The sequence below is a fragment of the Nocardioides sambongensis genome, assembly GCF_006494815.1.
Classification (GTDB): Bacteria; Actinomycetota; Actinomycetes; order Propionibacteriales; family Nocardioidaceae; genus Nocardioides; species Nocardioides sambongensis.
Genome location: NZ_CP041091.1, coordinates 4,099,848 through 4,211,736, shown reverse-complemented (window position 1 = coordinate 4,211,736; position 111,889 = coordinate 4,099,848). Strand labels below are relative to the sequence as shown.

Sequence of the window (111,889 nt, the reverse complement as noted above, 5' to 3'; positions counted from 1 at the left end):
CCAGCACTCGAAGCGGGCGCGCCCGGCTCCGGGCGGCCGGGCCGTCCGTGTGCTCGACGTGCTCGACGCCGGCGGTACGGGCCCTGTGGGGTCGGCGGCGGTCGCTGTTGCACCCGCTTCGGCCGGGGTGCGGTCGGCGGCCGCCTCGCCCGGGCCGCCGAGCAGCAGCAGCGTCCCGCCGATCCCGATGCTCGCGGCGACCAGCACGCCCAGCACCGGCAGGACGGCGCGGCGCCACCCGGCGGGCTGCTCGGCCGGTGCCGTCGCCTCGAACGGCAGCGACAGCGTCGGGCCGGGCGGGGGACTCGGGGGTGCGACCGGCGCGGTCAGCGAGGTGCCGCAGGCGCGACAGAAGCGCTGCCCGGGTTGGTCCGCGGGGGTCCCGCAGGACGGACAGTTCATGGCGTCTCCCCCAACGTCTCGGACCGAGCGGGTGCGTGGGCAGGTCGTCGGAGGACAACCTAGAGGAGCCGGGACCAGCGGGCGCGGACCGTCCGCCACTCACAGCCGCCCCACCAGCACCCGGGACGCCGCGGGCCGGGGCGGGCCGCCACACGGTCGCGAGCGACCGCACCCCCGCTGACCTGCGGAAACTACACGTTTGTAGTTCTTCGTAACCCCTGTTGCCGGTGTGACGAATGTGGTTATCGTGACGCGGCTTCCACGAAAGTTGCCACTTCCCCTACCTGGAGTTCCGCCATGCTCGCCCGCTCCCGCACTCCTGCTCCCCGACCGCGGGGCCGCGCCCGGCGCGGCCGTCGCCTGCTGCTGCGCACCACCGCCCTGACCGCCGTCGCCGGCCTGGGGCTGGGGCTCGCGGCGGCCGTCTCGGCTCCCGTCGTACCGGACCGTGTGACGTCGACCGAGACGCACCCGATCGAGCTCGCCCGCGACACCACCAACCCGGTCACCCCGGGTGACTTCGCCGGCTTCGGCTTCGACCAGTGCCTGGCCCCGACCCAGAAGGCGATGGACACCTGGCTGCGCACCTCGCCGTTCCTCGCCGTCGGCATCTACATCTCCGGCAAGTCCCGCGCCTGCCGCGACCAGCCGAACCTGACGCCGACCTGGATCCGCAACCAGCTGACCCGCGGCTGGAAGCTGCTGCCGATCACGCTCGGCCCGCAGGCCTCGTGCAGCACCCGCTTCCCGCGCTACGGCAACGACCCGACGATCAAGGCCAAGCCGGGACGCAAGAAGCTCTACGTCCCCGCGCGGAAGATGGGACGCACCGAGGCCGGGACGGCGGTGGCCGAGGCCAAGCGGCTCGGCATCGTGCCGGGGAGCACGCTCTGGTACGACCTCGAGGCCTTCGACATCACCAACACCAACTGCCGCGAGTCGGCGATGGCGTTCCTGCACGCCTGGACCGTGCGGCTGCACGAGCTCGACTACGTCTCCGGCGTCTACTCCAGCGCCGGGTCCGGGATCAAGATGCTCGACGACGCCCGGGTGAACCGCCCGAAGGCCTACCGGCTGCCCGACCGGATCTGGGTCGCGCGCTGGGACGGCCGGGCCAACACCTCGACCTCCTACATCCGCGAGGACGGCTGGCGTCCGGGCAACCGGGTCAAGCAGTACCAGGGCGGCCACAACGAGACCTGGGGCGGCGTGACCATCAACATCGACCGCAACTGGCTCGAGGTCGGGCAGTACGACAACGCGCCGCTGACCAAGCGCTGTGGCGGTGTCCGGATCAGCTACCGCACGTTCCCGACGCTCAACCCGCCGAGCTCGTCGAGCACCCCGCCGGTGGGCCGGGTCAAGACGCTGCAGTGCCTGCTCACCGAGCAGGGCAAGTACTCCGGCGCGATCAACGGCAAGCTCAACCGGCGCACGCTCAACGCGCTCGCCGCCTGGCAGTCCGGTCGCGGGCTGCGCACCCGCGCGGTGGTCGGCACCCAGGAATGGATGTCGCTGCACACCGCGGGTCGCTGGTCGGTGCTGAAGATCGGCTCGCTCGGCGCCGCCGTACGACGCGTGCAGCTCGCCCTCAACTCCGCCGACTCCGGCGTGCGGCTGCGCGCCACCGGTCGGTACGACGCGACCACCGCCCAGGCGGTCAGGGCCTACCAGCGGCGGGTCGGCCTCAAGCCGACCGGGATCGTCGAGAAGCGGACCTGGAGCAAGCTCAGCCGCGGCATCGCCTGAGGCCCGCCCGTCGAACAGGACGGCGCGACCGGCCCCACGAACGACGGCCCGTTCCGCGGAGACCCCGCGGGACGGGCCGTTCTGGTGCCATCGGGCACCCCGAGACGCGCACCGGGCCGGTCCCCCGTGGGGAACCGGCCCGGTGGTGACGCCTCACGCCTCGGTCATGGCGGGACCTGCCCGCGACCTCAGCGCGTCAGCCTGGACTCAGACGAGGTCGTAGCGGTCGGCGTCCATGACCTTCGCCCAGGCGGCGACGAAGTCGGCCACGAACTTCTCGGCGGCGTCGTCGCTGGCGTAGACCTCGGCCAGCGCGCGCAGCTCGGAGTTGGAGCCGAACACCAGGTCGTTCCGGGTGCCGCGGAGGGTCGCACCGGCGGCGGTGGTGCCCTCGTAGACCTCCTTGGAGTCGTCCACGGCGGTCCAGGTGGTGCCGAGCTCGAGCAGGTTGACGAAGAAGTCGTTGCTGAGCACGCCCGGACGGTCGGTGAAGACACCCAGGTCCGACCCGTCCCAGTTGGTGCCGAGCACGCGGAGGCCGCCGATCAGCACGGTCAGCTCCGGAGCGGTGACACCGAGCAGGTTGGCCCGGTCGATCAGGGTGAACTCGGCCGGGTACTTGCTGGACTTGGCCAGGTAGTTGCGGAACCCGTCGGCCTTGGGCTCCAGGTAGCCGAACGACTCGACGTCGGTCTGCTCCTGGCTGGCGTCGCCACGCCCGGTGGTGGTGGTGACGGTGACGTCCACACCGGCCGCCGCGGCAGCCTTCTCGACCCCGACCGAGCCGCCGAGCACGATCGCGTCGGCCAGGGAGACGCCCTGCGCGGTCGCGATCTCCTGCAGCTGGTTGAGCACCGGGGCGAGCTCGGCCGGACGGTTGACCGCCCACGACCGCTGCGGCTCCAGAGCGATCCGGGCGCCGTTCGCGCCACCGCGCTTGTCGGAGCTGCGGAAGGTCGAGGCCGAGGCCCAGGCGGTCGAGACCAGCTGCGAGACGGTCAGGTCGGTGGCGGCGATGGCCTGCTTGACCGCGCCGACCTGCTGCTCGGTGAGCTCCGCGCCCGCCGGCACCGGGTCCTGCCAGACCAGGTCCTCGGCCGGAACCTCGGAGCCGAGGTAGCGCGCCTTCGGGCCCATGTCGCGGTGGGTCAGCTTGAACCAGGCGCGGGCGAACGCGTCGGTGAACGCGGCCTGGTCCTCCTTGAACCGCAGTGAGATCTCGCGCATCTCCGGGTCCTCACGCAGGGCGAGGTCGGAGGTCAGCATCCGCGGCTCACGCTTGCCGTCGCCGAACGACTCCGGCACCAGGCCGTCGCCGCCGTTGTTCTTCGGGCGCCACTGGTTGGCGCCGGCCGGCGACTGGAAGAGCTCCCAGTCGTAGGCGAAGAGGATGTGGAAGAACTCGTTGTCCCACCGGGTCGGGTGGTAGGTCCAGGTGACCTCCAGACCCGAGGTGATCGCGTCGAGGCCCTTGCCGGTGCCGTGGGTCGACTTCCACCCCAGGCCCTGCTGCTCGAGGTCGGCGCCCTCCGGCTCGATACCGACGAGGTCGGCGTCACCGGCGCCGTGGGTCTTGCCGAAGGTGTGGCCGCCGGCGATCAGCGCGACGGTCTCCTCGACGGTCATGCCCATCTTGCCGAAGGTGTCCTTGATGTCGACCGCGGAGGCGATCGGGTCGGGCTGACCCTCGGGGCCCTCGGGGTTGACGTAGATCAGGCCCATCTGGACCGCGGCCAGCGGGTCGTCGAGCTGACGCTCGGCACCACTGACGTAGCGCTGCGCACCACCGTTGTCGCCGCCGAGCCACTCGGTCTCCGGGCCCCAGTAGATGTCGTCGTCGGCCTCCCACACGTCGGGGCGGCCACCGGCGAAGCCGAAGGTCGGGAAGCCCATGTCCTCGAGCGCCACGTTGCCGGCGAGGATCATCAGGTCGCCCCAGGAGAGCGCCCGGCCGTACTTCTTCTTCACCGGCCACAGCAGACGGCGGGCCTTGTCCAGGTTGCCGTTGTCGGGCCAGGAGTTGAGCGGGGCGAACCGCTGCTGGCCGGTGCCGCCGCCGCCGCGACCGTCCCAGACCCGGTAGGTGCCGGCGGAGTGCCAGGCCATCCGGATGTAGAGCGGGCCGTAGTGGCCGAAGTCCGCCGGCCAGAACTCCTGGGAGTCGGTCAGCGTGGCCGCGATGTCGGCCTTCACCTCGGCCAGGTCGAGGCCGAGGAAGGCGGCGCGGTAGTCGAAGCCGTCGCCGTACGGGTCGGCCTCGGCCGGGTTCTTGGCGAGGATCTTGAGGTTGAGCTTGTTCGGCCACCACTGGTGGTTCGGCGCGCCCTGGGTGGGGTGCGGCAGCTCGCCGTGCATCACCGGGCACTTGCCCTCGGTGGAGGGCGTGGCCGAGCTCTCGTTCAGGTCGCCGAGCTCGGTCTCGTGGTTCTCAGACATGGATTCCTCTCCGATTTGCACTTCGCTGTCACTGGTGGAGGTACTGCTGGGTCGAGGCACAGGCTCGACGGTCGTGGTCGTGCGTGGGGAAGGGACGGGCCGCCTAAGGGGCCCCGCTCGGCGCCGGCGCCAGGGTGGCCGCACAGGTGGGGCAGCGGCCCCAGTAGATGACCTCGGCCTCGTCGATGCGGAAGCCGTGGTCGTTCTCCGCGGTCAGGCAGGGCGCCTCGCCGACGGCGCAGTCGACGTCGGCGATCGCGCCGCAGACGCGGCAGACCACATGGTGGTGGTTGTCGCCGACCCTGCTCTCGTAGCGGGCCACCGACCCGGACGGCTGGATCCGCCGGACCAGTCCGGCGTTGGTCAACGCCTTGAGGACGTCGTAGACGGCTTGGTGGGACACCTCCGGCAGCGCCTGCCGGACGACACCGATCACGGTGTCGGTGTCGGCGTGGGCGTGCCGGTGCACTGCATCCAGGACGGCCAGTCGCGGACGCGTCACCCGCAGCCCCGCCCGCGCAGCATCTGCGGGAAGTCGGGCGTCGTGGGCATGCGGCCAGCCTACTCGTATTCTTGAACGGGTCAAGAATCACCCGCCGGGTCTCGGGGAGTACGACGCAAGCGGCGGGTCGTGACGCAGGTCACCGGTCCCCGGGGTCCGGACAGGCGTAGCCTCCTCGGGTGTCGATCACGACGGACCCGACCGCCGGCCCCGGGCGCCGGGCGTGGCTCCGCCATCCGGCGCAGGTGGTGGTCCTCGCCTTCGGCGGCGCGGTGGTGCTCGGCACGCTGCTGCTGATGCTGCCGGTGGCCACCGCCGGTCCCGGCGGTGCCGGGTTCCTGACCGCGCTCTTCCACGCCACCAGCGCGGTCTGCGTCACCGGCCTGGTCACCGTGGACACCCCCGTCTACTGGTCCACCTTCGGCGAGGTCACCATCCTCGCGCTGATCCAGGTCGGCGGCTTCGGGATCATGACGCTCGCCTCGCTGCTCACCCTGGCGGTGCTGCGCCGGCTGCGTCTGCGCACCCGGCTCACCGCCGCTGCGGAGACCAAGGCGACCGGGATGGGCGACCTGCGCACCGTGCTCATCGGGGTCCTGAAGTTCACCCTGCTCTTCGAGGCCGTCGTGGCGGTCGTGCTCACGCTGCGCTTCGCGCTCGGCTACGACGTGGCGTGGGGCCGGGCCACCTACCTCGGGGTGTTCCATGCCGTGTCGGCCTTCAACAACGCCGGCTTCGCGCTGTTCAGCGACAACCTGATCGGCTTCGCCGGCGACCCGTGGATCTGCCTGCCGATCGCCTTCGCGGTGATCGCCGGCGGGCTCGGCTTCCCGGTCTGGATCGAGCTGGCCAAGGACCGCTGGCACTGGCAGAAGTGGAACATGCACACCCGGATGACGGTCAGCGCGACCGTCGCGCTGCTGGTGCTCGGCACCATCGTGGTGACGGCCAGCGAGTGGACCAACCCCGCCACGCTCGGCAGCATGAGCGTGCCGGACCGGCTGCTGGGCGGCTTCTTCCACTCGGTGATGCCGCGCACCGCGGGCTTCAACGCGATCGACTACGGGCAGGCCCACGACGGCACCCTGCTGACCACCACCGGCCTGATGTTCATCGGCGGCGGCTCGGCCGGCACCGCGGGCGGCATCAAGGTCACCACGTTCATGGTGCTCGCCTGGGTGATCTGGGCGGAGGTGCGCGGCGAGCGGGACGTCGAGCTGCACGGCCGCCGCCTGGACGAGCGGGTGGTGCGCCAGGCGCTGACCGTCGCCCTCCTCGCCGCCGGCGCGGTGCTCGGGGCGACCCTGGCCCTGGCCTACCTCACCGACGAGCGACTGGACGCGCTGATCTTCGAGGTGGTCTCCGCCTTCTCCACCGTGGGCCTCTCCACCGGCATCACCGCGGACCTGCCCGCGGTCGGGCAGCTGCTACTGGTCGGCCTGATGTTCCTGGGCCGGCTCGGCCCGATCACCCTGGTCTCCGCGCTCGCGCTCCGCGACCGTGGCAAGCTCTACCGACTCCCCGAAGGGCGGCCCCTCATTGGGTAAGAACCTGACCAACGGCGTCGTGGTGATCGGCCTCGGCCGGTTCGGACGCTCGCTCGCACTCGAGCTCGCCACCCAGGGCGAGGACGTGCTGGGCATCGACGGCGACCCGAAGGTGGTCGCCTCGCTGGCCGGCCGACTGACCCACGTGGTCGAGGCCGACGCCACCGACCAGGAGGCGATGCGCCAGCTCTCGGTCGGCGAGTTCTCCCGGGTGGTGATCGGCATGGGCAACGACCTGGAGTCGAGCATCCTCTCCGCCACGATCGCCCTCGAGCTCGGTGCCAAGAAGGTCTGGGCGAAGGCGATCAGCCACGCGCACGCCCGGATCCTCACCCGGATCGGCGTGCACCACGTGGTGCGCCCCGAGCACGACACCGGCAAGCGGGTCGCCCACCTGGTCCGCGGCGAGGTGATGCTCGACTACATCGAGTTCGACCCCGGCTACGCCTTCGCCCGCGCCCCCGCCCGCGCGCCCTGCACGGACGCTCGCTGCAGGGATACGGCGTGCGCAAGGAGTACGGCGTCACCATCGTCGCGGTCAAGCCGGCCGGTGGCAGCTTCGACTACGCCACCGCCTCGACCGTGCTGCGCCCCGGCGACGAGGTGGTGGTCTCCGGGCCGGCCGCGAAGGTGGAGGCGTTCAGCAACCTGAGCTGACCCCGCCGGTCGACCCTCAGCCCTCGCCGTTGACCAGGTCGCGCAGCGTGCCCTTGGTGACCTTGCCGATGCTGTTGCGGGGCAGGCTCTCCAGCACGTGGATCGCCCGCGGCATCTTGTAGCGGGCCAGCCGCTCGCCGCAGAAGTCCAGCAGGGCCTGCTCGTCGAGCTCCACCCCCGGCTTCGGTACGACGACGGCGACCGGCTGCTCGCCGTAGACGTCGTCGCGGCGACCGACCACGGCGGCCTCGAAGACGGCCGGATGGCGGTGCAGGACGTTCTCGATCTCCTGCGGGTAGATGTTCTCCCCGCCGCGGATGATCATGTCCTTGACCCGGTCCACCAGGCGCAGGTAGCCGTCCTCGTCGAGCGCCCCCACGTCGCCGGTGGCGAGCCAGCCGTCGCGGAGCGCCTCGGCGGTGGCCTCGGGGCGTCCGAAGTAGCCGCGCATCACGACCGGGCCCTTCACCTGGACCTCACCGGCCTCGCCGACCGGCAGCACCGAGCCGTCGTTGTCGACGATGCGGATCTCCAGCCCCGGCAGCGCCGGGCCGACGGTGCCGGTCTTGCGTGGCCCCTCGACGGGGTTGAGGGTGCACGCCGCGCTCGTCTCGGAGAGCCCGTAGCCCTCGACCACGGGGACGCCGTACCGGCTCTCCCAGGCCTCGATCAGGCCGGGCGGCATCGGCGCCGCCCCGCACCCGGCGAACCGCAGCGAACGGACCTCCTCCTCGCCACCGGGGCGGCTGAGCAGGAGCGAGTAGATCGTCGGGACGCCGGAGACGAAGGTCGGTCGCTCGGCGCCGACGAGGGGCCAGAACGTGGCCGGGTCGAAGCGGGGCGCGATCATCGCCGACCCGCCGACCGACAGCGGCGAGAGGATCGAGACCACGATGCCGTTGACGTGGAAGAGCGGCAGGATCAGCAGCGACCGGTCGGCGCCGGTCATCCCCGTGCTCTGCACGAGCATCGACGCCATCGCGGTGATGTTCGCGTGGTCCAGCATCACGCCCTTGGGCCGACCGGTGGTGCCGCTGGTGTAGATCAGCATCGCCAGGTCCTCGTCGCGGGCCGGCACGTCGGGCAGCGTGCCGTCGCGGGTGCCGAGCTCGTCGACCATCACGACCGTGTACTCGCCGCCGTCCACCTTGGGCCGCGCGTCCTCGTCGACGACCACCACGACGGCGGCGCTGTCGGAGAGCTGGTAGCGGGCCTCGTCCGCGGTGAGCGCCGGGTTGAGCGGGGTGCAGAGGGCGCCGAGCCGCCAGGAGGCGAAGAGGGTCACGACCAGGTCCACGCGGTTCGGCATCATCACGCCGACCGTGCTGCCCCGGACCACGCCGAGAGCGGCGAGGTGCCCGGCCGCCGCGTCGACGGCGTCCGCGAACGCGGCGTTGTCGAGGCGGGTGTGCACGTCGGCGACACAGGCACCGTGCGGGTCGGCGTCCCGTCGCCGCTGCGGGATGGCGGCGATCGCGGACGTGCCGGTCGGGAAGGCGCCGGTCGGGAAGGTGGGGCTGGCGGTCACGGAGACTCCTCGGGTCGGTGGACGACATCGAGCCTAGGAAGATCCGGGCGCCGCCACGATGGGCAGCCGCTCCCCACACCCCGTGCTCGTTGTGCGGGCGCACACCGAGATCTACCATCACCGCATGTCGGCACTCCTCGCCTCGCCGCGCACCCTCGACTACGTCGCGGCCGTCGCCAACCACCTCCTGGCCGACGCCGAGCAGCTGATCGCCGACCTCAACCGCGCCGTCGCCGACGGCGCACCGGCGTTGGCCGACGACCCGGCGATCGTGGACGACACCGCGGCCAGCAACCGGCTCACCGTGCTCCACTTCCTGCACGCCGTCGCGGCCCGCCCGGAGCACCCGGTGTCGGTCTACGCGCCACCCGAGCTGGTCCAGAAGGCGCGCAACCTGGTCCGCCGCGGCGTCGACCTCGACGTGGTGATCCAGGCCTACCGCTTCGGCCAGGAGGCGTTGTGGCGGCACTGGATGGACACCGCCGCCGAGCTGGTCGAGCACGACCCGGCCGAGCTGGCCGGGGTGCTGCGCCACAGCGCCGACCTGCTCTTCACCTACGTCAACGGCTGCCTCGCCCTCGAGGTGAGCCAGATCCAGCAACAGCGGGAGCAGATCAGCCGGTCCGGCTCGACCCGCCAGGCCGAGGTGATCCGCCTGCTGCTGGACGCGGCGCCGCTGAGCCGGACCACGGCCAACCAGTGGCTCGGCTACGACGTCGGCGGCCCGCACACCTTCCTCGCCCTGTGGGGGTCGCGCTCCATCGAGGACGCCGCGCTGGAGTCGGCGGCGAGCGAGCTGGCCAGTGTGCTCGGCCTGCGCTCGGCCGGGCTGCGCGCCGGCGCCGGACAGCTGTGGACCTGGCTCGGCGGCGAGATCACCGACCGCGCCGCGTTCGCCGACGCCCACGCCGCGCTGGAGACACCGGTCAACGTGCTGGTCGGCCCGCCCGGACGCGGGGCCGACGGGTTCCGTCGTACGCAGCAGCGGGCGATCGAGGTGCAGCGCTTCGCGATGTCCGAGGAGTCCGCACCCCCCGCCCTCACCTGGTACGACGAGCTCGGGCCGGTCGCGCTCACCGCCGACGACCCGGAGCGGGTCCGGGTCTTCGTCGCCGACGCCCTCGGCCGGCTGGCGGAGGACGACCCGGCCCTGGACGACCTGCGGGCGACGATGCTGGTCTTCCTGCAGGAGGGCGAGTCTGCGCCGAAGGCGGCACAGCGCCTCTTCACCCACCGCAACACCGTGCTGCAGCGGGTCGGCAGGGCGACCGGCCTGATCGGCGCGCCGCTGGCCGAGCGACGGCTGCAGGTGTTCCTGGCGCTCGAGCTGGTGCACCGGCTGGGACGCTCGGCACTCACTCCCCCGAACTGACCGCGCCCCGTCCGGTCGGGACAGGGCGGGAGCGGGGCCGCGGCGGCTCGGGGGAAAGCCGCCGCGACCCCTCCCCCCGGACGGTGCGGGCCGGGCGCTCGGGACGCTCGACCCGGGTCACGCCCAGGAGGCCTGGTATCAGGATGCCAGGATGTTGTGCGCAGTGCGACGGGCGAGCGTCATCGTCGTGATCATCGGGTTGACCGACGAGCAGGTGGGCATGCCGCTGGCGTCGGCGATCCACACCCCCTTGGTGTCGTGCAGCTCACCGCGCGGGTCGGCCACGCTGGTCGCCGGGTCGGCGCCCAGGGCGGCGCTTCCCATCTGGTGCGCGCTGAACGCGACCAGACCGCCGGCACCGATCGGCAGGGCGTCGAGCCGGCCGATGAACTCCTCGACGTCGTCGCCCTGCCTCCACGGGGCGAACGGCTGGCCGCCGACGAAGATCGTGTCCGCGCCGCCGGCCACGTGCATCCGGACGCAGGCGATCAGGGCGTTCTTGAAGGTGCGCTGGTCACCCTCGTGCTCGAACGGGTAGGTCGCCACCGAGCGGCCCTCCTCGTCGATCGCGATCCGGCCGCTGCCGAGGTCCTCGATGATGAAGACCCAGTCACCGCGGTTGCGGTAGCGGCCGATCAGCTCCTTGTGCTCGGCCGCCGAGGTCCACGGGGTCACCGAGGCGTAGAGGCCGGGGAACTGCTGGACCCCCTCGACCAGGAAGGCCGAGCCGCCCTCGCTGCCGGCGGAGAACTCGTTCATGATCCCGGCCTGCGCCGGGCCGTGGATCGGGTCGAGGTCCTCCTCGCCGTACAGCCCGGTGACCAGGCCGGCGGGGTGCAGCTTGAGCCGGGTGCCGACCGCCTCGCCGCCGATCCCCGAGCGCAGCAGCAGGGCGGGGGTCTCCATCGAGCCGGCCGAGACCACCACGGTCGGGGCGGCGACGGTGACGGTGTGGCCGACCGCACCGTTCTCGTCCAGGATCTCCACCTCGACGCCGGTGGCCCGGCCGTCGCTGACCAGCACCCGGGTGGCCCGGGCGTTCGGGATCAGCTCGGCGCCGGCGTCGCTGGCGTCCTGCAGGAACGTGCGCATGGTGCCCTGCTTGGCGCCGGTGGCGTCGCCGTACCCGCTGTAGCCCTGGAGGGCGGGGTCGAAGCGCTCGGGGTCGATGTTGAGGGTGGTGTGCTTGTAGGACCAGCCCAGCGCCTCCGCGCCGACGCCGAGCTTGGTGTGCGGACCGTTCTGGAAGGCGACCTTCTCGTTGACCTTCATCCGGCTCATCACCGCCTCCGCGTGCTCGGCCCAGCTGTCACCGGTGACGTCGGTCAGCCCGAACTCCTCGGACCAGCGCTTGCGCAGCCGGTCCGGCAGGGGCACGGAGTTCGACCAGTTCACGGTCGAGCCGCCGCCGACGACGCCGCCGGCGACGACGTTGACCATGCCGTCGGCGGTCGGGAAGACGCCGCCGTTGAGGCAGAGCTGCTGGTAGGCCGCGAGCTCGGTCAGCCCGAACTCGGACTCGGAGTAGTAGGAGCCCGCCTCCAGCACGAGGACCCGCTTGCCGGCCTTGGCCAGCTCGCCGGCCGCGACGCCGCCACCCGAGCCGGAACCGACGACGACGGCGTCGACCTCGATGGTCTCCCCGGGGCTGGTGGTGCGGACGGTGAGGGTCTTGGTGCCCCGGTTCGGGATGTCCGGGATGCCGCCGGCGCCCATCCCGTCGAGCAGCGGGCTGTGCCCGGCCTCGTCGGTGATCGCGTAGGCGAAGTTGATCGCGAGCTGCCGCACGGCGCCGATGCCGGCGGCCGCCTCCGGGGCGATCCCGCTGATCACGGCGACCGAGGTCTCCCGGATGTGCTGGGGCTGGTTCTTCAGTCCGGTCAGGGCCAGCGCGTCGATCAGCTCCAGCAGGCCGCTGAGCTGGTCGGCGGGCACCTTGGTGGTCAGGTACTCCTCGACACCGAGGTGGGCCCCGACGGCGGTGCCGGGGGTGGCGTAGAACCCGTGCGGGTCCTCACGGCCGTCGGGTGCCGCGACCGGGGCGACGAAGGTGTCGACGAGGGCGGCCAGGGTCTGGCGCTGCAGGTCGGTGAAGGTGGTCATGGGTGGGTTCTCCTCGGTGGTCAGGGCAGCTGGAGGGAGGTCGTGTCGAGGAAGTCCTCGAACCCGGCGTCACCGAGCTCGCGACCGTTCCCGGACTGCTTGACCCCGCCGAAGGGGGCGTGGATGTTGAAGGCGCCGTCGTTGATCTGGACCTGTCCGGAGTCCAGACGCCGGGCGAAGGCGACCGCCCGGTCGACGTCCGCGGAGTAGACGCCGGCGTTGAGCCCGTAGACGGTGTCGTTGGCGAGGGCGACCGCCTCGTCCTCGGTCTCGTAGGTCTGGATGACCAGGACCGGTCCGAAGATCTCCTCCTTCACGATCCGCATGTCCGGGGTCGTGTCGGTGAAGACGGTGGGCCGCACGTAGTAGCCGCCCGCGTGCTCCTCGGCCAGGCCCTCGACCGGGTCCAGCCCACCGGCGAGCAGGGTGGCGCCCTCGTCGATGCCGACCGCGATGTAGTCGCGGACACGGTTGAGCTGGGTCTCGGAGATGACCGGCCCGATCACGGCGGTCGGGTCGAGCGGGTGACCGACCTTCACGCCCTCGGCGGCCGCCGTGGCGATCGCCTCGTACTCGGCCTTTCGGGAGGCGGGCACGATCAGCCGGGTCAGCGCGATGCAGGTCTGGCCGGAGTTGAGGTAGCAGGCGTTGGCGCTGGCGGTGACGGCGGCGACCGGGTCGGCGTCGTCGAGGACCACCAGGGGCGACTTCCCGCCGAGCTCGAGCGCCACCCGCTTGACGGTGGCCGCGGCGACCTCGCCGATCCGCTTGCCGGCGGCGGTGGAGCCGGTGAAGCTGACCATGTCGACGTCCGGGTGGGCGACCATCGCCTCACCCACGGTCGGCCCGTCGCCGCAGACCAGGTTGAAGACGCCGGCGGGCAGGCCGATGGTCTCGAAGATCTCGGCCAGCACGAACGCGTTGAGCGGGGCGACCTCGCTGGGCTTGGCGACCACGGTGCAGCCGACGGCGAGCGCGGGGGCGACCTTGCAGAGGATCTGGTGCAGCGGGTAGTTCCACGGCGTGATCGAGGCGACCACGCCGATCGGCTTGCGGATCACCAGCGAGTTGTAGACCTTCTCCTCGAAGGAGTAGTCGAGCGCGATCTGCTGCACCGCGGCCAGGTTCATCAGCGGCAGTCCCACCTGCACCACGTTGCTGGTGGCGTAGGGCATGCCCACTTCCTGGGTCATCAGCAGCGCGATCTCGTTCTGACGCCGCTGCATCTCCTCGGCGGCGAGCTTGAGGAAGCCCACCCGCTCGGCGACGTCGAGCGCGGCCCAGGCCGGGAAGGCGCGGCGGGCGGCGCCGACCGCGGCGTCGACCTCGGCGGCGGTGCCGGCCGGCACGGTGGCCAGCGGGCCGCCGTCACCGGCGTTGCTGACCGGAAGGGTCTGGGTGGACTCGGCCTCGCGCCACTGGCCGTCGATGTAGTGCGCGGTGCGGGTGATCATGCACGCCTCCAGTCGGGTGTTCCTCGGTGCCCCACCGCCGCGGTACGGCGGTATCGGCGTCTCGACCCCGATCCTGCTGTGACCGGGGCCACCCGACAATGTGCATCCGCCCTGCGTGACTCCGATCACCTGTGCGGGCGCCCGCCCGACCAGCGGCAGGCGCCCCGGCGCTCACGCTCCTCGTGCGATGGCGCGCCCGGCGGTGCGACCGGAGAAGATGCAGCCGCCGAGGAAGGTGCCCTCCAGCGCGTTGTACCCGTGCACGCCTCCCCCGCCGAACCCGGCCACCTCGCCGGCGGCGTACAGGCCGGGGATCGGGGTGCCGTCGGCGGCGAGGCAGCGGGCGTCCAGGTCGGTCTCCAGGCCGCCGAGGGTCTTGCGAGAGAGGATGTTGAGGCGTACCGCGATCAGCGGGCCGTGCTCGGGGTCGAGGATCCGGTGCGGCTTGGCCACCCGGATCACCTTTTCGGTGATCACGGTGCGGGCGTTGTTGATCGCCATCAGCTGGACGTCCTTGGAGAACGGGTTGCCGACCTCGCGGTCGCGCGCCTCGATCTGCTCGCGCAGGCTGTCGGCGTCGAGCGCGGGCCCCCGCGCCAGGTCGTTCATCCCGGCCACCAGCGCGTCCAGGTCGTCGGCCACGACGAAGTCGACGCCGTGCTCCTTGAACGCCTCGACCGGTCCCGGCGCACCCTTGGCGACGCGGCTCTTGAGCAGGAACCGCACGTCCTTGCCGGTGATGTCGGGGTTCTGCTCGGAGCCGGAGAGGCCGAACTCCTTCTCGATGATCGACTGGGTCAGCACGAACCACGAGTAGTCGTGCCCGGCCGCCAGGATCTGCTTCATCGCACCGTTGGTGTCGGCGCCGGGCACACCCGGCATCCCCTCGAGCCGCTTGCCGTTGGCGTCGAACCACATCGAGGACGGCCCCGGCAGGATCCGGATCGCGTGGTCGGGCCAGACCGGGTCCCAGTTGTGGATCCCCTCGGTGTAGGCCCACATCCGGTCCCGGTTGACCACGGTGGCGCCGGCCGACTCGGTGATGCCGAGCATCCGACCGTCGACGTAGGCCGGGACTCCGGCGATCAGGTGCTCGGGCACCGCGCCCATCCGCTCGGTCGGCCAGTTGCGCCGCATCAGGTCGAAGTTGTGGCCGATGCCGCCGCTGCTCACCACCACCGCGGGTGCCCGGAGCTCGAAGTCGCCGACCACGTCGCGGTTGCTGCGCACGCCGCGCTCGGCGTCGTCCTCGGCCAGCCGGGAGCCGCGGACGCCGACCACCGCGCCGTCCTCGGTGAGCAGGTCGTCGACCCGGTGCCGGAACCCGAACCGGACCAGCCCGGAGCGCTCGGCCTCCAGCACCGGCTCGGCGAAGACCCGGACCACCTCGGGACCGGTCCCCCAGGTGAGGTGGAACCGGGGCACCGAGTTGCCGTGGCCCTGTGCGCGGCCGTCGCCGCGCTCGGCCCAGCCGACGAACGGCAACGACTTGAGTCCCAGCGAGTTCAGGTAGGCCTGCTTCTCGGTGTGGGCGAAGCGCACGTACGCCTCGGCCCAGCGTCGCGGCCAGTGGTCCTCACCCCGCTCGGGCCCGTCGGTGCCGTCGCCGAGCCGGTCGAACTGCGCGCTGCCCATCCAGTCCTGCACCGCGAGGTCATAGCTGTCCTTGATTCCGGTGCGCCGCTGCTGGGCGGAGTCGACGAAGAGCAGCCCACCCAGCGACCACCACGCCTGACCGCCCAGGTTGGCCCGGCTCTCCTGATCGAGCACCAGCACCCGCTTGCCCGCCTGGGCCAGCTCGTAGGTGGCGACCAGGCCGGCGAGACCGGCGCCGACCACGACGGCATCGGGGGCGAAGTCGTCAACCGGCGTCGCAGGGGTGGGGGTCGGTTCGGTCATCGGGCCTCCTGGCCGTAGCGGGTGACGATCATCTGGGCGAGCAGGTCGATGGCCGCCTGCTGGGTGCGGCCGGGCGCGGCCGTCGGGTCGGTGCCGGGAGCCGAGAACGCCCAGCCGTCGAAGACGTTGACGACCAGGCTGAGCAGCGCCGGGATCTCCGCCGGCGGCAGTACGTCGCCCCACTGGTCGGTGGCCAGCCCGAGCATCCGCAGCTGGAAGTCGAGCCGAGCCGGGCGCAGCGCCTCCCTCAGGTCGGCGTCGGAGCGCGCGGCGACGAGCAGCTCGCGCCAGGTCTGGTTGGTGGGTGAGAGCACCACCTCGCGGAGCCGGCCCAGGGTCGCGGTCACCCCGCCGACGTCGCGCACCTCGCCGGAGAAGGCGGTGCGCGCCACCTCGACGTTGATCTCGGCCGAGCGCGCCGCCGCTGCCACGAAGAGTTCCTGGCGGGTCTTGAAGTGACGGAACAGCGCGCCCTGGCTCACCCCGGCGCGGGCACAGATCGCCGCCGTCGAGGTGGCCGCGTAGCCGCGCTCGGCGAGGCTGGCGATGGTCGCGTCCAGCAACGCGCCGATGGTGGCGTCCCGACGCTCCGCCTGGGTTCGGCGGGTGGGCGAGGCAGGCACGAGGTGGACCCTTTCATAAAAAGCGATCACTCGCTATCTTGTTGCCCGGGAGGGATCGCCTCGCCCGACGGCCGGTCCGGCATCGCCAGCGACGACGGCCGTCGGGCGCGGCGATGGGGACCGCGGCCACGCTCCTGGTGGCTCCCGACTCCTCAGGGCTCCCCCGACTTCTCAGGCCTCCCCGACTCCTCAGGGCTCACCGGCTCCTCAGGGCTCGCCAGACCGCTCGGGGACGTCAGAACCGGCGCATCTGGTAGTGCCCGAGGGTGGCCGCCACCACCGTCCCGGCCTCGTCGGTGACCTCGGCAGCCAGCTGGAAGTCGGACTTCCCGCGCTCCTCGGTCTCAGCCAGGATCCGGGCGATCTCGTCCTCGGTCAGCGTCGCCCGGGCGACCACGTCGGTGTTCGCGGGTCGGCGGAAGTCGATCTCGAGCCGCTTCACCAGCGGGACCGCTCCCTCGAGGACCAGGGACGTGCTGGCGTAGAGACCGCCCAGCACCTCCGCGACGGTGAACAACGACCCGGCGTATGCCGAGCCGAAGTGGTTGACGTTGGCGCCGATCGGCAGCCGGGCCGCGACCGTGGTCCGGTCGGCCTCGACCACCTCGATCTCCATCGCGGCCATGACCGGGATCATCTTCCGCACGTAGGCGGTGAGCTCTTCTGGGGTGGGCACGGGGACAACCTAGTGGCCCGGCGGGTCCCCCGCCCTGTGCACCGGCTGACGCAGGATCGTGCGCCGCCGCTCGGGCGCCACGCGTCGGAAGTCGCTGAGATAGATCTCGTGGTGGGTGCCCGTCGGTCGCAACCCCTGCGCCGGGAGGTGCTCCTCATGTAGGCGACGCAGCACCGTTCCCTCGTCGTCGTACGAGCCGACGTGCAGGGTCTGCAGGCAGCACCCCTCGGCCAGGCTCGCGCAGCGCAGGTCGTCGAGCCGCGGGGGTCGCTTGGCGGAGGCCTTCTCGCGAGCGGCGTCCACCTCCGCCTCCCCCAGCCAGTCCGGCACCAGCAGCATCAGCGTCCAGTCCCACGCCGATTTGTCGCGCGCGGTGGTGAACGCCGCCATGTCCTCGGCCCACCACAACCCCTCCAACGGCGGTACGACGTAGTCGCGGCCGAGGTCGTTGCGGCTGCCGAACTTCAGGGCGTAGGCGACCGGGTACAGCGTCTCGATGGCGGCGGTGAAGTCCGGCGAGCCGTTGGGGTCACCGTGCCCGTCCACCATCAGATAGCTGCGCTCGGGGACCTCCAGCTCCTCGAACCGACCGCGCCGCGCCCGGTAGCCCGGCACGGTCCGCTTGAGGTCGACCTTCTCCGCCACGACCGCCACTCAGCCTCGCACCCGCTGCTCAGGCCGGGTCGTCGTCCTCGGAGGTGTCCGCCGGCTCCTCGTCCTGCTCCTCGGTCGCCCGGGTCGAGGTGTCCTCGCCCTCCTTCATCTCCTCCGGGACGCTCTCGGTGGACGGGTTCTTCTCCGGGTCGGGGTCGTGCGGCACGAGGTCCGGGTCCGGGCTGCCGGCGTCGTCGCCGGTGTCGAACTCCAGGGCGTCGGTGCCGCCCGGCTCCGGTTCACCCGGTTCGATCGCCGGCTCGGGGCGTGGTCCGAGGTCGTTGTCTGCCATCTCGCCTCCTGGGGCGGTCGTGATCGTGCGCGTGCCGTCCCGGCCCGCGGGCCGGGTGCCGGGCCGTCGGCCCGGCCGGTCGGCTCACTGCGAGGGCTGGTCCTGCGCGGTCTCGGCGTTCTCCGCCTGCAGGTCGCCCTCGGGCTCCTCCGGGTCGGCGTCGGACCGGTCGGGCGCCTCGCTGTCGTGCTCGTCGTCGGGCGGCTCGGTCAGTCCGAGCGGCTCGCTCTCCTCCTCCGGCACCGGCGCGGTCATCGCCCGGCTCCGGGGCGGGTGGTGGGTGGGTGGACGGACATGGCAGGACCTCCTCCGATCGCTGACGCGATTCGTCCCCCACCGTAGCCAGTGCGGCGACACCGCCGACACCACCCATCGGGTGGATCGAGGACCGGACCTGGACCCGCCCCCGGCCCGCGCGCCCTACGCTCCGACCATGAACGTGCTGCTCAACATCATCTGGCTGGTGCTGTCGGGGTTCTGGATGTTCCTGGGCTACCTGCTCGTCGGCGCACTGTGGTGCATCACGATCATCGGCATCCCGTTCGGGATCGCGTCCTTCCGGATCGGCTTCTACGCACTGTGGCCGTTCGGCCGGACCGTCGTACCGAAGCCGACGGCGGGGGCGGGCAGCGCGATCGGCAACGTCCTCTGGTTCGTGCTGTCCGGGATCTGGCTCGCCATCGGCCACGCCGTCGGCGGCGTGCTGCTGTGCGTCACCATCATCGGCATCCCGCTGGGCCTGGCGAGCTTCAAGCTGATCCCGGTCAGCCTGTTCCCGCTCGGCAAGGACATCGTGCCGGTCCGGGAGGTCGAGCAGGCCTACCTGGCCGGCCGCGGCTTCTGACCGACCGACCACCCTCCGAGGAAGGCAACGATGAGCCAGCAGAACCTGTACGAGTTCGAGGGCAGGCGGCCCACGGTCCACCCCGACGCCTGGATCGCCCCGACCGCGACCGTGGTCGGCGACGTGACGATCGAGGCCGGCGCCAGCGCCTGGTACGGCGCGGTGCTCCGTGCCGACATCTCCCCGATCCGCGTCGGCGCCCGCACCAACATCCAGGACGGGGCGATCCTGCACACCGGCTACGACGCGCCGATGGAGGTCGGTGTCGACGTCACCGTGGGCCACGGCTGCGTGCTGCACTGCCTCGAGATCGGCGACAACGCCCTGATCGGCAACGGCGCGGTGCTGCTGGACGGCGCGAGGGTGGGGCCGCGCAGCGTGGTCTCGGCCGGGTCGGTGGTCGGTCCCGGCAGCGAGGTGCCCACCGGGATGATCGTGGCCGGCCAGCCGGCGAAGGTGCTCAAGAGCGTCGCGGGCAGCTCAGCGGAGCAGTGGCTGGACCACAACGCGGAGTTCTACGCCGATCTCGCCGCACGGCACTCCGCGACGGCGCGGCCGGTCTGACCTCCCGCTCCGTGCACCGGGGGTTCCGGAGTCGCTAGGGTTCCGATTCGGGGCTCCGCCCCACGTCGACCGAGGGAGTTGCCCCCGTGCAAGAAGTGCTGACCGTCGTCACCCAGATCGGCGTGCTGACCTTCGTGGTCGCCGGCATGGCCGGGCTGGGCCTCAGCCTCACCCCCGCACAGATCCTCGCGCCGCTGCGCGACGTACGACTGGTGATCGGCATCCTGGTGGCCAACTTCGTGGTGGTGCCGCTGGTGGCCGTGCTGGCGGCCAGGGGGCTGCCGATGGACGAGGCCGCCGGCACCGCGGTGATCCTCCTCGGCTGCTGCGCCGGCGCACCGTTCCTGCCCACCCTGGCCAAGCTCGCACACGGTGACGCGGCGCTCGCCGTGGGGACGATGGTGCTGCAGATGGTGGTCACCGTCGGGTTCGCCCCGGTGGTGGTGCCGCTCGCCGTGGAGGGGGCGGAGGTCTCCACCTGGGACATCGCCCAGTCGCTGCTCCTCTTCATGCTGCTTCCGCTGGCGGTCGGCCTGCTCGTGCGAGCGCGCTACGCCGACGCCGCCGCGTCGGTGGTCGGGGGCTTCAACCACGCCTCCACCACGGGTCTGGCGGTCGGCGTGGTCTCCGGGCTGCTGGTGACCTGGCGTGAGGTCCTCGGATCGGTCGGCTCCTGGATCTTCATCGGCACCGCGATCGTGATCGTCGCCGGGCTCGCCGCCGGCTGGCTCGCCAGCGCGGGCCGGCCCGCCGGCGACCGGACGGTGCTGGGCCTGGGAGGCGCGCAGCGCAACATCTCCGCGGCCCTGGTCATCGCCGCGTCGCTGGGCGGCGACGTGGTGGTGCTGACCCTGGTGGCTGCGATCGTGCTGCCGATCGTGCTGATCGTGACCGCCGGCGAGATCGGCAAGCGGAGCGCGAAGACCGCCGCCTGAGCCTGCGAGCGGGCCAGGAGTCGGTTCGGACAGCTGTCTTCGCGGAACGTCGCGCCTTGACCGCCTCAGGCAGGGTGCGGGAGCGCGCGTGATCTCGATCGCGAGTCCCCGGACCCGCGATCGAGTCGTCGCCCAGTGCGCGCACGAGGTCGTCGACCACACCGCCAGCCCTGTCGTCGCAGGCGGTCGACGTCATTGTCAACCACAGTGCGATTTGCTATACCTGCGCCCTTTATGGCCGACTCTGCTTCGCCACAACCAGCGACTAGTGTCGCGCGTCGTATGTAGTTAGATGGTTCGTGATCTGAAATCATGCGGTATGGCGAATCGTGCTGCTCCGGCTTTGGTCCTACGTGATGGTGATCGGGAAGAGCTCGAGCAGAGGACTCGATCGGACCGGTTCGGAGCCGCGGCCGCGAAGCGGGCGCGGATCGTGTTGCTCGCGGCCGATGGCGAGGCGAACACGAGGATCGCGGAGCTCACCGACGCGACAGTGACGACGGTGCTGAACTGGCGCGGTCGCTACGAGGAGCGTGGGATTGCCGGCTTGGCGAACGCACCCAAGCCCGGCCGCCCGCGCGAGCTCGACCACCGAGCGATCGTGGCCGAGACGTTGAAGCCGCCGCCGAAAAAGCTCGGCGTGACGCACTGGTCGAGCAGCCTGCTTGCAGCCAGGATCAAGGTCAGCGCCTCGACGATCCAGCGGGCCTGGCGCTCGTACGGGATCAAGCCGTGGAAGGCCGAGTCGTTCCGGTTCTCCACCGACCCCGAACTGGTCGGGAAGGTCACCGACATCTGCGGCTTGTACCTGGCCCCGCCGGAGAACGCGATCGTGTTGTGCGTCGATGAGAAGTCCCAGATCCAGGCGCTGGACCGAACCGTGCCGATACTGCCCATGCAAGAGGGCCGGATCGAACGCAGGTCGCACGACTACTATCGCCACGGCACCTCGACGCTGTTCGCCGCTCTCGACATCGCCACCGGACAGGTCGCCGCGGCGCTCAAGAAGCGACACCGCCACCAAGAGTTCCTGGCGTTCCTGCGCCAGATCGAGCGGACCTACCGCCACGTGGTCGACGCCGACGGCGTCCCGGTGGAGTTGCATCTGGTGATGGACAACTACGCCGCGCACAAGCACGCGAACGTCCGCGCCTGGCTGGCCGAGCACCCGCGGTTCGTCGTGCACTTCACCCCAACCCACGCCTCGTGGATGAACCTCGTCGAGGTCTGGTTCGGCATCGTCGAGCGACAAGCCATCCGCCGCGGCGTCTTCAAGTCCGTCAAGGACCTCAACGCCAAGATCCGCGCCTTCATCGACAGCTGGAACGACCGCTCCCACCCGTTCGTCTGGACCAAGACAGCTGACCAGATCCTCGCAAAGGCCAACCGTCCAACTACTTCAAATGCGCGCCACTAGCAGAGACGTACGATACGAGCTTGAGCAGACCGAAACGAACTGGCGTCTGCGGGTTGTGCCCGACTATTCGTGGTTGTCCGACTCAGATCGGGTCTACCCAGTCCTGGTTGATCCATCAATTACGCTGCCGGCGCCATCTGCTGACAGTTGGATCGGGGAGGATAATCCAACGGATAACTTTGCCGGTGGCGAATACGTCCGAGTTGGCGGCCAAAGTGGTCAGCAGAAGCGGGCGGTGATCCGATTCGCGCTACCCAACCTGCCGTCAGACGCGTGGGTCACGAATGCGGCGTTGCAACTTTACCTTGACTCGGATCACTCTCAGGCTCCGGTAGCGGGGAGTTCGTCGCACGGCGACTCGTCCAGAACTGGGCCCCAGCCGAGGTCAGCTGGAATAGAAGGGTCGCTGGAACTACCGGACTATGGGCGTCACCAGGGGGATCGTTGGCAAACGTCCGGTCATCCGGGCCTGAGTCTCTCTGGTGGGACTTCTGGTTACAAGACGTTTGACGTCACGCCCGTTGCTGCTGAGTGGGTCCAAGGTGGTAGATCAAATAATGGCATTATGGTTCGCAAGAAGGCGAACGGCGTCAATCGCACTGTGCGTTTCTACACCCTGAATGCCCCCGCCTCGAAGCGCCCTGTTCTCAGCATGACCTTTGTCGTGGGCACGTCCGAGGATCCCTGCGCGTCCGATCACACTGGCCCGACGTGCGGTGACGGAGTGCTGCTGAGTGAGAGCGCAGAGATCGGATACGAGGACCTTCCGATAGATGTCGTGCCGACGACGTTCAACCCCGATGGTTCGGTGGATGTGGACGAGACCCTCGCTGACCTGGCGACGTTGTATGAGACAGATGCCAACTACCAAGAACTCAATCAAGACGACGTACAAGGAGCACTCTCGGCGGCCGAGCAGATGCTGCAAGACCCACCCCCGCATCTCTGGAGGAACTCGATCCTGCAGGCTCTGCGGATGAAGTCGCCAATACATGGCGTTGCTCCTACTCGACAAAGGTCAGTTGGATTCGCAAGAAGAGACTTGGTTTCTGGCCTTACGCCGCCGACATACACGTCTCCGCAGCATCATCATGCTCCGGTGTTAGGCTCGCGGCGTGCAGCGTGATCGCGGCAGTCGCCACGGGATCGCCGCCGTACATTACCGATTTTAGTTGGCGGGGATCATCGGGAGGTTGTTTCAACGACACCAACTCGGCATTTAGTCCAGTTCGTCCCACGGGTGGGTATTTCATGGTTCAGTTGATGGGTCCAGGCAGGATCCATCTAGTGACGAGTCGACCAAGATACTTTACGGTGAGTTGATGGTTCATGTTTCCTTGTCGAGGCAATCGTTCTGCTGAAGCGTCAAGAATGCTTCATGGGGATCTTGATGATGCTGTTCGCACAAGGATGCACTTCGATTCGAATGGCTTGGTGGACGTCGAAGTCACATTTGAGGCGTTGCGTAGACCTCATTAAGAATGTGCGATGGTTTCCTGCTCGGCGAAGGCTGCTGCGAGGGATGCACGCGGTTCTGGTCACGATGAGGGAGCAGCAGCTGTCGTCGGACCCAGACTCAGAGGACGATTCGGGTGACAATGACGAGTAACAGGACAGGACCGTCCTGTTCCGCGAGTCTTGGTGTCCGCCCGCCGCTGCGGACACGACGGCGCCCCCTCGGCCCAGCCACGCTACTTCTCAGGCCTGACTCGTGCCACCGTACTGACACACCCCAGTGGCACGAGTCAGGTCCGACGCGCAGCCGAGATGTTCGAGGTAGAGCTGGACGTGGTCCAGATCGACGCAGCACTACGCGACGAGATCGGCAACGCTCAAGACCGGCACAAGATGGTGAACGTTCCGCTCGACGAAGTCGCCGACGACCTCACCTTCGACGAGTCACACCGCTAACTGCTCAGGATCAACCCAAGTTCTCCGCGGCTCTCCGAAGGGGGCTGGCCGTACCGAGCTCTCGCTCCTCGGGTGGGCCTGGCGGATCAGGCCCGTGGACTTGCGCTGCACGACGGCGCCGGTGACCCGCAGGACCATTCCATTCGGACCGTCCGTGACGTCGCACGCGCGCAGGGCCAGGACCTCGCCGGGTCGCATCCCAGTGCCGAGCAGGACCTCGATGATGTCGCGGACCTGCCCGTCGCTCTTGGGTCCCGGTAGTCCGGGGGTGGTCCGCCACCGCGCCGCCGCTTCCCGCAGCGCCTGGATCTGCTCCGGGGTGAGGGCCTCGGGGACGTTCTTCGACTTACGCAGCTGCGAGGTCCCCTCGACCGGGTTGCGTGCGATGGCGTCGCTGCGCAGCGCATAGCCGAACAGCAGGTTCAACATGGTGCGCGAATGATGGGCGCGGGAGTAGGAACGGGCGGCTTGGATCGAAGGAGCCCCTCGACCCGGCCGGTGCTGATCTCACCGAGGGTGAAGTGTTCGAAGGCCGGCAGGACCTGCAGCCGGACCAGATCGCGATAGCTCTCCTTGGTGCCCGCGGCCAGGTCGCGGCCCTCGAGCTCGGCGAGCCACAGCGTCACCAGGTCGGTGAACCGGCTCGCGGCATTCAGCTCGCCTCCGCTGCCGTACCCCGACCGCTCCAGCAGCCGCTCCTTCAGCAGGCTCTGAGCCAGCGCCGGCGAGGCCGCGGTCGCCTCGACCCGGCGCAGACGGCCGTCCACGTCGCGGTAGCGGGTCATGGCGACGTGTCGCCTCCCCCGCGGCCGCACGTGGATGTGGCCGTAGGTGCCGATCGCGGTGCGTGGTCGGCCGCCGGTCATCCGGCGCCCCGATCGGGTGTCGCGTGACGTGCAGCGTCGTCGGCCTCCATCCGGGCCAGCCAGTCGCGGATCTCACCGGCCCGGAACCGCAGCTCGCGACCGACCCGGAAGCCGCGGGCCCGCGGCCCTGGCTGCGCAGGTCGTACAAAGTCTGCACCGGAACGTGCAGGCGCTCAGCGAGCTCGGCGAGCGTGAGGACCGGCTCGACGATCTCCAGGTCATCGATGGTCGTGCGGGTCTTCGTGGTGTCACATGACACCCAGGTGCGACCGGTGCCCCAGGCATCCCGAGACGCCGGCCACAGCGTCCGAACGACAGCGAGGGCGGCACCCGTGGTGCAGCGAAGTGTCGAGTAAAAGACGAGACAGGGTTCCTTCTCCTCGTGTGAGGTTCTGGAACCCTGCCGTTGACCTGCGATTTTGGTGGAGCTGAGGGGATTCGAACCCCTGGCCTTCTCTGAAGGAAGGAGGCTTTCGATGCCTCGGGATCTCTCGATCCTGCTCGACCCAATCTCGCCGAATCTGCAGCCAGGCTTGGGATCCGACTGGGTGGTGCTCCGAATCGTACCTTCGCCCCTCGGCGAACCTCGACACTCCTCGGAAGGCCTTTCTGCTGATTTTTGGGTACGCCTCGGGCCTAGCCCGACGCTCGTCACCGCGGCGGCTAATTGCATCCGGGGCTCCGTCCGCCGCTGGATTGGCGGGGGTATGACGCACTCTGCAAACGGGTCGCTCATGCTGATGTCACGATCCGACCCGAAGGCCGCTGGTGGGGAGGTCTCGCAATCTAGTGTCGCGCGTCGTATGTAGTTAGATGGTTCGTGATCTGAAATCATGCGGTATGGCGAATCGTGCTGCTCCGGCTTTGGTCCTACGTGATGGTGATCGGGAAGAGCTCGAGCAGAGGACTCGATCGGACCGGTTCGGAGCCGCGGCCGCGAAGCGGGCGCGGATCGTGTTGCTCGCGGCCGATGGCGAGGCGAACACGAGGATCGCGGAGCTCACCGACGCGACAGTGACGACGGTGCTGAACTGGCGCGGTCGCTACGAGGAGCGTGGGATTGCCGGCTTGGCGAACGCACCCAAGCCCGGCCGCCCGCGCGAGCTCGACCACCGAGCGATCGTGGCCGAGACGTTGAAGCCGCCGCCGAAAAAGCTCGGCGTGACGCACTGGTCGAGCAGCCTGCTTGCAGCCAGGATCAAGGTCAGCGCCTCGACGATCCAGCGGGCCTGGCGCTCGTACGGGATCAAGCCGTGGAAGGCCGAGTCGTTCCGGTTCTCCACCGACCCCGAACTGGTCGGGAAGGTCACCGACATCTGCGGCTTGTACCTGGCCCCGCCGGAGAACGCGATCGTGTTGTGCGTCGATGAGAAGTCCCAGATCCAGGCGCTGGACCGAACCGTGCCGATACTGCCCATGCAAGAGGGCCGGATCGAACGCAGGTCGCACGACTACTATCGCCACGGCACCTCGACGCTGTTCGCCGCTCTCGACATCGCCACCGGACAGGTCGCCGCGGCGCTCAAGAAGCGACACCGCCACCAAGAGTTCCTGGCGTTCCTGCGCCAGATCGAGCGGACCTACCGCCACGTGGTCGACGCCGACGGCGTCCCGGTGGAGTTGCATCTGGTGATGGACAACTACGCCGCGCACAAGCACGCGAACGTCCGCGCCTGGCTGGCCGAGCACCCGCGGTTCGTCGTGCACTTCACCCCAACCCACGCCTCGTGGATGAACCTCGTCGAGGTCTGGTTCGGCATCGTCGAGCGACAAGCCATCCGCCGCGGCGTCTTCAAGTCCGTCAAGGACCTCAACGCCAAGATCCGCGCCTTCATCGACAGCTGGAACGACCGCTCCCACCCGTTCGTCTGGACCAAGACAGCTGACCAGATCCTCGCAAAGGCCAACCGTCCAACTACTTCAAATGCGCGCCACTAGAGACTTGCTACATCGGCTGCCGAGACCATCCGTGCGATTTCGTACGCAAAGCCGGGTTCGGGGTTGCTGCCGACGACCAGGGATGACAGTGAGGCTGACACCGTCACCGTGACGGTGACCGCCGTACTGCTGCGACTGGCGGAGGCGTGAACGCGCTGGAGTACGTCGTCGCCGCCTGCGTAACGCAGCCCCACTCGAGGCCCTTGACCATGGACTCCGTAGCTTGGCGAGAGAGGTTGCTGAGCTGCCGCCGCTCCGACTCATCAGAGTTTGGCCGGACAAGATCACGGCTGAGTTCACCGCCGACGCCTGTCTCCCGGCACCGTGGACGGGAGACGGTGAGATCTGGAGCGCCGATCCGAGCGACTTCGAGGAAGCGACGCCCGACGACCTCGCACCTTTCCCCTTGCTCGTGAGCGTCGGCCAGTCCGACGAGGGGGCATGATTCTCGTCAACCTCGAACTACTCGGCACAGTTCGGCTGGTCGGTGCCCGCGATCGGCGCACCGCCCTCGCGAGGCATCTGGTTGCCGAGCTCGCCCTCCAACCGTGGTCATCCCTGGTCGAGATCGACACCTTCGGCATCTGCGGGGAGTTGAGCGGTATCACGCCATCCCGCCACCGCCATCACAACGCCGACGCATCCGAAGAGAAGCTGGCACATATTGCGGCCGAGCTCCGGGATGAACCCGAGACCGATGCCCCTGACCGCTTCCGAGCAGTCGTGTTCGTCGGCGATCCACAAGACGAGATGGACCAAGTGGAGGAGATCGTTGGATCGCGGCGCCGGAGCGGTGCCGTATCCGTAATGGTGGGGGAAGCGAGCGGTGCTGATCGCACCGTGATGCGTGTGACCTCAGACGGGCACCTTGAGGCACCGCGACTGCCGACCGGAATCCGGTCCGCCGGACTCAGCCGCGAAGAAGCTCAGCTGTGCGCGGACCTCATCCAAGCTGCAGCCACGGCGCAGCCAACGGCGAGCATTTGGAGTCTCCGAGCGGATGTCGCGCGTCAAGATTCCTGGCAGGACCGTCGTGTCAGTCCTGAAGGAGAATCTGAACTTTGGGTAGACCCCTGTGATCCCGGCCGAGCAGAAGATTCGGATCGTGATGAGCGTGCTGGCCGGCGAGATGACGATCGCCGAGGCCGCACGCAAGGAGAAAGTGTCGGAACAGTCGATCGGGCGGTGGAAGGCCGAGTTCCTCGAGGCCGGGAAGACCGCATTGACGGCCGGCCGGTCCGGGCTCTCGACCAGAGAGCAGCAGTTCGAGGCCGAGGTCGCGGATCTGACCCAGGCCCTGGGGGAGGCGGCGGTCGAGCTGAGGGTGTGGAAGAAGTCCGCGGAGGGCAGGTTGGGCCCTTCGAGGACCTCGAGGTGATCCGCATCGAGGCGGGCATGTCGACCGCGAGGTTCTGCAGGATCATCGACATGCCCGAGCGGACCTGGCGTCGCTGGCAGGCCCGCGCCCGAGTGGATGCGCCGGTGAAGGGCCCGTGGCCGGCTCCGGCCAGGGACGCGGCGCGGGAGGTGATCCTGAAGTACGCCACGAAGCACACGGCGTGGGGACACCGGAAGATCTGGGCGATGGTCCGCCATGAGGGCCACGTCGTGTCCGAGGCCACCGTGCTGCGGACACTGCGCGAGGAAGGGCTGATCCTGCAGGCGCAGTATCAGCGGGAACGCCGCAGGCTGGCTGAGCGTCGGAAGGCTGCGTTCGCGAACGACCCGACGGGGCCGAACCAGGTCTGGCAGCTCGACTTCAGCGAGTTCGAGACCACCACGGGCGGGACCTGGCGGCTGGCGGGGTGTCGGGATTACTGGTCGAAGTATGAGTACCCGTTCCACGTGTCACCGACGGCGAACCAGTTCGACGCCATCGATGCGATCGAGCTCGCGTTGGCCGACTACGAGGCCCTGTTCGGGCATCCGCTGGTCGAGGACTGCCCTGTCGGTGTCGAGACCGGCGAGCTGTTGCCGGTGGTCACGATCGTGACCGACAACGGTGGCCCGTTCCGGTCGTTCCGGTTCGAGAAGTTCATCCTCGACCACCCCGAACTGGCCCATGTCCGCACGCGGGTGCGGACGCCAGGGCAGAACGGGTCTCGCGAACGCGGGTTCGGGACCTTGAAGTACGAGCGGCTCTACATCGACGAGATCGACGACGCCGTCATGCTCGCCAAGCACGCCGAGGAGTACCGGGTCGAGTACAACACCATCCGACCTCACGAGGCCCTGGCGTGGAACCGGCCCGCCGAGGTCCACTTCGGGACCGCCAGCCCGACCATCCCCACCTTTGAAATCAAGAAATCCCTGCCAACTTCTTGACGCGTGACACGGAGACCTGAGTTGCACAGACTTAGTGGGTCACGCGGTCGATGAGTTCTTGGGCCTCGGGCGGGATCTGTGGTTGGGCGGCGATCGACTGGCCGGCGACGCTGACTGTGATCTCCTGCAGCGGGCGCAGGGTCTGGACGAGCTTCTTGATGCTGACGCCGCTGCGTTGCTGGAGGTAGCGCGCGACGGCGAGCGCGGCGAACACGATGGTGAGGTGGGCTTCGATCGATTCGCGCTTGTGGTGGAACATCGGCCGGGCGCGTAGGTCGGTCTTGGACATCCGGAACGACTGCTCAACGCGCCACAGGTCGTGGTAGCTGCCGATGACCTCGTCGGGGTCCATCACGCCTGCGGGGATGTTGGTGACGTAGCCCTTCAGCCCGACCAGCCGACGTGCCCGCGTCAAGGACGCCTCATCGAGTGTCTTGGTGCCGTTGGTGGTCTTGACGAACCGCGGTGTCCGGGCGGTCTTCTCGCCCGCGATGACTTCCTTGGCGCGGTTCTCCTGCAGGGTCAGCGTCTTGCCGTCACGGGCGGCGCGTTTGGCCGAGTAGGCCCACACCGCCCGCCAGGATCCCGGGTGCTGTTCCGGGTCCCAGACCGGCTCGCGCTTCTTCTTCGTGTCGTTCTCGATGCTGCGTCGGTTCTTCGGGGTGATCGTGTCGATGAGTTGCCCGTCGCTGAGGGCGTCGCCGTGCCAGCGGAAGTGGGACTCCAGATCGACCGGCGCCTTGGTCACCCGGGAGCCGACGATGAACCGCAGACCGGCTTGGTCGAGTTCGCGCAGGTTGGTCGCGGACAGCATCCCGGCATCAGCGACGACAGCCATGTCGCTCACGCCGTGGCGCTTCTGGAAGGCCTTGATGATCGGGATCATCGTGAGCGTCTCGGCCTTGTTGCCCTCGAAACAGCCGATCTCGAGCGGGAAACCGCGCCGGTCGACCAGGAGCCCGACGACGACCTGGGGATCGACACGGCGTTCTTTGGAGTAGCCGACCTTCCTGAGGTCGTCTTCCTTCTCGGCCTCGAAGTACAGCGTCGTCACGTCATAGAGACACAGCGACACGTCACCCCACGCGGTGGCATCGCGGAAGCAGGCGGCCGCGATCTGGTCGCGGTAGCCGCGCTGTCCGGCACGGCGCAGGGTGGCGCTGAAGGTGTTGCGGTGCGCAGGCGTGAGGCCGAGCTCGCTCAGCACCCGCCCGGCATCCAGCATCGACGTCGGCTCGACGATCCGGGCCAGCACGAGCTGGAAGAACGCCTCGTCGTTGATCACACCGAACCCCAATGTCTGCCACGCCGACTCGATGACCGCGACCAGCAGCCGCGAGGCCTTGGCCTGCACGATCGTGGCGCGCGGATCCTGCTCGGGCTCCAGTCCGAGGTCGAGAACGCCTTGGCCTTCCTCGATCTTGCGGCGCCCGACCTGCATCAACGCCGCGAGCTCGGCTTCGGTGTGCGCGGAACCCAAATGCTCGATGACGACGTCGCGTCGATGTTCCCGGCGGGCGATCTGCACGGCCGTCGCGCCCGAGGCCGTCTTCACCTTCCGCAGGAACACCACCCCGGAAACGTAGCCGCTTAGTGTGTCACCACCGACACCCGCACCGGCCCTGACCAGCGCAAACGCTGAGCCGGCCCCAGAATCACGCCCGACCTGTGCAAGTCAGGTGTGCACCAGCACCGGCTGTCGCTTCGGCAGAAGGCTTGCCTTGGGCGGTATCAGCGCGCATCCACGCATCGACGACCTTGGGATCGTCGATCTTGGAGTCGAGGTGGTCGGCGGCCGCTGCGCGTCGTTCAGCTGAGTCCCAGGGTGCCGGCCTTCTTGTCGAGGTCGTCGCGCTCGTTCTGGTGGGCTTCCTTGTCGGCGGCCGCGGTACCGGGTTCGTCGGTCTCCTTCACGTCCTGGACTCGGTCGCCTGGATCAACGTCTGTGCCCTCGTGGCCGGCGGAATGCCGGTCGTCAGGCTCGCGGTCCGCGGCGGCCTGGGCCTGCTGGTCTGCCCGGTCCGCCTCTTCAGCGAGCCGCGCCGCTTCAGCGGCGTCCTTCGCGGCTTTCGCCCGTTCTTCTGCGACCCGTCCGAGTTCGGACTCGACGCCACCCACGCCCTCAAGCCCACGCACGTCGAGGTCATAGCGTTCACGAACCTGATCCGCCACGACCTGCTCAATGCGAGCGGCCTCGGGTCGACGTGACGCCACGATGCCGCGGACTGATAGGAGCTAGCGATCTCTGTCGCGCTCGCCCGGTCCCACCATGCCGGGTCGTCGACGCAGCGCCAGGTCGCGCGTGCGACCTGACGTTCTGCGTCGAAGCGCGACTGGAGCTCGCTTGCGGCGTCGGCGGTGAAGGCACCCCGGATCACCGAAGCGGCAGCACGACTGGCCGACCATGCCCGCGATGCCGGCTGGACCCACGAGGAGTACCTCGCCGCGGTCCTGGACCGCGAGGTCGCCGCAAGGAACGCGTCGGGTGCCCAGCTGCGTATCCGCGCCGCCGGGTTCGCCGCGAGGAAGACGATCGAGGAGTTCGACTGGGACGCCCAACCCGCGGTCCGCCAACAGATCGCGTCCCTCGCATCCGGCGGATTCCTGACCGAAGCCCGCAACGTCGTGCTCCTCGGCCCGCCCGGTACCGGCAAAGACCCACCTGGCCACCGGTCTGGGAATCGCTGCCGCGAACCACGGCCACCGCGTCCTGTTCGCCACCGCCGTCGACTGGGTCACTCGGCTGACCGACGCCCACCGCGCCGGCCGACTTCCGCAAGAGCTCGCACAGCTGCGTCGCTACGGGCAGATCATCGTCGACGAGGTCGGCTACTTACCCTTCGAGCAAGACGCCGCAAACCTGTTCTTCCAGCTCGTCTCGTCGAGGTACGAGCATGCGTCGCTGATCCTCACATCGAACCTGCCGTTTAGCGGTTGGGGCGGCGTCTTCGGCGACCGAGCCGTCGCCGCCGCCATGATCGACCGCGTGGTCCACCACGCCGACGTCCTCACCCCGAAGGGCGCCAGACGCAACCGCGGGATCGACACCCTGCCCAGCATCAGAACCCAAGACCCGGCAGACTAGAACTCGACGAACCGGTGGCCTCGTTTTCGAGCGACGGAACGGCCTCGTTTCCGAGCGTCGTCGACAATCGGACTGGCACGGGCCGTGCAGGCAGCCGGCCCGCTCGAGACGAAGCGCACAACCATGCCGCGACTCGGGCGATTCGTTGGCCGAACGCGCGCCGAGAATCGCATCTGGCGAGAACGACCTGGGTCGGATCGACCTGGCCGGCTGGCCAGACCCTGTCGGCGGATCCACGGAATCCACGGAATCCACGATTCCCTAAGGCGAGCGAATCGCCAGGCCAGGGCTGCTTGCCCTTCAGCCGGTTCTTGGCCTTGACGACCTTCATGCCCTCGACCGTGCACAGGCGGATCAGATCGGACGCAGACTCGGGCCATCACACTCGTCGACGGTGACCCAGCCGAGGTGCTGGGCACCGACGCCGTGGCCGCTGCAGGCGATGCGGTCGATGCGGTCGACGCCAATCCGATTCGACCCATCAGCGGCAGGTCCTCCGGTGCCGGTTCCAGGGCTGCCAGCACGGCGTCGGTGACCCGTCCGCGACCAGATGAGCCGAGCACCTTGACCCCGCCGACCGCCTTCTTCGAGCTCGCCTCGCTCATTGCCCCCGGTGGCAGCGGACGACGTGCCCGGCGTGTTCCGGGCCGCGCGTCTGCGACCTCGTGCACCTTCTCTAGCAGCACCGCCTGCGGCGCCTAATGAGTTGCTGATCGGTGATCTTGCACGGCGGTTCCTTCCGGGCGCTGTTTGGGCCAAGGCAGCTTGCGAGGAGCCTCAGCTCTCGTCGCCGGGCGGGCCGTCGGGCATCTCGCCGGACGCCGGGGCGCCCATCTCTCCGCCGTCCAAGCCGCCGCTGGCGGCCTGCTGAGTGACGCTGCCGGCGTAGTCGTTGGTGGGGTCGCGGTAGATGGTGTGCACGTGGCCCCAACCGGAGGTGCTGACCCCGTCGACGTCGGCGCCGGCGGAGCCGTCTTGGGCCTGGAAGGCCACATAGACATTCGGGCCGGAGACCGAGAAGGAGATGCCGTCGCCAGAGGTCATGTCGTAGGTCGTCTCGCCGGACCAGGCGATCACGGTCTCGTCCAGCGTGGCCTCGATCTCGGCCAGCTCGGTGGCGGTGGTCTCCTCGTCAGCCATCCCGGCCCAGTTGGCGATCACCTCCAAGAGCAGCTGCTCCTGCTCGTCGGAGAGGTCCGAGCCGGTCAGGCCAGAGCCGGTCGCGAAGTCGCAGGTGTCGCCTGGCGAGCACATGCTCACCTCACCGGAGGTCAGCGTGGCCTTCTGCTCGGTCGTCAGGGAGTCGAAGAACGCGAACGCGTCGGTGTAGATCCCGTCAAATGGCTGGACCTCCTCCCCGTCCTCGTTGGTGTAGACGGCCGGCTGGACGCCCAGGTGCGAGGGAGCGAAGGTGATCGCGCCGGCAGCGCCGGAGGCCGAGCCGTTCAGGTCGGCGTTGATGCCAAGGTGGTGGCCTCCGAACTGCACCGACCAGGACTCGGTCTCGGACGGGTCGCCGAAGAAGGCGATGTAGTACTGGCCCAGCGACGACTCCGTGCTGGAGCTGTTCTCCAGCAGGTAGACATCACCGTTCATGATCCCGACAGCGGTCGCGTACGCCTCCTCACTTAGCAGCGCCTCAAGCACCGCCATCGCCGCCTCCTGCTGCTCCTCGGCCAGGTTGGTGAGGTTGAGTCCGGCGCGCTCCACGAACGTCACGGGGAAGTTGGTCCACGACGTCGTCTTCGTCTCGTCGTCGTAGGCATAGAGCACCGCCTCGCGCTGCTCCTCACTCAAGGTGGCAAAGAACGCCTCGGCCGCCTCTGCGGTTGACGAGATCGTCTCTGCCGTGGTCGTCGCGTCGCTGGTCGTGGTGCTGGTGCTCGTGCTGGTCGCCGCCGATGTGCTGACGCTCGACGAGTTCGAGGAACTGGCAGTTGACTCGCTGGCGGTGCCGGCCCCACAGGCACTGAGCGCAACACCGCCGGCCACCACCAAAGCGGCGATCCGGGACTTGAGGCCGAACCGGCGGTCGTGAAGCTGGCGGCTGGGCTGGGTAATTGTAGTCATGATCGCGACAGTAGGAACGCTGGCTGTGCACCTACTGTGCGACCTCTGTGCCTCTCGGAGGAACCGGCGCATCGAAGTTAAGAGTCGCCGATAGTGGCGTAGCGCGGTCGCCGTGATCGTCACCGGCGTGTACGCCAGACCTAGGCGCGGCCACCGCGTGAGTCGAGTTCACCTCCTGCAGCTCACTCGACTGGACTCATCACGATGCCCCCTGCGCACATAGTCAACCCTGCACGCGTGCTCGGCGAAGCCCTCACCGAAGTATCTGCTGACCTGATGCGCGATCTGCTGCAGACGATGACCCAACGCGCTGCTGTCCGCGGACGCCGACGCGCTGGTCGGCGACGAGTACGCCCCGCCCCAGGCCGGACTGCGCCGCCCGGAACCTCCAACGAATGTCGGGTGGGCCGGGGCAGGCCCCTACTCGGAACCCGTGAATCTCGCGAGCGGGCCCCGCCTGCAACCCGTCACGACGATCGGGTGACAAGGCACCGTCGCGCCGCTGTGCCGCTACGGTCGGGTTACCACTTCGATTCACGTAGCAAATCTCGCTAGATTCTCCGAACTTAGTACAGCCCGCGACTGGTCTACGCGGCCCATTCTTGGACCGCGATGCGACTCAGTTTTCGTCGGTGCTGAGTCCCCGTTGTCGCTCATTCGCGGGATAGAACTGTATGGCGTCCTGTGTCTGGGGTGCCCCTGCGGCCAGATACCGGGATCGCAAGTTTGGCATCTCACCGGCCGCGTCGACCGACGCCCGATTGAAACGAGTCGAACCTTGAAGAGCCCGAAAATAGTTCTCGCCGTCACTTTGGCCGCCGCCACCCTCACCGTAGGCGGAATGACCGCGGGTGAGAGCGCCACAGCCGATCGAAGCCGGCCCGCTGAGGACGCCGCTGGGTGCAATAGGCCACTGCGGGTGCTATTGACCAACGACGACGGATGGAGGGGCGGAGGGATCCAAGCTGTATATGCCGCTCTGAAGGCAGCCGGTCACGACGTCCGGATGGTGGCGCCCGCCGGGAGCCAGTCGGGTATGGGTGCCCGCATCGCTTACGGAGGAGTGCTCGAAGTGACGCACCCTGACGTTGACGACCCGACGGTCACCGCGGTCCTGGGCTCCCCCTCGGACGCAGTAGCGTTCGCGCTCTCCAACCTATACACAAACAGAGCACCCGACGTTGTCATCTCCGGCACGAACTTCGGGCAGAACACGTCACGGGTCACCAACCACTCTGGGACTGTGGGCGCTATCACCACCGCGATCGACCGTGGCATCCCTGGTATCGCGGTCAGTTCCGAGGCAGCCGGTGACTACGACCCCACGAACGCGACGAGCCCCGACTTCGCCGACACTGCCAAGTTCGTGGTCAGACTTCTCCGCAAGGTCCAACGCTCCGCCGACAACTGTGCCCACCTGATGCCGCGCCACATGGGCCTCAACGTCAACTATCCTTTCGGTGGACTCAAGGGCGTCAAGGCAGCCACGCTTGATAGTATCGATCCATTTCCCACCACCTATACTCTGCGTGATGACGGCGACTACGACATCTCCTACGCCAACGCGTCATCTGAGCGCCGGGGGGTGGACTACAAATTGCTTGCCCGCGGCAATGCCACCCTTACTCCGATCGATGGAGACCTGTCGTCAGTTGAACGCCCGCGCGGAGCCAAGTTCGTCGCAGATCTAGTTGGCCGACTTAGCAACTGACATTACGACTCGCTTTGCCGCTGCTGCCCGCCAAGGAGACGGTCAGCAGCGGCAATTCGTTCCCTTCCGCACGCCTACAGCTTTCAGCAGCGTGGTTTTGAATCACCGACGTAGCGGAGCCCTGGTGCGGGGGCTCTGAGACCGACTTGGGCGTGCCCCCAGTGCCGCCTGCTGGCCGACGAGCTGACCTGCCGCCTTCAGGTGTCCTGGTGGCTGACCCGATACCACATATCCGCCGTCACTCCCGGTGCGGCCACCGGTCCCGTCCACCTACGAGACCGCCGGGCCGCTACGCTGCCAGCCGCCGCTCAATCAGACCCCGTGCCCAAGAACCGGGGGTAAGGCCCCGTCGTGCGCCGCGGCCGATCCGCCGCGGCCAGCCGGCTCCCGCACCACAGACACCCGCCGGGCGTGGGCGCCACGCCGCTCACGCCCAGCGGGTACTGCCGGACCAGGTCGCCAGGAGGGATCAGGTCGATGCGAGCGCCCGGGCTCCACTTGGGCGGCGTCGCCTTAATGCGCTCCGCCAGGTGGCGGCCAGCGCGTCGCGCCTGCTCTTCTTGGCGGGCAATGCAGACGATCGCCACCTGGGTCCCCAGGTCGGGCGTGGCGGACGTAGGGCCCGGCCAGCACCTCCCACGCGACCTCCCTCTCGGCGTGATTGATGGGCATGTCGATCCCCGCGACCGGCAACCCCGGCCGCAGCGGCATTGCCACCACAGATTCCTCAGGCCATGTTTACCGGAGTACCAGCGGAAGGAAATCGGCCATTCCGAGCATTGACGACCGCCGCCGAGATTCTGCCGAGAAGTGCCGCTGAACTGCACAAACGGCGAAGCCATGACCTTGGTGGCGATTGGACAGATCCCCGTGGGGTGATGGGCTTTGAGGTGATCGTCAGTGCCTACACGTCGCTGCTCTCGACGGCGGCGACCGACTCAGTATCGCTGGTGTCGTAGAGCTTGGCCGTAGAGTCCTCGACCAGGTAGCGGCGGTCGCCGGCGATCCACTCGTCGTGCATCTCGATCAGCACCGATCGGGCCAGCAGGATCACCGCAGCCGCGTTCGGGAAGATCCCCACGACACGGCACCAGCGCGCAACAAGTTCAGCACTGGGATCTCCTTGTTGACCGCTCGAGCGGCTTGATCGACCAGATCTTGCGCCAGTGCTCGCGCGGGAATCCGGTGAACGCGAGCTCCTCGGTCTTCGCGTCGTCCATGGGCGGGCCGAACTGGGGAAGCGGGCGCCAGTTCGTCACCGGTCCATGCCCACGCGGCGCCGACGTCTTCGGCGGTGGGTTGGGCGAGATCATCCGGAACGCGGTCGCGACCAGTTCGGCCTGACCCTTGGGACGCGGGCGAGGAGGCTACGGGGGAATTGGACCCGGTGGCGTTGGTGCGCGGTGTCCTGGAGCTGTTGCGCGTCAGACTTTCTGGCAGGGCTGTTGAGTCAGTCCTGAAGGAGAATCTGAACCATGGGTAGACCCCCTGTGATCCCGGCCGAGCAGCAGACTCGGATCGTGATGAGCGTGCTCGCCGGCGAGATGACGATCGCCGAGGCCGCACGCAAGGAGAAAGTGTCGGAACAGTCGATCGGGCGGTGGAAGGCCGACTTTCTCGAGGCCGGCAAGACCGCACTGGTGGCTGGCAGGTCCGGCCCGTCGACGCGGGAGCAGCAGCTCGAGGCCGAGGTCGCGGATCTGACCCAGGCCCTGGGGGAGGCTGCGGTCGAGTTGCGGGTGTGGAAGAAGTCCGCGGAGGGCCGGCTGGGCCCTTCGAGGACCTCGAGGTGATCAGGCTGGAAGCCGGGATGTCGACCGCGAGGTGGTGCGAGAGGTTCGACATCCCGGAACGGACCTGGCGTCGTTGGCAGGCCAAGGCCCGGGCTGGTGGTCAGCCGAAGGGGCCGTGGCCCAAGCCCGCGCGGGAAGAGGCGCGGGAGTTGGTGCTCAGGCATGCGCTGGCGCATCCGGCGTGGGGTCACCGCAAGGTATGGGCGATGGTGCGCCACGACGAGCACGTCGTGTCCGAGGCGACCGTGCTGCGCACGCTGCGCGAGGAAGGACTGATCCTGCCAGCGCACTACCAGCGCGAACGCAGGAAGCTGGCTGAGCGCAGGAAGGCCGCGTTCGCGAACGAGCCGACGGGACCGAATCAGGTCTGGCAGCTGGACTTCAGTGAGTTCGAGACCACCACCGGCGGCACGTGGCGACTGGCCGGCTGCCGGGACTACTGGTCGAAGTACGAGCACCCGTTCCACGTGTCACCGACGGCGAACCAGTTCGACGCCATCGACGCCGTGGAGCTCGCGTTGGCCGACTACGAGGCCATGTTTGGCCACCCGATGATCGAGGACTGCTGTCGACTTCGAGACCGGTGAACTGCTGCCGGTGGTCACGATCGTGACCGACAACGGCGGCCCGTTCCGCTCGTTCCGGTTCGAGGCATTCATCGCCGGCCGCCCCGAGCTCGCGCACGTCCGGACCCGGGTGAGGTCGCCAGGGCAGAACGGGTCACGCGAACGCGGATTCGGGACCTTGAAGTACGAGCGGCTCTACATCGACGAGATCGACGACGCCGTCATGCTCGCCAAGCACGCCGAGGAGTACCGGATCGAGTACAACACGATCCGGCCGCACGAGGCCCTGGCCTGGAACCGGCCACTCCACGTGCACCTGGGGATCGCCGACCCGACGATCCCCACCTTTCAAACCGAGAAATCCCTGCCAACTTCTTGACGCGGGACAGTCAGCCACTGCGCTTGTTGACACTTCGGGGTGGTCGACAGGGCTGCCTTGAGACTGTCGACGAGGCCGAAGTCGATGAACTCGGCGATCGCCCCTCTTCGACCTTGTTGGCGATGGACGGCTTCGGCGACACCACCCTGCCGCTCTGACCTACCTGGCACGAGTGCTGGTGGGAGCCGGCCCGTCGGACACGACGATCGCGGCCCCGGTCAGCTCGGGACGGCTCGAGCCCATCCTCCGCAGCCATCCCACCCGTCTGCCGGTGCCTCAACGGGCAAGGGTCAGCTGCCGCGGGCCGCACGCTCGGCCGCCGCCACCACGTTGGACAACAGCATGGCCCGAGTCATCGGGCCGACCCCGCCGGGATTGGGCGCGACGTGGCCTGCGACCTTCCAGACGTCTGCGTGCACGTCGCCGGCGATCTTGCCCTCGCGCCGCGCGACGCCGACGTCAAGCACAGCCGCACCGGGCTTGACCATCTCCGCGGTCACGAGATCCGGGACACCTGCCGCCGCCACGATGACGTCTGCCTGCCGCGTGTGGAATTCGAGGTCCCGGGTGCCGGTATGGCAGAGCGTGACCGTGGAGTTCTCGCTGCGACGCGTCAGCATCAGGCCCAACGGTCGCCCCACGGTCATGCCGCGGCCGACGACGACCACGTGCGCTCCGTCAAGCGGCACGTGATGCCGACGCAACAGTTCGATCACACCGAGCGGGGTGCACGGCAACGGAGCCGCTTCCCCGAGGACCAGACGGCCGAGGTTCAGCGGGTGGAGTCCATCGGCGTCCTTGCTCGGCTCGACGCGCGACAAGATTGCACCTTCGTCCAATCCGGTCGGCTGCTGGACGAGAAACGCTGTGCACTCATCGAGTGCATTGAGTTGGTCGACCGTCGCCTCGACCTCGGCCTGCGACGCACCTGCGGTGAGTGTGCGACGGATGCTATCGATTCCGATCTCGGCGCAGTCCTTGTGCTTCGCACCCACGTACCAGTGGCTCGCCGGATCATCGCCGACCAGGACGGTCCCCAGACCCGGTCGAACTCCTCGCTCGCGCAACGCCGCGACGCGCTCCGTCAGCTCTTTCTTCACCTGGGCCAGGACGGCCTTGCCGTCCAAGGTGGTCGCAGTCACGGGAGGTCCTCTCTCAGTAGGTGTGGGTGATGGCGTGCTGGGCGGCGCCCACGATCCACGCGAATGACGGGTCCTCGCGCGGCATCCACTCGGGATGCCACTGGACGCCAAGGACTAAGCCGTCTTCCATCTCGAGCGTCTCGGCGCGTCCGTCGGGCGCCTGACCCGTGATCGTGATGCTCTCGCCCGGTTGATCGACGCACTGATGGTGCAGCGAGTTGACGAGCGTCTTCGATCCGTAGACAGAAGCCGCGATCGAGTCTTCCCTGAAGGTGACCTCGTGGATGAGCGTGTCGACAGGCTCATCGGTTCCCCGGTGGTCGACAACGCCCGGTTCGATGTGCCCGACCAGGGTTCCCCCGCGCACCACGTTGATCAGCTGCATGCCGCGACAGATCCCGAGAAGCGGGAGCTGCCGCTCGAGAGCCGCGTCGATCAGTGCGGCCTCGTACGCGTCGCGATCCGGATCGACCGCACCGATGACGTCGGCCGGGTCACCGCCCCAGCGCGAGGGGTCCACGTCTTGACCACCCGTGATGACGAGTCCGTCGAGCCGAGACACGACGTCGGCGGCCGGACTCTCATACGGGATCTGCACCGCCAGACCCCCGGCCGCAACAACTCCGCGCGAGAAGTCGGCGAAGTAAAAGTCGATATCGCGAGCCTGATACCTCGGTTCCATCGAAGAGGCGAAGGTTCCGGGCATCCGCCGACCGGAAATGCCTATCAGAGGGCGGGTCATGATGAAGACTCCTCGCTCGTCGTGAAGATCTCTGCCAGCCTGTCCGCAGCCCACTCCGCCGCGTCGTCGGCCGATGTGAGCAGCCCGACCATGGGGAAGAAGCCGTGGAAGATGTCGTCGAACCGGCGATGACTCACCGGCACACCCGCGTTCTGAAGGCGGCGGGCGTACTCCTCGGCGTCGTCGCGGAGAGGATCCATGCCCGCAGTGATCACGATCGCCGGCGGAAAACCGAAGAACGAGTCGGAGTGCTTCGGCGAGGCCAATGGATGACGCCGCATCGCGGGCTCGGGCACGTACATGTCCCAGAACCACGCGACGTCCTCGGGCGTAAGGACCGGGTCGTTGGTGTTCTCGATCATCGACGGGCTGCGATCGGCCGCGTCCGTAGACGGGTAGACGAGCAGTTGAGCGCGTAGCAACGGCGTGCGCTCAGAGAGCGAGAGGCCGGCGCACACGGCGGCTAGGTTGGCGCCGGCACTGTCACCTCCGACGGCAACGCGCGTCCGATCAACATCGTCCAGCCCGCCAAGCAGCACCCATGAGACCGCTGCCCAGGCATCGTCGAGCGGGGCCGGGAACGGATGCTCAGGCGCCTGCCGGTAGTCCACCGACACGACGACGCAGCGCGCTCGCGCGGCAAGAACTCGACACACCGCGTCGACGGCGTCAATCGACCCGATGGACCACCCTCCGCCGTGCATGTACACGAGCACAGGAAGAGACGGATCGCTGTTCGGACGGTAGATCCGCACCCTTGGTCGATCCGGATTCGTGGGGATCGCACGATCCTCGACGTGGTGCATCTCCGGCCCCTTCGGCGCTCCTCCGCCCATGCGCATGCTGCGCCCGAACTCGACTCCGAGCTCATGAACGGGCCGCGGCATCGCAACCCGCAGGTGCTCGAGGAACGCTTCGACGTCGGCGGGGCGGCTCACAGCTGGATCGCCTTGAGCTCGAGGAAGTCCTGCAGCCCGTGACGTCCAAGCTCACGGCCGATACCGGACTGCTTGTACCCGCCGAACGGCGCTTCCGGATTGAACGAGCCGCCGTTGACGGAAACCTGACCTGTGCGCATCTTCCGCGCAAACCGGTAGGCCCGGTCCCTGTCAGACGACCAAACGGCGCCGGACAACCCGTAGACCGAGTCATTGGCCATAGCGAGCGCCTCGGACTCGTCGGAGTAGGTCAGGACCGAGAGCACGGGTCCGAAGATCTCCTCGCGGGCAATCCGCATGCCCTGATGCACGTTGACAAACCCGACGGGGCGCACGTAGTGACCGATCGCATCCCACGGGTCGGTGCTGCCGGCGGCTACGATGGCGCCCTCTTGCTGTCCGGTCTCGACGTAGCCCTGCACGATCTCCCGCTGGCGTGCAGTCGCCAAGGGCCCCATAGTCGTCGACTCGTCCAAGGGATCGCCGAGGACCACTGCCTCGAAAGCCTCGCGTATCAGATCCACCACGTCGTCTCGCAAGTGCACCGGAACCAGCATCCGTGTCCACGCCGTGCATGTCTGACCGCTGTTCTCGAGGACGTGCTCCACTCCCCGATGAACGGCGGTGGCCAGGTCGGCGTCTGGCAGCACCACGTTGGCCGATTTTCCGCCGAGCTCGAGTGACGACCGCTTCATGTTTCCTGCAGAGGCGGCGAGCACCCGTCGGCCGACACTCGTCGAGCCGGTGAAGGAGATGACGTCGACGTCGGGGTGCTCAGCCATGAGCTGGCCGGCGCCGCCGGACCCGGTGATCACGTTGAGCGCTCCGTCGGGGAGGCCCGCCTCGCGTGCGGCCTCGGCGAGGAGGAAGGCGGACAGCGGGGTGACCTCGCTGGGCTTGAGCACGACTGTGCACCCTGCCGCGAGGGCGGCGCCCACCTTCCCGACGGCCTGATGGATCGGGTAGTTCCACGGCGTGATCGCACCCACGACGCCCGCGGGCTCCTGGACCACCGTCGAGTTCCCAACGTGCTCGACCTCGTCGAGCTGATCCATGTGCTTCGCGAATCCCTGGATCACGGAGACGGGGAGATCGGCCTGGACGATTCGAGACAGTCCGATGGGTGTTCCCATCTCGCGAGTCACCAGGTGCGCGAGCGCCTCCCGCCGGTCGGCGATGGACGAGGCGAATCGCTGGAGCACCGCCTTGCGCTCCGGGATCGACGTCCCGGACCAGACTCCGAACGCCCGACGTGCGGCAGCCACCGCGGCGTCGACATCTTCCTTCGTAGCATCCGGTACCTCACCGATGATCTGTTCAGTGGCGGGATCCTCGACTCTGATGCGATCCCGACCGAACGCCTCGGCCCAGCGGCCGTCTATGAACAGCTGACTCGGCTCGCGTTCGGCCGCGGAAGTAGTCGCGTCGGTCACGATGCATTCCTTCGATGAGGTGGAGTAATTGCGTTGCGCCCCGAGCCGATTGGCGGAACGCGGGCCGACTGATCGGTGAGCTGAGCGGTCAGGGAGTCCGCGTCAGGTAGGTCTCAATCTCCCACGGAGTGACCTGGCCGGAGTAGCGGATCAGTTCGTCGCGGCGGATGCCGAGGAAGGTGTCGTGTAGGACGGGGCCGAACGCTTCCTTCATGAGCGGATCGGCGACGAACGAATCGATCGCCTCCTGCAGCGACAGCGGGATCCGGTCCTCGCGGGCGACCTCCGTGCTGAGGCTGCCGTCAGCCTCGTGCGGCTGACCGGGATCAATCTGTCGACTGATCCCGTCCAGAGCAGCGGCAGTCACGCCCGCCAGGGTGAGGTACGGATTGCAGGAGGAGTCAAACTGACGGATTTCGAAGCGACCGGCCGCTGGGACGCGCAGCGTCACGGTGCGGTTCTGCCACCCGAACTTCTTCATGAAGGGTGCCCAGAAGCCGACGTCCCAGAAGCGCTTGTACGAGTTGACGCTCGGGCAACCGACGAGGGTGAGCGCGTCGGCGTGCTCGAGCAGACCCCCAGCGAACCACAGCGCAATCTGGGAGAGCTGCGAACGGCCCATCAGGTCGCCGTGGGTCTTGTTGCGGCCATCGGCGTCCACGAGCGACACGTGGTGATGGTGGCCGTTGCCCGAGACGCCGGCAAACGGCTTCGGCATGAACGAGGCGATCAGCCCGTGCTGACGCGCGACGACACGACAGATCTGGCGGTACGTCACGAAGTCGTCAGCGAAGCGCAGCGGAGTGGAGGGCTCCTGGTTGAACTCGATCTGCGACGCATCCTCGTGGTCACCGTGCGAGAGCTTCAACCCCATGGCGCGGCCGTAGGCGACGACGTCGAGAAAGACCTTCTCCAACTCGTGGAACTGGGCGACGTGGTACATCGCAAAACTGTCGGTGGTGTGGGTGGGCATGTCGCCCTTGTTCTCAGGCTGCTTCAGCCACATCATCTCGGGCTCGATCCCGGTCATCACCCGCAGACCGGTCTCCTGCTCGAGGAGGGCCTCCTGCCGCATGAGGTTGCCGCGGAGGTCCTGGTCGAGCAACTCGCCAGTCCCCTCGTGGTACCAGTTGCACCAGACCCGAGCCAGCCGAGGCTCCCAGGGCAGCACCTGGAACGTCTCAGGATCGGGGATGACGAGCCCCTCTTCGGCCTCGTTGGCGAAGCCGATGGTCTCTCCCTGCACGCCGACCGCGCTCACGGCGCCGTGGAAGAGTCGGACGCCGGCGTGAGCCACGTCCTCGACGTAGTCGCGCATCACGAGCTTCCCGAGAACGCGACCGTCAATGGACGAGATCTGGAAGTAGAGGCCCTCTACGTCAAGCTCTTCCATCCGCGCGACGATTTGCTGGATCTGCTCGGAATAGTCAGAGCTCTCGACCACCGACTTGAGGAGTCGTCGGGACTCGAATCGCTCGACGGCCGAGTCCTTCGGCTTGTAGCTGGCCATGGGTTCTCCTTCGTCTCGGCGGTTGCCCGCACCTGGCGAGAAACCGATCGCCACTGACTCTGGTTGCCCAGACCGACCACACCTATGACGAAGTCCGTAAAGTCGATCGCGGTTGTCCCGCCTTCGGTCAAGTCCGGACGACGACGCGCAAGTCAGCCCTCAAACACTTCGAACAACCGCAGGGCGACTGAGAGCTCGTCGCGACGCGCGACGATCGGTCCGTCGAGCTTCTGCTCAACCGTGCGAAGCCGGTAGGCGACCGTGCGGTCGTTGAGGTTCAGCCGGGCTGCGGCCACCGACGCGTTGTGGCCGGCGTCGAAGTAGGCGCGAAGCGTGGTCCGCAGCTCCGAAGCTCGCGGGTCATCAACGTCGGCGAGAAAGCCGAGCTGACGTGTCATGAACTGTCGAGCGAGGGGTTCGTCCATCAGCGCGAGCGAGGTGAGCGCCACGTCGGTGTACCGCGCGACATTCATCGAGCTTCGACGTGCAATCCGATACGCCTGTGTCGCCTCGACGTGGCTCACCCGGAATCCGTCGACTCCCTCGGCGACATCGCCGAGCCCCACGACCAGCGACTTCGGCACCCCGCCAGCCAGACGGCGCGCCACATCGGGATCCGTCAGCGCATTCCCGCCGAACCAGGCCCACGTCGAGCCCGACGGTCCAGCCACGGTGAGAGACGAAAGGCCGTGACTCGCCGCTAGCTGGGCAAACGTCCGATCGGCGTTCTCTCCCGCGGACACCGCGGCTAGGTGGACGCCCGATACGAGGTAGGGCAGCTTGGATTGATCGATCGGCAGACCCTCGAGCACGTCCCGTACGAGCTGTCGGCGGCGCCGGTTGCGGTCGTGGAAGCCAGCCATCCGCTCCGATTCGTAGACCTCGGCAAGCGCCGTCATCATCGCGTCGGTGTAGTCGAACAAGAAGCGCGAGATCAGCTTCATCGGCTCGCGCCGGCCGTCGGGGCCTGTAACGACCTCGTCAACGACCTCCATGGCGTGCTCCCAGATGACGGCGTGGCCCGTGCGGTAGGTCTGGAGGAGCGACTCCAGCGAGATGCCCCACTGCGCGACCGCCCGCGCCTCCTCGACCGCCGCAGGTGGCGGCACCGCTGGAACGTCACGGCCAGACGTGAGCCGCGCGACGAGAAGACGGAAGTGAGCCACGCAGCTCGCGGTGTACGCGGTGACGAAATCCGGGTCCTCCGAGCGGAAGAATTCCGGAGCGTCCGTCCGCATCCGGCGCAACTCCTCGGCCACGATGAGGTCGACCCGTTGCGTCAGGGCGCGCGCGATCGCATCGATCCGCTCGTCGAGCGCTTCCTTGCTCATGAGACCTCCAGCCAGCACCCTCGGGACGGCGGGCCGACCCTCAGTCGAAGACGACCGTCCGGTGACCGTTCAGCATGACACGTCGTTGCGCATGAGCGGTGACTGCCCGCGCCAGGGTCCTCGCCTCGATGTCGCGACCGAGTGCGGTGAGCTCCAGTGCATCGAGTGCATGCCCGACCCTCTGGAAGTCCTGGTCGATGATCGGGCCTTCGTCTAGATCGGCAGTTACGTAGTGAGCGGTGGCGCCAACCACCTTCACGCCACGGTCGTAGGCCTGGAAGTACGGACGCGCACCCTTGAAGCTCGGCAGAAGGGAGTGGTGGATGTTGATGGCACGGCCGTCTAGGTCCTTGCACAGCTGGTCTGACAGGATCTGCATGTAACGAGCCAGCACGACCGTGTCGACATCGTACTTGCTGACCAGACCACGAACCTCGTCCTCGGCCGCCTGCTTCGTGTCGGCGGTGACCGGCACGTGGTGGAACGGGACGCCGTGCCACTCGGTCAACGATCGCAGGTCCTCGTGATTCGAGGCCACAGCCACGATCTCCGCGGGGAGCGCTCCGATACTCGCGCGGTGGAGCAGGTCGTTGAGGCAATGGCTCTGCTTCGACACCATCACCAGCAGCCGATCCCTCTGCGAGACGCCCCTTACCTTGAGGTCAAGGCCCATGTCCTTCGCCAGAAGCGCCGAGTCGGACTGCAGTTCGGCGAGGTCAACCTCGCCGTCGAGAGAGACGACGTGGACACGCATGAAGAACCGATGGGTGTCGGCGTCGCCGAACTGCTTGCTCTCCTTGATGGAGAAGCGGCGCTCTGCCAGGAACGTCGAGACACCGGCGACGATGCCGGGGCCGTCGGCGCACGACAGGTTGACGATGAACTCGTGATCGGTGATGGTGCTCAACTCTTCGGCCTCTCGGACTTCGGGTCGTACATGGGTCGTAAGGATGCAGTGGCGGAGACGCGACGTCCCGCCACCTCGATCTCGTAGGTGCCGGACTCGAACCACCCACGTGGCTGCCCCACCTCGGGAGCGGTGACCCACCCGAGCGCGACGGCCCCGCCGAGGGTGTGTCCGTACATCGCCGATGCGACCCGGCCGACGCGCCGTCCGTCGCGATAGATCGACTCGTCGTGGTAAAGCATCGGTTCGGGATCGTCGAGCAGGAACTGGACAAGGCGTCGGTCCACGCCGTGCTCTTTCTGGCGGAGCAGCTCGTCACGGCCGATGAATCCGCCGGGCTTGTCCCACGCGACGGCGAAGCCGAGTCCGGCTTGAATCGGCGTGTCGGTGTATCCGATGTCGTGCCCCCAACTGCGGTACGCCTTCTCGGTGCGCAGCGAGTTGAGTGCGTGATAGCCGGCGTGAACGAGCCCGTGCTCGCTCCCGGCCTCTACTAGGACTTCGTGGACGTGCGCCGCGATGTCGCTGGGAATCAGAAGCTCCCACCCCAGCTCACCGACGTAGGTGATATGGGTGGCCCGGACGAATCCGAATCCGAGGTCGATCGTCTGCGACTGCCCGAACGGGAACGCCTCCGCGGACAGGTCGGCGTCGGTCAGCGGCTGCAGGAGTCGGCGCGAGTCAGGGCCCATCACAGCCAGCATCGCCAGCGATCCCGTGATGTCGGTGACAGTGGCGTTGAGGTCTCGGATGTGCCGCCTAATGCGCGCGTGGTCCCGTTCGACGGTCCACGGCCCCGACAGGACCAAGAACGCATTCTCCTCTGTCCGCGTAATCGTCACGTCGGCCTCGATACCGCCGTGCTCGTTGAGCCACTGCGTGTAGACGATTTGGCCGACCGGGACGTCGACGTTGTTTGCACTGAGCTGCTGCATGAGGACAAGGGCATCGCGGCCCTGGACGAGCAGTTTGCCGAACGACGAGGTGTCGAACATGCCGACGCCCTCCCGGACTGCGCGGTGCTCACGCGCGGAGTGCTCGAACCAGTTCTGACGCCCGAACGAGTAGTCGTAGGTCCGCGCGACGCCCTCGGGGGCGTACCAATTGGGCCGCTCCCAGCCCACCAGCTCGCCGAATACGGCTCCCGCCGCTTTGGTCTCGGCGTAGAGGGGGCTCCGGCGAAGACCTCGTGCACTCTCGCGCTGTTGGAACGGCCAGTGGATCTCATAGGAGAGGTCGAGGGACTCGACGACTCGCTTCTCCAGAAAGCGCCGATTGATCTCGTGCCGGTGCACGCGGGCCGGGTCGGCCTCAGCGAGGTCAAGCGGCGGGCGACCATCAACGATCCAGTCGGCGAGCACCGAGCCGGCACCGGGACCCGACAGGAATCCCACCGAGTTGAAGCCGGCCGCGACGAAGTAGTTCGGAACCAGCGGCGCGGGGCCAAGGTGATATTGACCGTCTGGAGTGAAACTCTCGGGGCCGCAGAAGTGCAACTTGATCGCGGCGTCCTCAAGCACGGGGATGCGAGCCATCATCTTCTCGTAGAATGGCCCGAGGTGGTCCCAGTCCTCAGGCAACTGAATGAAGCCCTGCTCCGTCGGCACACCCCCCGACGCGAACGGGTAGCTGCCCGGCTCGAAAAAGCCGACCATCAGCGCTCCGGCCTCGTCCTTGACGTACGAGTAATCGTCGCCACTCTTGACCGTCGGCAAGTTGCGCGGAAGTCCGTCGATCGCCTCGGTCACGACGTAGAAGTGAGCCAACGCCTGCAGCGGGACCTCGATGCCGTGCTTCGCGCCGAACTGGCGGCCCCACATGCCCGTCGCGTTCACGACGTACTCGCACTGGATCGTCCCACGGTCGGTTTCGACCTGCGTCGCACGTCCGTGCTGGACGACGACGTCGGTTACTGAGGTGTTCTCGAAGATCTGGACGCCTCGGCGGGTGGCGCCACGAGCCATCGACATCGTCGTGTCAGTGGCGGAACCACGACCGTCTTCGGGGAAGTAGAGGCTTCCGACAATGCCTTCCGGGTTCAGCAGCGGGTAGAGCTCGAGGGTCTCGGCGACCCCGAGGAGGTCGGCACGTACGCCGCTCGACCGCACCGAAGTCGCTTGGTGCTTGAGTTCCTCCCACCGGTCCCGACTGGTCGCGAGGTTGAGGGTTCCGGTCTCGACGAATCCCGTCGAGAACCCCGTGTCCTCCTCGAGGTGGCGAAACACGTCAAGACTGCGCTGGACGATGCGACGAGTGCCATCGGTGCCGCGGGCCTGGGTCACGAGCCCGGCGGCGTGCCAGGTCGTCCCTGACGTGAGGGTGTTCTGCTCGACGACGACCACATCGGTCCACCCGCGGCGAGCTAGGTGGTACGCGGTGCCGATGCCGACGACTCCGCCGCCGACGATGACGATCTGGGCCCGATCAGGCAGCTCTCGGGTTCTCATGTCGCTCTCCTCGACGACGGGACGTGAGCGAGCTCGCCCGACGCCTGGGTGGATGGAATCGGATCACTATGGCCGGTGCAGGCGGTCCTTCGAAATGCTTCGCGACACACATCGACGGCGGCCATATGTACCCGGGTATGAACGTCTTGATCGCGCACCCGTCGCCCGATCACGCGTCGTTCCCGCTGTGTCGGGGTGGGTACAACTGACGCCAAGCGCGATACGCGAGATAGAGGTCGGTGAGGTCACTCAGTTTTTGGAGCCGTCGGTTACTCACGGCTTCCACCCGCTTGAGGCGATACATCACGGTCTGCTTGTGCACACCGAGTTCGTCCGCGCACTGCTGGACCGAGCGGTTGGCCTCGAAGTAAGCCGAGAGAGTCGTCATCAGCGCCCCGGAGCCGTCTTGGCCCTGGTCGTATCGGAGCACCGCCCCGAGAACCCGCTCGACGACCGACTCGGCCTCGGCCAAGGTCGAGGGCGCAAAGGTAGCTGCCCTTTCGCCGTACCGTGCGGCGAGCTGGCCGGGATCCGCGGTCTCCAGCGCCCACCGAGCTTCGCGGAGCGCGTCGGGAATCCGGGCGAGCGTCGTGACGGTGCGGCTGATGCCCAGCCGCGGCAACGCCGTTCCGGTCTGCTCCCGCGGGCGGACCGAGCTGGCCAGCGTCTCGAGCACCTCTTCGCCGCCCTCCGACACCAGCAGAATGAGACCGGGATCCGCACGAGCGAGGAGGTGGGGCAGATCGTCGCGCACCAGGACTGCGTGCACTCGATCGATGTCGAGCTGGTCGGGGTCGCCGTCCACCGTCACCACCATCCAGGGCCCGCCATCGAGACCCTGCGACGCCATCGGCTTCGTGGCGGCCGCCGGCTCGATGGAGCCCTCGACGAGCCCTTGGAACAGCCGAGAGCCGTTGACGCGTCGTCTGAGCTCGACGCCGTCCAATCGTTCGACCTCGATCGACACGACGGCCAGCACGTGCTGCAGAACCGCGAGATCGATGTCCGGTCGTCCTGCGCGTGGTAGGGCTATCAGGACGGCGTGCGGTACCCCTTGGATTGGAAGCATCGTCGCCACTCGCCCGTCGAGCTCGACGCGGCTGTAGGCCGGCAGGTCTACGGTCGAATGCGCAACCGAACTGAGAAGCTGTTCGAGGATGGCGCGCTCCGGCGGGCGGAGGCCAGGCGGAGTGACGACACGTCGCGATCCACGACGTAGAGATCAGCGTGGATCTCGCTAGCAATTCGCGCGAGCAGTCCGGGTGACGGCCGACCGCCGTTGAGACTGCGACGCAGGATGTCGTAGATCGACAGGATCACGTGGAGCCGTCGGCGCGAGTCCTCGGAGTTGCCCTCCGCGACCGTTCGCGCCACGGTCACGAAAGGAACGGCGTACTGGGTCTCGAGGATCGGAAAGGACTGGGAGTCTGCGAAAGCGACGGCTAAGTCCGTCAACTGTGGTGCGTGCTGGCCGCTGGCGATCGCCATCCCGGCGAGATTGGCGCGGACAAGCTCCCTCAGAAAGTCGACCTGCGCGGCCGCTTCCGCGGGAAGTCCGTATCCGTCCGTCAGGAGAAGATCGCCAGTCCCCAGCCACTCCCACGGCTCGGGAAGCTCACACGTGTGAGCCCACAGCACGCGCCTGTCGGCTCCACTCTCGCCAGCCAGGAATCGCGTTCGCAGCGGCGGAAGCGCCACGAGCTGGCCGACCGTGAGGCTCACGGCCCGAGCGGCATGTCGGCGACCACTCTCAGCGCGGACCCGTCCGCGAGTCGGTCGAAGCCCGTCGAAAGTTCTTCGAACGGGACGCGATGACTGATCATCTCGTCGAGCTGCAGTCGCCCCTGCTGGTACAGCGCAGCCAGTTGTGGGATGTCGACGGTGAAGCGGCTGGAGCCGATGAACGCGCCCGTGAGGGTCTTTTCCAAGAAGTAGAGATCGGACGCTGACACGCGGATCGGCGTGTCGTCCGGGACCATCCCCAGCACCGTGCAGCGTCCGCCAGGCGACAGCATCTGCAGCCCGAGCTCAACCGTCTCACGCCGTCCCACGGCCTCGAAGACGTGGTCTACGCCAGCGCCCAGCAGATCGTTGAGCTCTCGGACGACGTCCGGTCCCGACTCGAGGGTGTCGGTCGCGCCCATGGAGCGAGCGGCCTCGAGCTTGGTCGCCGAGAGGTCGACGGCAACAATCCGCGACGCGCCCGCTATGCGAGCGCCTTGGACAGCCGAAAGTCCGATGCCCCCGCACCCGATCACGGCGACGGTGTCGCCGGTCGCGACCCGCGCCGAGCGCACCACCGCCCCAACGCCGGTCAGAACGGCGCAGCCGAACAGCGACGCCACTGGGAGCGGAAGGTCGTCGGCCACTCGGACTACGCCGTTTTGATGCACCAGCAGCAGACCGGCGAACGCACCGATGCCGCCCATCGTCCCGACCGCCTGCCCGGCGTCGGTCACGACTGCGGGCTGCGGGCGATCGCGGAGCTGGGTCCGGTTTGAACACAGAGCCATCCGGCCGGTAACGCAATATCTGCAGGAGCCGCAGAACATAGTGAGGCTCGTGACCACCCGGTCTCCGACCTTCACCGAGGCGACGGCGCTGCCCACCGATTCGACCACGCCTGCTGCTTCGTGCCCCAGGATCTCCGGCAGATTGGTCTGATGTGTTCCATCGATGTAGTGCAGGTCGCTGTGGCAGAGCCCGACGTGCAGAGGACGGATCCTGACCTCGTCAGGGCCAGGGAGATCGATGTGAACCGTCTCGTAGTCGAGGCGGCCGCAACTGTTCAAGACGGCGGCGCGAATCGGAGTGCGCATGGTCACTGGTCCTCCTTGAAGGCGCTTCAGGCGGGGCGGGTTGTCGAATCCGCCCCGCCTCTGCTCGATCAGACGAGCTTCGCGTCGACCGCATCGATCTGCTGCGGATAGCTGTGCGCGTCGAAGGACGGCACCTTTCGGTCCCCGGCGAGCCACTCGTCCAGAACCGCCACGACGTCAGTGGTGTCCAGCACCTCGGGCTGGAGGAAGTAGAGGGCCCGCGACACGGCGTGGGCGACGTCGGGACGCTGCGTCAGGAGAACCTCGAGGGCCATCGCTCGCTGCTCGTCCAGCTCGGTTCCCGGAACGTAGTCGTCACTCCATTCGGCCCCTCGAAACCGGCGTCCGCACCGGCTGTGAGAAGAAATGCGGCCTCGATGACCGGGCCGAGCTCCTTCTGGACGCGCGCGCCGACACCGTCGAGGTCGTCCGCGGCCACGAGCGCGTCCTGCAGAGTCGAGGCTGCTACCGCGGACAGGCTCATGCCCTGTCCGTAGATCGGGTTCATCGACGCGACCGCGTCACCAACGGTCACGAAGCGCTCCGGAAGGTCGGCCGAGTGCCAGTGCCGCATCAGTGTCCCGTCCTGGTGGTACGGGGTGAACTCGGTGACGGCCTCGCTCCGCCGGAGGATGTCAGCGGCCGGCGGCCACATGCCGGACTCGAGGAACTCGACGATCTCCGCTTTATCCCGTGAGGGGTAGTCTTTCGCCATTCCCATGGCCGTGAAGGCGTGCAGTCCGTTGTCGGCCGGCAGGATCGCGACGCCGCGGTGGTGTCCCGGCCACGGCGGCGCGACGACTCCGAGGACGTCGCCGAGAAACGCGTCTTCCGGCAGCTTGACGAACTGCGTCGAGTAGCCCATGAACGCGCTGAGATGCGATTCTTTCGGCGCCCCGAATCCCAGGTCCGCCAACCAGTCGATGGCCTTCGTGCGACGACCGGTCGCGTTGACAACGAAGTCTGCCTCGATCATCCGCCCGTCCCGCAGTTCGACGCCGGTGACGCGGGTCTTGGCAGGGTCGGCCTGAAGGCCCCTGACCGACGCGTGGATGAACTCGACGTTGTCGATACCTTGGAGCCGGCGGCGGATCGCGAGTTCCAAGACGGGCCGGCGGAAGCCGACGCCCTCCTCACTGGCCACGCGGCGGCGCCATCCGTAGGGGCTCATCGTGACGACCATGGCCATCTCGTCGTACTCGAAGCAGCCGGCCTCGAGGAAGTCCTGTCGGATACCGGGGAAGATCCGCTCCATGTTCTCCAGGCCGATCGGCAACACGACGTGGATCTGGGTGCCTTGGGGGCTCCCTTGCGTGGAGTAGGTTCGTCAACGAGCTCATCGCGCTCGATGATCGTCACGGAGTCGAAGGTCTTGCTGGCAGCGCCGGCGGCGAGCAGGCCCGCCACGCTCGCTCCGATAACGACCGCATGTCCGTGCTGCTTGTCTGCTTCCACCATGTGTGCACTCTCTTCCCGTAACCCGCGTGATGTTCAGGCGAACCCGGACTGAACCTAGGCGACTGACTTAGCCAACTGACTAACTTGTCAGACCATCTTGTGGGTGAGCAGCGCGATCGTCAAGGCATTCACGTGAACTTCACGTAACCGAGGTCACTTGCCAGAGCACGAGAGGGCGCCGAGAACCAGCCCGCCGGACGACGGGCTGGGCAGGAGGACTCCCGGGAGAGGGTCAGACCGTGGCTTGGAGTGCCATCCTCACCATCGACATCGCGATGGTGTCGAGGTGCACGTCGTCGAGATAAGAACCCCGATTGCACAGCATTCCGAACAGGATCCCGTCGCAGGTCGTGGTGGTGAGGCGCGCCAGCAAGTGGAAGTCTGCTGACTTCTCATCGGGAGCGGCCGCACGCTGGTACGACGCCGTCATGCCGTTCCACAGGTCGCGATACGTGTCGGCGGCTGCATCTTGCACCACGTCCTGACGCAGACTCCACAAGAGCAGGTCGAACTGCGCCATGATCGAATCCGGGTCGAGCCTCGTGAAACCCTTCAGCAAGGTGGACACCGCCGACACGAGTCCCGCACCGTCCGGGACGTCGACATCGTTCAGCACCTCACCGGTCGTGCCGACAGACGAACTGAGGACCTGGATGAAGAGCTGCTCTTTGGTGCCGAACGTGTAGTAGACGCTGGCCGCGGGGGCCGCAGCCTCCTCCGCGATCCTGCGCGTCGTCGCCGCTCCGACACCGTCGCGGCTGATCAGGCGAGTAGCCGCTTCGACGAGCTGGACGCGACGTTCGGACGCCGGGACATGGGGCATGACTCTCCTGGCCTTTTCGGACGGGTGTGCGCGGAGGCGCAATGCTGATCATATGGGCGCCTCGATCTCTCGAAGCAGCACCGATTCACCTGACGAGGCGCCCAAGCGCATACTCGACGTCCGCGCGGCGGTAGGACTCCATCGTCAGTCCGTCGATCCGGTTCGCAAGGAAGCGAGCCTCGGCAGCTTCGCGGGCAGCGTCCGGCACGGCGAACTGGCGCGCCCACGCATGGCCGATGAACCGCCGGACGTCCGGCGTGGCATCGTCGTTTGCCAGAGACAGCGCGTAGTCCCTCACATCGAAGACCTTCTCGGGGTTGAACTCCAGGTCAGGCGATAGCGAGCGGATCTTCACGTCCGAGTCGGCCGCGTGACCGCCAGGCGAGTAGGCCACGACGGTTGAGATGCGATCCACCGCTGCGGCACGCTCGGGCCAAATGAACTCGAAGGGGCGCACGTCGCCCTCGGGAACCGCGAGGCGCGTGATGCCGCGCGCGTTGATCGCTTGAACAATGGCTGCCGGCTCGTCGTCGACTACGACCTCCTTGTGGCGTGGCCAGAAGTCGAACATGCTCAGGTCGCAGTGATCACGACCGACGTGGAACGCGTAGATCTCCGGGTAGATATCTGGCATCCCTTGCGCCCGCCGAACGCGGAACATCTCCGCTGTCACCGCCTGGATCAGCAGCCCCGCCCCGAGCGCACCGAAGTCGTCATGAATGACGATGCCGAACCGGTCGTAGCGATGGAACTCCGGGAACACGTCGCTCACCACCCCGACCCGGCCGTCGATCGCGACCTCGAACTTCTCGACGTCGAGCAGATTTGCGACGTGCATGTCAGACCTCCTCAGCGAGCGTCACGGGCGCGGACATCACGAACAGCTCGCGGATCGGCGTATCGATGGTCCAACGCGCGACACATCCGGGCTTGAAGGTGGTCGCGACGCCGGGAGCGAGCTCGACCAGGCGGCCGTCGACCTCCACGCGGCCGGTTCCTTCCAGGATGAAGACCGTCTCGTGCGTCGAGAGGGAGACCTCGAAGACCGAGGGCTTACCTCGGGCGAACCCGACGGTCGGGTCACCCGGCGGCGGATCGCCGAGCACGTGGATCTGGATCTCGGGGTCACGGTCGATCAGGGTGAGCGGGAAGTCGCCGTCCTCCCACATCTGCGAGTCGGGATCCCACGAGATGCTGGGGTAGATGTTGCTCAGGTCGTTCACGCACTTGCTCCTGTCGTGAGATCGGCCGGCGACGTCGTCGCCGCACGAAGGGACTGATCGGGATCCGCCGCGACAGCGGCGGGAATCGATCGGCCCTCCCCCAGCGCGCGACGAACGGCCATGAAGTCTCGCGGCGAGTTGACTGCATCGGCGGCGATCAGGACGCCGTCGCGGTAGTAGAAGAGCGCGAACTTCTCGTCCTGGACGCTTCCGCGGACGACGACCTGGTCATACCCCGTCGACAGTCCGGCGATCTGCAGCTTCAACGTGTCCTGGTCCGACCAGAACCACGGCACCGATTCGTACGGTTCGAGTTGATCGACGAGCGTGGCCGCTACGCACTTGGCCTGGTCGACCGCGTGCTGGACGGACTCGAGTCGGATCGCCGACCCGTTACCGCGAGGATGCACCGAGACTGTGCAGTCACCTGCCGCAAGCACACGAGGGTTCGATGTACGCCCGTAGGCGTCGACGAGGATCCCACCGTCGCACATCAGCCCGATCTGCTCCGCGATGGCCGTCCGCGGGACGACACCGATTCCCACGATGACGAGGTCAGCGTCGACCAGCTCGCCGTCACTAAGCTCCACGTGGCGCACTCGCTCGTCACCGACGAACCGCTCGACACTGGCGCCGAGAACGACCCGCGTACCGCGACGCTCGTGTGCCGCACGATAGAACTCCGACATCTCCGGAGCGACTGCACGCGCCAGGAGCCTCGATCCTGCCTCGAGCACCGTGACTCGATGACCACGTGTTCGGGCGACGGCGGCCGCTTCGAGTCCGATGAAACCCCCACCGACCACAACAACGTCGCGACAGGTACCCATCCGGGCCTTCAGGTCCTCCGCGTCGTCGACATCGCGCAAATACACGACTCCGTCGAGATCGTGTCCCGGAACCTCCAGTCGCCTTGGCTCCGCGCCGACGGCGAGCACCAGCTGGTCGAACGAGAACGAGGACCCGGAGGCGGAGCGGACCGCGCCACCGTCGTCACCCAATTCGACGTCGACGATCCGCTCACCGGTCACGACCTCGATGTGCTCCCGGGCGTAGAAGTCCACGGACCGGAACTCGAGGGTCTCGGCGTCGGCCTTCCCCGCCAGGAACGCCTTGGAGAGCGGGGGCCGCTGGTACGGCCCGTTCCGCTCCTCACCGACTATCCGGATCGGCTGGTCGTAGCCGCGCTCGCGCAGCGAGACGGCAAGCTGCGAAGCCGCCTGCCCACCACCGACGATCAGGACACCGTCGCCGGCACTCATTGCTGGGCCTCGGGAATCTCGACCACGATCCCGTCCAGCTCGGGGGTCACGATGATCTGGCAGGCCAGGCGGCTGGTGTCCCGACGCTCGCCGACCGTGTCATCGAGCATCTCGTCCTCGAGGTCATCGAGTTCACCGACGACGTGGGCGAAGCCAGCGTCGATATAGATGTGACAGGTCGCGCACGCCGCCGCGCCGCCGCACTCGGCCACGATGCCCGGCACGCCGTCCTTGACGGCGACCTCCATCAGCGAGCTTCCGTCGCGGGCTTCGATCTCACGCGCGGCGCCGTCCGAGGATCGATAGGTCACGGTCGTCATGAGGCCTCCTGTGGAAGTGAGTGCAACTTAGTCACTCGGCTAAGTCAGATGACTAAGTTTGGCATGCATTCATGCGATGTCAATGACTTCGAGTGACGTGAAATACGGTCAGTTTCGAGTGCGTCGGCTTCAGCCCGTGAAGCGCAGCCATCCGTCGTCGGGGTCGTCGGCGAGCATCTCTTGGGTCAGGCGGTAGTCCTGGGGATTAGTCCAGGGAGGTGTCCCCTGGCTGGGGAACCTGCTAAGCGAACGGACGAAGTACGACGAGTTGACGTCTGCGATGAACGGTCGACGTTGCATCGATTCCTCGCCGTCAGCGAGGGTCGGGGTGACCCGCGTGGCGCCCGTGGCATCCATGTGTTTCAACACGCGCGACCAGAACTCATTCACCAGCTCGAGCCGCAAGGTCCACGACGAGTTCAAGAATCCGAACGCGAAGAACAGGTTGGGCACCCCGGAGTACGCCAAGCCCTTGTAGGTGAAGGTCGAGGAGAAGTCCACCTCCACACCGTCGACCGTGTAGCGTGCCTCCCCTCCGGGCATGATGTTCAAGCCAGTCGCCTTGACGATGATGTCGGCCTCAACGACCGTCCCGTCGGCCATGACGATGCCGTGCTCGTTCAGGGTGCTGATCGTTCCCGTGACCACCTCGGCCCGGCCCGCCCTGATTGCCTTGAAAAGGTCGCCGTCCGGGACGGCGCAGACCCGCTGGTCCCACGGCTGGTAGGCCGGGGTGAAGTGCTGGGCTCGGATGTCCTCGCCGACCATCTCGTCGATCGCGTCGAAGATTTCCTTCTTGTATGCCTCGGGGTTCTCCCGTGCCTCGCGGTACCGGTCCTGCTGCGCTTGGATGTTGCGCAGACGAATGCGGGTGAACGCTTCGGCCGGGCCCACCTCCTCACGCAGTCGGTCTGCTTCCTCGTCCACCGAGACTTCGTTCACGACGTATGTAGGGGACCGCTGGACCATGACCACATGCTCAGCCGACTCGGCCAAGCTGGGCACGAGTGTGACCGCGGTGGCACCGGATCCGATCACCGCGACTCGGCGGCCGGCGTAATCGAGGTCCTCGGGCCACTCCTGCGGATGCAGGATCATCCCGGAGAACTGATCCTCGCCTGGAAGTTCCGGGTTGTAGCCGCCGCTGTAGCTGTAGTACCCGGATCCGAGGTATAGGAACGAGCATTCGATGACGCGGCAGCCCTCGGCGGTCTGGAGCGCAAGGGTCCACCGGTCGGTCGTCGTGTCGAAGGACGCGGAGGTCAGGCGATGGCCCAGGCGGAGGCGGCGATCGAGGCCGGCGCGGTGGAGCGGAGCTCGCAGGTACTCCTTGATGGTCGCCGCGGGCGCGAGCGCCTTCGACTGCGTCCACGGCTCGAACGAGTACCCGAGGGTGTACATGTCACTGTCCGACCGGATTCCCGGATAGCGGAAGAGGTCCCAGGTGCCCCCGATGTCGTCGCGCATGTCAACGATGGCGAACGTCTTGTCGGGATGGGAGCGCTGGAGCTCGTATCCGGCGCCGATGCCGGAGATGCCCGCGCCTACGATCACGACGTCGAGCTGCTCGACCTGCTGCGTTCGGTCAGTCATGTGATTCCTCGCCTCGTTCGGCAGTTCTCCTGGCATGGGTCCGGATCCGACAAGCCAGTCGGATCAGGCTGACATCGCGCCGGACTGTCGCATCCGCCGCAAACCGAAGACTTGGACGACGTGACTTCGCATCACGGCAAGCCCAAGATCACGACACTCATGGCGTCGCGGCGAACAGCTCACTGAGTCGTTTCATGTACGCCTGGTGGTCGGCCATGGGCTCGGCGTGGATGCGAGCTCGCGAGCCCGCGCCAGTCCAGTCGTCCTCAATCAATCGCTCCAACCACGAGGCGTGCTCGCGGTCGTCCAGGAGGGGAAACAGCCGCGAACAGAGCGCCGCGAAGACGCCCAGCCCACCCAGGTCAGCCACGCGCAACGGACCCGCCAGTGCCCACCGCGGGCCCAACGAGGCCCGAACGACCTGATCGAGTCCGTCCGCGTCGACCACTCCGGTCTCGACGAGATGGAATGCCTCGCGGAGCACCGCCGCCTGCAGGCGATTGGCGACGAACCCCTCGATCTCTCGATTGAGTCGGACGACCGTCTTCCCGACGGCGGTCAAGACGCCTTGGACGAGATCGACGACATCAGGAGACGTTTGCGGTCCGGGCACGAGCTCAACGAGCGGGACAACCGTTGCCGGGTTGAAGAAGTGGGCCACGAGCAGGCGCGTCGGATCTGCGGCGTGCCTGGCAAGTTCCGACGGGCTGAACGTCGACGTGTTGCTCGCGACGATCACACGGGGTGCGAGCTCCGCAAGAGCTCGCAGCAGCGGAGCCTTGGCCTCCAGGTCCTCGTAGATCGCCTCAATCACCAGATCCGATCCTCGGAGGGCGTCCTCCAGCGACGGGTGGCTGGTGACGTTGGCCAGCGCCATGGCCGCCGCAGCGCGGTCGGCAGCACCGTCCCGCTCGTCGAACAGCTGGACGGAGATGCCGCCGCGGCCAAGCACTTCGGCGATGCCGGCTCCCATGAGCCCGGCGCCGATCACTGTCACGCCGTCGATCGATCGGGGCTCGGTCATCGGACGAGGTCCTCACGCAGTGCCCGAGGGCCGCGGACGACAGCCGCCGTGGCCGCCTCGACCTCGGCGAGCGTGACGCCAGGAGCAAGCTCGCGGATCGCGAGCCCATCGGGCGTTACATCAAGCACGCACAGATCGGTGATCACGCGGTGGACGACCCGGCGACCAGTGAGGGGCAGCGTGCACTCACGCAGAATCTTCGGCGACCCGTCACGGGCGACGTGCTCCATCAGCACGATCACCCGCGAGGCGCCGTGAACCAGATCCATGGCACCGCCCATGCCCTTGACCATCTTCCCCGGGATCATCCAGTTGGCGATGTCGCCCTCTGCCGAAACCTGCATCGCACCGAGGATCGCGGTGTCTACCTTGCCGGCTCGGATCATTCCGAAGCTCAGCGCAGAGTCGAAGAAGCTGGCGCCCGCTCGCACAGTAACGGTCTGCTTGCCCGCATTGATCAGGTCCGGGTCGACCTCGTCCTCCGTCGGGAACGCGCCCGTGCCTAGGATCCCGTTCTCGCTCTGCAACACGAGCTCCACATCGTCCGGGACGTACGTGGGCACCAGGGTCGGTAGCCCGATCCCCAGGTTCACGTAGTCGCCGTCGTTCAGCTCGCGCGCAGCGCGTGCCGCCATCTGCTCACGCGTCCACGTCATGGGCCGCCTCCTCAGCGTCGGTGCGCACGGTTCGCTTCTCGATGCGCTTGTCGGCGGCCTGCGCGGCCGTCAGGGGTACCACGCGGTGCACGAAGACCCCGGGAAGGTGGACGTCGTTCGGGTCCAGCTCTCCCGGCTCGACCAACTGTTCGACCTCGGCGATTGCGACCCGCCCAGCCATCGCTGCCAGCGGGTTGAAGTTGCGCGCCGACCGACGGAAGACCAGGTTGCCGTGGCGATCGCCTTTCCAGGCGCGCACCAAGCCGAAGTCAGAGACGATCGCTTCCTCCCGCACGAATTCCCGGGACCCGAGCTTGGTCTCGAAGGTCTCGACGACCTTGCGCGGAGACGCCACGGAAACGGCGCCCCGACCGTCGTACCGCCAGGGCATCCCGCCATCTGCCACGGCAGTTCCGACCCCGGTCTGGGTGTAGAACGCCGCTATGCCCGAACCTCCGGCACGCATGCGCTCTGCGAGCGTCCCCTGCGGAGTGAGCTCGACCTCCAGCTCACCCGCGAGGTACTGCCGCGCGAACTCCTTGTTCTCACCCACGTACGACGCGACGACCCGGCGCAGACGACCAGAACCGAGCAGGATGCCCAGCCCCCAGTCGTCGACTCCCGCGTTGTTCGAGACCACCTCGAGGTCACCGACCCCCGAGTCGTACAGCGCCTGGATAAGCACCGCGGGGACTCCGCACAGTCCGAAGCCACCTACTGTCACGGTCGATCCTGCGCGAATGTCGGCCACGGCCTCGGTCGCGGATGTCACTACCTTGTCCACGCCTGCTCCTTGCTACATCGATTTGACCTAGTCATTCGACTTCAACGGTCGACTCACCGTGGTGGGAGCCGCGACGAACTGTCCCGTCCGCCCACTCCTCGAACCAGATCGCGGCCCATGCCCGAGATCTGCCTGGCCGCGACGGCACGGCGTCGTCAGTCGCCGATGGACTGGTACACGCCGGGGCGGCGACGCTTGAGCACCTGGGCCCACAGCGAGCCCAAGGCCCACAGGACGTAGACCGCACCGCAGATGATGTAGGCCTGACCCGCCGACACGCCGAGGAGGAAGTCGATGTTCAGTGTGCCGAGCACCAGGACGGTCACCAAGCCCATCAGCGCAACCACTGGGGCCACGATGCGCTTCCATACCGGCACGCCCATGGGCTTCGTGCGCCAGAAGAAGACGATGACCGCGACGTCAGTCACCACCAAGAGCACCAGGAGCGCGTAGCCGAAGATGCCTCCCAGCTGCGCGTACAGCAACACGATGTCAGCCTGGCTGATCGCGAGCGCCGCGAGACCGACGACGCACGCGATCGTGGTGACCACCGATGCGCGATAAGGCGACTGATGCGACGCGTGAACCACTGCGAGACGCTTGCTGAACACGCCGTGCGTCGAAAGATTGAAGATGTATCGCGACATAACGTTGTGCATCGAAATGATCGCGGCGATGATGCTCGTGTTGAGGAGCACGTTCACGGCGTCGACGCCGAAGGCCCCGAGGAACTGCTCGATCGTGGCAAACACCGATCCCGTCGGGTCAGCCGCCGTCGCCTCAACGGCAACACTCGGGCCGAGCGCCTGCGTCACGATCCACGCCGAAAATGCGTAGCAGATGCCAACGACGGCCAGAAACCCGAAGGTCGCCCGCGGAATTGTGCGGTCGGGGTCGCGGACCTCATGGCGGAACACGACGGTGGACTCGAACCCTGCGAACGTGATGGTGGCGAACATGATAGCCAGGCCCACCGAACCAGAGAAGATGTGGCTCGGTTCCACGAAGTCAGCCGAGAGCCCTTCGGCTCCGCCCTGCACGAGGACCGCGATGTCGTAGATCGCGACGATCAGCATCTCCGCGCCGAGCAGGACGAAGAGTGCCTTCGCCGAGACCTCGAGATGGCGGTAGCCGAGCAGCCCGACCGCGACGAGGATGCCGATGCCGTACACCCACCAGTCGATCACCGGGCCGTTGAACGTGACTTCGACAAGCTGCTTCATGGCGATGCCGAAGTAGGCAGCAGAACTGAGGCTGATCACGAAGTAGGTGGCGAGCGCCAGCATCGACGCGCCGAGCCCCATCGTGCGGCCGAGGCCGGCAGTGATGAACGAGTAGAAGCCTCCCGGGTTCGGAACCCACTTCGACATGCTGACGAAGCCGACCGCGAACGCGGTCAGGACGATCCCGCCGAAGAGAAACGCCACGGGTGCGCCGAGCCCGTTGCCGTAGCCGATGACGACCGGTACGTAGCCGATGACGCCTGACAGCGGACCGTTGAACGCGATGATCATGAACAGCAGGCCGAGAGCGCCAATGCGGCCATGAAGCCTCACGGGGAGATCGGACTCCTCCGTAGATCCTGCACTCGAGGTGGATGACTCCGACGACACACTCATGGACAAGCCTTTCTCTTCCATACCGACCCACCCCGCGGGAGACCATCTCGGCGGGATCTGTGACCTGGATCACCGAGATTCTGGCGCTGGACAGGTTCGCGCGGATCTACGGAACCAGGAAAGTTGAATTCGGCACCGGACGATGTGCGGAAAGGGCTGCCGATCGGGTCACGCCCCGGGGTCGATCGCGTTTCGCAACCGTAAAGCGCCGCGGATACACCCAAGGAAGAGTGCGCTCAGATCCGTGCCAGCGCCAACAGGAAACTCTCCTTCGCGGACGGTCCTCCGGTTTCCGGCGACGGGAGGTCGAGAACTTCGATGTCCAGGCATCGCGCACCCGAGCGGCGTCGCGAGGATCGAAAGCGACACCAACCGCTTGGAGGCATCAATGACCAACGTGCTCATCACCGGCGCCCGCGGCAAGACTGGCGATCCCTTGACCCGCTCCCTCGCCGACCGACACGGCGTGGTGGTGCGCGCAGGCAGCAGTCGGCCCGGACTCATCACCGTCGAAGGCGTGGAACCGACCTGGTTCGACTGGGACGACTCCACCAGTTGGACGTGCGCGCACAACGCCGATGCGATCTACTTGGTCCGGCCGGATCGCGGCGACACGCCGGAGTTGATCGAAGGGTTTCTTCGGCAAGTGCCGACGACGACCCATGTGGTTCTGGTGTCGGAGTGGGACGCGCACTCGCTCGGACCGGACAGTTGGCCCATGCGGATCGAGAACCTAGTGACGTCGCGAGGGCATTCCTGGACGATCGTGCGGCCCGGCTGGTTCATGCAGCTCCTGAGCGACGACCGCTTCTTCCGCCAGGCTGTCCTGGCGGACAGGGAATTGAGGTTCGCGAGCCACGGCGCCTCACTCGCATGGATCGACGCTCGCGACGTCGCCGAGGTGGTCGAGCACGCCCTGCTGGCACCCGACGTGTACGCGGGCCGGATCCTCGAGATCAACGGTCCCGAGCCTCTGTCGGCGCCGCAGACCGCGGCCATCCTGTCCGAAGGCCTGGAGCGGACGGTCGTTCATCGTGAAGTGTCGACTGACGAGGCTCTCGAGGGGTTCACCGGATTCGACCGCGCGGAACTCCGGTGGACCTATGAGCGAGTGCAGCGAGGCGGCTTCGCCGGACTCTCGGACACGGTCGAAGAGGTGACGGGACACCGGCCTCGCACCCTGTTGGCCTTCGCGCGCGACCTCGCCAACCAAGGCGTCTGACGCGACACGGGTGGCCACGCCCCCAGGCGCGGCCACCCGTGTCCCTCAGTCGAGGTTGGCCAGCTTCAGCAGGTTGTCAGCCACGGGAATGATGTGCGCGTCGGCCAGAGTTCCGCCGTCTACAACCAGATCGATGCCGGTGACCCCCGATGCATCGTCACTGGCCAGGAACGCACAGGCTGCCGCGAGTTCATCGACCGTCAGCAGACGACGCAACGGGACGCGCGTGAACCCCTGCAGCATGCGGTCGTGCATCTCCTCGGATACCGACGAGGCGACCATGGGCGTGTCGACCCAGCCCGGGCTGATCGAGTTGCACCGGACGCCGTGACGTCCGAGTTCCGTGGCGATGTACTTGGTCATGGTGTGCAGCCCGGCCTTCGCCGCGCCATAGCTCGTGTAGGGGCCGTCGGCGACGTGACCGTCGATCGAGGAGATGTTCACGATCGATCCCTTGCCTGCCTTCACCATCTGCCTCGCGGCGGCCTGCGCCAACAGGAACGGTCCCGTCAGCATCGCGTTGATGACGTAGTTCCAGTTGTCCAGCGCAATGTCGAGGAAGTCAGCAGCATCGAAGAGGCCGGCGTTGTTGACGACCACGTCGACCTGACCCCAGCGCGACATGGCAGCATCGACCAACTCGTCGCCGATCGACGGCGACGCCATATCCCCCACGATCGAGAACGCGTCGATGCCTCGGTCGACCAGCTCCTTCTCCGCTGCCACGAGCTCGGACTCCGTGCGGGCGGTGATCAGAACCTTCGCTCCTTCTGATCCGAGTCGATCGGCGAACCCGAAGCCCAGTCCCTTGCTCCCGCCGGTGATGATCGCGGTCTTTCCATCGAATCGCGCCATGACTCTCCTCGTGATGTGGGTCTCAATGATGCGTTCGATCGTGGCAAACTCGACCCGGCGAACGATGTGCGGACATCGAAGTTCTGGCGCGGCACGCTGCCGGCATACGGAGAAGTTCGGGAGTCAGTGTGCGGACCAGCCGCCGTCGAGGGTGAAAGATGCACCGTTCGCCAGACCCGCGGAATCGCCGCACAGCCACAGCGCCATGTCGGCAATCTCCCGGGGTTCAGCCAATCGCTTGACGGCTGAGCGCTCAAGCAGCACCTTCTCCATCACGTCGGGCTCGCTCATGCCGTGCGCGGCAGCCTGGTCAGCGATCTGCTGGTCAACCAGAGGCGTCCGAACGTAGCCAGGGCTGATGCAGTTGCTGGTCACGCCTTTCGGGCCGGCCTCGAGCGCCGTGACCTTCGAGAAACCTTCAAGCCCGTGCTTCGCCGCGACGTAGGCAGACTTGAACGGCGACGCCCGCAGGCCGTGTATCGAGGTCACGTTGACGATCCGTCCGAAGCGATTCGAGTACATCGAAGGCAGTGCGGCCCTCACGAGAAGAAAGGGCGCCTCGAGCATCAAGGCGATCATGGCGCGGAAGTTCTCAGGCTCGAACTCTTCGATGGGAGCGACCCGCTGGAAACCCGCGTTGTTGACGAGGATGTCGCACTCGAGGCTGAGGTCGGTGAGTGCGCGGGTGTCGGTCAGGTCGACGGTCCACGCCTTTCCCCCAATCTCGTCGGCCACTGCTGATGCAGCCCTCGCATCGCGATCGGCGACCGTCACGAAGGCCCCTGCTCCCCGAGGGCTCGACAGATCGCGGCGCCGATTCCGCTGCCTCCACCCGTAACAATCGCAGTGCGATGGGTCAGGTTGGTCATCTCAACTCCTCACGTCGACGTCGGAGCCGTCCGACTCCGAGCACCGACCAGTCAACGAGCCCGCCGGCGTGTCGCCTTCACCCGAGTCAGGAGACATCCCAACCTCGACATGCACATGCCGGAAGGAACGCGGGCCGATCGCTCCGCGGGTGGTGTCGACGAGGGCATCGACCTCACTCAATGAGTGCTGAACGGCCTCGGGCCGGGCGCGTCCAACCCAGCCTGACGCCGCAGGGCATCACCAGCCGCGCTCGGCCAGGCGATGCGGCGCCGGGATCTCCTCGACGTTGATGCCCACCATCGCCTCGCCCAGGCCCATCGACACCTTCGCCACCACGTCCGGGTCGTCGAAGAAGGTGGTCGCCTTCACGATCGCCTCGGCCCGCTGGGCGGGGTTGCCGGACTTGAAGATCCCCGAGCCCACGAACACACCCTCCGCGCCCAGCTGCATCATCATCGCCGCATCCGCCGGCGTCGCGATCCCACCCGCGGTGAACAGCACGACCGGCAGCTTGCCGGACCGGGCGACCTCGGCCACCAGGTCGAAGGGTGCCTGCAGCTCCTTGGCTGCGACGAACAGCTCGTCCGGCGACAGCGCCCCCAGGCGACGGATCTCCTTGCGGATCGTGCGCATGTGCGTCACGGCGTTGGACACGTCGCCGGTGCCGGCCTCGCCCTTGGACCGGATCATCGCCGCACCCTCGGTGATCCGACGCAGCGCCTCACCCAGGTTGGTCGCACCGCAGACGAAGGGGACCTGGAAGGCCCACTTGTCGATGTGGTTCTCGTAGTCGGCGGGGGTGAGCACCTCGGACTCGTCGATGTAGTCCACCCCCAGCGACTGCAGCACCTGCGCCTCGGCGAAGTGACCGATCCGGGCCTTGGCCATCACCGGGATGGAGACCGCCTCGACGATGCCGTCGATCATGTCGGGGTCGCTCATCCGGGACACCCCGCCCTGGGCCCGGATGTCGGCCGGGACCCGCTCCAGTGCCATCACCGCGACCGCGCCGGCGTCCTCGGCGATCTTGGCCTGCTCGGGGTGACCACGTCCATGATCACGCCGCCCTTGAGCATCTCGGCCATGCCTCGCTTGACCCGGGCGGTGCCAAGGCTCTCCCCGCTCACGCCCACGCCGCCTTCGGCGTGAGGGTGGCGCCGTGTCCGGAAGCGATGTGTCTGCCGGAGCACGGTTGTCCGTGGCCGTCCTGGGTAGTGAAGGCGTCGTAGACCACGATGTGATGCTTGCGGTCGAGTCGAGATACCAGGGCAGTCACGGCAACCTGTTTCGTTCCCTCTTCAGGGAAATCCAAATGGAGGTCATCGAAGCCGGCGAACAGTCCATCGGTCCCGGTCAGACGTTCCGAGACTGCTCGCCTGAGGTCGTCGAAGGCGCGTAGGGTCTGCGCAACCGTCACTGAACGGTCGGGGCTCGAACTCTGAACGAGGGCCGATTCGATCACCAGGTTCAACTCCGCGGCAGTCATGCTGTGCATGCATCCCAAGCCACAGAGAGATACTGAGCCTCTTGGAATTCGCGCAGGCCCTCGCGAGCACCTTCTCGGCCGAGGCCACTTTGCTTCACGCCCCCGAACGGGGCGGACGGGTCGGAGACGACACCTCGGTTGACACCAACCATGCCGGCATCGAGCCGCTCGGCAAGGCGCAGGGCTCGGCCGAGGTCGCCGGCGAAGACGTAGGCAGCAAGGCCGTACTCGGTGTTGTTGGCCTGCTTGATGAGGTCGGCGTCATCGGTGTACGCGACGATGGGGCCACGGGCCCAAAGATCTCTTGGGCGAGAATCGAGTTGTCGGGCTTCACGTCGACAAGGACGGTGGGCGCGAAGAAGTGTCCCGGAGCTTCGGGCATGCGCGCCTGGTGCGAGATGCGTGCACCTTGCCGGACCGCGTCCTCCACAACGGCCGCGATCCTTTCGGCGGCGGCCTTGGAGATCATCGGGCCGATGGCCGAGCCGTCTGCAGCGGGACCGACGGTGAGTTTCTCCACCTCGGCACCGAATCGGGCGATGAACTCCTCCGCGATGGCATCGTGGACGTAGATTCGGTTGGCGGCAGTGCATGCCTGTCCGCCGTTTCGGAACTTGGCGATCATCGCTCCGGTCACCGCGGTGTCGAGATCGGCGTCCTCGGTGACTACGAGCGGAGCATTGCCACCCAGCTCCATCGAGGCGTTGACCACACGGTCTGCGGCCTGGGCGAGCAGGATGCGACCGACTGCGGTGGATCCGGTGAAGGAGATCTTCCGGACCCGGGCGTCGCCCATCCAGGCCGACACCACGTCGGCCGCAGCGGTCGTGGGCACAATCTCCAGCACTCCGTCGGGAAGGCCCGCCTCACGCAGCAGGTCGGCGATTGCGAGCGCTGTCAGCGGGGTCTCGGCTGCTGGTTTCAAGACCGCCGTGCACCCTGCTGCAAGAGCCGGTGCGATCTTGCGGGTCGCCATCGCGGCGGGGAAGTTCCACGGGGTGACGAGCGCGGCGACACCGGCGGGCTTGTGGTGCACCACAGAGCGCGCTCCTCCAGCAGGTGCTTCGCCGAACTCGCCAGCTGGACGTACTGCTTCCTCGGAGAACCATCGGAAGAACTCCGCCGCGTAGGCGACCTCGGCGGCAGCGTCGGCGAGCGACTTACCGTTCTCGTGGGCGATGAGCGCGGCGAGTCGATCCTTGTCGCGCAGCATGAGGTCGAACGCCGTGCGCAACACCTCTGATCGGCGGCGTGGAGCGAGCGAGGCCCAGGTTGGAAAGGCCTGGTGGGCGCGGCCCAGGGCAGCGGTGGCTTGCTCGACAGTGGCGTCAGGGACGTGATCAATCACCGCAAGGGTGGCGGGGTCCTCGACTTCGAAAGTGGCGCTGATCACGGGTAGAGTCCTCTCTGGCGGTGGGCCTCTGCGACCCTTTGCACGGCCAAGCAGGTGGCCGCAGTTCGTAGTGAGACGTCCCGGCGGGTCGCCTCGGTCAAGACGTCGTTCCAGGCGGACGCCATACGCTCTGACAGGCGGCTTTCGACGTCCGTCTCGCTCCACCAATAGGCCTGGTTGGCTTGGACCCATTCGAAGTAGGACACGACGACGCCGCCGGCGTTGGCGAGGATGTCGGGCACGACGAGTACGCCGCGGTCGGCAAGGACCTGGTCGGCCTCCGTGGTCGTGGGGCCGTTTGCGCCTTCAACTACGACGGCCGCGCGGACTCGGTCGGCGTTCGCGGCGTTGATCACGCCCTCGATCGCGGCCGGGACCAAGAGGTCGACATCGAGCGTTAGCAGCGTGTCGCTCTCGATCGGAACCCCGCCGTCGAAGTGCTGGACGGCGCCGGTCCCGTCGACGTGGGTGGCGAGGGCCTGCACGTCGATCCCATTGCGGTTCCAGATGCTTCCCGACGCATCGCTGACAGCGATCACACGGATACCTGCCTCCTCCAGCAAGCGGGCTGCTCCGCGGCCGACCTTGCCGAATCCCTGGACCGCTGCGGTCGCATGCGGGGGGTGATGCCGACGTGCCTGAGGGCGGCCAGAGCGATCTCCACGACACCGAACGACGTCGCGCCCGCGCGCCCGAGGGATCCCCCTAGTCCGACGGGCTTCCCAGTGGTCACGCCCAATACGGTGTGACCACTGGCAACCGAGAAGGTGTCCATCATCCAGGCCATGTGACGCTCATCTGTGCCGATATCCGGTGCCGGAATATCACGATTGGGGCCGATCACCGGAAGGATCTCGGAGGTGAAGCGGCGCGTCACTCGCTCCAGTTCAGCCGCCGAGTAGTTCTCTGGAGCAATGCGAACACCGCCCTTCGCGCCCCCGTAGGGCAGGTGCATCAAGGCGCACTTCCAGGTCATCCACATCGCCAGGGCGCGCACCTCGTCGAGGTCCACGTGGGCGCTGAACCTGACCCCACCCTTCGCCGGGCCGCGGGTGAGGCTGTGCTGCACCCGGTGTCCGGTGAGCACTTCGACCGACCCGTCGTCTCGCCTCAACGGGATACTCACAGTGACTTCGCGCCGCGGCGCACGCAGCATGTCGAGAGTGCCCCCGTCGTAGCCGAGGATCTCTGCGGCCTGCTCGAGCTGAGCCACAGCGTCGGCCAACGGCCCTGCCTCGTCGGTCGATTGAGCCACGGCCGTCATGCGAGAGTCGTCAGGGCATCGCGGAGGACTTCGAGCGCCTCGGCCAACAGCCCATCGCTGATCGTCAAGGGCGGCAGGAACCTCAGAACATTGCCGAACGTGCCGCAGGTGAGCACAATCACGCCCGCGGCGTGGGCAGTTGCGGCGACGGCACGCGCAAGATCCGCGTCGGGCTCGCTGGTGCCGGCACGAACCAGCTCGACTGCGATCATCGCCCCGCGGCCGCGAACATCGCCGATGCGAGGGTCGACCGCCCGCATACGTTGCAGTTCGGCCAGCATCAGCGTTCCGATCTCACGTGCGCGAGCGGTCAGCCCGTCCTCGACGATGGTGTCGATTGCAGCCAGCGCAGCCGCACAAGCCAGTGGGTTTCCGCCGTAGGTACCCCCGAGACCGCCAGAGTGTGGTGCGTCCATGATCTCTGTTCGGCCCGTGACTGCCGACAAGGGCAATCCCCCGGCAATACCCTTGGCCGTCACAATCAGATCGGGAACAACGCCCTCGTGATCGCAGGCGAACATGTCACCGGTGCGGGCGAAGCCGGTCTGGACCTCGTCAGCCACGAACACGACGCCGTTCGCGGTGCACCACTCGATCAGCGCGGACAGGAAGCCCGCAGCCGGCTCGATGAATCCGCCCTCACCCTGGATCGGCTCGATCACCATCGCCGCCAGGTTCGCCCCGCCGACCTGCTTCTCGACGACCTCAATGGCACGGCGAGCGGCCGTCGGTCCGTCGACCTCGTCGCGGAACGGATACGACAACGGGGCGCGGTAGACCTCAGAGGCGAACGGTCCGAACCCATGCTTGTAAGGCATGCTCTTCGCCGTCATCGCCATCGTGAGGTTCGTCCGCCCATGGTAGGCGTGATCGAACACGACCACCGCCTGACGTCCGGTGTGAGCGCGAGCTATCTTGATGGCGTTCTCGACCGCCTCTGCCCCCGAGTTGAACAATGCGGTGCGCTTGTCATGTGTACCTGGTGTCAGTTCGTTCAGCCGCTCGGCAACTGCCACGTAGCTCTCGTATGGCGTCACCATGAAGCACGTGTGGGTGAACTCAGCGACCTGCGCCCGCACGGCCTCGACAACCCGCGGCGCGCTGTTGCCGACTGTGGTGACAGCGATCCCAGACCCAAGATCGATCAAGTGGTTGCCGTCGACATCCTCGACGATTCCCCCCGCGGCGCGCGCAGCGAACACTGGCATCGTCGTCCCGACGCCCGCCGCAACGGCTCCAGCCTTGCGACTCATCAACTCCTTCGAGATCGGACCCGGGATAGCGGTGACCAGCCTTCGGCGCTGAGGGATCGGCATCGTGATCGGCTTTCTGGTGGGCTCGGATGGGATGCCGCACCAGTGTGGTCCGCGAGGACCTATGCAGTCGAATACTTCCTAGGCAGGATCTGATTGCGTTTCAGGCATACTGAGTCCATGGAACTGCGCCATATCCAGTACTTCGTGACGGTGTGTGACGAAGGCTCCGTCAGCCGAGCGGCTCAGACACTGCACATCACGCAGCCGAACCTGTCGCGTCAACTGCGACAATTCGAACGAGACCTCGGCGTCGACATGTTCGACCGCAGCACCGGCCGCCTGATCCCCACGTCATCGGGCCGAACCCTTCTGCCCATGGCTCGCGGTGTGTTGGCGGCCTCTCGCGCACTGGCAATGGCGGCGCACGCACGAGGCAGCGGGACACTCGAGAGTCTCACCATCGCTGCGCCAAGCGTGACGCTGAACGACATTGTCGCGCCGTTTGTCGCCACGCTGGGTTCGGAAGCGCCGACGATCGACGTCTGGACCACCGAAGGCACCACGCCCGCCGCGCTCTTCGCCAGAGGGGCAGACGTGGTAGTCATGACGACCGACAGTTCCCGAACGTACGCCCGCCGCACGCTCGCGCACCTTCCCGTCTGGCTACAGGTTCCGGCCGATCATCCGTGGGCGGGCCGAGCCCACGTGACGCTGGACGAGGCAGCGAGCGAGCCAGTCATTCTGCCGCCGCTTGACACCTCCGCACGCCGATCATGGGACGCTGCACTCACCCACCACGGCGTGCACGCAACGTCCGTGATCGACGCGGCGAGCAGCACCATCGCCCAGGCTCTAGCAGCCGCAGGGCGGGGGCGGCCATCGCGACAGACGATCCCAGATTCGGCCTCATCCCACTCGAACTGACCACGGGCACGCAGAATGCGCGACTGCAGATTGAACTAGCGGCTACGTGGTCACACGATCACCCAGCCCATCGCACCTTGGCTGCACTGGCCACCCGCTTGGAGGACTTCACCAGGGAGAGGTACGGACAGATCTCGACCTAGCGCTCCCCCAAGGTCGACGGACACTAGTTGTCGCCGTACGAATCGCGTCCGCGACGATGGACCGCCGGCACGGCCCTTCGACGGCTCGAGCGGCGGCATCGGCGATATCGGCGATATCGGCGAGGCCCGGCAACGATGGGAAGTCCGTCGCTATCACGACTGTCAGCGACGCGTTCGACGGCGGCGGCCGCCTCGGAGTGGATCTGTTTGGCCCGCGGTGTCCGCCATCGCGAAGGTGGCGTCGGCCTCAATCTGTCCCCGGTGCAGGTGATCGTGGCGGCCCAGGGTGGCGCCGTCAGCCTGCGCAACGAACCTGGTGACACCACTGTCGCCGCACGTCCGCACCGCACGTCACGGAAACCCACCGGTGCCTCCGAGCGCGGACCCAAGCCCGCTGTCGAAGTCCATCGGTACGGCACAGACCCGAATCAGGGAACGCACAGCGGAGATTGTGATCGTCGGTGGTGTCGAGCCTCCAGACGAAACGAGACACCAAGTGAAGTCCCGCAAGAAGCTTGCCGCAGCGAGCATGCTCATCATCATTCCGGTCGCCGCGGCTTGCACTGCCGCGGCTGAAGACGACTCCTCGGCCACAGCCACCTCTAGCTCCCCCACCACGTCGTCATCGACCGAGTCCGCGACCGAGGTGCCGGAGGAGGGGGCGCTTCCCGAAGGCGGCACGCCCCGGACGGCACGGAGATGAGCGTCGGCGGCCCCGGCGAGTCCGTCGATCCCTCCTCTGTGACCACTGAGGAGGAACTCGTGACGCTGATCCAGGACGCGTATGGCGACGGCAGCCTCGACCTGCACCGCGGCCACCAGCCCGTCCAAGACGTGCTCGACGAAGTGCTCGCCATCAGCCACGGCGAGCTCCACGTTCGCATGGAGGAGCAGGGCCAGAACCTCGAGGCCGTCGCCGAGGACATCGGCGTCGACCCCCAGGCCCTTGTCGACGCGCTCGTTGATTCCTGGAGCCCCGCGATCGACAACCTGCTCGAGGACGGCACGATCACGCCGGCCGAGGCCGCCGAGTACGAGGCCGCCCTCGAGGATGCGTTCACTTTCCGCGTCACCTGGGACGGCGAAGAGGAGACTCCCACCTTCTCCGGCCTGGACGCCTGAGCCGTGGCCGGCGCACTCCGCCGACTGGCGCTCTTGGGAGGGGCAGCCACGGTTGCAGCGGCCGTGGCCCTTCTCCCGTCGCCCGCCCAGCCACACAGCCTCGATAGCAGCACGCTCTCCGTCCATACCGGCGACGACGGCGCCGACGTAACCATCAGCATCGCCCTCGAGACCCTCGATCAAGCACTCGGCACTGACTACGGCAGCAGCGAGGTCTCGACCTATTCCGACGAGCTGGCCGCCTACATCGGCAACCACCTCACCGTCACCAGCGACGACGGGACCGAGTGGACTGTGAGCTGCACTACGGATTGGGTTCCAGATTCGGTGATGAGTCGAGGGCCTGACTGAAAGGCTCCGAGAGTGCCTCGTCCCTATCCGCCCGAGTTCCGTGCACGCGCTGTCGCGCTGGTCCGTTCGGGCAAGCAGGTCAAGCAGACCGCCTACGAGCTCGGCATCAGCGCTGGCTGTCTTCACAACTGGGTGCGCCAGGATCAGATCGACCGTGGCGAGCGCTCCGGCGTTACTACCTCGGAGTCGGGCGAGCTCCGTGCGGCCCGTAAGCGCATCCGGGAACTCGAGACCGACCTGGCGATCGTCCGTCAAGCGGCGAAGTTCCTGGACCAGGACAAGCCACACCCAAAAGGGTTCACCCGGTGATCGACCGACTGGCCGATGCCGGGATGTCCGTCGACGTTGCTTGCCGGGTGCTTGGGGTCTCGCGGCAGGGCTATTACCGCTACAAACGGCGTCCGATGTCGGCGACTCAGTTGCGCCGGCAGTGGCTGACCGGTCTGATCCGGGAGGTCCACGTCGCTTCCCGCGGCACCTACGGCTACCGCCGTGTCCATGCGGAGCTGACGATGGCGATGGACGTCCAGGTCAGCTCGCGGCTGGTGTCGGTCCTGATGACGCAGGCCGGGATCTACGGGCTTCCAGGACCTGCACGGGTCAAGCGGCTCAAGGGTGTCGTGACCGCCGACGATCTGGTCAATCGCAAGTTCCATCGGCTTCGGGCGAATGAGCTGTGGGTCACCGACATCGAGCGCCACGAGGCGCTGTTGAACCGAGTGGGGGTGAGAGACCACCACCGCCGTGTTGTCGCAGTAGCACGGTGAAGCTGAGGGCAGCCCGAACCTCCGGGACGGGGGTGAGGGTGGAAGCAGTCCTGACAACGACGGGACGCGTCAGCACTGCCAGATGGCGCGGGTCCGGCTAGCAAGACGGGAAGGCGTACGTGAGGAACCAGCGGCTGAACGCCCCTCAAGAGAGCCTCCGGCTCGAACCTGGTGGATCAGGGCCGGTTAGCAGCGCGCACCCGCACCCGGTGTCTTCGGACATCGTGGTGCGGGAAACTCCTTGGCTGGGTGATGTCGCCAGCCGGGAGGCCGTGGTGAATGTCTGCGGCGTAGCCGCGGCGATGCTGCAGGGGCATAGCTGGGCGCCGACCCCGTCGAACGGTTCGACAGTGAACGTGGGAACCACCGCGACGATCCCCTCCCCGTGCAGCAGCCTGCTGTTCGGCGGGAAGGTCCGTCGCCGACCGATGTCGTCGTGGTGGGGCGGAGGACCCGTAGTAGTCCGAGGCCGGGAAAGCCGGTCACATGGCGAAGGGGTCCAGCGTGTTCGCGGCATCAACGTGTTCGCAGGAGGGCGCTGGTGAACACCGGCGAACCGTCGCGCGCCGTCTTCCCCGAGCGGGAAGAGGCCGAGTGGCGGGTACTGCGGATGCAGAAGAAGCTGCACCGATGGGCGACGGAAGATCCCGACCGTCGTTTCGATGACCTCGCCAACCTTGTCTACGACCCGGCCTTTCTGGTCGTGGCGTGGCACCGGGTGCGGGGGAACAAGGGAGCACGAACAGCCGGCGTCGACGGGGTCACCCCGCGCGGCGTGGGCGGGGCGGCGCCCGATCTGCTGGCCGAGGTCCGCGAGGACTTGAAGGCCGGACGGTTCGTGCCGCTGCTGGTGCGGCAGAAGACGATCCCCAAGGCGTCGGGAAAGGTCCGGTCGCTGGGGATCCCGACTGCTCGTGACCGGGTCGTGCAGGCTGCGTTGAAACTGGTGCTCGAGCCGATCTTCGAGGTGGACTTCAAGCCGTGTTCCTACGGCTTCCGTCCTCGTCGCCGGGCGCAGGACGCGATCGCTGAGATTCACTACCTCGCATCACCCACCCGGAACTACGAGTGGGTGTTCGAGGCCGACATCAAGGCGTGCTTCGACGAGATCGACCACACCGCACTGATGGAGCGCGTGCGTCGACGTGTCGGGGACAGACGGGTCCTGGGCTGGGTCAAGGCGTTCTTGCGGGCCGGTGTCCTCACCGAGGACGGCCTGAACCGCGAGACGATCACCGGCACACCTCAAGGCGGGATCTTGTCACCGCTGCTGGCCAACATCGCCCTGTCCGTGCTGGACGAGCACTTCACCACCAAGTGGGAAGCGCTCGGCCCGGAGTGGACACGTGCCAAGCACCGACGCGCCGGCGGTGCGGTCATGAAGCTCGTCCGCTACGCCGACGACTTCGTGGTCCTCATCCACGGTCAACGCGCCGACGCGGAAGCGCTATGGGGCGAGGTCGCAGAAGTTCTCGCACCGATGGGCCTGCGCCTATCAGTCGAGAAGACGAGGGTCTGCCACATCGATGAGGGGTTCGACTTCCTCGGCTGGCGCATCCAGCGCCGTGACTGGCGAAGCCGGACCGGCAAGAAGGCGATCTACACCTACCCGTCGAAGAAGTCGCTGACTTCGATCATCGACAAGGTGCGGACGCTGACGCGCCGTGCAAGACATCGAACGCTCGCAGACCTGCTGCGCCGGTTGAACCCGACGCTGCGGGGCTGGTGCACCTACTTCCGCCACGGAGTGTCCTCGCGGACGTTCGGCTACGTCGATCACTTCGCCTTCTGGCGGGTGATCGGGTGGCTCCGCAAACGACACCTCGGGCTGAACATGCACGCCCTGGTCCGGCGCTACCTGCCCGGGTGGCACATCCGTGCCGGAGGGATCGACATGTTCCGAGCCAACGCGTTCCCTATCGAGCGCTACCGCTACCGGGGCACCAAGATCCCGACCCCATGGTCGAGTTCAACAACGCCACATCCGAGCCCAGCGGCATGACCACGTGGAGAGCCGGATGCGGTGAGAGTCGCACGTCCGGTTCGGAGGGCGGGCCGGGGAAACCCAACAGCCGAGAGGCTGACAGGGCGCCCCGGTCCGACCCCTACACCGAACACCCCACGCGCGAGGGAAAGGTCTACTGCGCCGCCGTTCTCGACGCCTACAGCCGGCGGATCGTGGGCTGGTCCATCGACTCGCGCCAAGACTCGACGCTGGTCGTCAACGCGCTCGACATGGCCATCCGCAACCGCCAACCCGAACCCGGCGGCGTGGTCCACGCCGATCACGGAGCCCAGTTCACGTCCTGGGCCTTCGGCGACCGAGTACGGACCGCGGGGCTCTTGCCGTCCTTCGGCACCGTGGGCGACGGTCTGGACAACGCGATGATGGAAAGCTTCTGGTCCTCGACGCAGATCGAGCTCCTCAACCGCCGCAAGTGGAAGACCCGAGTAGAGCTCGCGAACGCGATCTTCGAGTACATCGAAATCTTCCATAACCGCCAGCGCCGCCACTCCGCGCTTGGCTACAAGACCCCAATCGAATACGAGCTAGCCTCACCCGCAGACACCGTTTCCGCCTGATGACTCAACACCCGTCGTGGAAACCAGGCTGTAGGGCAGGTCAAGGTGTCAACCAAACCCGGGGCAGTCCCCCGGCGGGCAGGGTCGCTCAGAGGTGCCCGCCCTGTTTGCTGATGATGCCGCCAACCATCCGCTTTACGTCCTCGTTGTGCTCGTAGATGAGCTTCTTCGCGTCGTCGACTGATCGAGCTTGCAAGGCCGCGGTGAGCTGCTGGTGGTAGCGGACGTCGAAAAGGTTCCACCAGTCCAGGTCGGCGATGGCGTTGCGCCACACGCCCGAGATGCCAAGACGCGAGAACGCGTCGATGAGCTGCTGGCATCCGCTGAGCCCCACGAACTCGGCGTGGTAGCGGACCTCGATGATGTCGCGCACCTGTCCGTCGGGCTTCGGGCCGGGCAGGCCGGCCTCGGTCCGCCACGTCGCCGCCGCCACTCGGATTGCGGAGATCTGCTCCAGGGTGAGCGCTTGCGGGGCCGCCTTCTTCTTTCTGAGCGGCGAGGTTCCCTCGACCGGATTGCGACTGATGGCGTCGTGCCGCAGCGCGTAGCTGAACAGGAGGTTCAGCATCGTCCTCGCCTGACGGGCTTGCGACGGGGAGTTCTTCCCCTGGCGCGCGAGGAACCACTCGACCCTGCCGGTGGTGATTTCAGCGAGGTTGTAGTGATCGAACGCCGGGCGTACATGCAACTGAAGGCAGCCGCGATAGTTCTCCTTGGTGTTGCTGGCAAGGTCACGCAGTTCCAGGTCTGCCAGCCACAGCTCGGCAAGTTGAGAGAACGAGCTGGTCGGCCTCAGGACGCCCTCACTGGGTAGCGAGGGGCGCTCACGAATGCGTTCCAAGAGCAGACTCCGCGCCGCGGCGGACGTTCGTCCGGTGGCCCGCACCTGGCGGAGTCGTCCGTCGAGATCACGTACGCGAGTCTCGGCGACAACGCCGCTGCGGGTCCGGCGCGTGTTGATCGTGCCGTGGGTTCCGATCGGGGTGCGTGGACGCCCGGAGATGCTCACGACAGTGCTTCCGGGTGGCGGAGCGCGTCGGCCTCCTCGAGCCGGGCGAGCCAGGCTTCGATCTCGCTGAGACGGAATCGCAGCTCTCGGCCAACCCGGAAGCCGCGCGGCCCGCGGCCCTGGCTTCTCAGGTCGTACAGCGTTTGCACGCTCACCCCGAGTTGGGCGGCGAGGGCAGAGAGCGTGAGGACCGGGTCGAGTCCAGACTCATATCCGGACGTGGCTGAGCGGGGCTGGCGACGTGTGGAGGTGGTCATGCAATCCAGGTGCACGAGGTGCTCCGGATATGGCCGAGAGCGCCCGAGGTCGCTCCAGGCACGTGCGGAACGAGACGCGTTAGTGGTGACTTTCTGGTGAGTTGCCATGAGTTCTCCTGAATTCAGGATCCCTGCATGGCTGCTGACCAGCGAGTTTGGTGGAGCTGAGGGGATTCGAACCCCTGGCCTTCTCATTGCGAACGAGACGCGCTACCAACTGCGCCACAGCCCCAAGCAGGGAGAAACGTTAGCACCCGCACCGAGTGCCACCGAATCCGCGGGGGTCAGCTGCCGGCTGCCCGCCGCCGCTCACGCTCCGCCTCCGAACGCGTCCCGCGTTCGGCGCGATCGTGCGCCTCGGCCTCACGGACCAGCTCGGAGTCGTCGACGTTGCGGCCCGAGCTCCACACGCCGGTGGAGTCGAGGTCGATGGTGCGCACGGTCCGGTTGGCGGCCGCCTTGCCGACGTACGTCGGGAGGGTGACCGGGACCGGCTCCCAGGTGCCGGGGCGGGACCCTGCGGCTCGACCGGCTCGTCGACCGCGATGATCTCCCCGGTCTCCTCGTCGATCTGGACCGCAGCGGTCTGCTCGGTCGCCGGGTCGTCGGCGGCAGAGGACCGCACGGTGGTGAGCGGGCGGGCGCGCTCGTTGCGGACCATCAGCCGGCAGGCCACCAGCCACGCCACCACGATTCCCGCCGGTACCGCGACCCAACCGACCGCGATGACCCCGGCGACGGCGACTGCGGCGGTGACGGCGAGGGCCGCCAGCACCGTGGTGAGCACCCGCCGGCGGCGCTGCGCGGCACGCCGGGCGGCGGCACGACGGCGGCGAGCCTGTTCGAAGGTGAGCGGACTGCGCGCGACTGCGGCGACGGCGGCCGCACGGGCCGCCCGGCGCTCGGCGCGAGCGGCGCGGCGGCGGGCGATCAGACCCGGCGTGGGCGCGGTGTCGGCGGTGTCGACGTTGGCGGCGTTGGTCCGGTGGGTCGTCGAGCTCTCGGGGCCGTCGATCTCGGCGGCGGTAGGGCGGTCGGCGGCGTCATCGGCGGGACCGTGCTCGGTCCGCACCACGGTGCGCCTCGAGACCAGCGCGGTGGCCCGGGCCGAGACGGCGTCGCGCCGGGCGAGCACCCGGGCCCGCTCGGAGACCTCTTCGACCGTGCGACTGGCCGACGCCTCCTCATGATGTCGGAGCGCTTTGGGGACCAGGTAGACGACCCACGCCACGGCGACGGCCACGAAGATCAGTGCGCTCACACGGGAGAGGTTAGGAGCGGTACCGCAGGTCGGGACGCATGTCTAGCGGTGTGTCACAGATTGATTCCTGTGACTTCTGGGATCAACGGGACGACGGGCGACGTCCACCCGTCTCGAACCTGTCGGCCGAAACCCGCACGACACGCCGTGCCGCCCCGGCGTGTCGTGCGGGTTTCCCCGGCTGACCGGTGAAACCCGCACCCTCACCCCAGCGCCGACACGTCCCCCCGGACGCCTCCATCCGGGCCAACAACCCGGCCGGCACCTCTTCCTTGGTCACCGCGAAGATCCGGTGGTCGCGCCAGTCGCCGTCGATGTGCAAGAACCCCGGGGCGTAGCCGACCTCGCGGAGGCCGAGCTTCTCCACCACGCGCAGCGAGTTGGTGTTCTCGGGGCGGATGCAGATCTCGATCCGATGCAGCCCGGCGGTGGTGAAGCAGTGGTCGATCACCATCGCCACCGCCCGCGGCACCACTCCCTTGCCGGCGAAGCGCTGGTCGATCCAGTAGCCGACGGAGGCGAACTGCGCCGAGCCGCGGACGATGTTGTTCACGCTGACCTGACCGGCGAACGCGCCGTCCACCTCCACCACGAACGGGTACGTCGTCCCGCGGCGGGCCGCCGCGCGGAGTCGGCGTACCAGGGCGCGGAAGGTGGTCGGGCGGGCGTCACCGCCCGGAGGGACGGTGGCGTCCCAGGGCGCCAGCCAGGCGCGGTTGCGCTGTCGCGCGGCACGCCAGGCGGGTCCGTCGGCGACGCGGATCGGACGCACGGTGACCTCGGGCGCGACGCCGGAGGTGAGCCGGTTGGGCCAGGCGCGTCCGGGCGTGGCGGTGCTCATCCGGCCGGGCTGGGGCACCCGGCGCAACCTCGTCAATGGTCGCTCCCGGTGATCTGCTCGACGGCGTGCGCCAGCACCGGGACCAGCACGTTCAGCGCGTCCTTCACGCCGCCGCGGGAGCCGGGCAGGTTGACCACCAGGCAGTCGCCGGCGACACCGGCCAGGCCGCGGGAAAGGACGGCGGTCGGCACTCCCTTGGCGACACCGGCGGCCCGGATCGCCTCGGCCAGGCCGGGGATCTCGCGGTCCAGCAGCGGACCGGTCACCTCGGGGGTGCGGTCGGTGGGGGTGAGTCCGGTGCCGCCGGTGGTCAGCACCACGCGGGCGCCGGCGCCGATCGCGGCGGCGATCGCCTCGCCGACCGGCTCGCCGTCGGGACGCACGAGCGGCTCGGCGACCTCGAAGCCGAGGTCGGCCAGGGCGGCCACGATCAACGGACCGGTGGTGTCCTCGTAGACGCCGGCCGCGGCCCGGTTGGAGGCGACCACAACCCGCGCCGGTAGCCCGGCGACCCGACCCGGCTCAGTCACGACGCCAGTCCCCCGACTTCCCACCGCTCTTGGTCTCCACCCGCACGTCGCTGATCACCGCACCCTTGTCGACCGCCTTCACCATGTCCACCACGGTCAGCGCCGCGACCGTCACCGCGGTGAGGGCCTCCATCTCCACGCCGGTCCGGTCTGTGGTGCGGACGGTCGCGGCGATCTCGACGGCGTCGTCGGCGACGGCCAGGTCGACCTGCACACCGCTGATCGCGAGCGGGTGGCACAGCGGGATCAGCTCGGGAGTCCGCTTGGCGCCCATGATGCCCGCGATCCGGGCCACCGACAGGGCGTCACCCTTCGGCACCCCCTCGCCGCGGAGCAGCTCGACCACGGTCGTGGCGACCAGGACCCGGCCCGAGGCGGTGGCGGTGCGCGCGGTCACGTCCTTCGCGGAGACGTCGACCATCCGCGCGGCCCCGGTCTCGTCGACGTGGGTCAGCCGCGGCTCGGTCATCGGTTCACCTTCCCCCTCCGGCCCGGTGGCCGGACTCGCCGGTCGCGGCGCTCGCCACCACGATCGCCCCGATCCTCGCACCCTCGGGCAGCTCCTCGGAGCCGGGCGGCACCACCAGCACCAGCTCGGTGCGGGCCAGCAGCCGCTGGGAGTGGCCGACGTGGCCGGGCAGCACCACCGCCCGACCGTCCTCGCCACGACCACCCGGCAGCAGCAACGTGCGGTCGGGCGATCGCCGTACCGGGGCTCCGAGGGTGACCGGCACCGTGACGTCCGGGTCGGCGCCGGACAGCACCGCCAGCAGCGGACGGACGAACGCCTGGAAGGTCAGGTACGACGCAGCCGGGGTGCCCGGCAGGTTCACCACCGGCACGGCCCGGCGCCCCTGCTCGCCGTCGACGTGCAGCACGCCGTGTCCCTGGGGCCGACCGGGCCGCACCGCGACCTGGCCGAACCAGAACCCGCCACGACCGGCCAACGCCGCCTTGACCACGTCGTGGTCGCCGGCCGAGACGCCACCGGTGGTCACCACCAGGTCGGCATCGCGCACGGCGTCGTGCAGCAGCACCAGGAACGCCTCCGGGTCGTCGCCGACCGGGCCGCGGTGGCGCACCTCGGCGCCGAGGGCACGGGCCTCCGCGACCAGGGTGACCGCGGTGCTGTCGTGGATCGCGCCCGGGGCGAGGTGGGCCGGGTCGGTGCCGGCCGGGACGAGCTCGGAGCCGGTGGTGAGCACCACCAGGCGCGGCGCGGGCCGGGCGGCGACACGGGCGACCCCGGCCGCCGCCAGCAGACCGGCGGTGCGGGGGTCGAGCGGGTCGCCGGCGCGGGCGAGGGTCTCGCCGGCGGCCACGTCCTCCCCGGCACGACGGATGTGGGCGCCCGCCCGGAGGTCACCCGGCAACCGCACCCGGTCGCCCTCGCCCGTGGTCGCCTCGAACGGGACGACGGTGTCGGCACCGGGCGGGACCGGCGCGCCGGTCATGATCCGGACCGCGGCGCCCGGCTCCAGCGCCGACGGACCGGCCGCGCCGGCGCCGACCGCGGCCACCACCGGCAGCGACACGTCACCGCCGGGACCTCCGGGACCGGCCCCGGCCCCGGTCACGTCGGGAGCGATGTCGGCGGCGCGCACGGCGTACCCGTCCATCGCGGCGTGGTCGAAGCGCGGCACCGGCACCGCGGCCTCGACGTCGGCGGCGAGGACCCGGCCGACGGCGTCCGCGAGCGCCAGGTCGACCGCGGGCAGCGCCCCGATGCCGTCGAGCAGGGCGCTGAGGTGCTCGGCGACGGCGCGGGACGCGCCCGGCGGGGTCACCCCTCGCCGTCGAGGACCTTGTTGCCCTCGATCCGCTGGGCGCCGCGACCGCTCAGGGCGACGTCCCCGACCACGGCGACACCGGGACCGAAGGTCCAGTCGCCGTCGATCCGCAGCGAGGTCGCCTGCTGCAGCGACGGCGCTCCCTCGGGGAAGCGCTTGTCGAACTCGCCGACCAGCTTGTAGTGGTCGCTGTCGAGGTCGATGAACGGCACCTCAGCGGCCACCTGCTCGAGCGCGAAGTCACTGCCGATGGCGTAGACGTCGGAGCGCAGCACCAGCAGGTCGTTGGTGGTCTTCACCGGGATGAACCGGTCGCGGCCCACCTCGATCAGCCGGGCACCCTCGAACACCTCGATCGCCGCGCCCATCGCGGTCTCGATCTGGACCACCTTCGGGGTGCTCGGGTCGGCGGGGTCGAGGTGCTTCACGTTGCGGATCAGCGGCAGGCCGAGGATCCCCTCGCGCTCGTCCAGGGCCTTCTTCATCGCGGCCAGGTCGAACCAGAGGTTGTTGGTGGAGCAGTAGCGGTGCCGGTCCAGGTCGGCCAGTGCCTTCTGGTCCTCCGGCGCGGTCTGCGCGGTCTCGCGCAGCACGATCCGGCCGTCGGCCTTGCGCCGGGCGAAGTGTCCGCCCTTGCGGTCGCTCGGGGTCCGCCGGACCGCCTCGATCGCGAACGGGGCGCCCGAGGCGGCGAACCAGCCGGCGACCCGTGCGTCGGGGACCGCGCCCAGGTTGTCGGAGTTGGAGACGAAGACGTACCGGTAGCCGGCCTCGATCATCCGGTCGAGCAGTCCGGTGCCGCGCAGCGCGGTGTAGAGGTCGCCGTGACCGGGCGGACACCACTCCAGGTCCGGGTCGACCGGGTGGGCCGCCGGGCTCAGGTCGGAGGCCAGCAGCTTGGGCTCCTTGTTCTGCAGGAAGTCCAGCGGGAGGCCGTCGACGGCCAGGTCCTCGTAGCGGGCGAGCGCGTCGAGGGTGTCGGCGGAGGTGCGGAAGGAGTTCATGAAGAGCAGCGGCACCTCGGCGCCGTACTCCTTGCGCAGGTGCAGCACCTGGCGGGCGATGATGTCGAGGAACGAGAGCCCGCGCCGCACGCAGAGCAGCGACTTGGCGCGGTCCATCCCCATCGAGGTGCCCAGGCCGCCGTTGAGCTTGATCGTCACGGTCTTCGCGACCGCCTCGGCGGCGACGTCGTCGTCGACCTCGACGTCCTCGAGCCGCTCCATGTCGACCGGCTCGATCGTGGACTCCGGGATCAGACCGGTCTCACCGTGCTCGAGCAGGCGGTAGTAGTGCGCGAACGTGTCGATGGCGACCGGATCCACTCCCGCGTCGGCCATCTTCGCGCGTGCCTTCTCCAAGCCTGGGCTGCCCATGCCGCGATCGTAGGCTTGGAAGGTGCCGAGTCCACAACCGCGTCCTGATCCTGGAGACCGGCCGGATCGCACGCACCCGCCGTCCGGGAGGACGCCGGGCGACACCGGCACCGACCTGCGGGCCGCGAAAGCCGCTCTGCGGAGGGAGATCCTCGCCCGGCGCGCGCAGATCGACGCCGGCCTCGCGCGGCTGCGCGCCGACGGGATCGCCGCCCGCGCCCACCGCACGCCGGAGGTACGACGGGCCGGCACGGTCGCCTGCTACCTCGCGATCGGGACGGAGCCGGGCACCGGCCCCCTGCTGGAGCGGCTGCTGGCCGACGGCAAGCGGGTGCTGCTGCCGGTGCTGCTGCCCGACAACGACCTGGACTGGGCCGAGTACGCCGGGCCCGACTCCCTGCGCGGGGGCCGGCACGGGCTCAGCGAGCCGACCGGGCAACGGCTCGGGGTGGACGCGATCGGCCGGGCGGACGTCGTACTGGTGCCGGGGCTGGCGGTCTCCAGCGACGGACACCGGCTGGGTCGGGGCGGCGGCTCCTACGACCGGGCGCTGGCGCGCGTGCCGGCGTCGACCTACACCGCGGTGCTGCTCCACCCGGAGGAGGTCGGGGTCGAGGTGCCGGTCGAGCCGCACGACCGGCCGGTCGATGCCGCGATCACCGCGCAGCGGCTGCACCCGATGCCGGGGTCCCCCGGCGGGCGGTGACTCGGGCGACGGAGCCGGGTCAGTCGAGCGGGGTGAGCACGAGGGTCTCCTCGGCGGCCCGCAGCACCGCCGGGCGGCTGAACGCCCACTCCAGGTACTCCCCGCGCGCCCACAGGTCGGTCTGGTCGGTGTAGTGCGGGTGGAAGGCGTGGCCGGAGACTCCGGTGAGGTTGATCCAGCGCGCCGCGTCGAGGTCGTCGAGCCCGACCACCATCCGCATCGACGGGGCGGTGGTCACGCCGTACCCCTGCTGCGCGTCCCAGCCGGTGGCGTCGACCAGCGAGCCGCCCCCGGCCCCGTCCCACCCGTCGCGGTTGAAGAGCCGCTCGACGATGTTGACGCCGGACTCCCCCAGCGTCGCCGAGCGCAGGGACAGCTCGTGGAGGTCGCCCCAGCTCCACTCGGCGGGGTCGGGCGAGAGCAGTCGGGTCAGCTCGTCGCGGCCGTCCATCATCGCCGCCCGCAGGATCTCGTCCCGGGTCTCCACCTCCTCGGTGGCGACGTCGTCCCACCACGGACTGTTCGGGCGCTCCAGCAGGCCGGCGACCACGTCCCACCACCGGGCGCCGTCGGTCGGGCGGAGTGCGGGCGGCAGCTCGTCGTCGAAGGTGTGCAGCAGGATCTGGCGCCAGGCCGCGTTGAAGACGGCCGCCGCGGCGCTGTCGGCGCCCTGCCGCTGGTCCCAGTCGGCGAGCAGCGCCTGACCGTCGGAGTAGTAGCCGGCCGGCAGCCCCACCTCCATCAGGTACGGCGTCAGCGTGGCCGCCCACGCGCTGCGGTCGTCGAGCTGGATGGTCTGCATCGTCGCCACCGACAGCTCCTGGTCCATGTCCAGCAGATCGGCGATCCGTGACGAGCGGTAGCCGCGCGCCCAGTCCTCGCCCAGGGCGTAGGGATAGCCGTCCGGGTCCACCGGCTGCTGGTTGGCCGTCACGATCGCGCCGGCCGGCGGGTCGAACGACCAGGGCAGCGCTTGGAACGGCACCGGGCGGCGTTCCCAGTCGTTGACCGAGCGCCAGCCGGCGACCGGAAGGGTGCCGTCGTGGCCGGGACGGCGGCGCGGGATCGCGCCGGTCGCCTGGTAGCCGATGTGGCCCGCCGTGTCGGCGTAGACGACGTTCTGCCCGGGGACCGCGAAGTCGGCCATCGCCGCGCGGAAGGAGGTCCAGTCGTCGGCCCGGTTGAGCGCGAAGAGCGCGTCCGCGGTGTTGCGGGGGCGCAGGGCGGTCCAGGCCAGCGCCACCCCCGGGCGCCACCCGGCCCGGTCGCCGCCCTCGGTCTCGTCGGGCTCAGCGCCGGCCAGGGTGGCTCCGGCGTCGACGACCGACTCCAGCAACCCGTCGCTGGTCAGGTCGACCCGGTCCGAGGACTCGTCGAGCTCGACGAGGTCGGAGAGCAGCGGGCCGTGCCGGGTCGCGCGGACCGTGATCTCGAGGGGCTCGTCCCCGCGCACCTCAAGCCGCTCCAGCCGTTGCACCAGCGGGCGTGGGCGGCCGTCGCGCAGCCAGGCGTCACCCACGACGCGCTCGACGTAGAGGTCGCTGACGTCCGCACCGAGATTGGTGAACCCCCAGGCGATGTCGGCGTTGTGGCCGATCACCACGCCGGGCACGCCGGAGAAGCTGAAGCCGGCCACGTCGTAGGGGCAGGCGCTGGTGACCCGGCGGCAGTGCAGACCGACCTGCATCCACACGCCGGGCAGCGAGACGCCCAGATGCGGGTCGTTGGCGAGGATCGGGGCGCCGGTGCTGGTGCGGCTGCCCGCCACCACCCAGCCGTTGCTGCCGATCCCCTCGTCGGCCCCGGCACCGCCGCCGAGCAGGCTGGTGGCGTTGCCGATCACGTCGACGGCGCCGGCCAGCGCCCGCGTCACCCGCGGTCCCGGGGCCGCCCGCAGCCGGGAGCCGGTCTCGGTGGCCTCCGGGTCGAAGACGCCGTCGACCACCGCACCCCGGTCCACGATCGGCGGGTGCGCCTCGCTGTCGTAGGCCGGGTAGAGCTCGGCGGCCCGGTCGGCGCCGACCAGCGCGGCGGTCACCGCGCGGGTCGCCTCGTCGTCGACGTTGGAGCGCAGGTCCCAGGCCATCGCCTTCAGCCAGGCGACCGAGTCCACGGCGGTCCACTTCTCCGGGGCGTAGTCCAGGCCGGTCAGGCCGAGCAGGGTGTACTCCAGCGACATCTCGCCCGGGGTGCGGTCGCCGAGGTAGGCGTTCACGCCCTCGGCGTAGGCGTCCAGCGCGTCGCGGGTCGCCGGCTCCAGCAGCGTCAGCTCCTGCTCGGCCACCCGGCGCCACCCCAGCGTGCGGACCACGAGGTCGCTCTCCAGGCCGGCCTCGCCGAACAGCTCGGCGAGGCGGCCGGCGGTGGCGTGCCGCCGCACGTCCATTTCGAAGAACCGCTCCTGGGCGTGCACGAAGCCCTGGGCATACATCAGGTCGTGGGTGGTGTCGGCGTAGATCTGCGGGATCCCGGCGCCGTCGCGGACCACCTCCACCGTGGCGTCGAGGCCGTCGAGCTCCATCCTCCCCGACGTCTCCGGCCAGGAGTGACGGACCACGACCACCCCGGTCAGCGAGGTGACCACCAGCAGCACCACGACGCCGACGACGCCGTACGTCGTCCAGCGCAGCGAGGGCGGCAGATCCCAGAAGCCACGTTCCTCGGGGCCGGGCGCATCCGCCCCTCCCCCTGCGGTCGCGCTGCGCGCGTTCCGCTCATTCGTCCCGTCCATCGCGCGGTCATTGTGCCGTCTCGAGGGGTCCTGGCGTAGCATTGGCAGTCGGAAACCGAGAGTGCTAACCGTTTCCCCGTCCCGTACCGCCCAGGAGCCGACCCATGCCCACCTACCAGTACCGCTGCTCGGAGTGCGACCACTTCTTCGAGCAGGTCCAGAGCTTCTCCGACGACGCGCTCACCGAGTGCCCGGAGTGCCGTGGCCGGCTGCGCAAGGTGTTCAACGCCGTCGGCGTCGTGTTCAAGGGCTCGGGCTTCTACAAGACCGACAGCCGCGGCTCCTCGACGTCGTCGAGCAGCACCGCCGCCTCCGGCACCGACGCCGGTTCCTCCGGCTCCTCCGGCGGGTCGTCCGGCGACTCCTCGAAGAGCCCCGCGGCCGCGGGCAGCTCCTCCAACAGCGGGTCGGGGAGCTCCTCGACGAGCGGGTCGAGCAGCTCGTCGTCGGCAGCCGCTGCTCCGTCCTCCTGAGCGCTGCCGCACACCCGCCGGCGGTGCCTGTGGAGAATCTCCCGGCGCCCTGGTGACCCACCGCTCGCGGCCCTAGCGTCGCGGCCATGCCTCGCACCGACCCCGCCCCACCACGCCGCCGCGCGGGCGACCTTCTCCGCTCGGTACGACGCCGGGTGCTGCGCCGGCGCCGCCTGCTCGCCGCCGCGGCCACCGCCGTCGCAGTCGCGGCCGGCCTGTCCGCGGTGGCCCCGACCGCACCGGCGACCAGCACCGTCGTCGTCGCCAGCCGCGACCTGCCCGCCGGCGCCCTGCTCGGCGCCGGCGACCTGACCGTCCGGGAGCTCCCCGACGGCGCGGTCCCGGACGGCACCCTCACCGCTCCCGCCGGTGCTGTGCTGGCCGGCTCGGTACGCCGCGGCGAGCCGATCACCGACGCCCGGGTGGTCGGCGCCGGACTGTTGCCCGACGGCGACGAACGGGTCGTGGTGCCGCTGCGACTCTCCGACAGCGAGCAGGCAGCACTGCTCGGTGCGGGCGACCTGATCGACCTGGTGGCCACCGACCCGTCGTCGGCGACGACCCGGGTGGTCGCCGAGTCGGTGACCGTGCTGGCCGTGCCGACACCACAGGGAGGAGGCGCGACCGGGGCGACGGGATCGCTCGGCGGGCGGCTGGTGATCGTGGCGGCACCGGTGACGGCCGCCGACGCGGTGGCGGCCTCCGGCGTGTCGTCGTTCGTGACGTTCCGTTGGGTGCGCCGTTAGGTTCTACTGCTGGGGTAGCGACGTCTGAGCATCTGCAAGGAGTGGATCGATGAGCGGTTTCAAGGCATTTCTCCTCCGCGGCAACCTCGTGGAGATCGCGGTCGGCCTGATCATGGCGACCTCGTTCGCCGTGGTGGTCTCGACCTTCACCGATGTGCTGATGGGATTCATCGGCAAGATCGGCGGACAGCCCAACTTCGACGAGGTCACCCTGGCCGACGTGGCGGTCGGACCGTTCATCACCGCGGTGGTGAGCTTCGCGATCCTCGCCGCGGTGGTCTACTTCCTGATCGTCATGCCCTACACGCGGGCGAAGGAGCGCTACTTCCCCGAGGAGGCCGACCCGAAGGCGCCCTCCGAGGTCGAGCTGCTCACCGAGATCCGCGACGCGCTGACCAACCGAGCCTGACGCAGGTCGACCGACGCGGCTCACTCCGCCGCTCGCTCGACGGGTGCCGCCTCATCCTCCGTGGTGGGGCGGCACCTGCGATTTCAGCCACCGGTCCGACGCCGACTCCCCCGGGCCGCCCGGCGCCGGTTCACGCTCGTCGCGCGTGGTCTCGGGCATCGGGTCGCCGAAGATCTCGGCCAGGCGGCGACGTCGCCTCCAATCGGCGGCACGGCGTTCGGCGTCGGTCGGCCCGGCGTCGGGCGGCCCGGCGTCGGCCGGGTCCGGCGCGGCGGGGTCCGCGGCGGCGTCGTACTGCTCGTCGGTCATCGTGGCCCCGGGGTCAGGTGCAGAGTCCGACCGCGGCCCGCTGGTCGTCCGAGAGGCCGCCGTCCTTCTTCTTGCCGTTCTTCTTGCCGCCCTGGCCCGAGCCGTCGCTGGGCGAGGCGGTGTCGGTGGGGTCCTCCGTGGTCGCGGAGGAGCCCTCCGGGTCGTCGGCCGCGCTGATCGACTGCTCCACGAACTCCTCGGTGAGCTGCTCGTCGTCGACCACCAGCTGCCAGAGCTTCTCGACGTCCTCGGTCCACTCGACCCGGCCCTCCTGGCGCGTGGAGTAGACCCATGGGGTGGTGACGAACTTGACGTTGCTGGGGCCGATCCCCTGGAAGTTCCCGGCCAGGTCGGCCATCTCGCCGACCGAGTCGAAGTCGGTCTGCAGCGAGTCGGTGAGCGCGTTCATGAAGCCGATCAGCCGGTCCGGCCGGGAGAGCGTGCCGGCGGAGAGCACCTTGTTGATCATCGCGGCGAGGAACGCCTGCTGGCGCTTGATCCGGCTCGGGTCGGTGCCGTCACCGGTGTGCCGGAGCCGGACATAGCTGAGCGCCTCGTCGTCCTTGATCTCCCGGGTGCCCGCCTCCAGCGTGATGCCGTGCTCGGTGTCGACGATGTCTTCGGGGATGCAGACCTCGACGCCGTCGAGCGCGTTGACCATGTCCTTGAAGCCGCTGAAGTCGATGACGACGTAGTTGTCGATCCGGATGCCGCTGACCTGTTCGAGCTGCTGGACGGTGCAGGCCGGTCCGCCCACCCCGAACGCCGCGTTCCACATGGCGTCGGTCTGCCCCGGGATCACCTCGCCGGACTCGTCGTAGCAGTCCGGACGGTCGACCAGCGTGTCGCGCGGGATCGAGATGCCGTAGGCGAACTTCCGGTTGGCGGAGAGGTGCACCAGGATCGTGGTGTCGGAGACCCCACCGCCGGCCTCGCCGTCGATGCCGTTGCCCTCACCCTCGCGAGTGTCGGAGCCCATCACCAGGATGTTGAGCGGCTCCTGCGGCCCGGTGACGTCCTTCTTGTCCGGCCGGTTCTTCAGCTGCGAGGTGATGTCGTAGCGGTCGAGGTTGCCGTTCCAGTGGTTGTAGAGGAGCACCACGCCGACGCCGGTGACCAACGCGAGCGCCAGCAGGGTCGCGGTGATCGTCTTGGCCACCGTGTGCCCGGGCAGGTAGCGCTTGCGGCGCCCCCCACCGCGCGAGGCACCACCGCGACCGGCCTTCCCGCGGCGGGCGGCCCGGGAGGTGCCCACCTTGCGGGCACCGGCGACCGGAGAGGTCTCCGGGTTGTCCTGGCTCATCGTCCACCTGGTGGGTCGGCGCCCCTACTGGGCGGGCTCGGTACGAACGTGACGTGGTCGAGGCACTGCCGAATCAGTGGCCTGGTGCGCCGCAGCACCTGCCCAGGGTACGAGTCGCGGACAAGCGCCGGCGCGAACTCCTACTGATGGCCTCGCCGACCATTCTCGCTGGTCACGGCGCTGCAACCGAATCGCGCCGCGCCACGGCGGCCCTGTCCCGGGTCATCGGCACGACGACGCGGCGGGCGGGGCGCGGCAGGGAGGCGCCGTACAACCTGCCACAATGCCACCTGCACGCCCCCGTAGCTCAGTGGATAGAGCAGCCGCCTCCTAAGCGAAAGGTCGTAGGTTCGACTCCTACCGGGGGCACCGCGTCGTCACCGGCGCTGGCATGCGTCACGTCCGCCCAACTCAGCCCGACTCAGCCGAGTCCGAGGCGCTCGAGGATGCGTCGACCCTGCGGGGTCGTCCGTGAAACCGGGCCACCGGCGACCAGGCGAGAGCCGGCCGGCTGATAGGAGATCCCGTCCAGCAGCGCGCCGAACTCCGGGTCGCCGGCCCAGGCGACAGCTCCCGGCGGCAGGGTGGCCCCGGGGGCGAACAGCCCGCTCGGCCCCACGACGATGATGCTTCCGTCAGGACCCACGGGCCGGATCAGGGTGCGCGCCGGACGGTAGGCCTGCGGAAGGACGAAGATGACCGGATCCTCGGACTCGGTCGCCCCGTCGCAGGAGGCGTCCCCGCCCGGGCCGTCCGCTCCGATGACCACTCCGACGAGGTGGATCGTGCCGAAGCGGTCCTTGCGGAACGCCGGTGGCTGGATGCCCGAGATCACAGCCGCGGCCGACCGCCACACGCAGTCGCCCTGCCCGCCGTCGCGGAAGGCGGGTGCACCGGGTCGACCTATGTAGCGGAACTTGCTCTCCTTGACCAGGTCCGCGGCCTGGAGACTCGCGTCCTTCACCTTCGCGCTGGTGACGGCACCGTTCTTGATGTCCTTGGTGCCGATCGTCGCTGCGGCATAGCCGGTCCCGGCGGCTGCGACGACGAGAGCAAGGATCGCCATCGCCATCGACGCCGACGGCAGCGCCCCTTGGATCCGTTTGAGTGTGAACATCGCGATCGCCTCCTGGAGATCGGGCCGGACAGCACTCGAATCTGGCACGCGCACGCGCGGATCGGTCTCGGTTGGGACGGGTCTACCCTGATTTGGTCGTGCCGGACCGGCCCGGATCCGACCTGGCCCCGGACGAGCGCAGCCGTGCGGCCAGGATGATCGCGCAAGCGGGAGCGATCACCAGGTTCGGCAGTGCGATCGCCCAGAGGCCGTCGGCGACGCCGTACACGATCCAGGCCAGCGCCTGGGCGGTGGCGATGCTCCAGGTCCACACGCTCAGCCCGGAGAGCGCGGCGGGGTCGTGCCGCATCCGGAGGGTGCGCCGGGTCTGCGGCAGGAACTGGGCCACGTCGACCAGGCCGACCAACCACCCGAGCACCAGGCTCACGGTTGCACCACACGACGCCGTCGGGCACCGAGGACGACGGTCACGATCACCGCGGCGCAGGCGAGGTTGACGGCGCCAGCGAGCATCACCGGCCGGGCGTCGCGGAGTGCGCCGTAGCCGAGCAGCAGCGCGTTGAACGCGACCGCGACCCCGTAGGTCACCAGGCTGAGCGCGGCGAGTGAGGCCGGGTCGTGCCGGTACCGGAGCGCGCGGGCCGCCTGCGGCAGCCACATCGAGGCGGCGCCGAGCGCCGCCAGGTAGCCGACGGCCTCGATCACCGAGGGCGGGTGGCCACGGCCGCGCCGAATCCCTCCGGGGCGCGGACGTCGCGGACGAGCCATCCGTCGATCTCGCGTTCGGGGATGGCGGCGGTGCCCAGGTAGTCGGTCTGCGGGTCGCGGCCCAGACCGATCCCCACGCCCTTCAGGTAGGCCTCGGTGCGCGTCCAGGCGCGGGTGAACCGGCGGACCGCGTCGGCCGGGTCGCTCGCCTGCTCGACCTCGCTGACCTCGTCGGGGTGGAGCACCCCGAGCAGGCCGGTGAGCTCGGCGGGGTCCGGGTGACGCTCGACGTCGACACCCACCGGGTGGTCGGCGACCGCCACCAGGACCAGCCCGGGGGTGTGCGCCAGCGAGAACTCGACGTCGGCGCCCTCCACCCGCGGCCGGCCGTGCGGCTCGCCGCAGCCGGGGCAGTCGTGGCGTCCCCAGGTCACCGCCTCCGGATCCTGACCGGTGACTGCGCCGAGCACCCGGCGCGCAGCCGCGTGGGCCACCTCGTAGGCGTGTCGCAGCTCGGCACGGACGTACGCCGAGGCCTGCTCCTGCTCCTCGGCGTCGAACCACGCGCGGGCCTCGTCCAGCTCCGCGCTCGGGACCGTCGCGGTGTCCAGCGTCCAGATCCGTACGTCGGGACCGCCGGCTCCGCCCGCGAGGGCCGGCACGTCGAGCAGCCCGGTGAGCGCGGTCGGCTCGAGGAGCTCGGGGTGCGTGCCGGTCGTCGAGGGCGTCATCGCCCGGGTCGCGACTGTCATGCCTCCACCCTGCCGCATCACGGAAGGACCGGGTCCGGCGCCCCCGGCGTCCGAGAGAGCCAGGTCACATCGCCGCAGGTCCGGGCCGTGCACGCTGCCCCGGGTCGCAGGATCAGAGCAGGTCCCCGAGACCGAGCAGGTCCAGCAGGGTGCCGAGTCCGAGCGAGTCGAGCAGGCTGCTCAGGCCGAGCAGGTCGTCGAGCATCCCGAGCACCGCGCCGAGGCCGAGCGCGTCGAAGAGGTCCGGCAGGCCGAGGCTGTCGAGCAGGTTGACCAAGCCGAGCGAGTCGATCAGCTCGGCGACGCCGGCGGACTCCAGCAGGTCGTCCACGAGCGTGCCGAGGGTCTCCTTGTCCGCGTCCGCGGCCACCGCCAGGCACAGCCGCTCCGCCTTGCGCGCTGCACCGGCCCGCTGCTTGGTCGCGGCGAGACGACGCTCCGCCTTCTTCACCGAGGTGCGGGCCGCCGCCACGTCACCGCCCGACCGCCGGGCACGGGTCAGCGCACGCTGCCGCTGCTGGACGGCGCGACGCGCCTGCACGCGGGCCTTGCCGGCCCGGCTCGCGGCGGCGGCCAGGGGCTGGCAGCTCTTCGCGCTCCCGGCACGGGTGGTCACCGCGGACGTCGTGGTCGTGTCGGCTCCGACCGGTGCGGCCTGCGCGGCCGGTGCGGCGGCCAGCCAGGCTCCCGCGGCGACGGAGGCGGACAGGACGAAGCTGAGCAGGGCTCGATACATGGTGGTTCCCTCCCGAGTACGGGCCCGACGGGAGCGCGCAGGACCCGGTTCACCTGGAGCCGCCCCGGTGTCCGGCCTCCCTCCGGCCGACCACCGCCCATGCGAGCCTCCAGTCGCATTCGACCCTATTCACCTCGGCCGAGACGACGCAACCGACACCGGTTCGTGGTGAGACGCTCTGCCGTCGCCGGCCTCGGCAGACGCTCCGCCGGCGGGCCGGCAGCGCATCGGCCGGGCGGCTCGGCAGTGGGTCAGCCGTCCGCTTCCGGCGACTCGGCAGCCTCCGCCGCCCTCGCCCTCGCCTTCGCCGCCTTGGCGATCGTGTCCTCGACGACCGAGTTCATCCGGGAGCCGTTCGGCCAGCCGTCGTAGTGGCAGGCCAGGATCACCAGCTCGCGCAGCGCCTCCTCGTCCAGCTCGCCGTTCGCGAGGGCCGCCGGGATCTGGATGCCGAGCACGTCGTTGGCGCGCTGGCCCACCAGCATGCCGATCAGGAACAGCCGACGGTCGCGGGTGCTGAGCCCCGGCCGCTGCCAGATGTCGCCGAAGAGGTGCTCGACGGTGTAGCCGAAGAAGTCGCCGGTGCCGTCGGTCATCTCGAAGCCGTAGACCTCCTCCATCTTCTCCAGCCCGCGTCGGCGGATCTCGGGAAGGTCCTCGAACTTGCTCATCCGTGCTCCTCGTCTGCCGGGCCGTGGTGATGGTGGGTGTCGCTGTCGGAGTGGTCGGCGGAGTGGTCGGCGGAGTGGTCGTCCGGCGCTTCGGCCGCTGCGTCGGCGGCGGGCTGGGGCAGACCCAGCCCCGGCCCCAGCCGTTCGACCGCCAGCTCGGCCAGCGGCACCTCCACCCCGAGTCCCTCGGCGAGCTCCAGGGCGAACCCGAGGTCCTTCAGCCCGAGCGAGGTGACGTTGTCGAAGACGCCGTACCAGAAGTCGTCCGGGTCCAGCGGCGCCGTGGTGTCGCGGTGCATGATCGCCCCGGCCCCGCCGGTGATCGCATCGGTGTGCCGTACGACGTCACCCAGGTCGCGCAGGTCCAGCCCGGCCGCCTCGGCCAACCGTTGCGCCTCGGTCGCCGCGGTGAACGAGATGAAGTGCAGCATGTTGCGGGCCAGCTTGAACCGGGTCCCGGCACCTACCGGACCGGCATGCACGACCTTCGACCCGAGGACGTTCAGCACCGGCGCCGCCGCGGCGAAGCCCGCCGCCGTGCCACCCACCATCAGCGCCAACGACCCGTCCGCGGCGCCCATCGCCCCGCCGGACACCGGTGCGTCCAGCACGGTGACCCCGTGGGTCGCCGCCGTGTCGGCCAGCTCCCCCGGCGTGCTCGGCGCGACCGTGGAGTGGATCAGCACGGTCAGCCGGTCACCGGCCACCCCCAGCACCTCACCGAGGACCTCCCGGACCTGCTCGTCGTCGCGCACCATCACGCACAGCACGTCGCTGCGCGCCGCCATCGCAGCGACGCCGGCGGCGACGCCGGCCCCGGCGGCACGTGCCTCCTCGAGCGGCTCCGGCGCGACGTCGTACACCCAGACGTCGAGGTCCGCGGCCTGCTGTTGCGATGCCAGGCGCAGCGCCATCGGTTTGCCGATGTTGCCGAGTCCGACGAATCCGACGACCGTCGTCATTGTCCCGTCCCGTCGTCGATCAGAGCCGGAAGGTCTGGCCGCCGTCGACGGCCAGGATCTGGCCGGTGACCCAGGAGGCGTCGTCGGAGAGCAGGAACAGGCAGGCGCCGACCATGTCGTCGACCGACCCCATCCGCTTCAGCGCCAGCGAGTTGCGGACGATGTCCTGAGCGGCGTCGCCGGCCTGGACCCGGGTCGCCTCGGTGGCGGTCGGCCCGGGCGCGATCGCGTTGACCCGGATCTTCTGGCCGCCGAGCTCGTGGGCGAGCTGCTGGGTGAGGCTGTTGATCCCGGCCTTGGCCAGGCCGTAGAAGCCGGAGTAGAGGTAGGCGGCGGTGCTCGACTGGTTGACGACCGCCCCGCCCCGCGCTTGGCGATCTCGGGGTAGACCGCACGGGTCATCACCAGCGCGCCGTCCATGTTCACGCTCATGAAGCGGCGGTAGTAGTCCCAGTCGACGCTGATCAGCAGGTTGAACTCCATCGCCCCGTAGATCGCGGCGTTGTTGACCAGGTGGTCGATCCCGCCGAACTCCGCGACGGTCCGCTGCACCAACGCCTCGGCGGACTCGGCGCTGGAGACGTCGCAGGAGACGAAGAGCGCGCGCCCACCGGACTCGTTGATGGAGGCGGCCACCTTCGCGCCGGACTCCTCGTTCATGTCCGCCACCACGACCGCCGCACCCTCGGCCGCCAGGGCCCTGGCGTAGGCCTCACCGATGCCTTGGGCGGCACCGGTGACGATGACGACCTTGTTCTCGAAACGCATGGTTCTCCTTGTCACATCTGTCACAGGTTTCACCGGTTATCCGGGGAAACCCGCACTTTCGGGGCCGCTACACGGCGTGTCGTGCGGGTTTCACCGGTCAGCCGGTGAAACCCGCAGCCTCACGCCGGCTCCGCGATCGTCTTCGTCTCCAAGTACTCCTCGAACCCGGCCACGCCCATCTCCCGCCCGATCCCGGACTGCTTGTAGCCGCCGAAGGGGGCGTCGGGGCTGAACCAGACGCCGCCGTTCACGGCGAGGGTGCCGGTGCGGATCCGCGCCGCGACGGCCCGGGCCCGGTCGAGCGAGGCCGAGTCGACCGAGCCGGAGAGTCCGTACGCCGAGTCGTTGGCCAGCCGCACCGCGTCGTCGTCGCCGTCGTGGGCGATGACGACCAGGACCGGGCCGAAGATCTCCTCCTGGGCGAGTCGGCTGGAGTTGTCCAGTCCGGCCACCACGGTCGGCTGGACCCAGTTGCCGGGCCGGTCGATGACCGCGCCGCCGGTGGCGAAGCGGCCGCCCTCGGCCAGTGCGACGTCGAAGTAGGACGCGACCCGCTCGCGCTGCACCGGCGAGATCACCGGGCCGCAGATGGCGCCGGGGTCGGCGGGGTCCTTGGCGCCGATCGACTCCATCGTCGCCGCGGCCACCTCCACCGCCTCCTCGTAGCGGTCCCGCGGCACGATCAGCCGGGTGGTGATCGCGCATCCCTGGCCGGCGTGGATGCAGGCGGCGAAGGCGGTGGCACCTGCCACGGCGGCCACGTCGGCGTCGTCGAGGGCGATCGCGGCGGACTTGCCGCCGAGCTCGAGGAAGACCTTCTTCAGGGTGGGCGCGGCCGCGGCCATGATCGCCCTACCCACGCCGGTCGAGCCGGTGAAGGAGACCATGTCCACCCGCGGGTCGGTGGCCAGCACGGACGCGACGTCGTTCGACCTCGGCGTGACCACGTTGAAGACGCCGGGCGGGATGTCGGTGTGCTCGGCGACCAGGCGGCCGAGCTCGGCGGCGACCCACGGGGTGTCCGGCGCCGGCTTGAGCACCACGGTGCAGCCGGCGGCCAGGGCGGGTCCGATCTTGGCGAGGTTGATCTGCGTCGGCACGTTCCACGGCGTGATCGCGCCGACCACGCCGACCGGCTCGCGTCGTACGGTGCGGCGCGACGCGATGCCCATCGGGGAGGCGACGCCGAGGTCGGACTCGAACTCGTAGGCCTCGGCCAGGTCGGTGACCCACTGCAGCCCGTCCACGGGTACGTCGAAGCCGGCGGCGCCCATCATGAAGCCGGGCATCCCGACCTCGGCGGTGGTGAGCGCCTTGAAGGCCTCCGCGTCGTCGAGGAGCGCGGCGTGCAGCTGGCGCAGGCAGCGGACCCGCAGCGCGCGGTCGGTCGACCAGGCGGTCTCGTCGAACGCCCGCCGGGCGGCCGCGACGGCGGCGTCCAGGTCGGCGACGGTGCCGTCGGGAGCGGTGCCGATCTCCTCCCCGGTCGCCGGGTTCCAGATCGGGTACGACGCCCCGTCGGACGCCCCGACGAGCTTGCCGTCGATCAGCTGCTGCGCCGGCGGCGGCAGCGCGCTCACGCGGTGGCCCCCGCGTCGGAGGCAGCGTCGGAGGCGGGATCGGCCGGAGCGGGGGCGGCCTGCTGGGTGACGTACTTCCCGGCCTCGACCGGCGGCGGCCACACGGTCGAGGGCAGGTCCTTCAGGTGGTAGTGCCCGGGCACCTCGTGGCCGAACACCTTCATCCGGTCGCGGAGGGACTGGGGCGCCTTCCCCGAGCCGACGATCTCCATCATCGAGTGGGCCATCGAGCCGAAGTCGAACCAGTCGCGCTGCCAGTCGATCTTGATCTGCCCGGCGTCAGCACCCTCGGTGACGCGCTTGAGACCGAACCAGGAACCACCCAGACCGGTGATCTCGAACTCGGTGCCGGTGGCGTCGTCGATGATCCCCGACCGCTGCTTCCAGAAGCCGACGACCATCGCCTTCTCCTCGTCGATCACGGTGCATACGTAGTCGTAGTGCCAGCCGTCGAAGCCGTCCATCTCGATGCCGATGGCCCAGTCCCGGATCTGGTCGCGGCCGACGGCCATGAAGTGCTCGTCGGGTGTGAGCATCCAGCCGTAGGTGGCGTCCTCGGCGAACCACTCGGCCATCGGCCGCCAGTCGCCACTTGCCTCGACGTCGCGGTTGATCTGGAGCCAGGTGCCCCAGAACTCCTCGATCTCGGGGCGGGTCAGCTTGTCGCTCATGCGGTTCAGTCCTCTTCTTCGATGGAGAGTGCGAAGGCCGGGCAGTACCTCACGGCCGTGGTCACGTCCTCGCGGCGCGACCCGTCGGGATGCTCGTCGAGCACGACGACCACGTCGGTGGCCTCGTCGAACCCGAACACGTCCGGCGCCTCGCCCTGGCACATCTGGTGCCCCTGGCAGACGCCGAGGTCGGCGACGACCTTGAAGCCCATCGCCGGGTCACCCCCGTCGCCGGCGGTAGCGGACCCGCGCCGGCTGGGCGAGCTGGATGACCATCTTGGTGAAGTCGTCGGCGTAGGAGTCCAGCGGCTGCACCGGCTCGAAGGTGAAGTCGCGCAGGATGACCGAGAAGATCGCCTTCATCTGCATCATCGCGAAGGCGTTGCCGACGCAGCGGTGCTTGCCGGCGCCGAACGGGATCCAGGTCCAGCGGTTCTGCAGGTCCTCCTGGCGCGGGTCGACGTACCGTGCCGGGTCGAACTGCGCGGCCCTGGGGAAGTCCTCCTCGATCCGGTTGGAGACCCGGGGCGAGGAGGCGACCACGGTGCCGGCCGGGATGGTGTGGCCGAGGAGCTCGAAGTCCTCCTGCACCAGCCGCATCAGGATCACCAGCGGCGGGTGCAGCCGCAGGGTCTCCTTCAGGGCCGACTCCAGGACCGGGATCGAGCGGAGCGCCTGGAAGGAGACCTCCGGCGCAGTGCCGTCGGCGCCGGGGGCGTAGAGCTCGTCGAGCTCGGCGACCACGTCGGCCATCACCGCGGGGTGGCGCAGCATCTCGATCATCGCCCAGGAGGCGGTGCCCGAGGAGGTGTGGTGCCCGGCGAACATCATCGAGATGAAGATGCCGGTGATGTAGTCGGCGTCCATGCCCACCGCGATCAGCACGTCCAGCAGGTCGCGCTCCTCCTTGGGCACCTCGCCCCGGGCGAGCCGCGCGTCCAGGATCGCCTGCACCTTCGCGACCAGCTCCTCCCGGGCCCGGTCGCGCACCCGGAAGCTCTCGATGTCGGCGTAGGCGTCGACGTAGGCGATCGCGTCGGTGCCGTGCTCGAGCCGGTGGTAGATCTCGGCGAACGAACCGTCGAGCTGGTCGCGGAACGGCTTGCCGATCAGGCACGCGGAGGTGGTGTAGATGGTCAGCTCGGCGAAGAAGTCGAGCAGGTCGATCTCGCCCTCCTCGCCCCAGTCGGCGACCATCCGTCGGATCTCGGCCTCGATCGTCTGCGCGTGACCGCGCATCATGTCCCCGCGCAGCGCCTGGTTCTTCAGCATCTGCTGCCGCTCCTCCGGCGAGGCGTCGAAGACCACGCCCTTGCCGAAGATCGGCGTCATGAACGGGTACGCCGCCGCTTGGTCCAGCACGTCGTCGGGCGCCCGGAAGAAGGCCTCGTTGGCCTCGGCGCCGGTGACCAGGACGACGTCCTTGTCGGCCAGCCGGAAGCGGCCGAGGTCGCCGCACTCGTCGCGGACCCGGTGGAAGAGGGCGATCGGGTCGACCCGCATCTCGGGCAGGTGGCCGGTCCCCTTGATGATGTCGGGGACCGAGGGGTCCTGGTCGTCGAGGACGGTGGAGACCTCGGGGATGTCGGCCAGCTTCTCGTTCATCGTCGCGGTCATGACTTCTTCTCCACTGGTGCTTCGGGATTCACGTCGACAGGACTGATGTGCACGCCCCGGGGCGCGCTGACGACGGTCACGATCGCGTCGGCGATCGCGGTGGCCTTGAGGAAGTGGGGGTGGCGGGCATGGCCCCACTTGACCCACTCGTTGAGGACCTTCGCGCCGGCCTCGGCGTCCCAGTCCGACCCCATCTCCGACCACGTCGGACCGGGCCGTACGACGGACGCGCGCACGCCGCTGCCCTCCAGCTCCATCTGCAGCGCCTCCACCAGCCCCTCGAGGCCGGACTTCGTGGCGCTGTAGCCCCGCATGAAGGGCCGCGCCCGCAGCGCCGTGTCGGAGGAGACGAAGACCAGGTCGCCCCGTTGCCGGTCGACCATCGGCGTCCCGAACGCACGGATCAGCCGGTGCGCGCCGATCACGTTGACGTCGAACTCGGCGGCCAGCTGGTCGGTGGTGGCGTCGATGACGCTGCCCGGAGCGAGCAGGCCGGCGTTGCACACGACGACCTCGGCCTCCCCGAGCGATGCCGTCACCGCAGCGGAGAACTTCTCGACCGACGCGGTCGAGGCGACGTCGAGGGGATGCACGAAGACCTCTCCGCCGGCGGTGCGGATGGCCTCCGCGACCTCCTCCAGCTTGTCCACGCGGCGGGCGCCGAGCGCCACCGGGAAGCCGGCCGCGGCCAGCGCCTTCGCGGTCTCGGCTCCGATCCCCGACGAAGCGCCGGCGACGACGGCGGGCCGGCGATCGGGATGCACGGGCTTCGGCATCACTGCCCCCGCTCGGTGAAGGTGACCGGCAGCGAGGCGAAGCCCCGCACGCTCGTCGAGTGCACGCGGACGGCGCGGTCGGCGTGCACCTCGAAGTGCTCGACGCGACGCACCAGCTCGCTCAGCACCACGCGCGCCTCCAGGCGGGCCAGGTTGGCGCCGAGGCAGAAGTGGCGGCCGGTGCCGAAGCTGAGGATCTGGCTCAGCTCGGTCTTCTCGCGATTGATGTCGAAGTCGGTCGGCTCGGTGAACACGTCCTCGTCACGGTTGGCCGAACCGAGCAGGACCAGTGCCTTGGAGCCTCCGGGGATGACGACGCCGGCCACCTCGGTGTCCTCGACGACGTAGCGGGCCAGCATCTGGCTGGAGGTGTCGTGGCGCAGCGTCTCCTCGATCCACCCCGCCACCTGGGCACCGCGGGCCTCGTCGTCGGCGTGGTCGGCGAGCACTTGGGCGCGCTGCTCGGGGTGCGCGCTCAGGTGGAAGAGCGCGTTGCCGAGCAGCTTGGTGGTGGTCTCGTTGCCGGCGACCACCATCAGGAACAAGAACGCCATCACCTCCCCGTCGTGCAGCTTCTCGCCGTCCAGCTCGGCGGCGAGCAGGGCGGAGGTGAGGTCGTCGGTGGGGTTCGCGCGACGCTGCTTGACCATGTCGCCGTAGTAGCCGAAGAGCTGGATCGAGGCCTCCATGCCCGCGGCCGGCACGTCTCGTACGCCGTCCTCGCGGTGGACGACCAGGTCGGCCAGGCGTCGTACCTCGTCGCGGTCGGCCTCCGGCACGCCCATCATCTCGGAGATGACGTCCATCGGGAGCTTGCCGGCGAAGTCGGCGATCCAGTCGGCCTCGCCGTGCGCGGCGTTGGCGGCGAAGGTGCGTTCCAGGTAGCGCTCGGTCAGCGACTGCACCTCGGGGGCGAGCTCCTTGACCCGGCGCGGAGTGAAGGCCTTGGAGACCAGTCGCCGGATCCGGGCCTGCTCGTCCCCGTCGAGCCCGAGGAAGCTCATCACCTTGTGCGCGTCGGGGTTCCAGGCGGTGGCGTCCAGCGAGACCCCCATGCGGTTGGAGAAGACATCGTCGCGGCGCAGCACGTCGAAGACGTCGGCGTGGCGCGAGATCACCCAGATGTCGTCGATCGGGGCGTGGTGGACGGGCGAGTGCTCCCGCAGCCAGGCGTACGTCGGGTACGGGTCCTCGTGGAAGTCGTAGTCGTAGGGGTCGAACCGGAACTCGCCGGTCGCGGAGCCCCGACTGGCCATTAGACTGGACACGTGTCCAGATTAGGACGTGGAACAGGTTCTCGCAAGGGGCTGCGGCCAGCCCGTCGGCTCAGCAGAGGGCCCGGCCGGCCGGCGAGGCTCAGGCGTCGCGGCTCAGGCGTCGAGGCTCAGGCGTGAGCGATCGCGTCGCGGACCAGGTCGGGGCGCGCCTCGGCGAGCAGCGCCTCGCGGTCCTCGGCGAGCACGAAGCCCGCGTCGATCGCGGCATCGACGGCCGCGCCATAGGTGTCCAGGTAGTCCTCGACCGAGGCGTGGCGAGCCCGCAGCGACGCGACGGGCACCGCCCGTGTCGCCCCGAACAGCCGGCACATCAGCGACACGTCGTCGCCGAGCAGGCCGGTCAACACCTGGGTCGGCGCCTCGACCGCAGGCGTGCGCACGCCGCCGCGGGCATTTCCCAGCTCGTCCAGCACGAAACGGTCGTCATCGACGGCGAGCGGCTCTGATGCCGGGGGCGCCGTGGCGTCGTCCACCCACCGCTCCAACCATCGCAGCGCGGCGCGCAGCACGAAGACCTGCTGGCCGCGGTTGACCGGCTCGGGGCAGCCGAGGAACTCCTCGAACTCCCCGACCTGCCAACGGTCGGCATGCGCGGTGCCGGCGACCTCCCAACACCGGCGCCACGGCCCGTCGGGCTGGCGCGCGTCGACGTAGGCGAAGCGTGGGGAGAGCACGTCGGTCTCGGTCTGCACCGTGATCACCGGGACGTCGAGCTCGGGCAGGAGGGCGGTCGGGCCGGCGCGCAGGAGGTCGAGATCGGCCGGCGCACCGACATCGCCGCGGCCGAGTCCTGCCCGGCCACGGCTGTGCACCAGGTAGGCGTCGAAGACGCCGAGCTCGGCGTCGGCGGCGGGGAGCAGGCCGAGGTAGGCGGTCAGCGCGAAGGCCGACTGCGACTCCCCGATCGCGATCCGGCGGCCGACCTCGTGGCGTTCCAGCGGCGCTCCGGGGGCGTCGAGCGTGGCGGCGATGCGGGCGAAGAGGTGGTAGGCGTAGGCATCGCCGGGGTGGTGCAGGTCGCCGTACCGGTCCGGGTCGAGGTGGCGCAGACCGTTGGGCCCGGCGATCTCCCCCACACTCGGCCGACCGCCCTCGACGCCGACGTACTGGGCGGAGACGCCCACCCAGGCGTGCCCACGGCGGACGATCTCCTCGGCGAGGTAGGTGTAGTCGGGTGCGACGTCGTTGCCACTGCTGACATTGAGCCACTCCACGACCACGACGCCGCTGGCGCGCTCCGGCGCCTCCGGAGCCCGTACGACGATCCGCGTGGCAGCCTCGGTGGCCCCGCACGCTCTGCCGGAGGCATCGAACCGGACGACCGTGCCCTCCGCGCGGTACTCGGCCTCCAGGTAGCCGGACGCCGCCAGGTCCGGCCCGGTCACCGCGGCGGTCAGCACCGGGGTTCCGGCCGCGAGCTCGGTGTAACGCACGGCGGCCCCGATCCGTCAGGCCCGGTCGCGCAGCAGGACCGAGACCACGGAAGCCAGGCGCTCGGCGATGTCGTCGTAGCCGATCACGCCCATGCCGGCCTGGAGCAGGGCGCCGGACCAGATCAGGACGAGTGCGTCGAGCACCGCCGGGTCGACCGGCTCATCGGGCGCCTCGGGATTGCGCAGCGCCCGCTCGAAGCGGTTGACGAACTCCCCGCCGATCCGAAGCCGCAGCCGCTCGACGTCCGGGTCCGAGCCGAGCAACGCCGGCGTCACCGCGGCCGCGAGCTCGGGCTCCTCCACGATCCGGGAGGTGAGCGCCTCGAAGGTCGCGCCCAGCCGCTCGCGGACGCCGGTCCCGGCCACCGGGGCCTCCTGGTCCGCCGCGAGGTGGCGCCAGAAGAGCTCGGCGAAGAGGTGGTTCTTGGAGGAGAGGTAGGTGTAGGCGGTCGCTGGCGAGACGCCGGCGCGTTGGGCGACGGTGCGGATCGTCATCGCGTCCCGTCCGGTCTCGCGCAGCTCGGCCAGCCCGGCGGCCATCAGCTTCTGGACGGTCTCGACCTGACGCGGGTTGAGTCCGCGCCGCGGCGCCTCGTACACCTGACCAGACATTTGTCCAGGCTATAGCCGTGAGCGCGCCACCCGCAACATCCTCCCGCACGGTCCGGCGGTGCGCCCACATCCCCAAGCCGTGTCACAAGCGCCGCATGCCGCTAGTGATTCGAACTGGTGTTCGATACAATGGAGGCATGGCTTCGCTCCCCGACGATCTCTCGACAACGCAGCTGCTGGCTGCGGCGGAGTCAGGGGTGCGGGCGCAGCGGGCGATGGAGGTCGAGCAGCTCCGGGTGGTGCTGGCCTGGTGCGACCGGCACGGGGAGGACCCCAGGCGATGCCGGGAGCGGTGCCGGTCAAGCACGGCGGGGACCGGCTGATCGCCGTGGGCGGTGAGGGAACGCCGGAGGTCGCCGAGCTCTGTTTCGGAGAGCTCGCGATCGCACTGGAGAAGGGTGTGATCGCGACCCGTCACCTCGCCGGTGACGTGCTGAACCTGCGCCACCGCCTCCCGCTGACCTGGGCGCGGGTGCTTGGCGGGGAGTGCGAGCCGTGGGCGGCGTTGAAGGCCGCCAAGCTGTCCCGGCCACTGGACCGTGACCGGGTCGGGTTGGTCGACCGCGCGGTCGCTGCCGCGGTCGGCGAGGGTCCACAGCGGATGCTCACGGTCGCGGAGGCGAAGGTGATCGAGGCCGACCCCGACGCCCACCGTGCCCGGATCGCTGCGGAGGACGCCAAGACCGGTGTCTGGTTGTCCCGCACCCGCGCCGGCGACGCGGTTGACGTGCTGGATGCCCAGCCGGGGACGCGGCGGATCAACGCCCGCCTCCCGATCGGGACAGCGGTCGAGATCGACGCGGTCCTCGACGACCTCGCCGACGCACTCGCCGAGCACGCCGAGCCCACCGACGGCGAGGAGAAGCCCTCGCGCCGCGAGTTGCGTGCCCAAGCGTTCGAGTTGCTGTCCCGGCCGCATGACGCGGTCGCGTTCCTCGACGGCCTCGATCCAGCCGAGCACGCCGACCGTGATGAGCCCGCGGGTGGGGTCAAGCCGCGGGGTCGGCGTCGGTCGGCGGTGCTGCACGTGCACCTCTCCGCGCTGGCGTTGCGGGCCCTCGGCGGAGACGGTGTGAGTGGTGTGGCGCGGGTCGAAGGGCTCGGGCCGCTGCTCCTCGAGCAGCTCACCGTCCTGCTCCGACACCGCGAGATCCGACTCCAACCGGTGATCGACCTCAACACCATCCAGACCGTCACCGCCTATGAGCACCCGACCGTCATGCGGCAACGGGTGCTCCTACGCCACGCGGCCGGGGACGGGTTCCCGCACAGCGCCAGCGCCACCGGCCTCTCGAGCCGGGTGGACCTGGACCACGCCACCCCCTACGACAGCAGTGGGCCGCCCGGCCAGCCCGCTCAGACCAGTGGTCAGACGAGTGACCTGAACACCACCCCGTTGACCAGGGCGCACCACCGGACCAAGACCCACACCGGCGGCTACCAGGTCCACCCACTCGGACTCGCCGCCCACCGCTGGGTCACCCCGCATGGCCTGGCCCGCGTCGTCACACCCCACGGCACCACCAGAGTCGAACTCATCCGCGCCCGCGACGGCACCATCCACGGCGAGCTCTACCCCCACCCCGCCCACCTCCAGCTCCAACTCGCACTCACCTGAGCCGGTCGCGCAGGACCCCATGTCGGCGGCCCCTTGCAGAATCGGCGCATGGCCTCATGGGCGACACCGTCCTCCGCGCGTGGGTCGAGCGCGGGCTGGCGGCGACCCACCGACACCCACTAGGACCTCGCCGGTCACGCCGACGGCCGCATCCGAGACCAGCCAGGCATACAGCGCCGCCACGTAGGACGCCGGCGCCGGGGATCAGCACCGTCCGCCCCGCCAACTCCTCGGCCTCCTGAGCCGCGCGCTGCGCGTCGTACGTCGTGTCGCCTTCCGTGATCAGACAAGTGTCCAGTCAGGTGTTCCCAATCCTTAGAACACGTTCTAAGGTGGGCTCCATGCGCCATGGCATCGTGCTGTTCACCTCCGACCGCGGGATCACGCCGGCGGCCCTCGCGAAGGCCGCCGAGGAGCGTGGCTTCGCCACGCTCTACGTCCCCGAGCACACCCACATCCCGGTGCGCCGCGACGCCGCCCACCCCACCGGCGGCGACGACCTGCCCGACGACCGCTACCTGCGCACCCTCGACCCGTGGGTCTCGCTGGCCACCGCGGCCGCGGTCACCACCCGGATCGGTCTCTCCACCGCCGTCGCGCTCCCGGTCGAGTCCGACCCGATCACGCTGGCGAAGTCGATCGCGACCCTGGACCACCTCTCCGGCGGACGGGTCACCATCGGCGCCGGCTTCGGGTGGAACACCGACGAACTGACCGACCACCACGTCCCCGCGAACAAGCGCCGCACCGTGCTCAAGGAGTACCTGGAGGCGATGCGCGCGCTGTGGACCCAGGACGAGGCGTCCTACGACGGCGAGTTCGTCTCCTTCGGCCCGTCCTGGGCCTACCCGAAGCCCCCGCAGGGCCGGGTGCCGGTGATCATCGGCGCCGGCGGCGGACCGAAGACGATGAAGTGGATCGCGGCCAACGCCGACGGCTGGATGACCACCCCCATCGAGACCGACATCGCCGACAAGGCGGCGCTGCTGCGCAAGGAGTGGGCCGAGGCCGGCCGCGACGGCGAGCCCGACGTCCGGGTCCTGGTCGCCAAGAAGCCCACCGAGGAGGACTTCGCCGACTGGACCGCCGCCGGCGCCTCCGAGCTGATCTGGGGCGTCCCGGACGCCGACGAGGCGACCGTGCTCGGCCACCTGGACAAGATCGCCGGCCGGCTCGGCCTGAGCGGCTGACCGGAGGAGCACGATGGGCACCACCGTGACCGCTCCGGTTCCCAGCCGCTACGCCGGGTTGAGCCGCGCCGAGCTCGCGGTCGTCGTACCGGAGCTGCTGCTGATCGGGCAGCTCATCGACCGCTCCGGGATGGCGTGGTGCATCTCGGCGTTCGGCCGCGAGGAGATGGCACAGATCGCGATCGAGGAGTGGGCGGCCTCCTCCCCCATCTACACCCGGCGGATGCAGGAGGCGCTCGGCTACGCGCCGGAGCGGCCCGGCACCGGCGACGTGGTGACCATCTTCAAGGGACTCCAGCTCGACATCGGCGCCCCGCCGCAGTTCATGGACTTCCGCTACACCGTGCACGACCGGTGGAACGGCGAGTTCCACCTCGACCACTGCGGCGCGCTGATGGACGTGGAGCCGATGGGCGAGGAGTTCGTGGTCTCCATGTGCCACGACATCGAGGACCCGACCTTCGACGCCACCGCCGTGGCCAGCAACCCGCGCGCCCAGGTCCGGCCGATCCACCGCCCGCCGCGGGTGCCGGCCGGCCGCAAACCCCACTGCGCCTGGACCGTGATCATCGACGAGTCGCACCCGCCGGTGGAGGGGATCGCCGCGCTGGCCGTGGTGCAGCGGTCCCGGGCCGCCACCTTGGAGCTCGCCCCGATCGACACCGAGGACGACGGCCTCTCCGACTACACCGGCCCGCTCCTCTCCGACGTCGACTTCGGCGCCTTCTCCGGGTCCGCGCTGGCCCGGATCGCCGACGAGGTGTGCCTGCAGATGCACCTCCTCGACCGCGCCTTCACCGTCGCGGTCTCCGCCCGCACCGACGAGGCCGGCACGCGGCGGATCCGTCGCAAGCAGCTCACCGGCGTCGCCGGGATCGCCGCCGAGCGCCTCGCCCGCGCCCTCGACCTGCCCGCCACCCCGGACGGGGCGACCCGGCTACTCGCGCTGCACCCGCTGCTCAACCCGGCCGCCTACGTCAACGCCGGCATCACCGCCGACGCCACCGCCGTCGAGGTACGACGCGGGCCGGCCGACGAGGACGGCGCCTGGGTCTCACTGGTCGACCCCGACGACGTCGGTCCGCTGCAGGCGGTGGTGCGCGCCCTCGATCCCCACTTCGACGTGGAGGTCAGCCCACTCACCGACGGCACCGACGGCTGGCGCTGCACCGTGGTCCGGCGCGACGAGCCCGCCCGGGAGGACGACGCCGTCGCGGTCACCCGCTTCTCCACCGGCGCCGGCTTCGCGTTCGAGCCCCGGCGGTCGCTGCCGCTCACCCCCGTCTGAGCCGGGTCAGATCGGGCCGGGCCGGGCCGGGCCGGGCCGGGCCGGGCTCAGCGCACCTCGAAGGTGAGCCCGCCGTCCTGCAGGCGGCGCAGCAGCGCGTCCCCCATCGCGGTGGCGGTGGTGACCTGGCCGGAGGTCTCCGGCAGGTCGTCGAGGGCGAGACAGAGCGCCGACTCGGCCAGCATCATCGAGGTCTCGGTGTAGCCGGGGTCCCCGCCGGAGACCCGCGTCCGCACGGTGACGGGCCGGCCGGAGGCCGGGACGGTCTCCGCGACGAAGTCGACGGTGAACCAGGACTTCTCCCGACGCTGCTCGCTCGGGCCCTCACCCTGGGGGATCCGCTTGAGCAGCTGGTTGCGCAGCGGCGACACCTGCGATGCCACCGCCATCGCACCGACGCCGAGCGCACCCCCGGCGGCGTAGCGCAGCGTCTTGGTGCCGGCGAAGTGGCTGTAGCGGAAGTCGGGGCCGTAGGCGTCCAGCGCGGCGCCGCTGCGGGCCACCACCATCGGGTCGATCGTCGGCATCGGCAGCAGCCAGTAGCCGAGCAGCTTGTCGCGGTGCGGCTTCCCGGCGACGGCGCGGCTGCGGCGACCCTCCGGACGGGGCTCCGCGCGGCGGCGGGCGGCGTAGGCCTCCTTCATCTGCTTCCCGCGGGAGAAGGCGCCGATCGCGGAGTGGAAGGTGCCGCCGGAGAAGCTGGCGCCGGCCCGCACCACGCCGCGCATCCGGACCGGGTCGGTGATGGTGCCACCGCAGGCGGCCGCGAGCTGCTCGACGGTGAAGTAGGCGCCGAGGTCGTGCGGGATCGAGTCGAACCCGCAGGCGTGCACCAGGCGCGCGCCGCTGGCGACCGCGGTGGCGTGGTGATCGACGTACATCTTGTCGACGAACTCCGGCTCGCCGGTGAGGTCGACGTAGTCGGTGCCGGCCGCGGCGCATGCGGCGACCAGCGGGGCACCGAACTGCTGGTAGGGACCGACGGTGGTGATCACCACGCGGGTGGCGGCGGCGACCTCGGCCAGCCCCGCCTCGTCGGCGGCGTCGGCGACGAGCAGCGGCAGGTCGGCCAGCGAGGGCCGCTCCGGGTGGGCCTCGGCGAGCCGGGCCCGCGCCTGCTCCAGCTTGCCGGGGTTGCGACCGGCCAGCGCCCAGCGCACCCCGTCGGGTGCGTGCTCGGCGAGGTAGTCGGCGACCAGGCCACCGGTGAAGCCGGTGGCTCCGAAGAGGACGATGTCGTGCGGGCGCTCGGCCGGGGATGCCATGCACGGCATCGTGGCATCACCGCCGAGCCGATGGAACCTCCGGGTCCGGGTCCGCGTCGTACCCCCATCAGGACCGGAGCGAACCGGTCCGGCCACACAGACGGGGCACCGGGGTGGACACCGAGACCATGCGCGACACCGACCGCGGCCGCCGGCGGCTGCTCGGCCCGCTGCTCACGGTCCTCACCGTCACCGCGCTGGCCGCCGCGTTCCTCGCCGGCGCGCGGCTCTCCGCCGCCCCCACCTCAGGCGGTACGTCGACCACGGACCCGACCCGTGCCGCGTTCACCGCCGACCTCGAGGCGGCCGGCTCCTGCGAGGACCTGCTCGCCCACTACGTCGACCGCGGGCTCGGCCTGGTCACCGCATGGGGGTGGTCGCCCTACGCCCCGGTGGAACTGCAGTACCTGCGCGACCGGGTCGGCCCGGCCGCGGCCGCGGAGGGCGACGCCTCGGCGAGCCGCAGCACCACGAAGGCGCCGGGCACCGACCGCCAGGTGAGCAGCGAGACCGGCACCAACGTCCAGGAGGCCGGCGTCGACGAGCCGGACACGGTGAAGACCGACGGCGAGGTGCTGGTCCGGCTGCGCGGCAACGACCTGCTGGTGCACCGGCTCGCCGACCGGGACCCGGCCGACGACGGGGGTGACGGCGCCGGGCCCCTCGGTGGCTCGGTGCCCGCGGCCGGGTCGCTGCGGCTGACCGGCCTGGAGGCGCCCGAGATCCTGCTGGTCGGCGACACCGTGGTCGCGGTCGGTGCCGACGCGACAGCACCGCGCGACGACGCCGGCACCCGCACCGGCACCCGCGTGGTCACCGTCGACATCGCCGACCCGGCCGCTCCCGAGGTCGTGGACGAGGTCGGCTACGACGCCGCGACGCTCTCGCTGCGTCAGCACGGTACGACGATCCGGCTGGTCCTCTCCACCGGCCTGCCCGATCTCGGCTTCGTGCAGCCGGTCCGGGTCGGCGGGCAGCGCAGGGCCCTGGAGCACAACCGGCGGCTCGTCGAGGAGTCCACCCTCGAGGACTGGTTGCCGTCGTCCACGGTCGCCGACGGTGAGGCCGAGCAGCTGCTGGACTGTGCCGACGTCGCGCTCACCCCCGACGACCTGGGCCTGGACACGGTCGCGGTGGTCGGCTTCGACGCGGCGACGCCGGAGGAGGTGGACGCGATCGGGCTGACCGGATCGACCCCGATCGCCTACGAGTCCGACGACCACCTCTACCTGGCGGCCACCCCGGGCGGGGATCCCTGGGCGATCGCGTCGCGGGCCGCGTTCACCGACCCCGTGGTGGGCGGCACGACGTACCTGTTCGACTTCGTGCTCGACGGCACCGCTGCCACCCACGTCGCCTCCGGCGAGGTGGAGGGGGCGATCGCCGACCGGTGGGCGATGGACGAGGCCGGGGACGTGCTGCGGGTGGCCGTCGGCCCCACCGCCGAGACCGGGGACTTCAACGCGGTGGTGACCTTCGAGCGGCAGGGCGCGGACCTCGTCGAGGTCGGGCGGCTGGACCGGCTCGGGGTGGGCGAGGACCTGAAGGCGGTGCGCTGGTCCGACGACCTGGCGATCGTGGTGACCTTCCGCCGGGTCGACCCGCTCTACGCCGTCGACCTCACCGACGATGCGGCGCCGACGCTGATCGGCACGCTGAAGATCCCCGGCTTCTCCTCCTACTTGCACCCGCTGGGCAGCATGCGGATGGTCGGCCTCGGGGAGGGCCCCACGGGGCGCGGCGGATGGGGCGCGCGGATGGGGCTCTTCGACGTCACCGACCTGACCGCCCCGCGCCAGCTCGACGTGCACTCCTACGGCGCCGGCGCCACCGCGCTGGCGACCGCGGACCCCCGCGCGTTCACCTGGGTGCCGGAGCACCGCACCGTGCTGACCGTGGTCGAACGGTGGGGCCGGACCCGGCTCGGCCTGCTGTCGGTGACCCGGATCGTGGAGGGTCACCTCCAGCAGAGCTCGGTGCGGGTCGAGTACGGCGAGGACGTGGCGCAGGTGCGCACCGTGCCCCTCGGGGACGGCCGGGTGGTGCTGGTGACCGGGGAGCAGGTGCGCTACCTGGACCTCGGGTGAGGTGGTACGTCGCGGCGTAGGCTCGGCGGCATGTGCCGGAACATCAGGACGCTGCACAACTACGAGCCGCCCGCCACCACCTCCGAGGTCGAGGCGGCCGCGCTGCAGTTCGTCCGCAAGGTCAGCGGTGCGACGAAGCCGTCCCAGGCCAACCAGGCGGCCTTCGACCGGGCGGTCGCCGAGATCGCGCATGTCACCCAGCACCTGCTCGACGAGCTGGTCACCACCGCGCCGCCGAAGAACCGGGAGGTCGAGGCGGAGAAGGCACGCGAGCGGGCGCGCCTGCGCTACGGCTGAGGGGCTCCCGGTGGAGCCGGACGTCGGCAGCCCCGAGCAGCGGGCCCGGGCGGCGCTCAGCGCCCTGCCGCGCCGCGACTTCCTCCCCCGTCGCCAGCACCGCTTCGCCGACGACGACCGGGCCCTCTCGATCGGGCACGGGTCGACCTGCAGCCAGCCGACCACGGTGCTGCACCTGCTCACCGCGCTCGACGCCC

At 69.0% G+C, this 111,889-nt stretch carries 114 protein-coding genes, 2 tRNA genes and 8 pseudogenes (2 of these 124 only partly in view); 42 read left to right on the top strand and 82 right to left on the bottom strand.

The features are described 5' to 3' along the window. On the bottom strand, positions 1-402 hold the start of the coding sequence (locus tag FIV43_RS19635) for a zinc ribbon domain-containing protein (protein WP_141015476.1). Its footprint begins 438 nt before the window's first position; the window shows 402 of its 840 coding nt (coding positions 1-402); its start codon is at positions 400-402; its stop codon lies off the left edge, out of view. A gap of 297 nt (positions 403-699) precedes the next feature. On the opposite strand from FIV43_RS19635, the gene FIV43_RS19630 reads away from it, so the two are divergent. After that, entirely contained in the window at positions 700-2,151 is a 1,452-nt protein-coding gene (locus tag FIV43_RS19630; protein ID WP_141015475.1) for a glycoside hydrolase domain-containing protein, read from the top strand. Positions 2,152-2,358: 207 nt separating this feature from the next. On the opposite strand, the gene katG is transcribed toward FIV43_RS19630, so the two are convergent. Continuing rightward, the gene (gene katG, locus FIV43_RS19625) at positions 2,359-4,587 is read right to left on the bottom strand and encodes a catalase/peroxidase HPI (RefSeq protein WP_141015474.1); all 2,229 of its coding nucleotides are present in this window, start codon (positions 4,585-4,587) and stop codon (positions 2,359-2,361) included. Between the two features lie 103 nt (positions 4,588-4,690). Then, positions 4,691-5,089, bottom strand: a complete 399-nt coding sequence (locus FIV43_RS19620; protein ID WP_269204043.1) for a Fur family transcriptional regulator — start codon at positions 5,087-5,089, stop codon at positions 4,691-4,693. 179 nt (positions 5,090-5,268) lie between these two features. On the opposite strand from FIV43_RS19620, the gene FIV43_RS19615 reads away from it, so the two are divergent. The 3 genes and pseudogenes from FIV43_RS19615 (at position 5,269) to FIV43_RS22900 (ending at position 7,293) form a co-directional block, all read left to right on the top strand. Continuing rightward, a complete protein-coding gene (locus tag FIV43_RS19615) occupies positions 5,269-6,636 on the top strand; it encodes a TrkH family potassium uptake protein (protein WP_231123551.1) in 1,368 nt (455 codons plus the stop codon). After that, positions 6,590-6,940 (top strand): annotated as a pseudogene (locus FIV43_RS22905) (potassium channel family protein); the annotation flags it as partial. The gene FIV43_RS19615 and the pseudogene FIV43_RS22905, both read left to right, overlap by 47 nt. Positions 6,941-7,140: 200 nt before the next feature. Further along, on the top strand, positions 7,141-7,293 hold the full coding sequence (locus FIV43_RS22900) for a cation:proton antiporter regulatory subunit (protein WP_231123550.1): 153 nt from the start codon (positions 7,141-7,143) through the stop codon (positions 7,291-7,293). A 16-nt stretch (positions 7,294-7,309) separates the two neighbouring features. Here FIV43_RS22900 and FIV43_RS19605 read toward each other — a convergent pair whose 3' ends face one another. Continuing rightward, positions 7,310-8,821, bottom strand: coding sequence for a class I adenylate-forming enzyme family protein (locus FIV43_RS19605; RefSeq protein ID WP_231123549.1), 1,512 nt, complete (start codon positions 8,819-8,821; stop codon positions 7,310-7,312). A 124-nt stretch (positions 8,822-8,945) separates the two neighbouring features. On the opposite strand from FIV43_RS19605, the gene FIV43_RS19600 reads away from it, so the two are divergent. Continuing rightward, on the top strand, positions 8,946-10,193 hold the full coding sequence (locus FIV43_RS19600; RefSeq protein ID WP_141015473.1) for a PucR family transcriptional regulator: 1,248 nt from the start codon (positions 8,946-8,948) through the stop codon (positions 10,191-10,193). A 138-nt stretch (positions 10,194-10,331) separates the two neighbouring features. On the opposite strand, the gene FIV43_RS19595 is transcribed toward FIV43_RS19600, so the two are convergent. The 8 genes from FIV43_RS19595 to FIV43_RS21230 all read right to left on the bottom strand — a co-directional run bounded on the left by FIV43_RS19595 (position 10,332) and on the right by FIV43_RS21230 (position 18,149). Next, positions 10,332-12,296 carry a GMC family oxidoreductase N-terminal domain-containing protein gene (locus FIV43_RS19595; RefSeq protein WP_141015472.1) on the bottom strand — a complete coding sequence of 655 codons (1,965 nt, stop codon included), beginning with the start codon at positions 12,294-12,296 and terminating at the stop codon, positions 10,332-10,334. Positions 12,297-12,316: 20 nt separating this feature from the next. After that, a complete protein-coding gene (locus FIV43_RS19590; RefSeq protein WP_141015471.1) occupies positions 12,317-13,750 on the bottom strand; it encodes an aldehyde dehydrogenase family protein in 1,434 nt (477 codons plus the stop codon). A gap of 171 nt (positions 13,751-13,921) precedes the next feature. Next, positions 13,922-15,649, bottom strand: a complete 1,728-nt coding sequence (locus tag FIV43_RS19585; RefSeq protein ID WP_141015470.1) for an FAD-binding dehydrogenase — start codon at positions 15,647-15,649, stop codon at positions 13,922-13,924. After that, positions 15,646-16,272, bottom strand: a complete 627-nt coding sequence (locus FIV43_RS19580; protein ID WP_181407600.1) for a TetR/AcrR family transcriptional regulator — start codon at positions 16,270-16,272, stop codon at positions 15,646-15,648. Before FIV43_RS19580 ends, FIV43_RS19585 begins: the two co-directional genes overlap by 4 nt. Before the next feature lie 235 nt (positions 16,273-16,507). Beyond that, positions 16,508-16,948 (bottom strand): YiiD C-terminal domain-containing protein, encoded by a 441-nt coding sequence (locus tag FIV43_RS19575; RefSeq protein WP_196780896.1) that lies wholly within the window; start codon positions 16,946-16,948, stop codon positions 16,508-16,510. Between the two features lie 9 nt (positions 16,949-16,957). After that, a complete protein-coding gene (locus FIV43_RS19570; protein ID WP_141015468.1) occupies positions 16,958-17,593 on the bottom strand; it encodes a GyrI-like domain-containing protein in 636 nt (211 codons plus the stop codon). Positions 17,594-17,621: 28 nt separating this feature from the next. Continuing rightward, complete coding sequence (locus FIV43_RS19565) at positions 17,622-17,894, bottom strand: hypothetical protein (RefSeq protein WP_141015467.1); 273 nt, start codon at positions 17,892-17,894, stop codon at positions 17,622-17,624. 84 nt (positions 17,895-17,978) lie between these two features. Beyond that, on the bottom strand, positions 17,979-18,149 hold the full coding sequence (locus FIV43_RS21230) for a hypothetical protein (RefSeq protein ID WP_181407599.1): 171 nt from the start codon (positions 18,147-18,149) through the stop codon (positions 17,979-17,981). A 178-nt stretch (positions 18,150-18,327) separates the two neighbouring features. Here FIV43_RS21230 and FIV43_RS19560 point away from each other — a divergent pair, with 178 nt between their 5' ends. The 6 genes from FIV43_RS19560 (at position 18,328) to FIV43_RS21225 (ending at position 23,565) form a co-directional block, all read left to right on the top strand. After that, entirely contained in the window at positions 18,328-18,738 is a 411-nt protein-coding gene (locus tag FIV43_RS19560) for a YccF domain-containing protein (RefSeq protein WP_141015466.1), read from the top strand. 30 nt (positions 18,739-18,768) lie between these two features. Continuing rightward, positions 18,769-19,302, top strand: coding sequence for a gamma carbonic anhydrase family protein (locus FIV43_RS19555; protein WP_141015465.1), 534 nt, complete (start codon positions 18,769-18,771; stop codon positions 19,300-19,302). 86 nt (positions 19,303-19,388) lie between these two features. Continuing rightward, a complete protein-coding gene (locus tag FIV43_RS19550; RefSeq protein ID WP_141015464.1) occupies positions 19,389-20,237 on the top strand; it encodes a bile acid:sodium symporter family protein in 849 nt (282 codons plus the stop codon). A 319-nt stretch (positions 20,238-20,556) separates the two neighbouring features. Continuing rightward, positions 20,557-21,654 carry an IS630 family transposase gene (locus FIV43_RS19545; RefSeq protein ID WP_141013664.1) on the top strand — a complete coding sequence of 366 codons (1,098 nt, stop codon included), beginning with the start codon at positions 20,557-20,559 and terminating at the stop codon, positions 21,652-21,654. Beyond that, positions 21,641-22,780 carry a DNRLRE domain-containing protein gene (locus FIV43_RS19540; protein ID WP_141015463.1) on the top strand — a complete coding sequence of 380 codons (1,140 nt, stop codon included), beginning with the start codon at positions 21,641-21,643 and terminating at the stop codon, positions 22,778-22,780. The genes FIV43_RS19545 and FIV43_RS19540 overlap by 14 nt, the downstream gene beginning before the upstream one ends. A 641-nt stretch (positions 22,781-23,421) precedes the next feature. Continuing rightward, positions 23,422-23,565 carry a hypothetical protein gene (locus FIV43_RS21225; RefSeq protein WP_181407597.1) on the top strand — a complete coding sequence of 48 codons (144 nt, stop codon included), beginning with the start codon at positions 23,422-23,424 and terminating at the stop codon, positions 23,563-23,565. On the opposite strand, the gene FIV43_RS19535 is transcribed toward FIV43_RS21225, so the two are convergent. Continuing rightward, positions 23,554-23,994 (bottom strand): site-specific integrase, encoded by a 441-nt coding sequence (locus FIV43_RS19535; protein ID WP_141015462.1) that lies wholly within the window; start codon positions 23,992-23,994, stop codon positions 23,554-23,556. The genes FIV43_RS21225 and FIV43_RS19535 overlap by 12 nt on opposite strands. Next, a complete protein-coding gene (locus FIV43_RS19530; protein WP_141015461.1) occupies positions 23,988-24,431 on the bottom strand; it encodes a hypothetical protein in 444 nt (147 codons plus the stop codon). Before FIV43_RS19530 ends, FIV43_RS19535 begins: the two co-directional genes overlap by 7 nt. A gap of 840 nt (positions 24,432-25,271) precedes the next feature. Here FIV43_RS19530 and FIV43_RS19525 point away from each other — a divergent pair. Further along, positions 25,272-26,369, top strand: coding sequence for an IS630 family transposase (locus FIV43_RS19525; protein WP_141013664.1), 1,098 nt, complete (start codon positions 25,272-25,274; stop codon positions 26,367-26,369). 223 nt (positions 26,370-26,592) lie between these two features. Further along, complete coding sequence (locus tag FIV43_RS19520) at positions 26,593-26,814, top strand: hypothetical protein (protein ID WP_141015460.1); 222 nt, start codon at positions 26,593-26,595, stop codon at positions 26,812-26,814. A gap of 107 nt (positions 26,815-26,921) precedes the next feature. Here FIV43_RS19520 and FIV43_RS19515 read toward each other — a convergent pair whose 3' ends face one another. Continuing rightward, positions 26,922-27,113 (bottom strand): hypothetical protein, encoded by a 192-nt coding sequence (locus FIV43_RS19515; protein WP_141015459.1) that lies wholly within the window; start codon positions 27,111-27,113, stop codon positions 26,922-26,924. A 331-nt stretch (positions 27,114-27,444) separates the two neighbouring features. Here FIV43_RS19515 and FIV43_RS19510 point away from each other — a divergent pair, with 331 nt between their 5' ends. Then, positions 27,445-27,747, top strand: coding sequence for a transposase (locus FIV43_RS19510; RefSeq protein WP_269204042.1), 303 nt, complete (start codon positions 27,445-27,447; stop codon positions 27,745-27,747). Further along, positions 27,744-28,694, top strand: coding sequence for an integrase core domain-containing protein (locus FIV43_RS19505; protein ID WP_141015458.1), 951 nt, complete (start codon positions 27,744-27,746; stop codon positions 28,692-28,694). The genes FIV43_RS19510 and FIV43_RS19505 overlap by 4 nt, the downstream gene beginning before the upstream one ends. A gap of 31 nt (positions 28,695-28,725) precedes the next feature. On the opposite strand, the gene FIV43_RS19500 is transcribed toward FIV43_RS19505, so the two are convergent. Continuing rightward, entirely contained in the window at positions 28,726-30,267 is a 1,542-nt protein-coding gene (locus tag FIV43_RS19500) for an IS1634 family transposase (RefSeq protein WP_141015457.1), read from the bottom strand. Positions 30,268-30,503: 236 nt separating this feature from the next. Beyond that, a complete protein-coding gene (locus tag FIV43_RS19495) occupies positions 30,504-30,866 on the bottom strand; it encodes a hypothetical protein (protein WP_141015456.1) in 363 nt (120 codons plus the stop codon). Positions 30,867-31,052: 186 nt separating this feature from the next. Here FIV43_RS19495 and FIV43_RS23970 point away from each other — a divergent pair. Next, positions 31,053-31,289: pseudogene (locus tag FIV43_RS23970) on the top strand (ATP-binding protein); the annotation flags it as partial. Between the two features lie 67 nt (positions 31,290-31,356). Continuing rightward, complete coding sequence (locus tag FIV43_RS23965; RefSeq protein ID WP_407938915.1) at positions 31,357-31,779, top strand: ATP-binding protein; 423 nt, start codon at positions 31,357-31,359, stop codon at positions 31,777-31,779. Here FIV43_RS23965 and FIV43_RS21220 read toward each other — a convergent pair. Together FIV43_RS21220 and FIV43_RS19485 are read right to left on the bottom strand one after the other, a co-directional pair. Beyond that, a complete protein-coding gene (locus tag FIV43_RS21220; protein ID WP_181407817.1) occupies positions 31,754-32,110 on the bottom strand; it encodes a hypothetical protein in 357 nt (118 codons plus the stop codon). The two genes, FIV43_RS23965 and FIV43_RS21220, sit on opposite strands and share 26 nt — an antisense overlap. Before the next feature lie 446 nt (positions 32,111-32,556). Further along, a complete protein-coding gene (locus tag FIV43_RS19485) occupies positions 32,557-33,576 on the bottom strand; it encodes a DUF3500 domain-containing protein (RefSeq protein ID WP_231123548.1) in 1,020 nt (339 codons plus the stop codon). Position 33,577: 1 nt separating this feature from the next. Here FIV43_RS19485 and FIV43_RS22895 point away from each other — a divergent pair, with 1 nt between their 5' ends. The 3 genes and pseudogenes from FIV43_RS22895 to surE all read left to right on the top strand — a co-directional run bounded on the left by FIV43_RS22895 (position 33,578) and on the right by surE (position 35,560). Continuing rightward, positions 33,578-33,817, top strand: a complete 240-nt coding sequence (locus FIV43_RS22895) for a hypothetical protein (RefSeq protein ID WP_231123547.1) — start codon at positions 33,578-33,580, stop codon at positions 33,815-33,817. 236 nt (positions 33,818-34,053) lie between these two features. Further along, a pseudogene (locus FIV43_RS22890) lies at positions 34,054-34,219 on the top strand (IS256 family transposase); the annotation flags it as partial. A 408-nt stretch (positions 34,220-34,627) separates the two neighbouring features. Further along, a complete protein-coding gene (gene surE, locus FIV43_RS19480) occupies positions 34,628-35,560 on the top strand; it encodes a 5'/3'-nucleotidase SurE (RefSeq protein ID WP_141015454.1) in 933 nt (310 codons plus the stop codon). Between the two features lie 904 nt (positions 35,561-36,464). Here the strand turns inward: surE and FIV43_RS23375 are convergent. Both FIV43_RS23375 and FIV43_RS23960 read right to left on the bottom strand, forming a co-directional pair. Then, a complete protein-coding gene (locus FIV43_RS23375) occupies positions 36,465-36,641 on the bottom strand; it encodes a hypothetical protein (RefSeq protein ID WP_141015453.1) in 177 nt (58 codons plus the stop codon). A gap of 25 nt (positions 36,642-36,666) precedes the next feature. After that, the gene (locus FIV43_RS23960) at positions 36,667-36,780 is read right to left on the bottom strand and encodes a transposase (RefSeq protein WP_407938844.1); all 114 of its coding nucleotides are present in this window, start codon (positions 36,778-36,780) and stop codon (positions 36,667-36,669) included. Between the two features lie 255 nt (positions 36,781-37,035). Here FIV43_RS23960 and FIV43_RS19465 point away from each other — a divergent pair, with 255 nt between their 5' ends. The 3 genes from FIV43_RS19465 to FIV43_RS21730 are packed head-to-tail and all read left to right on the top strand — an operon-like array spanning position 37,036 to position 38,298. Further along, positions 37,036-37,353, top strand: a complete 318-nt coding sequence (locus tag FIV43_RS19465) for a transposase (RefSeq protein WP_141015451.1) — start codon at positions 37,036-37,038, stop codon at positions 37,351-37,353. A 17-nt stretch (positions 37,354-37,370) separates the two neighbouring features. Further along, a complete protein-coding gene (locus tag FIV43_RS21735) occupies positions 37,371-37,940 on the top strand; it encodes an IS3 family transposase (protein WP_196780895.1) in 570 nt (189 codons plus the stop codon). A gap of 10 nt (positions 37,941-37,950) precedes the next feature. Continuing rightward, positions 37,951-38,298: an integrase core domain-containing protein gene (locus FIV43_RS21730; RefSeq protein ID WP_196780894.1), complete on the top strand. Its 348-nt coding sequence runs from the start codon at positions 37,951-37,953 to the stop codon at positions 38,296-38,298. 290 nt (positions 38,299-38,588) lie between these two features. Here the strand turns inward: FIV43_RS21730 and FIV43_RS19455 are convergent, their stop codons facing one another. The 23 genes from FIV43_RS19455 to FIV43_RS19345 form a co-directional block, all read right to left on the bottom strand. Continuing rightward, a complete protein-coding gene (locus FIV43_RS19455; RefSeq protein WP_141015450.1) occupies positions 38,589-39,440 on the bottom strand; it encodes a bifunctional methylenetetrahydrofolate dehydrogenase/methenyltetrahydrofolate cyclohydrolase in 852 nt (283 codons plus the stop codon). A 13-nt stretch (positions 39,441-39,453) separates the two neighbouring features. Continuing rightward, positions 39,454-40,182 (bottom strand): gamma-glutamyl-gamma-aminobutyrate hydrolase family protein, encoded by a 729-nt coding sequence (locus FIV43_RS19450; protein ID WP_141015449.1) that lies wholly within the window; start codon positions 40,180-40,182, stop codon positions 39,454-39,456. Beyond that, positions 40,179-41,120 carry an alpha/beta hydrolase gene (locus FIV43_RS19445; RefSeq protein WP_141015448.1) on the bottom strand — a complete coding sequence of 314 codons (942 nt, stop codon included), beginning with the start codon at positions 41,118-41,120 and terminating at the stop codon, positions 40,179-40,181. The genes FIV43_RS19450 and FIV43_RS19445 overlap by 4 nt, the downstream gene beginning before the upstream one ends. Further along, positions 41,117-42,553, bottom strand: a complete 1,437-nt coding sequence (locus tag FIV43_RS19440; protein WP_141015447.1) for an aldehyde dehydrogenase family protein — start codon at positions 42,551-42,553, stop codon at positions 41,117-41,119. Before FIV43_RS19440 ends, FIV43_RS19445 begins: the two co-directional genes overlap by 4 nt. Positions 42,554-42,641: 88 nt before the next feature. Continuing rightward, positions 42,642-44,063 carry a glutamine synthetase family protein gene (locus FIV43_RS19435; protein WP_141015446.1) on the bottom strand — a complete coding sequence of 474 codons (1,422 nt, stop codon included), beginning with the start codon at positions 44,061-44,063 and terminating at the stop codon, positions 42,642-42,644. A 152-nt stretch (positions 44,064-44,215) separates the two neighbouring features. Next, positions 44,216-45,394, bottom strand: a complete 1,179-nt coding sequence (locus FIV43_RS19430; protein WP_141015445.1) for a helix-turn-helix domain-containing protein — start codon at positions 45,392-45,394, stop codon at positions 44,216-44,218. 40 nt (positions 45,395-45,434) lie between these two features. Then, positions 45,435-46,301, bottom strand: coding sequence for a formyltetrahydrofolate deformylase (gene purU, locus FIV43_RS19425; RefSeq protein WP_231123546.1), 867 nt, complete (start codon positions 46,299-46,301; stop codon positions 45,435-45,437). Beyond that, complete coding sequence (locus tag FIV43_RS19420; RefSeq protein ID WP_141015444.1) at positions 46,298-48,748, bottom strand: GcvT family protein; 2,451 nt, start codon at positions 48,746-48,748, stop codon at positions 46,298-46,300. Before FIV43_RS19420 ends, purU begins: the two co-directional genes overlap by 4 nt. 169 nt (positions 48,749-48,917) lie before the next feature. Then, the gene (locus FIV43_RS19415) at positions 48,918-49,727 is read right to left on the bottom strand and encodes a PucR family transcriptional regulator (protein WP_181407595.1); all 810 of its coding nucleotides are present in this window, start codon (positions 49,725-49,727) and stop codon (positions 48,918-48,920) included. 137 nt (positions 49,728-49,864) lie between these two features. Further along, complete coding sequence (locus FIV43_RS19410; RefSeq protein WP_141015442.1) at positions 49,865-50,470, bottom strand: PucR family transcriptional regulator ligand-binding domain-containing protein; 606 nt, start codon at positions 50,468-50,470, stop codon at positions 49,865-49,867. Next, entirely contained in the window at positions 50,467-51,567 is a 1,101-nt protein-coding gene (locus tag FIV43_RS19405; RefSeq protein ID WP_231123986.1) for a Zn-dependent alcohol dehydrogenase, read from the bottom strand. The genes FIV43_RS19410 and FIV43_RS19405 overlap by 4 nt, the downstream gene beginning before the upstream one ends. 68 nt (positions 51,568-51,635) lie before the next feature. Continuing rightward, entirely contained in the window at positions 51,636-51,842 is a 207-nt protein-coding gene (locus FIV43_RS19400) for a hypothetical protein (RefSeq protein WP_141015441.1), read from the bottom strand. After that, positions 51,821-52,846, bottom strand: a complete 1,026-nt coding sequence (locus tag FIV43_RS19395) for an FAD-dependent oxidoreductase (RefSeq protein ID WP_141015440.1) — start codon at positions 52,844-52,846, stop codon at positions 51,821-51,823. The genes FIV43_RS19400 and FIV43_RS19395 overlap by 22 nt, the downstream gene beginning before the upstream one ends. A gap of 411 nt (positions 52,847-53,257) precedes the next feature. Beyond that, positions 53,258-53,848, bottom strand: coding sequence for a TetR/AcrR family transcriptional regulator (locus FIV43_RS19390; protein ID WP_141015439.1), 591 nt, complete (start codon positions 53,846-53,848; stop codon positions 53,258-53,260). 85 nt (positions 53,849-53,933) lie between these two features. Further along, positions 53,934-54,686, bottom strand: a complete 753-nt coding sequence (locus FIV43_RS19385) for a hypothetical protein (RefSeq protein ID WP_141015438.1) — start codon at positions 54,684-54,686, stop codon at positions 53,934-53,936. A 1-nt stretch (position 54,687) separates the two neighbouring features. Further along, positions 54,688-55,071 (bottom strand): cupin domain-containing protein, encoded by a 384-nt coding sequence (locus FIV43_RS19380; protein WP_141015437.1) that lies wholly within the window; start codon positions 55,069-55,071, stop codon positions 54,688-54,690. Then, the gene (locus FIV43_RS19375; RefSeq protein WP_141015436.1) at positions 55,068-56,333 is read right to left on the bottom strand and encodes an NAD(P)/FAD-dependent oxidoreductase; all 1,266 of its coding nucleotides are present in this window, start codon (positions 56,331-56,333) and stop codon (positions 55,068-55,070) included. Before FIV43_RS19375 ends, FIV43_RS19380 begins: the two co-directional genes overlap by 4 nt. Then, positions 56,330-56,653 carry a 2Fe-2S iron-sulfur cluster-binding protein gene (locus FIV43_RS19370; protein ID WP_141015435.1) on the bottom strand — a complete coding sequence of 108 codons (324 nt, stop codon included), beginning with the start codon at positions 56,651-56,653 and terminating at the stop codon, positions 56,330-56,332. The genes FIV43_RS19375 and FIV43_RS19370 overlap by 4 nt, the downstream gene beginning before the upstream one ends. A 129-nt stretch (positions 56,654-56,782) precedes the next feature. Further along, entirely contained in the window at positions 56,783-58,246 is a 1,464-nt protein-coding gene (locus FIV43_RS19365; protein WP_141015434.1) for a flavin-containing monooxygenase, read from the bottom strand. Positions 58,247-58,403: 157 nt separating this feature from the next. Further along, positions 58,404-59,270: a 3-hydroxyacyl-CoA dehydrogenase family protein gene (locus FIV43_RS19360; protein ID WP_141015433.1), complete on the bottom strand. Its 867-nt coding sequence runs from the start codon at positions 59,268-59,270 to the stop codon at positions 58,404-58,406. Then, positions 59,267-59,926, bottom strand: a complete 660-nt coding sequence (locus tag FIV43_RS19355; protein WP_141015432.1) for a CoA transferase subunit B — start codon at positions 59,924-59,926, stop codon at positions 59,267-59,269. The genes FIV43_RS19360 and FIV43_RS19355 overlap by 4 nt, the downstream gene beginning before the upstream one ends. Next, positions 59,910-60,710, bottom strand: a complete 801-nt coding sequence (locus tag FIV43_RS19350; protein ID WP_141015431.1) for a CoA transferase subunit A — start codon at positions 60,708-60,710, stop codon at positions 59,910-59,912. The genes FIV43_RS19355 and FIV43_RS19350 overlap by 17 nt, the downstream gene beginning before the upstream one ends. A 155-nt stretch (positions 60,711-60,865) precedes the next feature. Then, positions 60,866-62,266: an APC family permease gene (locus tag FIV43_RS19345; RefSeq protein WP_181407594.1), complete on the bottom strand. Its 1,401-nt coding sequence runs from the start codon at positions 62,264-62,266 to the stop codon at positions 60,866-60,868. Positions 62,267-62,717: 451 nt separating this feature from the next. Here FIV43_RS19345 and FIV43_RS19340 point away from each other — a divergent pair, with 451 nt between their 5' ends. Continuing rightward, complete coding sequence (locus FIV43_RS19340) at positions 62,718-63,551, top strand: Rossmann-fold NAD(P)-binding domain-containing protein (RefSeq protein WP_141015429.1); 834 nt, start codon at positions 62,718-62,720, stop codon at positions 63,549-63,551. 45 nt (positions 63,552-63,596) lie between these two features. On the opposite strand, the gene FIV43_RS19335 is transcribed toward FIV43_RS19340, so the two are convergent. The 8 genes and pseudogenes from FIV43_RS19335 to gabT all read right to left on the bottom strand — a co-directional run bounded on the left by FIV43_RS19335 (position 63,597) and on the right by gabT (position 70,735). After that, positions 63,597-64,406, bottom strand: coding sequence for an SDR family NAD(P)-dependent oxidoreductase (locus FIV43_RS19335; RefSeq protein WP_141015428.1), 810 nt, complete (start codon positions 64,404-64,406; stop codon positions 63,597-63,599). Positions 64,407-64,529: 123 nt separating this feature from the next. Continuing rightward, positions 64,530-65,180, bottom strand: coding sequence for an SDR family oxidoreductase (locus FIV43_RS19330; RefSeq protein ID WP_231123545.1), 651 nt, complete (start codon positions 65,178-65,180; stop codon positions 64,530-64,532). Positions 65,181-65,513: 333 nt separating this feature from the next. After that, positions 65,514-66,361 (bottom strand): annotated as a pseudogene (gene pdxS, locus FIV43_RS19325) (pyridoxal 5'-phosphate synthase lyase subunit PdxS). 38 nt (positions 66,362-66,399) lie between these two features. Further along, positions 66,400-66,762 carry a hypothetical protein gene (locus FIV43_RS19320; protein WP_141015427.1) on the bottom strand — a complete coding sequence of 121 codons (363 nt, stop codon included), beginning with the start codon at positions 66,760-66,762 and terminating at the stop codon, positions 66,400-66,402. Next, positions 66,759-68,110 (bottom strand): annotated as a pseudogene (locus FIV43_RS19315) (NAD-dependent succinate-semialdehyde dehydrogenase). Before FIV43_RS19315 ends, FIV43_RS19320 begins: the two are co-directional and overlap by 4 nt. 41 nt (positions 68,111-68,151) lie before the next feature. Further along, positions 68,152-68,718 carry a Glu/Leu/Phe/Val family dehydrogenase gene (locus tag FIV43_RS21725; RefSeq protein ID WP_196780892.1) on the bottom strand — a complete coding sequence of 189 codons (567 nt, stop codon included), beginning with the start codon at positions 68,716-68,718 and terminating at the stop codon, positions 68,152-68,154. After that, on the bottom strand, positions 68,691-69,419 hold the full coding sequence (locus FIV43_RS21720; protein WP_196780891.1) for a Glu/Leu/Phe/Val family dehydrogenase: 729 nt from the start codon (positions 69,417-69,419) through the stop codon (positions 68,691-68,693). The genes FIV43_RS21725 and FIV43_RS21720 overlap by 28 nt, the downstream gene beginning before the upstream one ends. Then, entirely contained in the window at positions 69,416-70,735 is a 1,320-nt protein-coding gene (gabT, locus tag FIV43_RS19305) for a 4-aminobutyrate--2-oxoglutarate transaminase (RefSeq protein ID WP_141015426.1), read from the bottom strand. Before gabT ends, FIV43_RS21720 begins: the two co-directional genes overlap by 4 nt. A 117-nt stretch (positions 70,736-70,852) precedes the next feature. Between gabT and FIV43_RS19300 the strand changes: the two genes are divergently transcribed. Further along, complete coding sequence (locus tag FIV43_RS19300) at positions 70,853-71,599, top strand: LysR family transcriptional regulator (protein WP_196780890.1); 747 nt, start codon at positions 70,853-70,855, stop codon at positions 71,597-71,599. Between the two features lie 494 nt (positions 71,600-72,093). Here the strand turns inward: FIV43_RS19300 and FIV43_RS19295 are convergent, their stop codons facing one another. Next, entirely contained in the window at positions 72,094-72,618 is a 525-nt protein-coding gene (locus tag FIV43_RS19295; RefSeq protein WP_141015425.1) for a hypothetical protein, read from the bottom strand. A 6-nt stretch (positions 72,619-72,624) separates the two neighbouring features. Between FIV43_RS19295 and FIV43_RS19290 the strand changes: the two genes are divergently transcribed. From FIV43_RS19290 to FIV43_RS19265, 5 genes and pseudogenes are all read left to right on the top strand, one after another. Next, a complete protein-coding gene (locus FIV43_RS19290) occupies positions 72,625-72,864 on the top strand; it encodes a hypothetical protein (RefSeq protein ID WP_141015424.1) in 240 nt (79 codons plus the stop codon). Positions 72,865-72,867: 3 nt separating this feature from the next. Beyond that, on the top strand, positions 72,868-73,215 hold the full coding sequence (locus tag FIV43_RS19285) for a hypothetical protein (RefSeq protein WP_141015423.1): 348 nt from the start codon (positions 72,868-72,870) through the stop codon (positions 73,213-73,215). A gap of 12 nt (positions 73,216-73,227) precedes the next feature. Next, a pseudogene (locus tag FIV43_RS19280) lies at positions 73,228-73,916 on the top strand (transposase); the annotation flags it as partial. Positions 73,917-74,367: 451 nt separating this feature from the next. Continuing rightward, on the top strand, positions 74,368-75,984 hold the full coding sequence (gene ltrA, locus FIV43_RS19270; RefSeq protein ID WP_231123544.1) for a group II intron reverse transcriptase/maturase: 1,617 nt from the start codon (positions 74,368-74,370) through the stop codon (positions 75,982-75,984). Between the two features lie 107 nt (positions 75,985-76,091). Further along, positions 76,092-76,565, top strand: a pseudogene (locus FIV43_RS19265) (IS3 family transposase); the annotation flags it as partial. An 88-nt stretch (positions 76,566-76,653) separates the two neighbouring features. Here the strand turns inward: FIV43_RS19265 and FIV43_RS19260 are convergent. From FIV43_RS19260 to FIV43_RS19220, 9 genes are all read right to left on the bottom strand, one after another. Further along, the gene (locus FIV43_RS19260; RefSeq protein WP_181407593.1) at positions 76,654-77,574 is read right to left on the bottom strand and encodes a site-specific integrase; all 921 of its coding nucleotides are present in this window, start codon (positions 77,572-77,574) and stop codon (positions 76,654-76,656) included. Then, a complete protein-coding gene (locus FIV43_RS19255; RefSeq protein WP_141015421.1) occupies positions 77,571-77,831 on the bottom strand; it encodes a helix-turn-helix transcriptional regulator in 261 nt (86 codons plus the stop codon). The genes FIV43_RS19260 and FIV43_RS19255 overlap by 4 nt, the downstream gene beginning before the upstream one ends. A gap of 156 nt (positions 77,832-77,987) precedes the next feature. Next, positions 77,988-78,063: transfer RNA gene (locus tag FIV43_RS19250), tRNA-Ala, on the bottom strand. 15 nt (positions 78,064-78,078) lie between these two features. Beyond that, the gene (locus FIV43_RS19245) at positions 78,079-79,092 is read right to left on the bottom strand and encodes a hypothetical protein (RefSeq protein WP_141015420.1); all 1,014 of its coding nucleotides are present in this window, start codon (positions 79,090-79,092) and stop codon (positions 78,079-78,081) included. Between the two features lie 82 nt (positions 79,093-79,174). Beyond that, positions 79,175-79,933, bottom strand: a complete 759-nt coding sequence (locus FIV43_RS19240) for a GNAT family N-acetyltransferase (RefSeq protein WP_141015419.1) — start codon at positions 79,931-79,933, stop codon at positions 79,175-79,177. Positions 79,934-79,965: 32 nt separating this feature from the next. After that, positions 79,966-80,463 (bottom strand): MogA/MoaB family molybdenum cofactor biosynthesis protein, encoded by a 498-nt coding sequence (locus FIV43_RS19235; RefSeq protein ID WP_141015418.1) that lies wholly within the window; start codon positions 80,461-80,463, stop codon positions 79,966-79,968. Beyond that, positions 80,456-80,932, bottom strand: a complete 477-nt coding sequence (gene moaC, locus FIV43_RS19230; protein ID WP_141015417.1) for a cyclic pyranopterin monophosphate synthase MoaC — start codon at positions 80,930-80,932, stop codon at positions 80,456-80,458. The genes FIV43_RS19235 and moaC overlap by 8 nt, the downstream gene beginning before the upstream one ends. Before the next feature lie 4 nt (positions 80,933-80,936). Beyond that, positions 80,937-82,250, bottom strand: a complete 1,314-nt coding sequence (locus FIV43_RS19225) for a molybdopterin molybdotransferase MoeA (RefSeq protein WP_141015416.1) — start codon at positions 82,248-82,250, stop codon at positions 80,937-80,939. Next, entirely contained in the window at positions 82,247-83,629 is a 1,383-nt protein-coding gene (locus tag FIV43_RS19220; protein WP_141015415.1) for a UTP--glucose-1-phosphate uridylyltransferase, read from the bottom strand. Before FIV43_RS19220 ends, FIV43_RS19225 begins: the two co-directional genes overlap by 4 nt. A gap of 22 nt (positions 83,630-83,651) precedes the next feature. Between FIV43_RS19220 and FIV43_RS19215 the strand changes: the two genes are divergently transcribed. After that, positions 83,652-84,335 carry a 5-formyltetrahydrofolate cyclo-ligase gene (locus FIV43_RS19215; RefSeq protein ID WP_231123543.1) on the top strand — a complete coding sequence of 228 codons (684 nt, stop codon included), beginning with the start codon at positions 83,652-83,654 and terminating at the stop codon, positions 84,333-84,335. A gap of 19 nt (positions 84,336-84,354) precedes the next feature. Here the strand turns inward: FIV43_RS19215 and FIV43_RS19210 are convergent, their stop codons facing one another. Next, the gene (locus FIV43_RS19210; RefSeq protein WP_141015414.1) at positions 84,355-87,066 is read right to left on the bottom strand and encodes a penicillin acylase family protein; all 2,712 of its coding nucleotides are present in this window, start codon (positions 87,064-87,066) and stop codon (positions 84,355-84,357) included. A gap of 104 nt (positions 87,067-87,170) precedes the next feature. Here FIV43_RS19210 and FIV43_RS19205 point away from each other — a divergent pair, with 104 nt between their 5' ends. The 3 genes from FIV43_RS19205 to FIV43_RS19195 all read left to right on the top strand — a co-directional run bounded on the left by FIV43_RS19205 (position 87,171) and on the right by FIV43_RS19195 (position 88,694). After that, the gene (locus FIV43_RS19205; RefSeq protein ID WP_141015413.1) at positions 87,171-87,539 is read left to right on the top strand and encodes an FmdB family zinc ribbon protein; all 369 of its coding nucleotides are present in this window, start codon (positions 87,171-87,173) and stop codon (positions 87,537-87,539) included. Positions 87,540-87,625: 86 nt separating this feature from the next. After that, positions 87,626-88,285 carry an SAF domain-containing protein gene (locus FIV43_RS19200; RefSeq protein ID WP_141015412.1) on the top strand — a complete coding sequence of 220 codons (660 nt, stop codon included), beginning with the start codon at positions 87,626-87,628 and terminating at the stop codon, positions 88,283-88,285. 49 nt (positions 88,286-88,334) lie between these two features. After that, positions 88,335-88,694, top strand: coding sequence for an MscL family protein (locus FIV43_RS19195; protein ID WP_141015411.1), 360 nt, complete (start codon positions 88,335-88,337; stop codon positions 88,692-88,694). Between the two features lie 51 nt (positions 88,695-88,745). Here FIV43_RS19195 and FIV43_RS19190 read toward each other — a convergent pair whose 3' ends face one another. Further along, on the bottom strand, positions 88,746-89,003 hold the full coding sequence (locus FIV43_RS19190) for a hypothetical protein (RefSeq protein WP_141015410.1): 258 nt from the start codon (positions 89,001-89,003) through the stop codon (positions 88,746-88,748). A 13-nt stretch (positions 89,004-89,016) separates the two neighbouring features. Continuing rightward, positions 89,017-90,306, bottom strand: a complete 1,290-nt coding sequence (locus FIV43_RS19185; RefSeq protein WP_141015409.1) for an LCP family protein — start codon at positions 90,304-90,306, stop codon at positions 89,017-89,019. Between the two features lie 296 nt (positions 90,307-90,602). Between FIV43_RS19185 and FIV43_RS19180 the strand changes: the two genes are divergently transcribed. After that, positions 90,603-90,675 (top strand) — tRNA-Arg (locus FIV43_RS19180). A 52-nt stretch (positions 90,676-90,727) separates the two neighbouring features. On the opposite strand, the gene FIV43_RS19175 is transcribed toward FIV43_RS19180, so the two are convergent. From FIV43_RS19175 to FIV43_RS19100, 16 genes and pseudogenes are all read right to left on the bottom strand, one after another. Next, positions 90,728-91,423: a hypothetical protein gene (locus tag FIV43_RS19175; protein ID WP_141015408.1), complete on the bottom strand. Its 696-nt coding sequence runs from the start codon at positions 91,421-91,423 to the stop codon at positions 90,728-90,730. 82 nt (positions 91,424-91,505) lie between these two features. Then, positions 91,506-91,811, bottom strand: a complete 306-nt coding sequence (locus FIV43_RS19170) for a PQ-loop repeat-containing protein (RefSeq protein WP_141015407.1) — start codon at positions 91,809-91,811, stop codon at positions 91,506-91,508. Then, positions 91,808-92,089: a SemiSWEET family sugar transporter gene (locus FIV43_RS19165; RefSeq protein WP_141015406.1), complete on the bottom strand. Its 282-nt coding sequence runs from the start codon at positions 92,087-92,089 to the stop codon at positions 91,808-91,810. The genes FIV43_RS19170 and FIV43_RS19165 overlap by 4 nt, the downstream gene beginning before the upstream one ends. Then, a complete protein-coding gene (locus FIV43_RS19160) occupies positions 92,086-92,844 on the bottom strand; it encodes a 4'-phosphopantetheinyl transferase family protein (protein ID WP_181407592.1) in 759 nt (252 codons plus the stop codon). Before FIV43_RS19160 ends, FIV43_RS19165 begins: the two co-directional genes overlap by 4 nt. Positions 92,845-92,956: 112 nt before the next feature. Further along, positions 92,957-93,580, bottom strand: a complete 624-nt coding sequence (locus FIV43_RS19155; protein WP_141015404.1) for a hypothetical protein — start codon at positions 93,578-93,580, stop codon at positions 92,957-92,959. Positions 93,581-93,831: 251 nt separating this feature from the next. Further along, on the bottom strand, positions 93,832-94,251 hold the full coding sequence (locus FIV43_RS19150) for a carboxymuconolactone decarboxylase family protein (RefSeq protein ID WP_141015403.1): 420 nt from the start codon (positions 94,249-94,251) through the stop codon (positions 93,832-93,834). After that, on the bottom strand, positions 94,248-95,213 hold the full coding sequence (locus FIV43_RS19145) for an NAD(P)-dependent oxidoreductase (RefSeq protein WP_141015402.1): 966 nt from the start codon (positions 95,211-95,213) through the stop codon (positions 94,248-94,250). Before FIV43_RS19145 ends, FIV43_RS19150 begins: the two co-directional genes overlap by 4 nt. Positions 95,214-95,232: 19 nt before the next feature. Then, positions 95,233-95,981, bottom strand: a pseudogene (locus tag FIV43_RS19140) (SDR family oxidoreductase). Positions 95,982-96,100: 119 nt separating this feature from the next. Further along, positions 96,101-97,561: an aldehyde dehydrogenase gene (locus FIV43_RS19135; protein ID WP_141015401.1), complete on the bottom strand. Its 1,461-nt coding sequence runs from the start codon at positions 97,559-97,561 to the stop codon at positions 96,101-96,103. Continuing rightward, positions 97,558-98,232, bottom strand: coding sequence for a nuclear transport factor 2-like protein (locus FIV43_RS19130; RefSeq protein ID WP_181407591.1), 675 nt, complete (start codon positions 98,230-98,232; stop codon positions 97,558-97,560). The genes FIV43_RS19135 and FIV43_RS19130 overlap by 4 nt, the downstream gene beginning before the upstream one ends. Positions 98,233-98,237: 5 nt before the next feature. Beyond that, positions 98,238-98,444 (bottom strand): ferredoxin, encoded by a 207-nt coding sequence (locus tag FIV43_RS19125; protein WP_141015400.1) that lies wholly within the window; start codon positions 98,442-98,444, stop codon positions 98,238-98,240. A 7-nt stretch (positions 98,445-98,451) separates the two neighbouring features. Continuing rightward, the gene (locus FIV43_RS19120) at positions 98,452-99,849 is read right to left on the bottom strand and encodes a cytochrome P450 (protein ID WP_231123542.1); all 1,398 of its coding nucleotides are present in this window, start codon (positions 99,847-99,849) and stop codon (positions 98,452-98,454) included. Further along, complete coding sequence (locus tag FIV43_RS19115) at positions 99,846-100,625, bottom strand: SDR family oxidoreductase (protein WP_141015399.1); 780 nt, start codon at positions 100,623-100,625, stop codon at positions 99,846-99,848. The genes FIV43_RS19120 and FIV43_RS19115 overlap by 4 nt, the downstream gene beginning before the upstream one ends. Next, positions 100,625-101,893 carry a cytochrome P450 gene (locus FIV43_RS19110; protein WP_231123541.1) on the bottom strand — a complete coding sequence of 423 codons (1,269 nt, stop codon included), beginning with the start codon at positions 101,891-101,893 and terminating at the stop codon, positions 100,625-100,627. Before FIV43_RS19110 ends, FIV43_RS19115 begins: the two co-directional genes overlap by 1 nt. Positions 101,894-102,009: 116 nt before the next feature. After that, entirely contained in the window at positions 102,010-103,335 is a 1,326-nt protein-coding gene (locus FIV43_RS19105; RefSeq protein WP_196780889.1) for an alpha/beta hydrolase domain-containing protein, read from the bottom strand. Positions 103,336-103,350: 15 nt separating this feature from the next. Continuing rightward, the gene (locus FIV43_RS19100; RefSeq protein WP_141015398.1) at positions 103,351-103,947 is read right to left on the bottom strand and encodes a TetR/AcrR family transcriptional regulator; all 597 of its coding nucleotides are present in this window, start codon (positions 103,945-103,947) and stop codon (positions 103,351-103,353) included. 137 nt (positions 103,948-104,084) lie between these two features. Between FIV43_RS19100 and FIV43_RS19095 the strand changes: the two genes are divergently transcribed. The 4 genes from FIV43_RS19095 to FIV43_RS19080 all read left to right on the top strand — a co-directional run bounded on the left by FIV43_RS19095 (position 104,085) and on the right by FIV43_RS19080 (position 108,043). After that, entirely contained in the window at positions 104,085-104,270 is a 186-nt protein-coding gene (locus FIV43_RS19095; RefSeq protein ID WP_141015397.1) for a hypothetical protein, read from the top strand. Continuing rightward, positions 104,228-105,565 (top strand): hypothetical protein, encoded by a 1,338-nt coding sequence (locus FIV43_RS19090; protein ID WP_141015396.1) that lies wholly within the window; start codon positions 104,228-104,230, stop codon positions 105,563-105,565. The genes FIV43_RS19095 and FIV43_RS19090 overlap by 43 nt, the downstream gene beginning before the upstream one ends. 341 nt (positions 105,566-105,906) lie before the next feature. Then, the gene (locus FIV43_RS19085) at positions 105,907-106,755 is read left to right on the top strand and encodes an LLM class F420-dependent oxidoreductase (protein WP_141015395.1); all 849 of its coding nucleotides are present in this window, start codon (positions 105,907-105,909) and stop codon (positions 106,753-106,755) included. Positions 106,756-106,768: 13 nt separating this feature from the next. Next, the gene (locus FIV43_RS19080; protein WP_141015394.1) at positions 106,769-108,043 is read left to right on the top strand and encodes a hypothetical protein; all 1,275 of its coding nucleotides are present in this window, start codon (positions 106,769-106,771) and stop codon (positions 108,041-108,043) included. Positions 108,044-108,090: 47 nt separating this feature from the next. Here FIV43_RS19080 and FIV43_RS19075 read toward each other — a convergent pair whose 3' ends face one another. Further along, a complete protein-coding gene (locus FIV43_RS19075; RefSeq protein ID WP_141015393.1) occupies positions 108,091-109,308 on the bottom strand; it encodes a saccharopine dehydrogenase family protein in 1,218 nt (405 codons plus the stop codon). A 113-nt stretch (positions 109,309-109,421) separates the two neighbouring features. Here FIV43_RS19075 and FIV43_RS19070 point away from each other — a divergent pair, with 113 nt between their 5' ends. The 3 genes in view from FIV43_RS19070 to FIV43_RS19060 are tightly spaced (at most 30 nt apart) and all read left to right on the top strand, a layout consistent with a single transcriptional unit that may run on beyond the window. Continuing rightward, positions 109,422-111,395, top strand: a complete 1,974-nt coding sequence (locus FIV43_RS19070; protein WP_141015392.1) for a beta-propeller domain-containing protein — start codon at positions 109,422-109,424, stop codon at positions 111,393-111,395. A 30-nt stretch (positions 111,396-111,425) separates the two neighbouring features. Next, a complete protein-coding gene (locus FIV43_RS19065; protein ID WP_141015391.1) occupies positions 111,426-111,692 on the top strand; it encodes a DUF2277 domain-containing protein in 267 nt (88 codons plus the stop codon). 10 nt (positions 111,693-111,702) lie between these two features. Then, a protein-coding gene (locus tag FIV43_RS19060) for a protein-L-isoaspartate O-methyltransferase family protein (protein ID WP_196780888.1) crosses the window boundary here: on the top strand, positions 111,703-111,889 show its beginning. Its footprint extends 437 nt past the window's final position; the window shows 187 of its 624 coding nt (coding positions 1-187); it begins with the start codon at positions 111,703-111,705; its stop codon lies off the right edge, out of view.

Bases quoted from the DNA above. Each gene is read 5' to 3' on its own strand.
- FIV43_RS19630 (WP_141015475.1), top strand. From the start codon at position 700: ATGCTCGCCCGCTCCCGCACTCCTGCTCCCCGACCGCGGGGCCGCGCC.
- katG (WP_141015474.1), bottom strand. From the start codon at position 4,587: ATGTCTGAGAACCACGAGACCGAGCTCGGCGACCTGAACGAGAGCTCG.
- FIV43_RS19600 (WP_141015473.1), top strand. From the start codon at position 8,946: ATGTCGGCACTCCTCGCCTCGCCGCGCACCCTCGACTACGTCGCGGCC.
- FIV43_RS19595 (WP_141015472.1), bottom strand. From the start codon at position 12,296: ATGACCACCTTCACCGACCTGCAGCGCCAGACCCTGGCCGCCCTCGTC.
- FIV43_RS19590 (WP_141015471.1), bottom strand. From the start codon at position 13,750: ATGATCACCCGCACCGCGCACTACATCGACGGCCAGTGGCGCGAGGCC.
- FIV43_RS19585 (WP_141015470.1), bottom strand. From the start codon at position 15,649: ATGACCGAACCGACCCCCACCCCTGCGACGCCGGTTGACGACTTCGCC.
- FIV43_RS19565 (WP_141015467.1), bottom strand. From the start codon at position 17,894: ATGGCAGACAACGACCTCGGACCACGCCCCGAGCCGGCGATCGAACCG.
- FIV43_RS21230 (WP_181407599.1), bottom strand. From the start codon at position 18,149: ATGACCGCGCCGGTGCCGGAGGAGGAGAGCGAGCCGCTCGGACTGACC.
- FIV43_RS19560 (WP_141015466.1), top strand. From the start codon at position 18,328: ATGAACGTGCTGCTCAACATCATCTGGCTGGTGCTGTCGGGGTTCTGG.
- FIV43_RS19555 (WP_141015465.1), top strand. From the start codon at position 18,769: ATGAGCCAGCAGAACCTGTACGAGTTCGAGGGCAGGCGGCCCACGGTC.
- FIV43_RS19545 (WP_141013664.1), top strand. From the start codon at position 20,557: ATGGCGAATCGTGCTGCTCCGGCTTTGGTCCTACGTGATGGTGATCGG.
- FIV43_RS19540 (WP_141015463.1), top strand. From the start codon at position 21,641: ATGCGCGCCACTAGCAGAGACGTACGATACGAGCTTGAGCAGACCGAA.
- FIV43_RS21225 (WP_181407597.1), top strand. From the start codon at position 23,422: ATGTTCGAGGTAGAGCTGGACGTGGTCCAGATCGACGCAGCACTACGC.
- FIV43_RS19535 (WP_141015462.1), bottom strand. From the start codon at position 23,994: ATGTTGAACCTGCTGTTCGGCTATGCGCTGCGCAGCGACGCCATCGCA.
- FIV43_RS19530 (WP_141015461.1), bottom strand. From the start codon at position 24,431: ATGACCGGCGGCCGACCACGCACCGCGATCGGCACCTACGGCCACATC.
- FIV43_RS19525 (WP_141013664.1), top strand. From the start codon at position 25,272: ATGGCGAATCGTGCTGCTCCGGCTTTGGTCCTACGTGATGGTGATCGG.
- FIV43_RS21220 (WP_181407817.1), bottom strand. From the start codon at position 32,110: ATGAAGGTCGTCAAGGCCAAGAACCGGCTGAAGGGCAAGCAGCCCTGG.
- FIV43_RS23960 (WP_407938844.1), bottom strand. From the start codon at position 36,780: ATGGACGACGCGAAGACCGAGGAGCTCGCGTTCACCGGATTCCCGCGC.
- FIV43_RS19465 (WP_141015451.1), top strand. From the start codon at position 37,036: ATGGGTAGACCCCCTGTGATCCCGGCCGAGCAGCAGACTCGGATCGTG.
- FIV43_RS21735 (WP_196780895.1), top strand. From the start codon at position 37,371: ATGTCGACCGCGAGGTGGTGCGAGAGGTTCGACATCCCGGAACGGACC.
- FIV43_RS19450 (WP_141015449.1), bottom strand. From the start codon at position 40,182: ATGACCCGCCCTCTGATAGGCATTTCCGGTCGGCGGATGCCCGGAACC.
- FIV43_RS19435 (WP_141015446.1), bottom strand. From the start codon at position 44,063: ATGGCCAGCTACAAGCCGAAGGACTCGGCCGTCGAGCGATTCGAGTCC.
- FIV43_RS19430 (WP_141015445.1), bottom strand. From the start codon at position 45,394: ATGAGCAAGGAAGCGCTCGACGAGCGGATCGATGCGATCGCGCGCGCC.
- FIV43_RS19420 (WP_141015444.1), bottom strand. From the start codon at position 48,748: ATGAGAACCCGAGAGCTGCCTGATCGGGCCCAGATCGTCATCGTCGGC.
- FIV43_RS19405 (WP_231123986.1), bottom strand. From the start codon at position 51,567: ATGCGCACTCCGATTCGCGCCGCCGTCTTGAACAGTTGCGGCCGCCTC.
- FIV43_RS19400 (WP_141015441.1), bottom strand. From the start codon at position 51,842: ATGGCCCTCGAGGTTCTCCTGACGCAGCGTCCCGACGTCGCCCACGCC.
- FIV43_RS19390 (WP_141015439.1), bottom strand. From the start codon at position 53,848: ATGCCCCATGTCCCGGCGTCCGAACGTCGCGTCCAGCTCGTCGAAGCG.
- FIV43_RS19385 (WP_141015438.1), bottom strand. From the start codon at position 54,686: ATGCACGTCGCAAATCTGCTCGACGTCGAGAAGTTCGAGGTCGCGATC.
- FIV43_RS19375 (WP_141015436.1), bottom strand. From the start codon at position 56,333: ATGAGTGCCGGCGACGGTGTCCTGATCGTCGGTGGTGGGCAGGCGGCT.
- FIV43_RS19370 (WP_141015435.1), bottom strand. From the start codon at position 56,653: ATGACGACCGTGACCTATCGATCCTCGGACGGCGCCGCGCGTGAGATC.
- FIV43_RS19365 (WP_141015434.1), bottom strand. From the start codon at position 58,246: ATGACTGACCGAACGCAGCAGGTCGAGCAGCTCGACGTCGTGATCGTA.
- FIV43_RS19360 (WP_141015433.1), bottom strand. From the start codon at position 59,270: ATGACCGAGCCCCGATCGATCGACGGCGTGACAGTGATCGGCGCCGGG.
- FIV43_RS19355 (WP_141015432.1), bottom strand. From the start codon at position 59,926: ATGACGTGGACGCGTGAGCAGATGGCGGCACGCGCTGCGCGCGAGCTG.
- FIV43_RS19340 (WP_141015429.1), top strand. From the start codon at position 62,718: ATGACCAACGTGCTCATCACCGGCGCCCGCGGCAAGACTGGCGATCCC.
- FIV43_RS19335 (WP_141015428.1), bottom strand. From the start codon at position 64,406: ATGGCGCGATTCGATGGAAAGACCGCGATCATCACCGGCGGGAGCAAG.
- FIV43_RS19320 (WP_141015427.1), bottom strand. From the start codon at position 66,762: ATGACTGCCGCGGAGTTGAACCTGGTGATCGAATCGGCCCTCGTTCAG.
- FIV43_RS21720 (WP_196780891.1), bottom strand. From the start codon at position 69,419: ATGACGGCCGTGGCTCAATCGACCGACGAGGCAGGGCCGTTGGCCGAC.
- gabT (WP_141015426.1), bottom strand. From the start codon at position 70,735: ATGCCGATCCCTCAGCGCCGAAGGCTGGTCACCGCTATCCCGGGTCCG.
- FIV43_RS19300 (WP_196780890.1), top strand. From the start codon at position 70,853: ATGGAACTGCGCCATATCCAGTACTTCGTGACGGTGTGTGACGAAGGC.
- FIV43_RS19290 (WP_141015424.1), top strand. From the start codon at position 72,625: ATGGAGGAGCAGGGCCAGAACCTCGAGGCCGTCGCCGAGGACATCGGC.
- FIV43_RS19255 (WP_141015421.1), bottom strand. From the start codon at position 77,831: ATGACCACCTCCACACGTCGCCAGCCCCGCTCAGCCACGTCCGGATAT.
- FIV43_RS19240 (WP_141015419.1), bottom strand. From the start codon at position 79,933: ATGAGCACCGCCACGCCCGGACGCGCCTGGCCCAACCGGCTCACCTCC.
- moaC (WP_141015417.1), bottom strand. From the start codon at position 80,932: ATGACCGAGCCGCGGCTGACCCACGTCGACGAGACCGGGGCCGCGCGG.
- FIV43_RS19220 (WP_141015415.1), bottom strand. From the start codon at position 83,629: ATGGGCAGCCCAGGCTTGGAGAAGGCACGCGCGAAGATGGCCGACGCG.
- FIV43_RS19210 (WP_141015414.1), bottom strand. From the start codon at position 87,066: ATGGACGGGACGAATGAGCGGAACGCGCGCAGCGCGACCGCAGGGGGA.
- FIV43_RS19205 (WP_141015413.1), top strand. From the start codon at position 87,171: ATGCCCACCTACCAGTACCGCTGCTCGGAGTGCGACCACTTCTTCGAG.
- FIV43_RS19200 (WP_141015412.1), top strand. From the start codon at position 87,626: ATGCCTCGCACCGACCCCGCCCCACCACGCCGCCGCGCGGGCGACCTT.
- FIV43_RS19195 (WP_141015411.1), top strand. From the start codon at position 88,335: ATGAGCGGTTTCAAGGCATTTCTCCTCCGCGGCAACCTCGTGGAGATC.
- FIV43_RS19190 (WP_141015410.1), bottom strand. From the start codon at position 89,003: ATGACCGACGAGCAGTACGACGCCGCCGCGGACCCCGCCGCGCCGGAC.
- FIV43_RS19185 (WP_141015409.1), bottom strand. From the start codon at position 90,306: ATGAGCCAGGACAACCCGGAGACCTCTCCGGTCGCCGGTGCCCGCAAG.
- FIV43_RS19175 (WP_141015408.1), bottom strand. From the start codon at position 91,423: ATGTTCACACTCAAACGGATCCAAGGGGCGCTGCCGTCGGCGTCGATG.
- FIV43_RS19160 (WP_181407592.1), bottom strand. From the start codon at position 92,844: ATGACAGTCGCGACCCGGGCGATGACGCCCTCGACGACCGGCACGCAC.
- FIV43_RS19155 (WP_141015404.1), bottom strand. From the start codon at position 93,580: ATGTATCGAGCCCTGCTCAGCTTCGTCCTGTCCGCCTCCGTCGCCGCG.
- FIV43_RS19150 (WP_141015403.1), bottom strand. From the start codon at position 94,251: ATGAGCAAGTTCGAGGACCTTCCCGAGATCCGCCGACGCGGGCTGGAG.
- FIV43_RS19145 (WP_141015402.1), bottom strand. From the start codon at position 95,213: ATGACGACGGTCGTCGGATTCGTCGGACTCGGCAACATCGGCAAACCG.
- FIV43_RS19130 (WP_181407591.1), bottom strand. From the start codon at position 98,232: ATGAGCGACAAGCTGACCCGCCCCGAGATCGAGGAGTTCTGGGGCACC.
- FIV43_RS19125 (WP_141015400.1), bottom strand. From the start codon at position 98,444: ATGGGCTTCAAGGTCGTCGCCGACCTCGGCGTCTGCCAGGGGCACCAG.
- FIV43_RS19120 (WP_231123542.1), bottom strand. From the start codon at position 99,849: ATGACCGCGACGATGAACGAGAAGCTGGCCGACATCCCCGAGGTCTCC.
- FIV43_RS19115 (WP_141015399.1), bottom strand. From the start codon at position 100,625: ATGCCGAAGCCCGTGCATCCCGATCGCCGGCCCGCCGTCGTCGCCGGC.
- FIV43_RS19100 (WP_141015398.1), bottom strand. From the start codon at position 103,947: ATGTCTGGTCAGGTGTACGAGGCGCCGCGGCGCGGACTCAACCCGCGT.
- FIV43_RS19095 (WP_141015397.1), top strand. From the start codon at position 104,085: ATGGCTTCGCTCCCCGACGATCTCTCGACAACGCAGCTGCTGGCTGCG.
- FIV43_RS19090 (WP_141015396.1), top strand. From the start codon at position 104,228: ATGCCGGGAGCGGTGCCGGTCAAGCACGGCGGGGACCGGCTGATCGCC.
- FIV43_RS19085 (WP_141015395.1), top strand. From the start codon at position 105,907: ATGCGCCATGGCATCGTGCTGTTCACCTCCGACCGCGGGATCACGCCG.
- FIV43_RS19080 (WP_141015394.1), top strand. From the start codon at position 106,769: ATGGGCACCACCGTGACCGCTCCGGTTCCCAGCCGCTACGCCGGGTTG.
- FIV43_RS19075 (WP_141015393.1), bottom strand. From the start codon at position 109,308: ATGGCATCCCCGGCCGAGCGCCCGCACGACATCGTCCTCTTCGGAGCC.
- FIV43_RS19065 (WP_141015391.1), top strand. From the start codon at position 111,426: ATGTGCCGGAACATCAGGACGCTGCACAACTACGAGCCGCCCGCCACC.